Below are 113385 nucleotides of genomic sequence, written 5' to 3'. Positions count from 1 at the left end.
CGCCCCCACTGGTTCGCGCCATGGCATCCCTTCGTCCAGCGGCCTGATCGGGCTCGCCCTTGGCGTGTCGCTGCTGACTCTGCTGCTGCCACAGATCACCCAGGGCGCGGCCAAGCTCGGCATTCTGGTGCTGTTCCCCGTCCTGCTCGCCGGCCTGACGCGGGGTGCGTTCATGGCCTACATGGTGGCGACGCTGGTATGCGCGATCCAGATCCTCGCTGGTCGGGTGCTGGGCCTGCCGGTGGACGGTGTGCTTGATCTGCAACTGGTGCTGACGATGAGCGCGGCCACCGCACTGCTCGCAGGCGCAGCGCATGACGATGAGCACTTCCAGTGGCAGCACGCCAACTTCGACCTGCTCACCGGGCTCGCGAATCGCCATCGCTTCCAGGACCAGCTCGAGCACGAGACGCTGCGCGCGGCACGTACGCAACAGCTGATGGCGCTGATGTACATCGATCTCGACGGCTTCAAGGCGGTCAACGACAGCCTCGGACACCATGCCGGAGACGCTTTGCTGCAGCAGGTGGCCAGCCGGCTACGTGAAAGCGTGCGCGAGACCGACACGGTGGCGCGGCTGGGCGGTGACGAGTTTGCGATCATCCTGCCCGACCTCAAAGATCTGGCCATCATCGAGCGCATCGGAGACAAGTTGCTCGAGCAGTTGCAGCAAGCCTTTGATCTCGATGGCAAGGTCACCCACATCTCGGCCAGCATCGGTGTCGCCCTCTGGCCCCGGGATAGCTTGGCCTCGACCGAGCTCATCCACTACGCCGACCGTGCGATGTACGAGGCCAAGCGCCTGGGTCGCAACCGCCTCGCTCATCACGCCTGCCACGCCAGCATCAACACGCCGGTGGCCGCGGGTCCGCCCGGGTAACGGGATGCGTCTGCAGCCCGGCTTGGCACATTAGTTAACGCACCAGGAAGGGGAGGTTGGCGGTCGCCGCCTTGCCGTGGCGATCGCGTGCGGTGATGAACAGGCGGTAGGCGCCGGGCACCGCGGGTGCGGTGAAGCGCACCGTGGCGGCGTCAGCGTGCAGCACGCGCACCGCGATCCGCATCGGTGGGGTTTCATGGTCGCCGCCCTTGCGCAGGTCGGTGGCTTCGGCGAGCACCTTCCATTCGGTGTCCAGGGGCGTGCCGTCGGCACTGGCGGCGTCGATTCCGGCGGAGACTTCCGCACCAGGCGCGAACACATCGGCAGCGATGCCTATGCCGCGCACCAGCGGCGCGGGTCTGTCCGTGGGTCGGCCCCAGAATGCGGCCAGGGCATCGCTCATCGCGGTGGCGCTGCCGTCGGCCAGGAGCAGGCCGTACCAGGTTTCAGTCTGTTCCTGCTTGGCGCCCCACAGAAAGGGAAACACGCCACGAATCTGCGGCTGTTGCTTGAGATAGCCGAGAGCTTCGCTGAAGAAGCGCGCTTTTTCTGTGCTGGTCAGCTCCACCGGCGCACCCCAGGGCTTGCGACCGGCCTGCCAGTGACCGAGGGGGCCGAGTTCGGTGATGACGACTGGCTTGGTGATGCCGGCCTCGCGCAGGCGCTGGGGCAGATCGAAAACCGCGCCGGCGTAGACGTTGATGCCCAGGAGGCCGACGTTAGGGCAGCAGCCCGCCAGGGTGCGCAAGGCGTCCATGCTGGTGTCGGCGACCACCATCAAGCTGGGGTGGGTCGGGTCGAGGCGCTTGATCTCTGCGGCGAGACGATCGACCTCGCGCCACAGCGGTAGCGGGTCTGCCACACCGGTTTCGATCTCGTTGCCGACGGCCCACGCGAGCAGGGCGGGGTGTTTGCGGTGGCGGGTGACGAAGTCGAGCACCGCCTGCTCCTGCTTGCGCACGGCCTGCTTGTCCTCATAACGGAAGCCGTGGCGTGGGTGCTCGAGCCACAGACCCATCACCACCTTCAGGTCGAGTCGCTGCGCTTCGTCCAGCACCCAGGCGTCGGACTGTCGATAGACGCGCACCACCTTGGCACCCGCCGCGGCCAGGCGGGCGAGGCTGGTTTTATCGCCTTCGAAGGCAGCGCCCTGCCACTGCGTGTTCGGCTCGGCCGCTTGGGCGTAGCCCCAAAGCAAGCTCGCCGAGCCTATGAAGAGGGCGATAAGGCGGTGTAGAACGGCGCTGACAAGAAAATTCATTTTGATCCACTGTTTTGGGGCGATGTCCGTATCCCCTGGCCACGTTGCGGTACCCGAGCTTCCTTGCGTCCGCGGACTCTAGTGATGCTGGGGGCAGGGAGAAGTTCAGAAGGGAGCGTGAAGTTGTTCAGGACATGCTGAGGCTTGAACCTCCACGTCCAGGCAGGAATGGAAGGGCTCTTTGCTGGAAATCCCGATGAGGTCGAGCCGGTCAGGCTGTGACCCGCGCGGCTGCGGCGCGGATCTCGGTGGTGGTCATCACCCGCTGGCTGCCGACGCAAGCCGTGGCACCTCCCTGAGCCCACGTGCTATACCTGACTCATGTTTGTAGTCAGGTCGTCTGCGAGACGATGACGAGCCCTGAAATGCCCGATACGTCGCTGCCACACAAGCCACTGCCCGAGCCCGCGCTCACCCAGCTGGCTGGGCTGTCGCCTGCGTATTTTGGCATGGTGATGGCGACCGGCATCGTGTCGCTCGCGGCCCACCTGCTGGGCGTGGATAGCATTGCCCGTCTTTTGTTCCGGCTCAATATCGTCGTCTATGCCGTGCTGTGGACCTTGACCGTGCTGCGCATGATCCGCTACCCGCGCCGCTTCTTTGGCGACATGGTCGATCATCTGCGCGGTCCGGGCTTCTTCACCACGGTGGCGGCAACCTGCATCCTTGGTGGCCAGTTCGTGCTGCTGGAGGCTGACTATCGTGCCGGCACCGTACTGTGGGTGGCCGCGCTGGTGCTGTGGGTCGGACTGACCTATACGATATTCACAGGTTTTACCGTCAAGGAGCGCAAGCCCACCCTTGACAAGGGGATCAGTGGGGCCTGGCTGCTGGCTGTGGTGGCGACTCAGGCGATCGCGGTTCTCAGCGCGCTGCTCGCGCCCCATGTAGACCAGCCTGGAAAGCTGGAGATGAACTTCCTGGCGCTGTCGATGTGGTTGTGGGGTGGGATGTTGTACATCTGGATGATGTCGCTCATCTTCTACCGTTACACCTTCTTCGCGCTGGCGCCCGGTGATCTGTCACCGCCGTACTGGATCAACATGGGGGCGATGGCGATTTCGACCCTGGCCGGATCGCTGCTCATCATCAACGTGCCGGACGCGCCCTTTCTGACTTCCTTGCTGCCCTTCATCAAGGGGTTCACGGTGTTCTACTGGGCCACCGGCACATGGTGGATTCCGATGCTGGTGATCCTTGCCGTCTGGCGCCATGGCTACAAGCGCTTCCCCTTGAAGTACGACCCGCTCTACTGGGGGGCGGTTTTTCCGCTTGGCATGTATGCGGTCAGCACCGAGCAAATGATCGAGGCCCTGGGCTTGAGTTTTCTCGGCTTTCTGCCGCCCAGTTTTTTCTACATTGCGCTGGTGGCGTGGACGGCGGCGTTTTTCGGCCTCGCCCTGGAGTTGCTGGCGCGCGCGCGTTCGCTTCGACGCTAGCTGGCGGTGGCTTTGCTGCTCAAGCTGTGCCCAAAGGCGGGCGCGCATTGAACAGGGTGTGCTTCCGGCCATTTCGCCCGCAAGGCTAGTCGAGCGCCGGGAACAGCACATCGGTGAAGCCGAAGCGGCTGAGGTCGCGCATCCGCATCGGGTAGAGCATGCCGTCGAGGTGGTCGCATTCGTGTTGCACGACGCGGGCGTGAAAGCCCTCGGCGATGCGCTCGATCGGTGCGCCGTCGGGGGTGAAGCCCTGGTAGCGGATGCGGGTGTGGCGGGGCACGAGGCCGCGCAGGCCGGGCACCGAGAGGCAGCCTTCCCAGCCGTCCTCGGTGTTGTCGTCCAGTGCGGTGATGAGCGGGTTGATGAGGATGGTGGTCGGCACCGGGGCGACGTCCGGATAGCGCTGGCTGTGCTCGAAGCCGAAGATGACCACACGCAGGCCAACGCCGATCTGCGGGGCGGCCAGACCGACGCCGCCTTCGGCCGCCATGGTGTCGAACATGTCGGTGATGAGCGCGGACAGTGCCGGGGTGCCGAACTCGGTGACGGGGGCGGCGACCTGCAGCAGGCGCGGATCGCCCATGCGTAGAACCTTGTGGATGCTCATGCGTGTTCGCCGCCTTCTTCCTGGCTCAGCAACCTGCGCATGCGCCGCATCCCCAGGAACACGAAGCCGGCAATGAGCGGGATCGATAGCGCGGTGATCAGCTCTGGCGTGGCCGGGGTGATGAAATCCTTGGCGCCCTTGGCGACGTAGCTCACCAGCTGCGAGGCGTAGTAGGTGATGGCCACCACCGACAGGCCTTCCACCGTCTCCTGCAGGCGGAGCTGGATTTTGGCGCGGCGGTTCATCTGCGCCAGCAGTTCCTGGTTCTGGCGCTCGAGCTCGATGTCCACCCGCGTGCGCAGCAGCTGCGAGTTGCGCGCGATGCGGCTGGAGAGATCTTCCTGGCGGCGGGCGATGGTGGCGCAGGTGTTGATGGCGGGGGCGAGCCGGCGTTCCATGAATTCACGAAAGCTCGGGAAGCCGCCAAGGCGGACTTCGCGCATGTCCTCGATGCGCTGCTGCACCAGGCGGTAGTAGGCCGCCGCGGCGCCGAAGCGAAAGGTGGTGCGCGCCACCGAGCGCTCGATCTCGGCGGCCAGGCGGGTCAGGCGGCCGAGCAGGGCGCGATCGTCGTCGCTGCTGCGAGCCTGGCCCAGGCTGTCCATCAGGTCGGCGAGTTCGTCTTCGGCGCGTGACAGCAATCGCCCGACCTCCTTGGCCACCGGGAAGGCGAGCAAGGCCATGACGCGATAGGTTTCGATCTCCACCAGGCGTTGCACCATGCGCCCGGCCTGGCGCGGTGTGAGCCCGTCGTCGAGCAGCAGATAGCGTGAAAAGCCGTCGTGAATGTGGAAGTCGGTAATCACCCAGGCTGCGCCTTCAGCCACGCCTGCCGCGACCATGGTGTCGCCATGCGGCGAGGCCTGCTTGAGCACGCTGTCGGGCGGCACGTCGGCGGTGCCGCGCACTTCGATGTGGGTGGCGGTGATGAGCAGGCCGGGGATGTCCTTGCGCCAGGCCGCCGGCAGCTTGAGCAGGGCATTGTCTTCATCGGCATCGCCGGCCTCGATGTGGCGGAAGAAGGTATAGCTGGAGAACTCGTTGTGACGCTCCCACTTGAGGCGGAAGCTGCCCGCGTCGACGAACAGGTGGCCGCTGTCGGAGGCGTGCTCGGCCAGCCTGGCATGCTCGGCCAGGCCGACCTGCTCGAGCAGCGCAGCGAGATGTTCGATCTCGTGCTGTGCGCTGCCGTCGTCGTGCAGGAAGGCGAGGTAGCTGACGTATTCAGGCGTGCTGAGCGGGACCGGCGGGCGGGCATGGACCTCGTCGTTGAGCGTGTGGCGCAACGGGTGCTGTGCGAACAGGGACATGGAGGTCGGCGCGCCGCCCGTCAACGGAGAGAATCAGGAAATGAAGTCAGCATGAGCGATCAGCGCACGATCTGGGTCAGCTCGCCGGCCTTGTAGCGTGCAGCCATCTTCTCCAGCGAGATGGCCTTGATCCGGCTCGCCATGCCGGCGCAACCAAAGGCTTCGAAGCGCGCCTTGACCACCTGTTTGGCGGCCTCACGGGCGGGCTTGTTGTATTCGCGCGGGTCGAACTTGGACGGGTTCTCGACCAGAAACTTGCGAATCGCACCGGTCATCGCCAGGCGGATGTCGGTGTCGATGTTGATCTTGCGCACGCCGTGCTTGATGCCCTCGACGATCTCCGTGACCGGTACGCCGTAGGTTTCCTTCATGTCGCCGCCGTACTGGCGGATGATCTCTAGCAGCTCCTGCGGCACCGAGCTCGATCCGTGCATCACCAGGTGGGTGTTGGGGATGCGGGCGTGGATGGCCTTGATGCGCTCGATGGCGAGGATGTCGCCGGTGGGCTTGCGACTGAACTTGTAGGCGCCGTGGCTGGTGCCGATGGCGATGGCGAGCGCGTCGCAGTCGGTCTGCTTGACAAAGTCGGCGGCCTCGTCGGGGTCGGTCAGCATCTGCGAGTGATCCAGCGTGCCTTCGGCGCCGATGCCATCTTCCTCGCCCGCCTGGCCGGTTTCGAGTGAGCCCAGGCAGCCCAGCTCGCCTTCCACGCTGACGCCGATGGCGTGTGAAAACTTCACCACTTCGCGCGTGACGGCGACGTTGTATTCATAGGAAGAAGGGGTCTTGCCATCTTCGAGCAGGGAGCCGTCCATCATCACGCTGGAGAAGCCCGAGCGGATCGCGGCCATGCAGATCGCCGGGCTCTGTCCGTGGTCCTGGTGCATGACGACCGGGATGTCCGGGTAGGATTCGATCGCGGCGTCGATGAGGTGGCGCAGAAAGGCCTCGCCGGCGTATTTGCGCGCGCCGGCCGAGGCCTGCATGATCACCGGACTGTTGCATTCGGCCGCCGCTTCCATGATGGCCTGGACCTGCTCGAGATTGTTCACGTTGAACGCGGGCAGACCATAGCTGTGTTCGGCGGCGTGGTCGAGCAGCTGGCGCATGGAAACGAGGGGCATGAGGTTCTCTCCGAGGGGCCGGCGGGCCGGCAGTACAGTGAATGGGGATAAGGTGGAATTCTAGCCCGTGCGTGGCGCGCTCGGCGCGCCCGCGCACGGATTGCAACAATCGTGCGTGACGGCGTTCGCTTGCCGCACGCCGTCACCAGCGCGGCTGGCGTGCTCAGCCGTCCGAGTTGGGGGCCTGGTGGTCGCCCACGCGCACGATCTTCAGCGTATTCGTGCCGCCCGCGGCGCCGATCGGTTCGCCGATGGTGAGCACGATGAGGTCGCCATAATCGACCACGCCCTGTTCGAGCAGGATCTGTTCGGCTTCCCACAGCATGACGTCACGGTCCTGATGGGTCTGGCTCATCAACAGCGGGTGCACGCCGCGGTACAGGGTCATCTGGTTGCGGGCGCCAATCTCCGGGGTGAGCGCGTAGATCGGCACGCCACAGTTGAGCCGGCTCATCCACAGTGCGGTCGAGCCGGTCTGCGTCAGCGAGGCGATGGCCTTCACCTTGAGGTGATAGGCAGTCCACATCGCCGCCATCGCGATCGACTGATCGATGCGGGTGAACACGCGGTTGAGCACCTCGCGGTCGAGCGTGACCTCATTGGATTTTTCCGCTTCCAGGCATACACGTGCCATCGCCTCGACGACTTCGACCGGGAACTTGCCGGAGGCGGTCTCGGCCGACAGCATCACCGCGTCGGTGCCATCGAGCACCGCGTTGGCCACGTCAGACACCTCGGCGCGGGTGGGCACCGGGCTGGTGATCATCGACTCCATCATCTGGGTGGCGGTGATGGTGAGTTTGTTGCGGTCGCGTGCGGCGCGCAGCATCTTCTTTTGCAGGGCCGGCACCGCGGCGTCGCCGACTTCGACGGCGAGATCGCCGCGCGCCACCATGATGCCGTCGGAGGCATCGAGGATTTCCTCGAGGTTCGCGACCGCCTCGGTGCGTTCGATCTTGGCGATCAGCAGCGCATCGCCACCGCCCGCGGCCCGCATCAACTGGCGCGCCATGTACATGTCGGCCGCGCTCTTGGGAAAGGACACGGCCACGAAGTCCACGCCGATCTGCGCCGCGGTGCGGATGTCGTCCATGTCCTTTGCGGTCAGTGCGGGCGCGGTCAGGCCGCCACCCTGGCGGTTGATGCCCTTGTTGTTGGACAGTTCGCCCCCCACCTTGACCACGGTGTGAATCTCGTGGCCGATGATGCGCTGCACGTTGAGCTTGAGGCGGCCATCGTCGAGCAGCAACACGTCGCCGGCCTTGACGTCCTTGGGCAGGTCCTTGTAGTCCAGCCCCACGCGCTGGAGGTTGCCCATTTCGCAGCGCGCATCGAGGATGAAAATGGCGTCGCGCTCGAGCGTGATGCGTCCGTCGACGAACTTGCCGATGCGGATCTTCGGCCCTTGCAGGTCGGCCAGAATGCCAACCGGGCGACCGACCAGGGCGGCCGCGTCACGGATGGCGTTGGCGCGGGCGATGTGGTCTTCGGCCTTGCCATGGGAGAAGTTCATGCGCACGACGTCGACGCCGGCGTTGACCATGCGTTCGAGAACCTGGGGGTCGGAGGACGCGGGGCCGAGGGTGGCGACGATCTTGGTGTGGCGCGACATGAGGTCTCCTGGGTGAAAGAGGGGTTAGGCCGATACTGCGGGGTGCAGTCGCAGCGGTACCCGGGCATTCTAATGTGTGCCCGGGTCCATGTTGGTGGCCGCAGTGCGCCTCGGGGGGCAGCGCATCCATGGCGCGGGGAGGGATAATGCCAAATACAAGGCGTTGGGCTAAACTGCCAGAAATGTCACGGAAGCGTCGATCATGGACTTGACCCCGCTTGTTCTTGTTCTTGTCTTGGGCTTCGCTTTTCTGGGCTGGAGAACTTTCCGGCGTTCTGCTGCGCCCGTCCATCCAGCGCCGCCGAAGCAGCAGCACCACCACCCCTATCATTGTGTGGTCGTCGAGGCGCGCGACGGCGCTTGCGAGGCGGCGCGCAAGCTCGCCGACATGCGTTTTCTTGCCTCCGACGCGCCGCACCTGCCCTTGCCGCAGTGCAGCGCCGCGGTGTGCGCCTGCGTCTATCACCACTTCGAGGATCGTCGCCATCACCTGCGCCGCGATCCCTACGCGCACCGACCGCATCAGTCGAACGCACAGCCGGCGCAAGACCGTCGCCTGCACAGCGGCAGGCGACGCACTGACCTGCACACTCACCCCGTCCATTGAGCCGGCTGGCAGCGCGCGGTGCCTGTCGTTCCTGAAGGCGATGTGGCAGGCGAGCGCAAGGCCGGCCTGCCACATTGCCTTCAGGGCGCGGCCAGGGTTCAGCGCTCGAAGCGTTCTTCCAGTGCTGCGATCGCGGGCAGGGTCTTGCCTTCGAGAAACTCGAGGAAGGCGCCACCGCCAGTGGAGATGTAGCCCACGTCATCGGCGATGTTGAACTTTGCGATCGCCGCCAGGGTGTCGCCGCCGCCCGCAATCGAGAACGCCTCGGAGTGCGCGATGGCCGAGGCCATCATCTTCGTGCCGCCGGCAAACTGCGGCAGTTCGAACACCCCCACCGGCCCGTTCCAGACAATGGTGCCGGCGTTGGCGATGATCTCGGACAGCTTGGCGGCGGTCTTGGGGCCGACATCCAGGATGCGGTCGTGGGGGCCGACTTCGTCCGCCGAGATACGGTTGGCGCGCGCCAGCGCCGAGACTTCGTCAGCGACGACGACGTCAACCGGCAGTGGCACTTCAGCGCCACGCGCTCGCATCATGTCCATGATGGCCTGTGCTTCCTTGACCAGTTCGGGCTCGGCCAGCGACTCGCCGATGCGCTTGCCCGAGGCCAGCAAGAAGGTGTTGGCAATGCCTCCACCGACGATGAGCTGGTCCACCTTGTCGGCGAGTGCCTTGAGGATGGTGAGCTTGGACGACACCTTGGAGCCGCCGACGATGGCCACCAGCGGACGCTTGGTGTCGTGCAGCGCTTTGGTCAGGGCGTCGATCTCGGCGCCCATCAGCATACCGGCGCAGGCGACCGGGGCGAAGCGGGCGATGCCATGGGTGGTGGCTTCGGCGCGGTGGGCGGTGCCGAAGGCGTCATTGACGTAGATGTCGCACAGCGCGGCCATCTTCCTGGCCAGCGCTTCGTCGTTCTTTTTTTCACCGACGTTGCAGCGACAGTTCTCGAGCAGCACGACTTCGCCCGGCTTCACCTCGAAGCCGCCGTCGACCCAGTCCTGCACGAGGCGGACGGGCTTTTGCAGCAGCTGACCCATGCGTACCGCAACTGGCGCCAGGGTGTCATCGGGGCCGACGCTGCCTTCGGTCGGACGGCCGAGGTGGGAGGTGACCATCACCGCTGCGCCGTTGTCGAGGCAGTACTGGATGGATGGAATCGAGGCGCGGATGCGCGTGTCTTCGGTAATGTTGCCGGCGTCGTCCTGCGGTACGTTGAGGTCGGCGCGGATGAAGACCTTCTTGCCGCGGACGTCGAGTTCGCTGAGTTTCTTGACTTGCATGATCGTATCAGGCTCATGAAAACGCCCTGCGGGGCAGGGCGTCGAGGGTTGTTGATTTGCGGCGCGCTTACTTGGCGTTGACGAAGGCGCGGGCGGCGTCGAGCATGCGGCAGGAATAGCCCCACTCGTTGTCGTACCAGGCCAGCACCTTGACCAGCACGGAGCCGTCCTCAGCCTTGATGACGCGGGTCTGGGTGGCGTCGAAGGTGGAGGACACGGTGGTGTGGTTGAAGTCGGAGGACACCAGCGGCTCGGTGTTGACGTCCAGGATGCCCTTGAGCGGGCCCTTGGCCGCGGCGGTCATCAGTTCGTTGATCTCTTCCTTGGTGGTGGCGCGCTCGGCGGTGAAGGTGAGGTCGACCAGCGAGACGTTGATGGTGGGCACGCGCAGCGCAAAGCCATCGACCTTGCCGACGAGCTGCGGCAGCACCAGGCCCACGGCCTTGGCGGCGCCAGTCTTGGTCGGGATGATGTTGGCAGCCGCGGCACGGGCGCGGCGCAGGTCCTTGTGGCGCACGTCCACGGTGACCTGGTCGTTGGTGTAGGCGTGGATGGTGGTCATCAGGCCCTGCTTGATGCCCACGCTGTCAGCCAGGATCTTGGCGACCGGGGCCAGGCAGTTGGTGGTGCACGAGGCGTTGGAGACGACGTTCATGTCGCGCTTGAGCACGCCTTCGTTCACGCCCATGACGATGGTGGCGTCCACGTCGTCACCGCCGGGGGCGGAGATCAGGACACGGCGGGCGCCCTGGTCGAGCAGGACCTGGGCCTTGGCCTTGGTGGTGTAGGCGCCGGTGCATTCGAGCAGCACGTCCACGCCGTGGCTGCCCCAGTTCACGCCCAGGGGGTCCTTGGTGGAGTAGAAGGGGATCTTCTTGCCGTCGATGATGATGACGTTCTCGCCCTCGGTCTCGACCGCGGTGGCGAAGCGGCCGTGGGTGGTGTCGTACCTGAGCAGGTGGGCGTTGGTGGCCAGATCGCCGGAGGCGTTGATGGCGACCACTTCGAACTCGTTCTGCAGGCCCTGCTCGTAGATGGCGCGCAGCGTGCAGCGACCGATACGACCGAAACCGTTGATGGCGACCTTGATGCTCATCGATGCTTCTCCCTGAAATGACGGTGGAAAACCGGGTGTTTATCCTTGCTGATGCCCTGCTGGCCCGCGCGGGACCACGCCCTCATGTGCAAGGGGAGCGGATCGTTTCCGGGTCCGCTCCCGCGTCATTGGGTCGTCAGAGCACCGACTTGACAGCCTGCACCACCGCATCCGCGGTAATGCCGAAATACTTGAACAGCTCGCTTGCCGGCGCCGATTCGCCAAAGCGGTCGATGCCGATGACGCGGCCTTCGAGGCCGACATACTTGTACCAGCCGTCGGTGCTGCCCGCCTCGATGGCGATGCGCGGCAGACCGGCGGGCAGGACGCTGGCCTTGTAGCCGGCGTCCTGACGGTCGAAGACATTGGTCGAGGGCATGGACACCACCCGCACGGCGACGCCCTCGTCGGCGAGGGTGCGCTGCGCCGCCATCGCCAGCGCGACCTCCGAGCCGGTGGCGATGATCACCGCCTGTGCTTTGTTGCCAGCCGCCTCGGCCAGCACATAGCCGCCCTGGCGGATGGCGCTGACCTGATCCGAAGTACGGACCTGGAAGGGCAGGTTCTGGCGCGAGAAGCACATCGTCGTCGGGCCGTCCTTGCGCTCGATGGCGCAGACCCAGGCCACGGCTGACTCGGTGGTGTCGCAGGGGCGCCACACATCCATGTTCGGGATCAGGCGCAGCGAGGCGGTCTGCTCGACCGGCTGGTGGGTGGGACCGTCTTCGCCGAGGCCGATCGAGTCGTGGGTGAACACGAAGATCTGGCGGATCCTCATCAACGCCGCCATGCGCAGCGCGTTGCGCGCGTATTCGCTGAACATGAGGAAGGTGGCGGTGTAGGGGATCAGGCCGCCATGCAGGCTGAGGCCGTTGGCGATCGCCGCCATGCCGAATTCGCGCACACCGTAATAGATGTAGTTGCCGCCGCTGTCCTTGCTGACACCCTTGGCACCCGACCACAGGGTGAGGTTGGAGCCGGCGAGGTCGGCCGAGCCGCCGAGCAGTTCGGGCAGCTTGGGGGCATAGGCTTCGATGCTGTTCTGGCTCGCCTTGCGCGTGGCGATGGTCTCGGCCTTGTCGATGAGTCTGGCCAGCACCGCCTCGACATGGGTGTCCCAGCCGGCAGGCAGCTCGCCCGCCGTGCGCCGTGCGAATTCGGCCGCAAGTTCGGGGTGAGCCACGCGGTAGGCGGCGAAGCTGGCGTTCCATTGGGCTTCGAGCGAGGCGCCCTTGGTGCGCGCATCCCAGGCGGCATAGACTTCGTCCGGGATCTCGAAGGGAGCGTGGTTCCAGCCGATGTAGGCGCGCGCGGCATCGATCTCGGCGGCACCCAGCGGCGCGCCGTGCACGTCGTGGCTGTCTTGCTTGTTGGGGGCGCCGGCGCCGATGATGGTCTTGCAGCAGATCAGTGTGGGGCGGGTGAGCTCGGCCTTGGCCTGCTCGATGGCGGCTTCGATCGCGACCGGGTCGTGGCCCTGGACGTCGCGTACCACCTGCCAGCCATAGGCTTCGAAACGCTTGGGGGTGTCGTCGGTGAACCAGCCCTCGACATGGCCGTCGATGGAGATGTTGTTGTCGTCGTAGAAGGCGATGAGCTTGCCCAGGCCCAGGGTGCCGGCGAGCGAGCACACTTCGTGCGAAATGCCCTCCATCAGGCAGCCGTCGCCGAGGAACACCCAGGTGTGGTGATCGACGACGGTGTGGCCGGGACGATTGAACTCGGCGGCCAGCACTTTTTCAGCCAGCGCCATGCCCACTGCGTTGGAGATGCCCTGGCCGAGCGGGCCGGTCGTGGTCTCGATGCCGGGGGCGTAGCCGTATTCAGGGTGGCCCGGGGTCTTGCTGTGCAGCTGGCGAAAACGCTTGAGCTCGTCAATCGGCAAGTCATAGCCGGTGAGGTGGAGCAGGGCGTAGATCAGCATCGAGCCGTGGCCGTTGGAGAGCACGAAACGGTCACGGTCAGCCCATTTGGGGTTGGCCGGGTTGTGCTTCAGATGATGGCGCCACAGCACTTCGGCGATCTCGGCCATGCCCATCGGCGCGCCAGGGTGGCCGGAGTTGGCCTGTTGCACGGCGTCCATTGCCAAGGCGCGGATGGCGCCGGTGATGGGGTTGAAAACCGGGGCTTTGACGTTGCGGGTCGGCTGCATGCTGTTCTCGGGCCGAAGGCCACCTTCAGAAAAGCCGCAATTATCCCTTAAAAGCCCTCTCGGATGCCATTGTTGCTGTGCCACATCTGCCCGCTGTCCTGCCTCCAGGGCGCGCCCCGGGGGTGTTCAAGTGCGCTGCCGGCGGCGTTCCATCAGCTTCCAGATCAGGGGGGTCAGGATCAGCTGCATGGCCAGGTCGAGCTTGCCGCCGGGAATCACGATGGTGTTGGCGCGGCTCATGAAGGCGTCGTGGATCATGCGCAACAGGTAGGGGAAATCCACCCCGCGTGGATCCTTGAAGCGGATCACCACCATTGATTCATCCTGGGTGGGCACGTCGCGGGCGATGAAGGGGTTCGAGGTGTCGACCACCGGCACGCGCTGGAAATTGATGTGGGTGCGGGCGAACTGGGGCACGATGTAATGCACGTAGTCGTGCATGCGGCGCAGGATGGTGTCCTGTACCGCTTCGGGCGAGTAGCCGCGGATCTTGATGTCACGGTGCAGTTTCTGGATCCACTCCAGGTTGATCGTTGGTACCACCCCGACCAGCAGGTCGACGTGGCGCGATACGTCTTCGCTGTCGGTCACCACGGCGCCGTGCAGGCCCTCATAGAACAGGCAGTCTGTGCCCACCGGAAGGTCTTCCCAGTCGGTGAAAGTGCCCATGGGCAGATTCCAGCGCATGGCGTGCGCTTCGTTGTGAATGTAGTGGCGGCGGCGGCCGGTCGCCGCTTCGCCGTAGGCGCGGAACAGGCTTTCGAGTTCGGCGAACAGATTGGCCTCGGGGCCGAAGTGGCTGATGCCACGCTGGCCGGCGCGCTCGGCTTCCTCGATCAGGGTCTTCATTTCGCTGCGGGTGTGGCGATGAAAGCTGTCGCCTTCGACGATCGCGGCATTGACGTGCTCACGCTCGAAGATGGCCTCGAAGGTATGTTTGACCGTGGTGGTGCCAGCACCGGACGATCCGGTGACGGCGATGATCGGGTGCTTCATGGACATGAGGGTCTCCGCGGGGGCGCGCAAGCAGGTCAGTGGCAGGGGCTGTGGTACGGGCGGACGCGATACATGGAGCGGTACGGCAGGAGCCCAAGAGCAGGGGTGCTTATTGTGCGGTCTGCGCGCGGCGGTGATCAGGACCGCGTCTTGACCCACGCCGCCCATTCGGCGAACAGGCTTGGATTGACCGCCGCGATCACCCCGCGCTTGACTGCCGGTCCCGACATCAGGGTGCCGTGCCCCAAGGCCTCGGCCTGACCACCGGCCTCGTCCAGGATCAGGCGACCGGCAGCGTAATCCCACAGCATCTGCCCGCCGTGCAGATAGACATCAAGCCGGCCAGCGGCGACAAAACACCATTCCAGTGCGCTGGAGCCAAAGTTGCGTTGCGAGTAATACGGCGGGCGCACGGCCAGTTCGTCACCGAGGTGGTGGCTGATGCGCTTGAAGTCCACGCCCGCGATGGCGTCGCGCAGGCTGCTCGCGCCCTGGCGCAAGGGCAGCTCGGTGCCGTTGAGGAAAGCGCCGGCGCCACGCGCGGCGTAGAAGGACTCGTCGGTGATGGGGTTGTACACCACGCCCAGCACGGGCTCGTGGTTGATCAGATAGGCGATCGACACCGCGAACAGCGGGATGCCGTTGGCGAAGTTGGTGGTGCCGTCGATGGGGTCGATGCACCACAGCCCGCTGCGGCCTTCGTTCCACAGATGGGCCTGCTCGGGAGGCGTCATTTCCTCGCCGAGCACCGCGCCGGGGAGGAAGTGGGGCAGGGCTTCGGTGAAGCGCCGTTGCGAAGCCAGATCGGCTTCCGTGAACAGCGAGCCGTCCGGCTTGCGGTTGCGTGCCGACTTCAGATAGCGCGGCAGGATCTCGTCGCGGGCGATATCGCGCACCATCGATTCGAGGGCGCGGGCGCGGGCGAGGCGTTGCGCGGCGTGAGGCATGTAAGGCTCCTGGCCGGTCGGCTACGGATTCGGGTTCGAATTCAGAGCCTATAATCTTACGATGATTTCACGATTCCATTATCCGGGCGCCCTGCCCGAGTGCGGTGAGCTCGCCCTGCCCGACGAGCTCGCCCACCACGCCTTGCGTGTCTTGCGCCTGCGTGACGGTGAAGCCCTCATCCTGTTTGACGGCAGGGGCGACGAGGTCGAGGCGCGCTTGAGCGTGCGTGGCAAGGCCGGCTTTGCCGTGCTCGGCGAGCGCCGCAGGGTGAATCGAGAGTCGCCGCTGCAGGTGGTGCTGGTGCAGGCGCTGGCGGCAAGTGACAAGATGGACTGGGTGATCCAGAAGGCGGTGGAGCTGGGCGTGAGCGCGATTCAGCCGGTGCAGGCCGAGCGTTCGGTTTTGCGCCTGAGCGCAGAGCGCGCCGAGAAGCGCCTTGCGCACTGGCGTCAGGTGGCGGTGGCGGCCTGTGAGCAAAGCGGGCGCAATCGCATCCCTGAGGTGCGCGCGCTGCAGGGGCTGGGCAAGTGGCTGGCAGCGCATCGAGATGGCAGCTGCCATGTGCTGGCGCCGGGTGGTGAGGTGGGCTTCACGGACCTGGCTCGATTGCCCGGCCCCATCCATGTGCTGGTCGGCCCTGAGGGCGGCTGGACCGATTCCGAGCTGGCAGCGTGCGATGGCGCAGGCTGCCGGCGCGTCACCCTGGGACCGCGCGTGTTGCGCACCGAGACCGCGGGCCTGGCGGCGCTGGCCGTGCTGCAAGCACGCTGGGGCGATTTCTGAGCCGCTGTTGTGCACCCATCAGCGCTGCTGATGGGTAATGTTGCGGCGCAACACGAAGGCATCCGCTAGAATTCGCTTATTGAAAACCCTGCCGCGGTGAATGCGTGACTGTCGAATCCATCTCCGCCGTGCTGGCGTCCGAAGACCCCACGACCCATCAGTTCGTGGCCTGGGTGCGCGGTGCCGCGCCCTACATCCACGCCTTTCGCGGCAAGACCTTTGTCGTCGGTTTCGGCGGCGAGGTGGCAGCGGGTGAGCGCGCGCAAAGCCTGGCCTACGACTGCAACCTGCTCGCCGCGCTGGGTATTCGCCTGGTGCTGGTGCATGGCGCACGCCCCCAGATCGACGCCGAGATGGCGCGTCGTGGGCTTGAACCGCGCTTTCATCACGGCCTGCGTGTGACCGATGCCGAAGCGCTGGAATGCGTCAAGTCGGCGATGGCGGTGACGCGCATCGAGGTCGAGGCCTTGCTGTCGCAAGGCTTGCCCAATACGCCGATGGCGGGCAGCTACATGCGCGTCACCGGCGGCAACTTCATCACCGCGCGCCCGGTGGGTGTTGTCGATGGGGTGGATTACCAATTTACCGGCGCCGTGCGCAAGATCATCGCCGAAGAGATCAACGCCGACCTCGACCAGCAGAACGTGGTGCTGATCACGCCGCTAGGGGTCTCGCCGGCAGGCGAGATCTTCAACCTGGCAATGGAAGAGGTGGCCGAGGCGGTCGCGATCGCGGTGAAGGCCGAAAAGCTCATCTACCTGTGCGATGCACCGGGCTTGCTCGATGTCGATGGCCAGCTGGTCGAATCGGTCACCGCTGACGAGGCCCAGTCCCAGTTCGACAGTGGCGAGGGCCTGACCGAGGATCTGCACCTGTTCTTGCCGTGTGCGATCCGTGCCGTGCGTCGCGGGGTGGCGCGTTGTCACCTCATCGACCGCGACAAGGATGGCGGACTGCTGCTGGAGTTCTTCACCCATGCCGGTGTCGGCACCGTGGTCTCGCGCGAGACCCTGTTCCGCCTGCGCGAGGCGACGATAGACGATGTCGCGGCGCTGGTGGCCTTGATCACGCCGATGGAAGTCGACGGCACCCTGGTGCGCCGCGGGCGCGAGTTGCTCGAGCAGGAGATCGAGCGTTTCACCGTGGTCGAGCACGATGGCATGCTGGTCGGCTGTGCCGCGCTGTATCCGTTTTCGGAGGACAACGCAGCGGAGCTTGCCTGCCTGGCGGTAACGCCCGAATATCGTCGCGCAGGCCTGGGCGACCAGTTGCTCAGGCGCATCGAGCGCCGTGCGCGCGTGCACGGGCTGGATCGCCTGTTCGTGCTCACCACGCGCACCGCACACTGGTTTCGCGAACGCGGCTTCAAGGAGATCGGCCCCGAGGCGCTGCCGCGCCAGAAGCGCGAGTTGTACAACTTGCAACGACGCTCCAAGGTGTTTGTGAAAAACCTATGATCCTCTGGTCCAGACGCGCCACCAGCGAAGACTCCGAGCTCAGGCTGCTGCGTCAGGTGGCCGAGGGTGTAAACGGCATCGAAGCGGTGTTCGATCGCGGTTTGCGCCTGCTCTGGATCAGCCCTTCGATTGCACGCGTCACCGGTTTCACGCCGCAGGAATGTGTCGAAGCCGATGATCTCTTCACGCTGCTGGTGCATGACTCCGATCGAGCCCATGCGCGTCGCATGGCGGCTCAGGTCGGCAGTGATGGCCTGGCACGGGACTTCGAGCTGCGTTTCTGCCGGCGCGATGGTGAGGTCGTGTGGGTGGCTTCGCATTGGCGTGCGGTGCCCGTTGCTGGCGATGGTGATGGTGATGGCGCGGTCGCGCTGCAGCTGTCGGCGGAAGAAATTCAGACGCGCAAGGAGACGGAGTACAAGCTGCTCGAGACCGTGACCGAGCTGCGGCGTGCACAGGCCCTGCGTGAGCACTACCTGGTGCGCAGCAACGACGAGCGCCAGCGCCTGTCGGCCCTGTTGAACCTGATCCGGCTCGGCATCATGTTCATGGATCGCGACCGGCGGGTGCTGTATTACAACCGCGCGATGCTCCAGATCTGGGGCTATCCGCCGGACGCGCATCTGATCGGCATGCGCGAAAGCGTGTTGCAAAGCACGGTTGCGCCCTTGCTGGAGGATGCGCAGGGCTACTTTGCTCACATCAAGGAAGTGCTTGATGCACATCAGATGGTCAGCGCCGAATACGAATTCCGCTTCGCCGATGGCCGCATCGTGACCGACCGCTCGGCGGTGGTCGAGGGCGCGTCTGCAGGTCTTGGCATCGGTCGGGTCTGGATCTACGAGGATGTCACCGCAGAGCGCAGAATTTCCGCGCAATTGATCTCGATGGCCGAACGCGACCCGCTGACCAACATCTTCAATCGGCGTCGTTTCCATGAGGAGCTCGAGCGCACGCTCGCCGATGCGGCGCGGCGGGGCGTGGAGGTGGGCTTGCTGGGGATCGACCTGGATGGCTTCAAGCCGGTCAACGATGCCTTTGGCCATCAGGCTGGCGACGAGGTGCTGATCAAACTGGTCGATCGTGTTGCCAGCATCGTGCGTCGCAACGAGATGTTCTTCCGTATCGGGGGCGACGAATTTGCCGTGCTGGTGCCCGACACCCGTGCCAGCGAGTTGTCCGAGCTGGCCAATCGACTATGCGAGGCGATTGCCGGCCTGAGATTCGAGTTTGACGGACAGCCAGCTTCGGTGACCGCCAGTATCGGTATCGCGCTCTATCCGGAGAACGGGCTTGAGGCCCAGGCGCTGGTCGCGGCGGCAGATGAGGCGATGTATTGCTCCAAGGCGGGGGGGCGCAACTGCTGGACGCTGTCTGCAAGGCTGGCGGCTGAATCCGTTAGAATGCCGGTTTCGAGCTCCGATGAACCCGATAGCAAAGAGGATTGAACATGGCTCGCATGGTTAATTGCGTGAAACTCGGTCGTGAGGCAGAAGGACTGGATCTGCCGCCAGTGCCGGGCGCGCTGGGCAAGCGCATCTTTGACAGCGTATCGAAAGAAGCGTGGCAGCAGTGGATCAAGTACCAGACCATGCTGATCAATGAAAATCGCCTCAACTTGATGGACGCGCGGGCACGCAAGTATCTGGCTGAACAGATGGAGAAGCACTTCTTCGAAGGCGGCGCTGATCAGATTGCGGGCTACGTGCCACCGACTCAGTAAGCCTGCAAAGGCGCGAGGCACAAAAAAGGGATGGCTTGGCCATCCCTTTTTTTGGTGCGCCCCGTTCAGGGCAACTCGCTTCGAGCGCTCAGCGCACCGACTGCATGAAGCGGTCGAAGCCTGCCTCAGCCACGCTGAACCAAGCGTTCTGCGACTTGCGATACTTTTCGAACTCGACGTAGATCTTGGCCCAGGCCGGATTCTGCTTGGCTTCTTCGGCGTACAGTTCGCGCGACACGTCGTAGGCCTTTTTCATGATCTCGGTCGAGAAGTTCTGCAGCTTCACGCCCTGCGATAGCAGACGCGCCAGTGCCTGCGGGTTCTTGTGGTCGTACATCGCCGTCATCTGGATGTGGGCTTCACGCGAGGCGGCGCGGAAAGCAGCCTGGTAGAACTTGGGCAGCTTGTCCCATTCGGCCTTGTTCACGTAGAAGTGAACTGCCGGCCCCGGCTCCCACCAGCCCGGCGAATAGTAATTCGGCGCCACCTTGTGGAAGCCGAGCTTTTCGTCGTCGTAGGGGGCGACCCATTCGGCAGCGTCGATCGTGCCTTTTTCCAGCGAAGGATAGATGTCCGCGCCCGCGATCTGCTGCGGGATTGCGCCCATGCGCGAGAGGATCTCGCCGCCCAGACCGGCGATGCGAATCTTCAGGCCCTTGATGTCCTCGAGGGTGTTGATCTGCTTGCGATACCAACCGCCCATCTGCACGCCGGTGTTGCCGCCCAGAAAGGAATACACGTTGTAATCGCTGTAGAAGTCGTCGAGCAACTCCTGGCCGCCACCACCGATTACCCAGGCATCCATCTGACGCGCGTTCAGGCCGAAGGGCACGGCGGTGCCGAAGGCGAAGGCCTTGTCCTTGCCGACGTAGTAATACGAACACGAGTGACACATCTCCACCGTGCCCTGCTGCACCGCGTCCAGCGCCTGCAGGCCAGGCACGATCTCGCCGGCCGGAAAGATGCGGATGTCGAACTTGCCGTCGGTGATCTCGCGCAGACGGTCGGCGAGCAGCTCGGAGCTGCCGTACAAGGTGTCGATGCTCTTGGGAAAGCTCGAAGTCATGCGCCACTTGATTTCGGGCAGTCCGGTCTGCACTGCCGGAGCGGCTGTGGCGACGCTGGAGGCAACGCCCGTCGCGGCGCCGGCTGCGATGCCTGCACCGGCTTTTTTCAGAAAAGAACGACGTTCCATGCTGACTCCTTGCTGAGATGAGTTGAGGGGTGATTATATTCCTGCGGCGCGGGCTCGAACGCGGCGAGCGCTGTTCCCCCTGTGCCGGGGTGTTGCAGCATCGGACGGGTCAGCGCCCGGCCACTTTCATGCCCTCGATGAGGATGGAGCCGCAGTGTTTGGCGCCACGCGGCAGCGCGTCGTTGCCGATGGCGACGATGTTGCGGAACATGTCGCGCAGGTTGCCGGCGATGGTGACTTCTTCCACCGCATGCTTGATCCTGCCTTTTTCCACCCAGAAGCCGGCCGCACCGCGGGAATAGTCACCGGTGACGTAATTCACGCCCTGGCCCAGCAGTTCGGTCACGAGCAGGCCCTTGTCCATGTGCTTGATCAGGCTGTCGAGGTCGCGCTCGCCGGGCTTGACGATCAGGTTGTGCGAGCCACCGGCGTTGGCGGTGGTCTGCATGCCGAGCTTGCGTGCGGAATAGGTCGACAGGAAATAGCCGTTGAGCACACCCTCAGTGACCACCTCGCGGTCGCGGGTGGCGACGCCGTCGCTGTCGAAAGGGCTGGAGCCGAAGGCCTTCTTCAGGTGCGGGCGCTCGGCGATGCTCACCAGCGGCGAGAACACCTGCTGGCCGAGCGTATCGAGCAGGAAGCTGGTCTTGCGATACAAGGAGCCCCCGCTCACCGCGTGCACGAAGTTGCCGATCAGCGCCACCGCCAGCGGCGCCTCGAACAGCACTGGCACCTCACAGGTGCGGATCTTCTTCGCGCCCAGCCGAGCCAGCGCGCGCTCGCCGGCGATGCGACCGATGTCCTCGGCGCTGCCCAGCTCAGCCGGGTCGCGGCGCGAGTCGTACCAGTACTCGCGCTGCATGGCATCGCCTTCGCCGGCGATCACCGAGCACGACAAGCCGTGGCGGGTGGTGGCGTAGCCGCCGATGAAGCCGTGACTGTTGGCCGAGACGAAGTGCGATTGCTGAATCGAGGTGTTGGCGCCTTCGGAGTTGGTGATCTTGGGGCTGACGGCAAAGGCGGCTTCCTCGCAGCGCTTCGCGAGTGCAATGGCCTCGTTGATGTCGATGGCCCACGGATGGAAAAGGTCCAGCTCGGGCATGTTCTTTTCGCGCGCCATGAGGGCGGCATCGGCGAGGCCGGCGCAGGGGTCGGGCGCGGTGAAGCGCGCGATCGACAGCGCGGCTTCGACGGTGGCCTTGAGCGCCTTCCTGGAGAAATCCGAAGTACTTGCATAGCCGCGCTGCTGGCCGATGAAGACGCTGACGCCGACGCCCTTGTCGCGGTTGTATTCGATGGTCTCGACTTCGGCCTTGCGCACGCCGACCGACTGGCCGAAGCCTTCGGAGACGTCGGTTTCGCAGGCCGAGGCGCCGCGCTTCCTTGCATGCTTGACGATGTCGGAGGCGATTTCGCGCAGTTGCGCCTGGGAGTAGGAGAAGCCTTGATCGGACATGGGCGGGTGGGAGTCGGGCAAAGGCTATAATCTTAACCCGTCCCAGCCTCAAGCCCTCCCTAATGCGCTCAGATTCGCCCCACTCCAGCCATCCTGGTCATGACGAGGAAGAAGACTTCATCGAACCGCCCAGCAAGAGCAGCCGCAAGCGTGAGATGCATGCGCTGCAGGATCTTGGTGAGCAGCTCGTTGCGCTGTCCTCCGATCGCCTGAAGAAGATGGCGCTGCCCGACGCCTTGTATGAGGCCGTGCGCGCGGCGCAAGGCTTCAAGATGGAAGCCCGCCGGCGCCAGATGCAATACGTCGGCAAGCTGATGCGCAAGATCGATCCTGCGCCCATCCAGGCCCAGCTCCTTGTGTTCAGCGGCAAGTCGGCCGCCGAGGTGGCGAAGATGCACCGGCTCGAGCGTTTGCGTGAGCAGCTGCTCGAGGATGACAAGGCCATCGGCATCCTCGTCGAGCTCTGGCCACAGGTCGACGTGCAGTACCTGCGTACCCTGCGCCGCAACGCGCTCAAGGAGCGCGAGACCGCGAAGCCGCCGAAAGCCTTCCGTGAGATCTTCCGCGTGCTGCGCGAGCTGCAGGACGCCCAGGACGCAGCAGCCGAGGATGATGTCGCTGTCGCTTCCCAGGGTGCCCAGGACACCCAAGGCAGCGAGGGCGCTGAGGGTGAGAACGGCAATCTGGATGCGCGCGCCTGATGCGGGCGGTGCGCGTCCGACTTCATCCTTTCACCGCGAGACGAAACCCATGAGCGAACCCATTCGCATCGGCCTGGTGTCGATCAGCGATCGCGCCTCGGCCGGCAGCTACGAAGACCAGGGCATTCCCGCGCTGCAGGACTGGCTGGCCAAGGCCTTGCGCACGCCGTGGAGCGCGCACACGCGCCTCATCCCCGATGTGCGCGCAACCATAGAGCACACCCTGGTGGAGCTGGTCGAGCAGGTGGGATGCAATCTGGTGCTGACCACGGGTGGCACAGGCCCGGCGCCGCGCGACGTCACGCCCGAAGCCACGCTTGCCATCGCCGACAAGGAAATGCCGGGCTTCGGTGAAGAGATGCGGCGCATCAGCCTGAATTTCGTGCCCACCGCCATCCTCTCGCGCCAGCTCGCGGTCATCCGTGGCCAGTGCCTCATCATCAACCTGCCGGGTCAGCCCAAGGCCATCCGCGAAACGCTCGAAGGTGTGCGTGATGCCGATGGCAGCGTACGCCATGTCGGCATCTTCGCCGCCGTACCCTACTGCATCGACCTCATCGGCGGGCCCTGGATCGACACCGACGCCGCGGTGATCAAGGCCTTTCGCCCCAAGAGCGCGATCCGGCCGCAGCAGGCATGAAGCCCGTGAGCGAATCTGCCCTGCTGTACTGGACCGAGCACGACACGCCGCACAGCGCACGCTGGCAGTCCGAGAGCGGCCAGCTGCCGCCCAGGCGGGTGGTGCTCGCCGATGACAGCCTGAGCGCGGACACGGCCTGGCGGCTGGCCTGCGAAGGCACGGCGCTGCTGTGGCGGGGGGACTATCACAATGCGCGCCAGCTACTGCAGGCCATGGCGCGACGAGCCAGCCGCAAGCCGCGCAGGAAGGCCGAGAAGGCAGCCGCCAAAGCGGCCGGCAAGACAGCGCACAAGGGCCAAAGCCCGGGCGTGGATTTCCCCGAGGCCTTTCATCTGCATCGCATGGCACAAGCGCAGCGCGCGCGCACCCTGGGCATGTTGCTGATCCCGGTCGAGGCCGGCGGGCTCATCCCCCTGCGGCGCGCGCCCGATGTGGCTGAGGCGCTGTCCGCAGCCTTTGGCGAGGCGTCGTCGGCAGCGCAAGGCAATGAGCAGGCCGGTCTGCTGCAGGCCCCGTTCGTGCTCTCCTTGCGCGAGTTGCTGGGCCTCATCGGGGCGCACGAGTGGCGCCGCCAGGGCGTGCTGGTGCCGGCGCTGGGCGCGCGTATTCACCCGCACTACGGCGTGTTTTCGCCCCTGCGTGGCGAGTATCTCGATCTGATTGCGCGCGCACGCCTGCCGGCAACCACCCTCGCCTTCGACATCGGCACCGGCACCGGTGTCATCGCCGCCGTGCTGGCGCAAGCGGGCGTGCAGCGTGTGGTGGCGACCGAAAACTCGCCGCGCGCGCTGGCTTGCGCGCGCGAAAATCTGGGCCGGCTGGGCCTGGATGCGCGCGTCGAAGTGCTCGAAGCTGATCTCTTTCCGCCCGGGCGGGCGCCGCTGGTGGTGTGCAACCCACCGTGGGTGCCGGCCAAGCCGAGTTCGGCGGTGGAGCACGCGGTGTATGACGCCGACAGCCGCATGCTGCGCGGTTTCCTGGGCGGTCTGGCGGCGCACCTGGATGAGGGTGGCGAAGGCTGGCTGATCCTGTCCGATCTGGCCGAACACCTTTGCCTGCGCAGCCGCGAACAATTGCTGGGCTGGATCGAGGCGGCAGGGCTGAAAGTGCTTGGCCGCGACGATGTTCGCCCACGTCACGCCAAGGCCGGCGACGAGAGCGATGCGCTGCACCAAGCACGCGCCGCCGAAGTGACATCTTTGTGGCGGCTGGCTGCGCGCTGAGGCGAGATGCCAGGTTGCGTCTGCAGGCGCTGCGCGCGCACGCTGGTCGCTAGCGGGCGCCGCGGGCACAGCCGGTTTACTTCGGAAGGATGCGAATCACTGGTCGCTTCAGGTGCTTGGCCGGCGGCGGGGTGGAAAGCTGACGCCGACGCTCGAGCTCACGCCACCATGCGCGCAGGCCAAGCAGCGCAGCCAGGACGAGCGCATAGATGAGGGGTGTGAACACACCCGCCTCCACCAGCCACCAGAAATGCACCACTCCAAGTACCGCGATGCCGTAGCTGGAGCGGTGCAGCGCCTGCCAGCGTCGTCCGCCGAGGCGGCGAAGCGCGAAGCTGTTCGATGTGGCGGCGAGCGGAATGAGCAACACGAAGGCGGAGAAGCCGACGGTGATGAAGGGGCGGTCAAGGATGTCGCGTGCGATCGAGCGCCAGTCGAAGGACTGATCGAGCCAGACGTAGCTGAGCAGGTGGCCGGAGGCGTAGGCGAACACGAACAGCCCCAGCATGCGGCGCAGGCGTATCAGCCAGTGCAGGCCGGTATAGCGACGCAGTGGCGTGACCGCGAGCGAGATGAGCAAGAAGCGCAAGGTCCATTGGCCGCTGCTGCGGCTGATGGTCTCGATCGGATCGGCGCCAAGCGCATCGTTTTGCCAGCCCATTGCCAGATTGGCAGCGGGAATCAGGCAGAGCAGGAAGACGATCACCTTGATGACGGTGATCTGCGCACCCGAGGGCGCGCGCAGCACATTGAGCATTATTGGTTCGCGTTGGTTGGTCAGTTGGCTTGCGCTGCGTCGCGCGTGGCAGGTTCAAGGGTGAGAACGTCAAGGGCGTGAACGCCAGTCAGTGTATTCACAGACGCCGCAATCGCCGATCGGTTCAGCGTATGAGCGCGATTGGAATCCTGTGGAACGGGCGCGGGGTGACTTCGGCTAGAATCAAGAGCTGTTTACAGCCATGATGCCGAGTTCCGCCATGCCCGCTTCCACCAAGATCCACATCGACGACGTCCGTATCCAGGAGATCAAGGAACTCGTGCCGCCCGCGCACGTGCTGCGTGAGTTTCCGGCGACGGCGAAGTCGGCCGAGACCGCCTACGAGGCGCGTCAATCCATCCACCGCATCCTGTTCGGCGCCGATGACCGCGTGCTCGTCGTCATCGGCCCGTGCTCCATCCACGACACCGAAGCGGCCATGGAGTACGCCAGAAAGCTCAAGGCCGAGGCCGACCGCCTCAAGGACGACTTGTTGATCGTGATGCGGGTGTACTTCGAGAAGCCGCGCACCACCGTGGGCTGGAAGGGCTTGATCAACGACCCCGGGCTCGACAACAGCTACCGCATCAACGAAGGCGTGCGCATCGCGCGCAAGCTGCTGGCGGAAGTCAACGAGCTCGGCCTGCCGGCCGGCACCGAGTTTCTCGACATGATCACGCCGCAGTACATTGCCGATCTCATCTCCTGGGGTGCCATCGGCGCGCGCACCACCGAGAGCCAGGTGCACCGCGAGCTGGCCTCGGGCCTGTCCTGCCCGGTCGGGTTCAAGAACGGCACCGACGGCAATGTGCGCATCGCGGTCGATGCGATCAAGGCCGCACAGTCGCCCCATCATTTCCTGTCGGTCACCAAAGCGGGCCATTCCGCCATCGTCACCACCCGTGGCAACGAGGACTGTCACCTCATCCTGCGCGGTGGCAAGGCGCCCAATTACGATGCGGTCAGCGTCGATGCGGCGTGCAAGACGCTGGCGGTGAGCGGTGTGCAGGGCAAGGTCATGGTCGATTTTTCCCACGCCAACAGCAGCAAGCAGCACCGCCTGCAGCTCGAGGTGGCAAACGACGTCGCGCGCCAGCTGGCAGCGGGTGAGGATCGCATCATTGGCGTGATGGTCGAATCCCACCTTGAGGAAGGGCGGCAGGATCTGGTGCCGGGCAAGACGCTCGAGTACGGCAAGAGCATCACCGATGCCTGCATTGGCTGGGATGACAGCGTGCAGCTGCTGGAAACGCTCGCCGAGGGCGTTCGCCAGCGCCGCATCAAGCGCGCCGGGCAATTCGAATAGGAGCACAGCTCACGCGTCTGAACGACTCCGCCCTGCTGTGAAAGCAGGCCTATATCGACGGTGAGCGGGTTGAGGCGGCCGATGGCAGTGTGCCGGCGGCGGTGGCGAAGCTGAAGGTCGGCCCCGGCCTGTCGGGCGAGCTTGAGCAAGGGCCGCTGATCAATGAGGACGCGGTGCTCAAGGTCGAAGCCCTGCCCGACGATGCGCTGGAGAAAGGCGCGCGTCCGCCACGGTCCTGACCAGTGTATGAACGGCGCGATGCGTGGGCACCTCCATGCCCGCCGCGTCGGCCATGCTGAACAGCACGCCGGTGATGGCGTCGATTTCGGTGGGGCGCCCGGCCAGCACGTCCTGCAGCATGCTCGCCCGATTGGCGGCCGTGGCGCTGGCCACGGCATGAACGCGGGCATGGGCGGTGGCCTCATCGAGGGCGAGTCCGTGCGCATGCAGCACTGGCCAGGCCTCGGCGATGAGGGCATCGAGCAGGACGCGGTGGGGCGCTGACAGCAGCTCGCCATTGGTGACGCGGAACAAGGCGGCAAGCGGGTTGATGGCGGCGTTGACGAGCAGTTTCGCCAGCCGCACCGGGACGATGTCGGCGACCACGCGCGCGGTGAAGCCGGCGCCCACGAGCAATTCGGCCACCGCCTCAAAGCCTGCCGGCAGCAAGGTCTCGCCCGCACCGGATGGATGGACCCTGTCGCTGTCGTCGCGATAGGCGCCTTCGGTGGTGACGCCCTGACCCACGCTGAGCCCCGGGCAGGCGGCGCGCAGCAAGTCTTCCACCAGTCCGTTCTGCAGCGACAGCACGCCCTTGGGCGCCATGGCCGCGGCGGTGAGCGCGGCCTCGGTGGTGTCGCCGGTCTTCACCAGCACGATCACCCAGTCGGCTTGCGGCGCCTGGTCCGCGCCGAACACATCGAAGTGGCGCAGCGTGCCGCCGACCTCGATACCTTGGAGCAAGGCTTGCGCGCGCTCTGCGCTGCGCGCGATCACGGCGACCCGCCCCGTGCGCGCAAGGCGGGTGGCGAAGCTCAGGCCGAGCGCGCCGGCGCCGATGATGGCAAGCGGATAAGGGGCGCTGGGCGGTGTTGGGGGCGTGTTCATCGTCTGCAGTCTCTCCCATTGACGGTGCGCCGTGCAAGCCGTGCGCAGCCCGCTGTCGCCAGACGGTCACGCTCAATAGCAGCCAGTCGTGCGTGCCGCACAAGCGCGCTGTGGTGCTCCACGCCAGCGCCACAGATCTTAGCCGTAACGGCGTGCCGCCTCCACCGCGAGACCTGCGCCTATGCTGCCGTAGAGCTCGCCTTCGACGCTGCGCGCGTTCGGCAAGGCGGCGCTGATGCGCGCGCGCAGCTGTGGCACGCCGCTGCCACCGCCGGTGAAGTACACGGTATCCACCTGATCGCGGCGCAGGCCGGCGTCTTGCAGCAGCTGCTCGACACAGGCGCCCACGCGCTCGACGAGCGCGGCAGTGGCGGCGACAAAATCCGCCGTGCCAATGCTGTGCACAAGTCCTGGAGCGAGGCGCTCGAGTTCGATGTCTGCCCGTGCGGCGCCCGACAGGTCGATCTTGGCCTGCTCGACCTGCAAGGCCAGCCAGTGGCCGTCGCGCTGGCTGATCAGGCGCGCGAGGCGGTCGAGCTCCGCGCGTGCGAGCGCGTCGCGATAGACGTTCTGCAAGTCCGCCCAGGCCCCGCGGCTGTAGGCGGCGTTGATGGTGTGCCAGGTGGCGAGCTGAAAATAGATGCTGGCCGGGATGTGGGCGCCGTTTTTCATCAGGCCGCGGTAGCCCAGCAGCGGCATCACGCATTCCAGGCTGAGTGTGCGGTCAAAGTCGGTGCCACCGATGTGTACGCCGGCATTGCCGAGTAAGTCCTCACCACGCTCGTCGCGCTGCGCGCGTTCGGGTGACAGGCGTAGCAGAGAAAAATCCGCCGTGCCGCCGCCGATGTCGGCGATCAATACCAGCGCCTCGGCGCTCAGCGAGCGCTCATAGTGCAGGGCGGCGCCAATGGGCTCGAACTGAAAGCTGAGCTCGCGAAAACCCACCTCGCGCGCGATCGCCTCCAGCGTGTCCTGTGCCTTGCGGTCGGCGCTGTCGTCGGCGTCGACGAAGTGCACCGGGCGACCGAATACGGCGGCCTCGAAGCTGCGCCCGGCCTGTGCCTCCGCCCGCCTCTTGAGTTCGCCGATGAAGCTCGCCAGCAGATCGCGAAAGCGCAGCGCACGGCCACCGACCTCGGTCTGGCCATCGATCAGGCTCGAGCCCAGCAGGCTCTTCAGCGCCCGCATCAGGCGGCCATCGTAGCCTTCCAGGTATTGGGCCAGCGCATCACGACCAAAGTGGGTGCTGCTCTCGTCGGCATTGAAGAACACCGCCGAGGGCAGCGTGGGCTTGTCATCTTCAAGCAGGAGCAGGGTGGGGGCTGCGGGGCGCAGCCAGCCTACGGTGGAGTTCGAGGTGCCGAAATCGATGCCGCAAGCGCGCGCGGGAAGGTGCATGGAGGCCGGACGGCGCGGGGCCGTGCTGCGGAAAAACGGCTCAGCATGCTAACCGAGCGTCGCACATCAGGCCAGTGCGCCGTGTGCCGGGTAGTGGCGCACTGGCCCGCGCTCAGCGCGGGGCGGTGTTGAGAAAGGCTTCGAAGTCCTGGGCAGGGCAGGCCGGACTCACCAACCAGCCCTGCATCAGCTGGCAGCCTCGCGTTGCGAGAAAGTCGCGCTGGGTTGCGCTCTCCACGCCCTCGGCGAGAGTCACCATGCCCAGGCTCTGACCCAGCTGAATGATGGCGCTGATGATCACTTCGTCATCCGGGTCGGCGCCAATGTCGTGCACAAAGCTCTGGTCGATCTTCACCTTGTTGAAACCGAGCCGGCGCAAGTAGTTCATGGATGAGTAACCCGTACCGAAGTCGTCAATCGCCAGACTGACGCCCAGGGTGCGCAATTGCTGCATGGTGGCGATGGCGGCCTGCGGGTCGCCCATCGTCAATGACTCGGTCACCTCCAGTTCGAGGTAGCGCGCAGGCAGATTGTGGGTGCTGAGAAGCTGTTCGAGGCGGCTGACGAAGTCCGGGTGGCGGAACTGGAGCGCCGACACATTGACCGCAACGACCAGCTCGCGGCCGGCCTGGCGCCACAGGCCCGCCTGTTTCACCGCCTGCTCCATCACCCAGTCGCCGAGACGAAGGATCTGCCCGCCGCTCTCGGCAATCGGTATGAATTCGGCCGGTGAAACCTTGCCCAGCACGGGGTGCGTCCACCGTACCAGAGCCTCGGCGCCGACCACGGTCTGGTCGCTCACGCGCACGATGGCTTGATAGTGGAGCGCAACCTGCCCGCGCTCCAGCGCGAAACCCAGGGCGGTAAACAGCGCCAGCGCACGGTCGGTGCGCGCCTGCATCTCATCGGTGAAGAAGCGGAATCCGTTACGCCCCTCTTCTTTCGCCCGGTACATCGCCGCGTCGGACTTGCGCAGCAAGGTGTTGATGTCCTGGCCGTCGGCGGGGTACATCGCGATGCCGAGCGAGGTGCCGATGCCGACCTGGTGTTCGCCGAGCTTGAAAACCGCCTGCATCTGCTCGTGGATGCGTGTGGCCGCGCGCATGGCGCCGGCAGCGTCGGTCTCGGGCAGCACCAGCACGAACTCGTCCCCACCCATGCGACAGGCGGTATCGGACTCGCGCAGACACTCACGGATGCGCTGCACGACCTGAATCAGCAGGCGGTCGCCAAAGTCGTGACCGAGCGAATCGTTGATGTGCTTGAAGTGATCGAGATCCATGAACAGCACCGCCAGCGACTGCGAGTGCCGCGCCGACAGGGCTGCCGCCTGTTGGAACAGGTGGTACAGCGAGCTGCGGTTGGGCAGGCCGGTGAGCTGGTCGTTTTCTGCGAGTTGCTGGATGCGTTGCTGCGCTGCGATGCGCTCGGTGACATCGCGCGACAGCATGATCACACCGGGTGTCTGATCCTGGCTGCCGTCCTTGCGTGCGGCCGAGAGTTCGAACCAGCGCCTCTCGTGCTTGACCTCGGCCTCGATGAGCTGGCCGTGGCTGTGTCCGTCGCGCAGTGCAGTCTCAATCGCCTGGCGCACGGTTTGCGCCGCAGCCGGCGACAGCACCTCATCGACGAGCGCCCCCTTCAGGACCTCCCTGGGGGCGGAGAGCATGTCGTCGCGGCTGGTATGCACGGAGAGGTAGCGTCCGTGCTGGTCGAGTTCGAACATCAGGTCTGGGACCGCCTTCAACATCGCCGTCAGGCTGCTGTTGGATACACGCAGTTCGGCGGTGGCGAAGCGGATGCGTCGTCTGAGCCACCACACATTTCCAGCCAGGAGCAGGCCGGTGAGCGAGAGACCGGCAAGCACCGTGAGCACGGCGGTCGACAGCGGGGCATTGCGTTGCGGCAGGTTCCAGTTGCGAAGCACCTGGTAATACGGCGAGCGATCGTCCTTGAGCCAGCTTTCGAGGTGCTGGTCGATGGCCGCGAGCACCTCGGCATGTCTGGCGTGCGGTGCGGCAAAAAACAATGATGCCGGATGAAACACGACCGGGGTCGCAGTCAGGCCATAGTCTGCAGCCTTGTAGGTACCGAAAAAATGATTGGCGGCGACAAGATCCGCTCCTTCCGCCGCGACCAACTGGAAAGCGCTCTCGAAGGAGTTTGTCTCCACGAGTCCGGCCTGGATGTTGAAGCCAGCGAGCATCCGCTCCAGCACTTCGGTCTGTACCCCGCTCGATAGCACAGCAATGCTTTTGCCTTCGAGGTCGAGCAGCGAGTCGACACGCATGTCGGCACGTCGATAGAGTTGCGACCAGCTGTGCAGCGCGGCGGTGCGATGAAAACTGAAGCGCTCGTTGCGCTCATTGGTGTAAGCGACGTCGGGCATGAGATCGATCTTGCCGGCCTCGAGCAGCGCGAGACAGGTCTTCCAGTCGCAGGGCGTGAAGCTGAGCTCCCAGTCCTGCGCCTGCGCAATTTCCCGCAAAAGCTCGATGAAGATGCCGGCAGGCGCCCCCGAGGCGTCGGTGAAGATCTTGGGCGGGGATTCGTACAGACCGATCTGCAAGGGCTGCGCTGCCATGGCGGTGGGCATGCCCAGCATCAGCATCGTGGCGAGCAAGAAAGCTGTGAGAGGTCTGAGCAACAGCGTGTCCTCGGTCGCGACTCGATCGTGAGTGTGAATTCTATACCGCATGAGTGCCCGGGATGGGGCGTTGTTCTCTGGTCCTGGTCGGCAGGACAGGCACGCGAGGCCGTGCTGCGCTGGTGCTCAAGCCACGGTTTGCAAGAAGGCGGAGACGCGTTCGATCACCTCTGCCTCGCGCTCACGATGCGGGACGTGGCGCGTATCAGGCATGAGCGCGAGCTGCGCCGCTGCGCCGGCGAGCGCGACGATGCGTTCGGGGTGGCGCGGGCTGCCGTACTCGTCCTCGCTGCCGTGAATGACCAGCAGCGGAGATCTGAGCTGGGGCAGGGTCTGGTCCAGTGACCACGAGGCAAAGGCCGGGCTGAGCCAGGAGCCGATCCAGGCGTCGAGCACCCACTGCGCCTTGTCACCGTGATACTTCGCCAGACGTTCACGTTGAGCCGGGTCGGCGAACAGTGCGCTTGCTTCCTCGATGCCTTGGACGGTGCGATCCTCGACGAAGGCCTGGGCTGATTCGGTGATCAGCGCAGCGCAAGCCTCGGGCCGCTTCGCCGCGCAGTGCACTGCCATGCCGCCGCCCACGCTATGGCCGAAGAGGATGAAGCGGTCGATGGCGAAGTGCTCGCACACCGCAGCGAAGCTGGTGTCTGCCTCGGTGGCGATGAAGTCCGGTGCCAGCTTGCCGTGGAAGGCGTCGGAGCGGCCGAAGCCCAGACGGTCGTAGGCGATGACCGGACGCGCGCAGTGCGTGCTCAGCGCAGCCGGAAAGTTACGCCACAGCTCGACGCTGCCCAGGGAGTCGTGCAGCAAGATGATCGGCACCCTGGAGGCGGGCAGGCGCGGCGCCCAGCGACGGGCGAAGAGGCGACCGCGGTCGGACTCGATGCGGTGATCGTCAATGGCAATGTCGATGGGGGGCGGGTGTGCGCTCATTTGATGCCCTGTCATGCGTGTCTGAGCTGCCCGTCCCGTCCGCCGTGCGACGGACGGGCAGCGAATGCCTGGCGCCATCACTCTCGGGCGTGGCGCCATGGGGCCTGGTAATGAGGCCTGGCAGTGGTGCTCAGGCCAGGGTCAGGCCAGCGCCGCGGCTGCGGCAGCGTCCGAGGCGCGGGGAGCGAGTGCACCCGCACGCGTCAGATTTTCCGGCAGCAGCAATTGCAGCAGTTCGGTCTGGCTCATGATGCCCAGCTCTTCGGCAATCAAGCCAATGGGCTTGCCGGTGGCGATCGCGGTCTTGGCGATGGCTGCGGCCTTTTCATAGCCGATCAGCGGGTTGAGCGCGGTGACCAGGGTGACCGACTCCGCGATGCGCTGCGCGAGCAGGCCGTGGTTGCCTTCGATGCCTTCCACGCAGTTTACCTGCAGGGTATGGCAGGCATTGGCGAGGTGCTTGAGGCTCTTGTGCAAGGCCCAGCCGATCAGCGGCTCAAAGGCGTTGAGCTGCAACTGGCCGCCTTCGGCCGCCATGGTGATGGCGACGTCGTTGCCGATGACTTCGAACGCGACCTGATTCATCACCTCAGGGATCACCGGGTTGATCTTGCCCGGCATGATCGAGGAGCCGGCCTGGCGTGCGGGCAGGCGGATGTCGCCGACGCCAGCCTGGGGACCGGAGGAGAGCAGGCGCAGGTCGTTGCTGATCTTGGACAGCTTGACCGCGATGCGCTTGAGGGTGCCCGACACATCGACGAAGGAGCCGGTGTCCGCAGTGGCGGCGATGAGGTCGGCTGCGCGCGTCACGGGTACGCCGGACAGTTCGGCGAGCAGGGGAATCACCACGTCGACGTAGCCGACGGGTGCATTGATGCCGGTGCCGATGGCGGTGCCGCCCATGTTGACTTCGGTCATCAGGCGCGCGGATTCGCGCAGGCGCTGCTCGTCGTCGGCGATCATGCTGGCGAAGGCAGCAAACTCCTGGCCGAGCGTCATCGGCACGGCGTCCTGCATCTGGGTGCGCCCGATCTTCAGAACGGTCGCGAATTCGGTGGCCTTGGCTTCGAAGGCGCCACGCAGGCCGGCAAGGGCCTGCAACAACTGCTGGATGCCGAACCAGGTCGCGATCTTGAGCGCGGTGGGGTAGGCATCGTTGGTGCTCTGTGAGGCATTGACGTGGTCATTGGGGTGGATGAGATCGTAACGCCCCTTTTCCACGCCGAGGTGTTCGAGCGCACGGTTGGCGATCACCTCGTTGGCATTCATGTTGGTCGAAGTGCCCGCGCCGCCCTGGATTACATCGACGATGAACTGATCATGGAGCTGGCCGGCGACGAGGTCGTCGCAGGCGCTGGAAATGGCTTGCGCCTGTTTTTCCGTGAGCACGCCCATCTCGCGGTTGGCGTGGGCGGCGGCCTTCTTGACGAAGGCGAAGGCACGGATGAGCTCCGGCATCTGTTCGATGGTTTGCCCGGTGATGGGGAAGTTCTCGACTGCGCGCGCGGTGTGCACGCCCCAGTAGGCCGGCGGAGGGATGGATTTGATACCGAGAAAATCGCGCTCTTGACGCATGAGATGTCCTTGATGATTGAATTGAAACCTGGCGCGACCGTTGTTCACGGGCTGGCGCTGAACGGGTGTCGGAGCCCTGCCAGGGCAGGCGATCTTAGCAGCGGCGCGACACATTTCGCGCACCGGGCCGGGGGCAGGCGATGCTTCGCGAGCAGCCTAGCGTTCGCAGTACGTGCCTCTCGCGCTCCCGCACCCATTCCCGGGCTGTCCCGGAGAGGAAATTTTTCATATAATTCAACGCTAATTTAATTAGTCGTCCTCACCTCATGCATTCCATCCACCTTGGCGAATTTTCAGCGGCGTCTTGCGCCGTGCGTCGTCGCGTGGGCGGCGGGCGGGCGGGTGCAGACTGGCAGCGCGGCGCCGTTCGAGCGCCGGCATTCACTGTGACGGGGTTCCTGGCCGTGCTTTCGCCGGCCGTGCGGAGCCCGGTCCGGGGCTGATCCCCGACCCCTCTGCACGGCACCTTGCTCGGGGCGCGTTTGCGCCTTGATCAACGTGTAGCCAGGGTGGAGGCAAGCATTCTCAAGCGCATCCCTTTTCTTCCCTGGCTGCAAGCGCAGGTCGCGAGCGCATCGCGACCGCAACTTTGCAAGTGGGTGATGTGATGGTTCTTACACGTAGTTTCGTCAGGGCGAAGCGGCCTTGCACCGACGGATTTCGCTGGTTTGTGCGCCAGTTCGACGAGGGCGGCAATTATCAGGACTTGCTCGATACGATGGTGGCCGCAGGCCGCGCCGGCGACGCCTGCTGGTTGCTCGAGCAGTTCGGCTCCACCAACGAGGTGCGCGAGCTCGATGCGATCGAGGCCGACGCGGTGGTGTTTGCCGGCACGCTGCGGGTGCGCGGCGGGGTGGATGTGGAGGGCAAGATCCATGTCGGGCGCACGCTGCAGGTCGGCGGCGGGGTGCGTGTCGGCGGCGATCTGATCGTTGGCGAAGACCTGCGCGTGGAAGGCAATGTGCGCGTGGACGGCAACGCCGACATCGGCGCTGATGTGCGCGTGGGCTGGGGGCTGGAGGTTCTCTCCGCGTTGCGTTGTGGTGGTGAGCTGCGCGCTGGCTGGGACCTGCGCTGTGGGGCGCATCTGGAGCTGGGCGGCAACGCCGTGGTCGGGCAGGACCTGCACTGTGCGGATGAGTTACGTTGCTTCAAGGGCTTGCAGCTGGGCGGCGATCTGTGTGCCGAGAACAGCGTGCGTGTCGATCAGGGCATCGTCGCAGGCGGCTCGGTGAGCAGCGCCTTGCATCTTGAAGTGGGTTGGGGCATCCGCGCTGGCGGCGCGATCTGCGCGCAGGGCTCCATTCGCGCGGGCGAAAGCCTGGAGGCGGGTGAAGCCATTTGTGCGGGCGAAGGCTACGGCGTTTTTGCGGGTCTTGACGTGCAGACCGAGGCCTGGGAAGCCTGCGCCCGCGTCAGCGCCCCCGAGCGTCCTGCGGGTCTGATGAGCGGATGGTGGGCCGGGCCCTCGGCGCTGCTGGCGCGCGCTGTGGCCTGAGTCCTGGGCGTGGGGTGCACCCATTCCTGAGGCTGTGCGATAGCGCGACCCCGGAGAATCTGGTCGATTCGTGCGTGTTCGGCCATCCGAATTCTAGAAGCGATAGCTGGCCTGAACGCCGCCATACACATTCCGGCCCGGACCGGCTTCGTAATAGCGTCCGTTGCGGTCGCCGATGATGACGGCGGCGACGTGCTTGCGATCGAACACGTTGTCCAGCCTCAAGGTCTGACTGAAGCTCCAGGGGCCGGATTCCTGCTCGGTGACCAGGCGCAGGTTGAACAGGGTGTAGGCGGGGGCGGCTTCGTCGGCGTTGGCGTCGTGGACTTCGACTGCGCTGCGATGCACCGCCTCCATCGCGGTGGTCAGGCCGGCCCTGGGTTTCCACGCCAGCTCGCCCCAGGCCGATACCCGCGGCACGCCGGGAATGTCATTGCCTTCGGGCACGCCCGCGAAGGCTTCGTCGTAGGTGGCACGCATCATGGTGAGTGCGCCGCGTGCGCTCAGCGTGCGCGTGAGCTCGGTTTCGAGCGCAAGCTCAAGCCCCTGGCGCAAGGTCTTGCCCGCGTTGGTGTAGTAGGAGCGCCCGCCACCGGCACCGGCAACGACGATCTCATTGTCGGTATTGATCTGGAAGGCAGCCAGGTTCATGCGCGTGTTTTCGCCGACGTAGGCTTTCACGCCGAGTTCGAACTGGTGGCTGATCGAGGGTTCGAGGCCGAGGTTGAAGCCGCCGGTCGGCGAGTAGGCGATTTCGCCCAAGGTTGGGGTCTCGAAGCCGGTGCCCAGGCTGGCGTAAAGGTTGAGCAGCGGTGTGGCACGCCACAGCACGCCGACGGCCGGTGTGGTCTTGCGATAGCGGCCCGAGCCGCTGTCGTCGCCGTTGGGGCCGACGATGTAATGATCCTGCACCTTGAAGCGTACATTGCTGTGGCGCACGCCGAGTGACCAGTCCCAGTCGCTCTGTCTCCAGGTGGCCTGAATGTAAGGGGCGGTGCTGGTTACGGTATTGATCTCGTCGCGGCGCAATGCGCCTTTGACGCCCAGGGTGTTGCCGATGAAGTTCTGGTAACCCTGGCGGTCGTCTTCGGCGCTGTCGTAATCCACCCCGGTGGTCAAGGTGAGCTTGCCTGCACCCATCTCGCGCTGGGCGATCCAGCGCAGGCCCAGGCCATGAAAACTGCGCTCGAAATTGATGATGCCGCCGGCATGAGTGGGCGAGCCTTGCGCGGCCTTGGGGATGGACTGGTACTGGATCACCTCGCGCTCACCGGCGTAAGCCTGGACTTCAAGCCGGTCTTCGCCGAAGCGACGCTCGTAGCGAGCACCCCCTTGCACGTGATCGATGGATTTGCGCGTCCGGTACTGCAGCGCGACGGGTTCGACGGCGTTCTCGTCGCGCTGGTAAGTGGCCCAGGTAATGCCCAACGGGTCTTCGGTATTGGGCTGGTGCAGATTGCTGACGAGCAAGGTGAGCTTGCTGTCTTCGTCAGGTGCCAGGGTGATCTTGGCAAAGCTCTGATCGCGCCGCGCCGCGCTGTAGTCGCGCTCGCCATTGGTTTCGAAGCGCGAGGTGTCGAGCACGAAGCCGATGCCGTTCTTCTCGCCTTCGGCGCCGACGCCGATCTTGTAAGTGCCGTGCTCGCCGGCAAACACACTGCCGCGGATGCGCGGCGCGCCCTTGCCATCGCGCGAGAACAACTGGATCACGCCACCGGCGTGGTTGCCGTACACGGTCGCAAACGGGCCGCGCAGCACTTCGATGCGCTCGGCCGCGTCCAGATTGAAGGTGGCCGCCTGGCCCTGGCCGTCGGGGTTGGTGGCGGGGATGCCGTCGCTGATGAGCTTGACGCCGCGCACGCCGAAGGCCGCACGGGCGCCGAAGCCACGCACCGAGATCTGCAGGTCTTGCGCATAGTTCTGGCGGTTCTGCACCACCACGCCGGGCACGCTGCCCAGCACTTCGGAGACATTCACCCGCATGCCCTGGCCAGCGTTGGTGTCCAGTCGCACGCCGTCCACCGAGTAGGGCGCATCGAACGGGGACACCTCGACCCAGCTGCCGCTGATGACGACGGTGTCGAGCGTTTTCTCGCTATCAGCCGCGCTGGCGGTGGTCGCTGTCAGTGCGCACAGCACGGCAAGGCACAGGCGTTGCGGCGCGGGACGGCCGCGGGTGTTGGGGTGACGGCGGGCGGGGTCCGTGCTGCCTGGCGAAAAGGCGTGGGCTGTAGGGGGCATCATGGGTGCGCTGTCCTCGGCTTGCTGTGCTGCATTGTTCGTCCTTCCTGCTTGTCCCGAGCCCCATATGCTGTCAGTTCTGCAATGGCGATGCCACCCTGAACATGAAGGGTACGAGCAGTGGTTTGCCGTCGTAGCGCTCAAGTGAGGACGGTCGCGGCTGGGCGAACAGAGTTTGAGCAGCGTTTCAGGCACGCTGCCCGACGCAGCCGGCTTTCGGGGCCTTGAATGGGAAACACGCGTTTTCCCACCTAGAATGGTGTGCGCGCTGGCACCTGAGCTGCATGGAAGGCAGGTCAGGCGGGCCTCGCGTCTGCAACCACAAGAGAGGAGACAAGCCATGATCTACGCAATGCCTGGGCAGCCTGGGGCCAAGCACACGTTCAAGCCGCGCTACGACAACTTCATTGGTGGCAAGTGGGTGGCGCCGGTGAAGGGGGCGTACTTTGACGTGGTGACCCCGATCAGCGGGGCGAACTACACGCAGGCGGCGCGCTCCACGGCCGAGGATATCGAGCTGGCGCTGGATGCTGCGCATGCGGCGTTTCCGACCTGGGGCAAGACCTCGGCGAGCGCGCGCGCCAATGTGCTGTTGCAGATTGCCGACCGCATCGAGCAGAACCTGGAGCTGCTGGCCTACGTCGAGACGGTGGACAACGGCAAGGCGATCCGCGAGACGCTCAACGCCGACATTCCGCTGGCGGTCGATCACTTTCGCTACTTTGCCGGCTGCCTGCGCGCGCAGGAGGGCGGCATCTCCGAGATCGACGAGAACACCGTCGCCTACCACTTCCACGAACCGTTGGGCGTGGTCGGCCAGATCATCCCGTGGAACTTCCCCATCCTGATGGCGACCTGGAAGCTCGCGCCGGCGCTGGGCGCGGGCAACTGCGTGGTGCTCAAGCCGGCCGAGTCCACCCCGATCTCCATCCTGGTGCTGGTCGAGCTGATCGCCGACCTGCTGCCCCCGGGCGTGCTCAACATCGTCAATGGCTTCGGGCGCGAAGCGGGCATGCCGCTGGCCACCAGCAAGCGCATCGCCAAGATCGCCTTCACTGGCTCGACCTCGACCGGGCGCGTGATCGCCCAGGCTGCGGCCAACAATCTTATTCCGGCCACGCTGGAACTGGGGGGCAAGTCGCCCAACGTGTTCTTTGCCGACATCATGGACCACGATGACGCCTTCCTGGACAAGGCGGTCGAAGGCCTGGTGCTGTTTGCCTTCAACCAGGGCGAGGTGTGCACCTGCCCGTCGCGGGCGCTGATCCAGGAGTCGATCTACGATCGCTTCATCGCGCGCGTGCTCGAGCGCGTGGCGGCGATCAAGCAGCTCAGCCCGCTCGACACCGACAGCATGATGGGCGCGCAGGCCTCGCGCGAGCAGATGAGCAAGATCCAGTCCTACCTGGAACTGGGCAAGGAAGAGGGCGCCGAGTGCCTGATCGGCGGCGCGCGCGCCGACCTGGGCGGTGAGCTCAGCGCGGGCTATTACATCCAGCCCACGATGTTCAAGGGCCACAACAAGATGCGCATCTTTCAGGAAGAGATCTTCGGTCCGGTGCTGGCAGTGACCACCTTCAAGGACGAGGCCGAGGCGCTGGCGCTGGCCAACGACACCTTGTACGGACTGGGCGCAGGGGTGTGGAGCCGCAATGGCAACGTCGCCTACCGCATGGGGCGGGCGATCCAGGCCGGTCGGGTGTGGACCAACTGCTACCACGCCTATCCGGCGCACGCGGCCTTTGGTGGCTACAAGGAATCGGGCATCGGACGTGAGAACCACAAGATGATCCTGACCCACTACCAGCAGACCAAGAACCTGCTCGTGAGCTACAGCGAGAACAGGCTCGGCTTCTTCTGAGCCTGTGTCCTGTGGTTTCAGCCCGCCCTCCGGCAATGCATCGGGGGCGGGTTGATGCCCAGCTTCTTGCCGTCGTTTTTCGCTTTGTGAGGGATGTCCCATGGTCGATCGAGTCCTCGCCACGCCCGCCGCGCTTGAACTCATCGCGGAACTCAAGGCCGAGTACGGCCCCGAGCTGATGTTTCACCAGTCCGGGGGCTGCTGCGACAACAGCGCTGCCAACTGCTACCTGCCCACCGATCTGACGATCGGCGCCGGCGATGTGCATCTGGGGGAGATTGGCGGCGTACCCTTCTACATCGGCAAGGCGCAGTATCAATACTGGAAACACACCCAGCTCATCATCGACGTGATCGAGGGCCAGGGCGGCACCTTTTCGCTCGAAGGCAGCACGGGCAAGGCCTTTCACACCCGCTCGCGCTTGTTCGATGCGGCCGAGCTGGCCGAGGTGGAGGCTGAGGACCTGGCGCAGGGCCGCTGAGCTGTGGGCGGCCAAATGGCAGCGCTGCCTTGCCTTGGTGGCGCGCGTTCAGCCGCGGCGCAGATGCTCAGGCCTTCCAGTGCCCCGACTTGCCGCCCAGTTTTTCCAGCAACTGGATGCCTTCGATACGCATGCCGCGGTCGACGGCCTTGCACATGTCGTAGATGGTCAGCAGGCCAAGGCTGACCGCGGTCAGCGCCTCCATCTCCACCCCGGTGCGTCCGACCGTCTCGGCGTTGACCGTGCATCGCAGCGCAGACTCGGCCTCGTCGAGTTCGAAGTCGACGGTGACGCGGGTGAGCGGGATCGGGTGACACAGCGGGATCAGCTCACTGCTGCGCTTGGAGGCCTGGATGGCGGCAATGCGGGCGATGCCCAGCACGTCGCCTTTTTTCGCCGTGCCGGCGCGGATCATGGCGAAGGTCTCGGGCTGCATCAGGATGCGACCTGTGGCGATGGCCACGCGACGGGTTTCGGCCTTGGCGCCGACATCGACCATGTGGGCCTGACCGTCGGCGTCGAAATGGGTCAAAGGGTTCTGGGACAAGGGATTCTGGGCCAAGGGATTCTGTGCGGAAGCGGTCATGGTGCGCGAGGCGGCGTGCGGTGAGTCGGTGTCCGGCGCGGCGCTGCTACGTCTCGATACATGGGCGTGGGAACGCTTTGAAATCGACAGGTATCATAGCACTCAATGATGAGACGACCTCTTGCCCTGCTGCTCAGCCTTGCGCTGGCCCTGCCTGTCCAGGCTTACGACCTGCCCGACCTCGGGGATGTGGCCTCGTCCGAGCTCTCGCCGGCGGCCGAACGCCGCATTGGTGAACAGATCATCAGCCAGATACGCTGGCGTGACGCCACCTATCTCGACGATCCCGAGGTCGAGGAGTACCTCAGCCGCATCGGTCACCGCCTCGCTGCGGTGAGTAATAGCCCCGGTCTGGAGTTCGATTTTTTTGTCGTCAATGACCCCACGCTGAACGCGTTTGCACTGCCGGGGGGTTTCATCGGCGTGCACACCGGCCTCTTGCTGGCGGCGCAGACCGAGTCGGAATTCGCCTCGGTACTGGGTCACGAGATCGCACACGTCACCCAGCGCCACATCGCACAGATCGTCGGCAAGCAGAGTCAGTCGGCGATGCTGATGATTGCATCGCTGCTGGTGGCGGTGCTGGCCGCGCGCAGCAATTCAGATGTGAGCCAGGCGGCGATTGCCGCGGGCCAGGCCGGCGCGATCCAGTCACAGCTCGGTTATACGCGCGCCTTCGAGCGCGAGGCCGATCGCGCCGGACTGGAGACGCTGGAGAGCGCAGGCTTTGATGTGCGCGGCATGCCGGGCTTCTTCGAGCGCCTGCAGCGTGTCACGCGCATGTACGAGAACAACGCGCCCGCCTATCTGCGCACCCACCCGCTGACCACCGAGCGCATCGCCGACATGGAGAACCGCGTGGCGTCGATGCCTTACAAGCAGGTGCTGGATTCACCCGACTTTCTGTTCTCGCGCGCCAAGCTGCGCGCCAACAGCGGGCAGCCGGCTGATGCGGTGAGCGAACTGGAAAGTCAGCTGGCGCGCGCGCCGGATGACCTGGCGCTGGCTTATGGTCTTGCCCGCGCGCTGTTTCGCGCCGGCCGCCTCGATGAGGCGACGAAGGCGCTCGAGCGCGTGCGTGTCAAGCACGCGCCATCGCCATGGCTGGAGACGCTGGCGGGCGAAATTGCGCTCGCACGCAAGGATGCTGCGGGCGCGGTGCGCACGCTCGAGGCCGCCACCCGCAGCTTCCCATCCAGTCGCAGCCTGGTCTATGCGCTGGCCGATGCGCGCATCCACGGCGCTCAGGCTGAGGCAGCGGTAGCCGGCTTGCGCCAGGCGATCGACCGTCGCCAGACGGATCCGCGACTGTGGCAGCTTCTGTCCCGGGCCTATGCGGCGCAAGGCAAGCTCACCGCACAGCACCGTGCGCAGGCCGAGTTCTACCTGCTGCGCGGCAGCCTGCCCGCCGCCGTGGAGCAGCTCGATATCGCGCGTAGCGCGGCTGATGGCGACTTTTACGAACTGTCTGCGGTTGATGCGCGCCTGCGCGAGCTCAAGCAGCGCCTGCTCGAGCAGCGCCGCGATCGCGAGCGCTGAGCGCTTGCAAGCCTGCGCCTGTGCCATGCGTCAGGCCTTACATTAGAATGGCGGCTGGCTCCGGATATCCAAAAAAATGAGGACAGAGGATGGATTTTGAGAAGGAAGTGGACGCGCGTGGCCTGAACTGCCCGTTGCCGATCCTGCGTGCCAAGAAGGCGCTGGCCGAGATGCAGCCGAACCAGGTGTTGCGAGTGGTGGCGACCGACCCCGGTGCAGTGAAGGATTTTCAGGCCTTTGCCAAGCAGACGGGCAATGAACTGCTGAAACATGGCGAGACGGCGGACAAGGCCTTTGAATTCTTTCTGAAGCGAAAGTAAGGCTGTCGCCGTCGCTGCGCGATGTGAAACGGGCTGCCCTGTGAGTGGGGCAGCCCGTTTCATTTGCGCCCGCCCGTCCGGGCGCATTTGCCTGGCGCCGGCGCGCTGCCGGCGCGGGTGTCACGCGGGTGTCAGCGACCCAGCTTGGCCAGCTGCGGCTTCAGTTGGTCCACCGTGGCCTTGAAGCCGGCCAGGCGCGCACGCTCCTGCTCCACCACCTTGGCCGGGGCGCGGTCGACGAAGCTGGCGTTGCCAAGCTTGCCTTCGGCCTTGGCGATCTCGCCTTCGAGGCGATTGATCTCCTTGTGCAGGCGCTCGCGCTCGGCGTCGATGTCGATTTCCACCTTGAGCATCAGACGGGTCTCGCCGGCGACGGCGACCGGGGCCAGTTCTTCGGCCGCAATCTCGTCGACGATGTGCACATCCGAGAGCTTGGCCAGGCCAGCAAGATAGGGTGCGTACAGCGTGAGCGCCGTCTTGTCGCCAGCGGCCACCAGCGGCAGGCGCTGGGCGGGGGAGATGTTCATCTCGCCGCGCAGGTTGCGGCAGGCGTAGATCATCGCCTTCAGCTCAGTGACCCTGGCCTCGGCGGTCTCGTCGATGCGCGTCATGTCGGCTTGCGGGTAGCGCGCCTGCATCAGGCTGTCGCAGTCCTTGCGTCCGGCGAGCGGAGCGACGGTTTGCCATAGCTCCTCGGTGATGAAGGGGATGAGCGGGTGTGCCAGGCGCAGCACCGTCTCCAGCACGCGCAGCAGGCTGCGGCGGGTGGCGCGCTGTTGCGCGGGGGTGCCGCTCTGGATCTGCACCTTGGCAAGCTCAAGATACCAGTCGCAGTATTCGTCCCAGACAAACTCGTAGATCGCGCGCGAGACGAGGTCGAAGCGGTAGGCCGCAAACTGCGTGGCGACTTCGGCTTCGGTGCGCTGCAGGCGCGACACGATCCAGCGGTCGGCAAATGAGAAGTCGAGTTGCTCGCGCGTGCACGCGACGTTTTCGCCGATGCCGCAGTCCTGGCCTTCGCAGTTCATGAGCACGAAGCGGGTGGCGTTCCACAGCTTGTTGCAGAAGTTGCGATAGCCCTCGCAGCGTGCGAGGTCGAACTTGATGTCGCGGCCCGGGCTGGCGAGGCTGGCGAAGGTGAAGCGCAGGGCGTCGGTGCCGAAGGCGGCGATGCCCTCGGGAAATTCCTTGCGCGTCTTCTTCTCGATGCTCTGCGCCTGCTTCGGATTCATCAGACCAGTGGTGCGCTTCTCGATCAGCTTGTCGAGCGCGATACCGTCGATGAGGTCGATGGGGTCGAGCACGTTGCCCTTGGACTTGCTCATCTTCTGGCCTTCGGCGTCGCGGATCAGGCCATGCACATAGACGTGCTTGAACGGGATCTTGCCGGTGAGATGGGTGGTCATCATGACCATGCGCGCCACCCAGAAGAAGATGATGTCAAAGCCGGTGACCAGCACCGTGGACGGCAGGTAGAGGTCGAGTGCGTCGTTGCTCTTTTGCGGCCAGTCTGCCGTCCAGTCCAGGGTCGAAAACGGCCACAGTGCGGACGAGTACCAGGTGTCGAGCACATCCTCGTCGCGGCGCAGGCCCTTGGCGCGCAGTTCGGTCAGCTGCGTGCGGATGTGGCCGGCTTCGTCGCTGCGCCCCTGTTGCTCGGCGTGCTGTGCCTTGTCTTCCATCTCGGCGAGGCGACGCTCGAACTGTGCGCGGGCGTCGGCCTCTGAGGTGGCGACATGGACATTTTCGTGTGCGTCGTACCAGGCCGGGATGCGGTGGCCCCACCACAGCTGGCGCGAGATGCACCAGTCCTGGATGTTGTTCAGCCACTGGTTGTAGGTGTTGACCCAGTTCTCCGGGTAGAACTTGATCTGGCCCGAGGCGACGACGTCGAGCGCCTTTTGCGTGATCGACTTGCCGTCCGCGCCCGCTTTGCTCATGGCGACGAACCACTGGTCGGTGAGCATGGGTTCGATGATCACCCCGGTGCGGTCGCCGCGCGGCACCTGCATCTTGTGCGCCTTGAGCTCGATCAGCACGCCTTCTGCCTCCAGCTTCGTCACTACCGCCCCGCGCGCCTCGACGCGGTCCAGACCGGCGAGCTCGGCGGGCAGCGGGTAGCTGCCACAGGCCTGGCCGTCCGCACTGTAGCGCTCGGCCTCGGCTGGCATGCTGCCGTCGAGCTTGAGGATGACGACCATCTCCAGCTGGTGACGCTGGCCGACGGCGTAGTCGTTGAAGTCGTGCGCGGGGGTGACCTTGACGCAGCCGGTGCCGAATTCGCGGTCGACATAGTCGTCGGCGATGATCGGGATGTGGCGGCCGGTCAGCGGCAGGGCGACGGTCTTGCCGATGAGCTGGGCGTAGCGTTCGTCTTCGGGGTGCACCATCACCGCGACGTCGCCGAGCAGGGTCTCGGGGCGGGTGGTGGCCACGGTCAGGCCGCGCAGCTCACCGATCGGGCCGTCCGAGAAGGGGTAGAGGATGTGGTAGAGCTTGCCGTCTTCTTCTTCGGAGACGACTTCGAGATCGGAGACCGCGGTGCCGAGCTTGGGGTCCCAATTTACCAGGCGCTTGCCGCGGTAGATCAGGCCTTCCTTGAACAGACGCACGAAGGTCTCGGTGACGGTCGTGGACAGGCCCTCGTCCATGGTGAAGCGTTCGCGCTTCCAGTCCGGGCTGGTGCCCAAACGACGCATCTGGCGGGTGATGGTGCCGCCGGAGTATTCCTTCCACTCCCACACCTTCTCGAGGAACTTCTCGCGGCCGAGGTCGTGGCGGCTGATGCCCTGGGCGTCGAGCTGGCGTTCGACGACGATCTGGGTGGCGATGCCGGCGTGGTCGGTGCCCGGCTGCCACAGCGTGTTGTCGCCGCGCATGCGGTGGTAGCGCGTGAGCGCGTCCATGAGCGTCTGGTTGAAGCCGTGCCCCATGTGCAGCGTTCCGGTGACATTGGGCGGCGGCAGCAGAATGCAGAAGGCGTTGGGGTTCGACTTGTCGAGTCCGGCGTCGAAATAGCCGCGGGATTCCCATTCCGGGTACCAGCGCCGTTCAATGTCAGCGGGCTCGAAGCTCTTGGCCAGTTCCATGGTGTTTTACGCGCGTGAAGGCAAAACGCGGATTATAGCGGATCGACCCGCCACCCCCGCCGGGCGTGTGTACATGGCCTCAACTGCCGCAGTAATGCGGCGGCGCAGGTTCAGCGCTTGGCAGGGGGTGGGGTCGTGGCCGGCGTGAGTTCGAGCTGAGCGCTGATGTGGGCGGAGAGCTCGGGCAGCAAGGTGGCGCGCAGGTGCGCCTGCATCTCGGTCTGCAGCTGTTCGCTGAGGTGCTCGAGCTGGCGCTGCAGGAGCTGGGGGAGCTCCTTGTCCATCCACTCGTTGATGCTGCGCGCGATCTGGGTGTCAAGCTCGACCAGGCGCTCGGCGATCTGGTAGGTGATGCGATCCTCGGTGCTCATCCTTGCCGTCGCGCTGGGCGCGCCCGGGGTGCTGGGAGTGCTGGGAGGGCTCGGCTCGGCGATGGGTGAGGCGCTGAAGGCTGTGCTCACTGACGCCGTCAACGCCGCGCTCGCCGACAGCGGCGGCAGGGGGCGTGCCGCCTGTTCGGTGCGCTCGGGCGGGAGCTCGAGTTCATCCACGATCTCGGTGAGGATGGGCAGGTCATCGTCGTCGGCGAGCGGGTTGTCGCAGTAGGCCAGCGCGTCGTGCCCGGAGACATCGGGATGCGGCCGTGTCATGGGTCTGGCAAGGGCTTGCGCTTCCGGGGGCATGCGGTGACGACTCAGCAGCGCATCGGCCTGATCGAGCAGGTCGTCGGCGCGCTCGAGCTCCGCGTCGGCATCGGCATGCAGGGGAGGCCAGTCTTTCATAGCGCCACCCTGAGCTCGGCGTCGAAGGCCTTCAAGGTCAGGCCGCGCTCACGGTATTGCGTCCAGCGCGCGCGTGCGGGCAGCTTGTCGGCTTCGCGCTGGCTCACGATCTCCACCACGAGCTTGAAGTCCGGGTAAGCCGGCGGCAGATCCGGCGCGAGGTTGAAGAGCATGTCGGTGTGCGGCCAGAGCGGCTTGCCCACGGCGGCGCTCGTGTCCGCAGCGCTCGCGATCACGATCGGTGTTTCTCCGGCCAGCGGCGAATCCTGCAGCACGTGCGGAATGAAGGTGAGTCGTTCATGCGTCCACAGCATGCGGTCCAGCACCTGCGCGCTGGCCTCGTCGGGCATGCGCACCACGACCTTGCGCCCGCTGCCATAGGCGCGCCCGACCAGCTCGCAGGCGAGCGCGAGCGGGTCGGGGGTGTTGTGATAGAACTGCACGCGCGGTGCCATGGCAGCGGGGCCGCTCAGTGGGCCTGAGCGCGGGCGATGAGGAAGGCTGCCAGCAACGGCACCGGCCGGCCGGTCGCACCCTTGGCCTCACCCGACACCCAAGCCGTGCCAGCAATGTCGAGGTGGGCCCATTTGTAGGCCTTGGTGAAGAGCGACAGGAAGCAGGCGGCGGTGATGGTGCCGGCGAAGCGGCCGCCGATATTGCCCATGTCGGCGAAATTGCTCTTGAGCAGCTCCTGGTACTCGTCCCACAGCGGCAGCTGCCAGGCGCGGTCGCCCGATTCGGTGCCGCGTTGCAGGATCTCGGCGGCGAGCTCGTCGTCGTTGGCGAGCAGGCCACTGGCGACCTTGCCCAGCGCAACCAGGCAGGCGCCGGTCAGGGTGGCGATGTCGATCACGCACTCGGGCTTGAAGCGCTCGGCGTAGGTGAGCGCGTCGCACAGGATGAGGCGGCCTTCGGCGTCGGTGTTGAGCACTTCTATGGTCTGGCCGGACATGGAGGTGACGACATCGCCCGGCTTGGTCGCGCCGCCACCGGGCATGTTCTCGGTGCTGGGGATGAGGCCGACGACATTGAGCGCCAGCCCCATCTGCGCGATCGCCTTGAAGGTGCCCAGCACGCTGGCGGCGCCACACATGTCGTACTTCATCTCGTCCATTTCGGCCGCAGGCTTGAGCGAGATGCCGCCGGTGTCGAAGGTGATGCCCTTGCCGACGAGCACGATGGGTTTGGCCTTTGCCTTGCCGCCCTTGTAGCTCATGACGATGAATTTGGGCGGCTGGTGCGAGCCGCGCGCAACCGACAGGAAGGAGCCCATGCCGAGCTTTTCCATGTCGGCACGTTCGAGCACTTCGACCTCGAACTTGTGTTCCTTGCCCAGCGCCACGGCGGTTTCGGCGAGGTGGGCGGGGGTGCACATGTTGCCCGGCAGGTTGCCCAGATCCTTCGCCAGCGCCATGCCGGTGGCGATCGCCTGGCCCTGGCGCACGGCGCTGTCGAGTTCGGCGGCGGGTTTGGACTTGGCTTTGGTGTCGGATTTTGCGTCGGTTATGGCGTCAACTTCGGCTTCGATCATCAGCACCGCTTTTTTCACGCCGCGCTCTTTCTTGTCCTTGGTGGACTTCAGCGCGTCGAAACGATAGGCGCCGTCGGCGAGGATGCGGCTGGCCTGCTGCAATCGCCAGGCCAGCGCGCGCTGCGCCAGCGCCACGTCGGCCAGCGCGACCACCGCATCCTTGGCCGCTGTTGCGGCGAGGACCTTGGCGGTGGCGGCGAGCGCGTCGCGATAGGCCTTGTCACCGAACTCGTCCTGCTTGCCGAGGCTGACCAGCAGCACGCGTTCGGCATGGCTGCCGTCCAGCCCGGACAGCAGCAGCGTGGAGCCGGCCTTGTCGTCGAGGTCGCCACGCTTGAGAAGCTGGGAAATACGGCCTTCGGCGGCCGCATCGACCGCTGCTGTCGGCGCAGGCAGGACGCCGTCGGCGAAGGCGCCGAGGACGAGGATGCCGGTTCTGGATTTCGCCGGCGAACCGGTCTTTATGGTAAATTCCATCAGCTTTTTCCTTGGAATGACGCGTCTTGCGGACTGCTGCCGATTATGGCGCCTTCGTGAGCAAGCCGTCAAAAACCCTTCCCAAACGCCATCTGGCTCATCGGTCCCTTCGCGCGATGATCTTCCGCCGCGCCCTTCAGCGGGAATTCAGTCGAACCGCCGCTGCGGTCTTCATTGCACTGTTCGCGATCCTGATCTCGACCGTGCTCATTCGTCTGCTCGGCCAGGCCGCGGGTGGGCGCGTGCCCGCTGACGCCGTGCTCGCCCTCATCGGCTTTGGCGCTCTGGCGCAACTGCCCACGGTGCTGAGCCTGACCCTGTTCATCGCGATTCTGATCTCGCTGTCGCGCAGTTATCGTGACTCGGAAATGGTGGTCTGGTTTGCCGCCGGTGTGCCGCTCACCGCCTGGATTCGGCCGGTGCTGATGTTTGCCCTGCCGCTGGTGCTCGTGATCGGCGCTGGCTCGCTGTTCCTGAGCCCGTGGGCGCAGCAGCAAAGTGGCGAATATCGGGACCGCATCGACAGTCGTGACGACACCCAGCGCATTGCGCCGGGCGTGTTCCGCGAATCCTCGGGGGCGCGGCGGGTGTTTTTCGTCGAGGTGGGGGCGGGGGTGGATGGCCGGGTGCGAAATGTGTTCGTCAGCGAAGAGACGCGTGATGGGCAGCTGGTGGTGATCGCGTCGGCCGAAGGCTATCTGAGCAAGGGCGCCGACGGGCAGAGCTTCGTCGTGCTCGAGCATGGCCGGCGCTATGATGGCCAGCCCGGCACGCCGCAGTATCGGGTGATGGAGTTCGAGCGCTACGAGGTGCAGATCGAGCAGAAGCCGGTCCTGGCCCAGCCTTCGCGTGTGCGCGGCCTGCCTACCGCCGTGCTGCTGGCGCAGGGCGATGCGCGCAGCCTGGGCGAATTGCTCGGCCGCATTGGCGTGCCGCTGTCGGCCTTGCTGCTGGCCTTGCTTGCGATTCCGCTGTCCTTCGTCAATCCGCGCGCGGGGCGGGCCAACGGCCTGTTGATCGCGTTGCTCACCTATCTCATCTACAGCAATGCCATCTCGGTGTTCCAGGGCTGGGTGTCACAGGGGCGGGTGGACTTCGCCCTCGCGCTCTTGCTGCCGCATGTGATCGTGCTCGCGCTGCTTGGCGCGCTGTTTTACAAGCGCCTGGCGGTTTCCCCATTCTGGCGTGCGAGGTCGTCATGAGTGTGCTGTTTCGCTATCTCGCACGCGAAGTCTACCTGGCCGTTGCGCTGGTGCTGGCTGCTTTTCTTGGCCTGTTTGCCTTCTTCGATTTCGTCAACGAACTCGAAGATGTCGGCAAGAGCGGCTATCAGCTCTATGACGCGGCGGTCTATGTGGCGCTCATCCTGCCCGGCCGTGTCTATGAGCTGTTCCCGGTCGCGGTGCTGATCGGCACCTTGTATGCGCTGGCGACCCTGGCGCGTCACTCCGAAATCACCGTGATGCGGGCGTCGGGGATGTCGAACCTGCTGTTGATGCGCATGCTGGCCTTGATCGGCAGCGTGTTCGTCGTGCTCACCTTCCTGATTGGCGAGTACGTGGCGCCGCCGGCAGAGAGCGCAGCGCAGGAATGGAAGCTGACCGCGACCAAGGCCAACGTGTCGCAGCAGCTGCGCTCGGGCCTGTGGGTGAAGGACGGCGTCTTGGTGATCAATGTGCGCACCATGCTGCCGGACCGGACGATGCTCAATGCGCGCGTGTACGAATTCGACGCCGACTATGCGCTGGTGTCGATCAGCGAGGCTAGGCGTGGCGTGCATGACGGCACCGATCAGTGGCGCCTGCAGGACGTGACGCGCACCCGCTTCCTGGCAGATCGTACCGAGGTGGAGCGCTTGCCGGAGATTGTCTGGCGCTCGGACCTGTCACCCGAGGTGCTGGGAGTGTTGATGGTCGGGCCGGAGCACATGCCGCTGGCCAAGCTGTGGACCTACATCCAGCATTTGCGCGACAACCAGCAGAGCACCGATCGTTTCGAGATCGCCCTGTGGAAGAAGCTGAGCTACCCCTTTGCCATTCTGGTGATGATGGCGCTGGCGCTGCCCTTTGGCTTCATCCACGACCGCATGGGGGCGGCGAGTGCGCGCATCTTCATGGGCGTGATGCTGGGTGTGGGCTTTCATCTGCTCAACGGTCTGTTTTCCAACCTGGGAATGATCAACGCCTGGCCACCACTGCTGGCGGCGCTCACTCCCAGCCTCATCTTCCTTGCTGCCGCCGGCGGAATTCTTTACTACGTGGAACGGCGCTGAGGCGTCTTGTACATACGGCCGACAGGCTCCGGCAGGGTTTTCGCCCAGTGCCAACGACACCCATGAAAAACGGGCCCGAAGGCCCGTTCTGGTGTCTCACAGCAATGCCGGTCAGGCCTGTTGCTGTTGCTGCTGCAGCTTCTGTTGCTGCGCGGCGCGCTTGGCAGCGGCCGCCTTGTAGTCGAGCTTTTCCTTGATGCGTGCGGACTTGCCCGAACGCTGGCGCAGGTAGTAGAGCTTGGCGCGGCGGACGTCACCGCGACGCTTCACTTCGATACCGGCCACCAGGGGCGAGTAGGTCTGGAAGGTGCGCTCCACGCCTTCACCGGAGGAGATCTTGCGCACGATGAAGGCCGAGTTCAGGCCGCGGTTACGCTTCGCGATCACCACGCCCTCATACGCCTGCAGACGCTCGCGCGTGCCTTCCTTGACCTTGACCTGGACGATCACGGTGTCGCCAGGGGCGAATTCCGGGATGACCTTGCCGCCTTCGGTCAGGCGGGCGATTTCTTCCTGTTCGAGCTGCTCAATCAGGTTCATTGCAACTACTCCATCAATGTTGTGGGCCTTTGTCCGTGCATCGGCCTGGCCGCAGAGCAGGACAATGCCTGGTGCGTGCCGTTTATGACAGGGGTTTTCAGGCGCTGTTGCTGCCTTCTGCCCCGGCTTGCTCCTGCCTGAATTCCTCAAGCAGTTTCAATTCGGTCTTGCTCAATGGTCGCCCGCTCAACAAGTCGGGTCGACGCAGCGCCGTGCGGCCCAGCGACTGCTTCAGCCGCCAGCGCCGGATCGCTGCATGGTTGCCCGACAGCAAGACCTCGGGCACCTTTTCATCTGCGTACAACTCTGGCCGCGTGTAGTGCGGACAGTCCAGCAGGCCGTCGGCAAAGGAGTCCTCCTGCGCCGAGTCGGCCGTGTTCAATGCGCCTGGCAGTTGCCGCACGATGGCGTCAAGCAACACCATGGCGGGCAATTCACCGCCTGACAACACGAAGTCGCCGAGCGAGACTTCAGCATCCACCGCGCGTTCGATGACGCGCTGATCAATGCCCTCGTAACGGCCGCAGAGCAGGATCAGTCCTGTCTGTGCCGCCAGTTCCATCACCATCGCCTGGTCCAGCCTGCGACCTTGAGGCGACAGATACAAGACCGGGCCCGCCGTTCCGATGGCAGCCTGCTGTGCCTCACGCGCTGCCGCAATCGACTGCATCAGCGGTTCGGCCAGCATCACCATGCCGGGGCCGCCACCGTAGGGCCTGTCATCCACCGTGCGATGCGGATCGCTGGTGAAATCGCGCGGGTTGTGAAAGTCCAGCGCGTACAGGCCTCTATCCTTCGCCCGGCGTGTGATGCCACTCGCGGTGAGGGCCGCGAACATCTCCGGGAACAGGGTGATGACATCGTAGCGACGCAGTCCGCTCGCAATGCTTACCCTTGATCCTTCATGCACGGCTTCGGCTTCAGGCCGTGGCTTCACCGCTACCAGTCCTCACCCCAGGCGACACGAATGCGGCGCGCGCCAAGGTCTACATCCAGGACGTAGGCAGCAACGAAAGGAATCAAACGCTCGACCTTGTCGTCCTTTACCTGCAATACGTCGTGGGCGCCGGTGGACAGCAGGCCCTGGACCATTCCCAGGCTGTTGTCCGCTTCGTTGATGACCTCCAGTCCGACAAGGTCACCCCAGTAGTATTCGTCGGTGGCGGGCTGGGGCAGCGCTTCACGCGGGGCGCCGATGAAATAGCCATCGACGGCCTCCGCCGCGTTGCGATCCGGCACTTCGCCGAGCGCAGCGACCAGACTCTTGCCGTGCACTCGGCACGCCTTGAGCGTGTAGGCTACCCACTGTTCAGGCGGCGCCTTGTCGTCGGTGCTCAGCCACCACTGCGGCATATGCCGCCACTCGGCGGGGTCGTCACCAAAGGGGTGAATCTTCACCCAGCCCTGAACGCCAAAAGGGGCGACGATGCGCCCCAGTACGATCATGCCTTGATCCGCCGGGGCAGACCGCTGCTGATCAGGCGGCCGCCTTGGCAGCCTGCTTGGCCAGACGGGCAACGGTCGGCGACAGCTGCGCGCCGTTTTGCTGCCAGTAGGCCAGACGCTCGGCATTGATGACGAGGTTCTGCGCGCCGCCGGATGCGACCGGGTTGTAGTAACCCACGCGCTCGATGAAGCGACCGTCGCGGCGATCACGGGAATCAGCGGCGACGATGTTGAAGAAGGGGCGCTTTTTGGCGCCACCACGGGCAAGGCGAATGACGACCATCTGAGGTGTTCCTGATCGATAGAGGCGAAAGACGAAGGATTCTAGGGTAAAGCCCCGTCGAGGGCAAGTCATGATTGATTCAGTGCACAAGCGATTGTGTGCTGCACTGGAGTCTGCCGGGGGCGTTTGAAGCGCGTTTGCGGCTTCAGTCGGTCGGGGATGAGTTTCGTACAGATTGATTGATTCAAACATGTCTAAAATGACGCGCTTGGACATTCTTCCCAGTTCCCGATGATACAGGCCGCGCGCGTAGCCGATGACGATGAGACGGACAGCTTCCGGCGCTGGCTAGAAGCCGAGCCGGCCGATGAGGTGGCGGACGATCTCGACGCCTTGCGCGCGCACCTTGGTGCGTTGCAGGACGCCGATCCGGATCGCGCTGCGTCGAGCCGCCTCATGGAGTCTGCGGCGACGCGAGCGCTCGACATCAGCGCCCGGGTCAGATCCAGCTTGCAGGAAGTCGGCTTGCCCTTGCCGCGTGCCCTGCATGTGGTGGTGACCCGGCTGGCCCGTGCGCTGCTCGCAATCGCTCAGGGCCTCGAGGCTGAGGCGGCCAGCACGGGACCGGGCGCCGCGCGAGCTGAGCGCGCGGACAGGGAGGCGCGCGTGCGCCTTGCGCTGCTGCTGTGTCATGAGGCTTTCGTCGTTTCGGCAATGTCAGCGGCAAGCGCGCCGCTCGGTCTGTGGGCGTTCGCGCATCGCCTTGCCGGCGAACTGCCAGGCGACCTGTCCTACGCTTCAATGGCGCTGATGGCGGCCGCACAGCCCGAGAGTTTTACCGCGCGCCAACTGAACTGGATTGCCGACTTCCTCGCCGCCCAACAGCCGGCGGTGCTGCCGGCGGCCAGCGAGGAGTCGACCGAGAACGCCTGGTGGGTGCTTGTCAGCGCTGATGCAGCGCCGGTGTCGAGCGCGCGCAGACTGCCTCCTGCGGGCGGCGATGTGCGTCACTTCAGTGCGGCGCCCTTCGACCCGGCGCTGCTGGCGCGCATACGGCAGCTTGAGGCGGTCATAGCCGGTGCCGAAGGCGGTGGTGAGATGGCGGCGGTGGATATGGCTGAAGTCGAGATGCTCGATGCTGAGGACGAGGCGCTGCCGCTCGGTTTGACGCCGATCGAGGTCCTTGCCTTGCTGCGCACGCTGCGCGAGCGCTGGCTGAGTCCGCCGCTGCGCACGCAGCGGCGACGGCCGCATCACTACATGGTGCAGGTCTGCGTGGGCTTGCGGGCGCTGTGGGAACTTGCCCGCGGCCGGGAGGAGGCCGATCGTGTGGTGGAGTGGCAGGTACTCAATGAGAGCCCGGGTGGGTACGCGATCATGAACATCGCTGGCATCAAGGGGGAGCTGTCGAGCGGAGTCGTGCTTGGCTTGAGGCGCCCTGGCGAGACCTCGTGGACCGTGTGCGTGGTGCGTTGGGTGCGCAGTGACAACCCCGACCAGGTCGAACTGGGGCTGCAGGTGCTGGCACTGTCCTATTCGGCGGTACAGGTGGCTTTTCGCGGCACGCCGCTGCGTGGCGTGGCGCCGGCGCTGGCCTTGCCGGTGATGGAGCCTGTGCGCCGGCATGCGGCTTTCCTCGCACCTGCGGGTACTTACACATCGCGTCGCTTCATTTTTCTGCGCGAGGGCGCGCAGCTGTATGTGGCGCAGGGCCGCGCGCTGGGTCTGGACATGCAGACCACCAGCGTTGAATTGTTCCAGTACGAGATCGACCCTTATCCCATCTGAGCCGAATTGAGCCCAGAGGCGGGGAGGGGCGGTGCGGACGGTATAATTCCCGCATTCAAGTCTTTCTGGTCGGTCATGCAGGAAATCCTGGTCCTTTATTACAGCCACCGTGGTTCGGTCCGTGCGCTGGCCGAGCAGATTGCCATCGGCATCCATCAGGTGCCCGGCGCTGCGGCGCGGGTGCGCACCGTGCCTCGTGTGTCGACCGTGTGCGAGGCGGTGGAAGACGAGGTACCCGCTGACGGCCCGCCCTATGTCGAAGCGAGTGACCTCGCCGACTGTGTCGGGCTGGCGCTGGGCAGTCCGACCCGCTTTGGCAACATGGCTGCGCCAATGAAGTATTTTATCGATGGGCTGGCCGGGGTGTGGGTCAATGGAGCGCTGACAGGCAAGCCCGCCTGTGTCTTTTCCTCCTCCGCCAGCCTGCACGGTGGGCAGGAGAGCACCTTGTTGACGATGATGGTGCCCCTGCTGCATCACGGCATGCTGTTGCTGGGCATCCCGTTTTCGGAGAGCGCGCTCAACACCACGCGCAGCGGCGGCACACCCTATGGTGCCACCCATGTCGCCGGAGCTGACGGGGTGGCGGTGTTGACGGCTGAAGAGATCGAGCTCGCGCGCGCCCAGGGCCGCCGACTGGCCGAAGTGGCATTGCGCCTGGCGGGTGAGCGATGAGCCCGCGTGTGCTGTATTTCGGCGCCAGCTTCAGCTTGCTGGCCCTGATTGTTCTGTGCGTGCTGTGGGAAGGCTGGCTGGCGCCGCTGCGTCCGGGGGGCTCGTGGATGATGTTGAAGGCGCTGCCTTTGCTGCCGGCGGTGTTCGGCATTCTGCGCGGCAAGCGCTACACCTATCAGTGGCTGTCCATGCTGTGCCTGCTCTACCTGACCGAAGGTGTGCTGCGCGCGAGCGATCCTGGTCTGACCGCCGTGCTTGCCGGAATCGAAATTGCGCTTTCGGTGCTGCTCTTCTTCAGCACCATGATGTACGCACGCAATACCGCGCCCTCGCGTCAGACCTCCGCCCAGCCTGGAGCTTGAGTTCGGTGCTGCGGCGCGCGGCGCCAGCCACAAAAAACGCCCCGCGACCCGGCGATGGGTCAGCGGGGCGTTCGCTGAAGGCGGTGGGGTGGCTTCAGATCTGCGGATTCAATCGCCTGGCGCTGGTTTGCAGCTTGTTGAGCGCGTTCAGATAGGCTTTCGCGGACGCCACGATGATGTCGGTGTCGGCGCCCTGGCCATCCATCACCCGACCCTCCTTGGCCAGCCGCACGGTGACCTCGCCCTGAGCGTCGGTGCCGGTGGTGATCGCATTGACCGAGTACAGTAGCAACTCGCTGCCGCTGGCGGCGATCGCCTCTATGGCCTTGAAGGCGGCATCGACCGGGCCAGAGCCTTCGGCGCAGGCCTGACGTTCCTGGCCGTCGATGACCAGAGTCAGCTCCGCGCGCGGCGTCTCTCCGGTCTCCGAGTGGAAGCGGCTCGAGACGAGGCGGAAATGCTCGGTTTCGGGGGTGACGATTTCGTCGCGTATCAGCGCGTGCAGATCTTCATCGAAGATCTCATGCTTCTTGTCGGCGAGTTCCTTGAAGCGTGCGAAAGCGTGATTGAGGGTCTCCTCGCCTTCGATCTCGATTCCCAGGGCCTGCAGGCGGGCGCGGAAGGCGTTGCGACCCGAGTGCTTGCCCAGCACCAGCTTGTTTGCGCCCCAGCCCACATCCTCGGCGCGCATGATTTCGTAGGTCTCGCGATGCTTGAGCACACCATCCTGGTGGATGCCGGACTCGTGGGCGAAGGCATTGGCGCCGACGATGGCCTTGTTCGGCTGCACCGGATAGCCGGTGATCTGTGACACCAGTTTGGAGGCCGGCACGATCTGCGTGGTGTCGATGCGCGTCTCCACCGGAAACACGTCGGCGCGCGTACGCACCGCCATGACGATTTCTTCCAGCGCCGCGTTGCCGGCACGTTCACCGAGCCCATTGATCGTGCATTCGACCTGGCGTGCGCCCGCACACACTGCGGCCAGTGAGTTCGCCACTGCAAGGCCGAGGTCGTTGTGACAGTGCACCGACCACACCACCTTGTCGGAGTTGGGCACACGCTCGATCAGGCTGCGGATGGTCGCCGCGTATTGCTCCGGCACGTTGTAGCCGACGGTGTCGGGCACGTTGATGGTCCTTGCTCCGGCCTGGATGACGGCATCGAAGATGCGCACCAGGAAATCGAGCTCGGAGCGCCCCGCATCCTCGGCCGAGAACTCGACGTCGTCGGTGTATTCACGCGCCCAGCCGATCGCCTTCACGGCCTGCTCGACGACCTGGTCGGGCGTCATGCGCAGCTTTTTCTCCATGTGGATCGGGCTGGTGGCGATGAAGGTGTGGATGCGGCCGCGTGCGGCCGGGCGAATGGCCTCGCCCGAACGCCGGATGTCGTTCTCGTTGGCGCGTGCCAGCGAGCACACGGTGGACTCCTTGATGGCTTCCGCAATCGAGCGCACGGCCTCGAAGTCGCCATTGGAGGCGGCGGCGAAGCCGGCCTCGATGACGTCGACGCGCATGCGCTCGAGCTGACGGGCGATGCGCAGTTTTTCCTCACGCGTCATCGAAGCGCCCGGGCTCTGTTCGCCGTCGCGCAAGGTGGTGTCGAAAATGATCAGTGCGTCTTTCATGCTCAGCTCCTTGGAGGCGCGCCAGCGTTGTCTTTCTCGGCGTCGGTGTCGCTTGTTGGGGTGGGGGCCTCGGCTGTCGTGTCAGCCTCGGGCCACGCCGTCGCGGAGGCGGCGGTGTCGGTCGTGGGCGGGACGAAGCCGCCTGCGTTCCTGGCGTCGTACTTGCGCTTCCAGCGTAGTGCCCACACCACGTAGCCGGATCCGGCATACACCAGGAAGAGCGCGAAGAGCACGCCGGGCGGGTAGCTCGATATGAGGGCAAAGGCCAGCACCAGGGCGATGAGGACGATGAAGGGTACGCTCTTGCGCAGGTTGATGCTCTTGCCGCTCCAGAACAGCACGTTGCTGACCATCGAGATGCCGGCAAAGATGGTCAGGGCACAGGCGAGGCCGCTCAGCTCTCCGCCGGTGAAGTCGTTGTCGATGCCCACCCACACCATGCCGGCGATCAGCGCTGCTGCGGCCGGGCTGGGCAGGCCCTGGAAGTAGCGCTTGTCGACGACGGCGATGTTGGTATTGAAACGGGCGAGCCGCAGCGCGGCACCCGCGCAATAGATGAAGGCGGCGGCCCAGCCGAGCTTGCCGAGGTCGCGCAAGGCCCATTCGTACATCACCAGCGCAGGGGCGGCGCCGAAGGACACCATGTCGGACAGCGAGTCGTATTCGGCGCCGAACTCGCTCTGGGTTCGCGTCAGGCGGGCGATGCGCCCGTCGAGTCCGTCAAGCACCATGGCGACGAAGATGGCCACTGCGGCGGTTTCGAAGCGGTGGTCCATCGCCTGCACGATGGCGTAAAAGCCCGCGAACAGCGCAGCGGTGGTGAACAGGTTCGGCAGGATGTAGATGCCGCGGCGGCGCTTCTCGGGTGTGATCAGAGGCATGCGGTCGGGGTGGTCCATGGGGACGTGACGTGATGCGGGACTTGGATTCTAGCAGCCCCCCTGTCTGTGCTGCGGCTAATCACGCCGGAGTGGGCGTGCCACCCCGGCGTCGGAAGTTCAATCGGGAATGGCGGCCTCGTCCGGGACCACGACCGCGAACAGATCGGCCAGTGCCGCCAGCGCCGCAGATTGCATGCTTGCTGCGCTCACGACCGAGCCATCGGGGGCGGGCAGCGAGCGCGTGGCGGTTGCGGCGGCGGGGACGGTGACGGCATAGCCGAGGTTGAAGGCTCCGCGTGCGGTGGAGTTGATGCACATGTGGGTCATGAAGCCTGCTACCACCAGGTTCTTGATGTTCGCCGCCTTGAGACGAGTGTCGAGGTCGGTGCTGACAAAGGAGTTCGGATAGTTCTTGACCACCACCGCTTCGCCCGCTACTGGTGCCACCATGTCGATGATTGCGCCCACTTCAGCGTTGATATCGTACGGTGTGCCAGGTCCGGCGTCGTGCTGAATATGCACCACCGGAATCTTCAACCCCCGGGCACGCTCCAGCAGACGGGCGCACTGCTCGAGGGCAGGCTCGATCGCGCTCAGTTGCATCACGCCGCTGCGATATGTGTTCTGGGCGTCGACGATGATGAGGGCCGACTCGGACAGAGGGGCAGGGCTGGCGGCTTGGCCGGTCAGTTCGCGCAAGGTTGTGGATGCAGTGCTCATGTCGATCTCCTGTGGGTGTGCAAAAACATGCGGTTGCGTGCGCACCGGGTGGTCGTTGGCCGTCCGCCGGCCTGAAACCACGGTGATGAGGCGGAGTGTATGCGGTGAAGCCGCTTGAAACGACAAGGGCCGGAGCCGCAGTGCGCGACGCCGGCCCTTGTCCTTGCAAGGACGCGGTAACGATCAGTTCTTCGACTTGTCGACCAGCGCCTTGTCCTTGATCCACGGCATCATCGCGCGCAGCTGGCCGCCGACCTTCTCGATCGGATGCTCTGCGTTCAGGCGACGACGTGCGGTCATGCTCGGATAGTTGGTCTTGCCTTCCTGGATGAACATCTTGGCGTATTCGCCGGTCTGGATGCGCTTCAGGGCGTTGCGCATGGCGGCACGGGACTGCTCGTTGATGACTTCCGGTCCGGTCACGTACTCGCCATATTCAGCGTTGTTCGAGATCGAGTAGTTCATCGTCGCGATGCCGCCTTCGTACATCAGGTCGACGATCAGCTTGAGCTCATGCAGGCACTCGAAATAGGCCATCTCGGGTGCGTAGCCGGCTTCGGTCAGGGTCTCGAAGCCCATCTTCACCAGCTCGACCGCGCCGCCACACAGCACGGCCTGCTCACCGAAGAGGTCGGTTTCGGTCTCTTCCTTGAAGTCGGTCTCGATCACGCCGCCCTTGGTGCCGCCGTTGGCCGCGGCGTAGGACAGGGCGATGTCGCGTGCCTTGCCGGAGGTGTCCTGATACACCGCGATCAGGGAGGGCACGCCGCCCCCGCGCAGGTATTCGGAACGCACGGTGTGGCCGGGGCCCTTCGGTGCGACCATGATCACGTCCAGGTCTTCACGCGGGACGACCTGGTTGTAATGCACGTTGAAGCCGTGGGCGAACGCCAGCACTGCGCCCTTGCGGATGTTCGGCTCGATGTCGTTCTTGTATACATCGGGAATGTTCTCGTCGGGCAGCAGGATCATGACGACGTCGGCGTCCTGCACTGCCTTCGCCACTTCCTCGACCTTCAGGCCGGCGCCTTCGGCTTTCTTCCACGACGCGCCGCTCTTGCGCAGGCCGACCGTGACCTTGACGCCGGACTCGGACAGGTTCTGTGCGTGTGCATGGCCCTGCGAGCCGTAACCGACGATGGTGACCTTCTTGCCCTTGATGAGGGAGAGGTCGGCGTCCTTGTCGTAATAAACCTTCATGTTCTTCCTTTTCGCTTTGGGGGTCGGAATGTGGAGTGGGTTACAGCTTGAGTACGCGGTCGCCGCGACCGACGCCGCATACGCCCGAGCGCACTGTTTCGAGAATCAGGGCCGGATCAATGGCGCTGAGAAAGGCGTCGAGCTTGCCCTGATTGCCGGTCAGCTCGACGACGTAGGAGGTGTCGGTGACGTCGATGATGCGGGCACGAAAGATGTCGGCGGTACGCTTGATCTCTTCGCGGTCCTTGCCGGTGGCGCGCACCTTGACCAGCATGAGCTCGCGCTCGAGGTGCGCCGCCTCGGAAATGTCCACCACCTTGAGCACCTCGATGAGCTTGTTCAGCTGCTTGGTGATCTGCTCGATGATGTCGTCCGAGCCGGTGGTGACGATGGTCATGCGTGACATCGACGCATCTTCGGTCGGTGCCACGGTGAGCGACTCGATGTTGTAGCCGCGCGCCGAGAACAGACCCGAGACGCGCGACAGCGCGCCGGATTCGTTTTCGATCAGGAGGGAAATGACGTGACGCATGATGGTTTCGGTCCGGAATTCAGGAGGAGGGCGTTTACAGGTCTTCGGCAGACAGGATCATCTCGGTGAGACCCTTGCCACCCTGCACCATCGGGTAGACGTTTTCCGTCTGGTCGACCTGGAAGTCGAGGAAGACGAGATCGTTCTTGTGGGTGGTGAAGGCTTCGCGCAGCGCGCCCTCGACATCGCAGGGCTTGTCGATGCGAAAGCCGACGTGACCGTAGGACTCCGCCAGCTTGGCGAAGTCAGGCAGGGAATCCATGTAGGACTCGGAGTAACGCTGGCCGTGAAAGAGCTGCTGCCACTGCCGCACCATGCCGAGGTAGCGGTTGTTGAGGTTGCAGATCTTGATCGGCAGGCGAAACTGCTTGCAGGTCGACAGCTCCTGAATGTTCATCTGGATCGAGGCCTCGCCGGTGACGCAGGCGACCTGCATGTCCGGGTGCGCCAGCTTGGCGCCCATGGCGTAGGGCATGCCCACGCCCATCGTCCCCAGGCCGCCAGAGTTGAGCCAGCGTCGCGGCTTGTCGAAGGGGTAGTACTGTGCTGCCCACATCTGGTGCTGGCCCACGTCCGAGGTGATGATGGCCTCGCCACCGGTCACCTCCCACAGCTTCTGCACCACGAACTGTGGTTTGATGATCTCGTCCGAGTTCTTGTACACCATGCAGTTGCGGCTGCGCCATTCGTCGACCTGCTTCCACCAGGCCGCGAGCGCCTCAGGATTCGGGCGCGCCTCGCCGCTCTCGAGCTGGCGAATCATCTCTTCCAGCACTTCCTTGATGTCCCCGACGATGGGGACATCAACCTTGACGCGCTTGGAGATCGACGACGGGTCGATGTCGATATGAATGATCTTGCGCAACTCCTGGGCGAAGTGCGCGGGCACGCCGATCACACGGTCGTCGAAGCGGGCGCCGACCGCGAGCAGCACGTCGGAGAACTGCATCGACATGTTGGCTTCGTAGGTGCCGTGCATGCCGGGCATGCCGAGGTACTGGCCGTCGCTGGCGGGATAGCCGCCCAGACCCATCAGGGTGTTGGTGATCGGGTAGCCGAGCAGGCGGGTGAGCTTGGTGAGCTGTTCGGCGGCGTTCGACAGCACCACGCCTCCGCCCGAGTAAATCATCGGCCGCTTGGCTTCGAGCAAGAGCTGGACCGCCTTCTTGATCTGGCCCGAGTGGCCCTTGACCACCGGGTTGTAGGAGCGCATCGAGATCTCTTTCGGATACTCGAACTCGCAGGTGTGCATCGACACATCCTTGGGGATGTCGACCAGCACCGGACCCGGACGACCGGTCCTGGCAATGTAGAACGCCTTCTTCATCGTCGATGCGATGTCGCGCACGTCCTTCACCAGGAAGTTGTGCTTGACGCAGGGACGGGTGATGCCGACGGTATCGACCTCCTGGAAGGCGTCCTGACCGATCGCTGCGGTCGGCACCTGGCCAGAAATGATCACCATCGGGATGGAATCACAGAAGGCGGTGGCAATGCCGGTCACGGCATTGGTCGCGCCTGGGCCAGAGGTCACCAGGGCCACGCCGACTCTTTCGGTGCTGCGTGCATAGCCATCGGCAGCGTGTACCGCGGCCTGCTCGTGGCGCACCAGGATGTGGCGCACCGCTTCCTGCTGGAACAGAGCGTCATAGATGTACAGTACTGCACCACCAGGATAGCCGAACACATACTCGACCTTTTCTTCCTGCAGGCACCTGATTACAATTTCGGCTCCGGAAAGCACCATCTCAAACTCGCTCGTCAAGTCGTTTGAAGAAACGCGCAACGTTACCGGCGGCAAGGTGTTTGGTCAAGGCGGATGCTGGACGCCGAGTGATCGCGGCACGTTGTGCCCCACACTGGCCGGCCTGCCTTGCCCGCGAAGCGCGGGCTCTCCCTTTCCCTCTTTTTCCTTGCCTGTCCTGGCGCTCGCGCCTGATCCGGCGTCGAATCACACTCGGACCCCGTCATGAAGCGCACCCCCAAGAGCCAGAGCACGGGCAGCCGTTCGCCCGCCAGCGCCGCCCCCTCGAGCGCACGCCCCAGTGTCGAGCTGGCTGGCCTGCGGCGAAGGCTGGCGAGCATGCTGTACGAATCGATGCTCTTGCTCGGCGTGCTCGCGCTGACCTTTCTCGTGCCTTACCTGATCCTGGGCGTGGGCTTCGAGATTGCGCCACCGGGCTGGTTCGCCTGGCTGCACATCTTCGTGGTGCTGGGCGCATACTTCGTCTGGTACTGGCGTCATCAGGGCCAGACGCTGGCGATGCAAACCTGGCGCCTGCAGCTGGTCGATGCCGCAAGCGGGCGCAATTTGCCCCTCGCCCGTTGCTGCTTGCGCTACGTCTTGTGCTGGCCCTCGGTGTTGTTGTTCGGTGTTGGCCTGGTGTGGGCCTTGTTCGATCGCGATCGGCAGTTCCTGCATGACCGTTTCAGTGGTGCGCGCATTGTCGCGCTGCCTCCCGCGCGCAAGGGCTGAGCTTGTGCTCGCTTGCGCTTTTGCTGCGCGCAGCCGGGGCTCTCGCCGTGGCCACGCTTGAGCGCTTCTGCAGCAGGCCTTTCCTGCAGCACGCGCATCGCCGCGCCTGACGGCAGCAGAAAGGACTCTTCTTCATGTCTCTTCCCGCTCCGTCTTCCCGGTCGTCCACTTCCGCAGCGCAGGAGGCGCACCCCCCGCAGGCGCTCGCGTGGCATGCGCTCAGCGCCGCCGACTGTCTTGCGCGCCTTGACGTGCCGCTGTCCGAGGGGCTGAGCGCCGCCGAGGCTGGCGCGCGCAGCGCGCGTGACGGCCCCAACGTGCTGCCACAAGCTGCGCGCAACGGGCCGCTCAAACGTTTCCTGCTGCAATTTCACAATGTCTTGCTCTATGTGCTGCTGGGCGCGGGCGCAATCACCCTGCTGGTCGGGCATGAGCTCGATGCGGCGGTGATCTTCGGCGTGGTTCTGATCAACGCAACGATCGGATTCATGCAGGAGGGCAAGGCCGAGCGTGCGCTCGATGCGATCCGTGAGCTGCTCTCGCCGCGCGCTCAGGTCCTGCGCGACGCCCACCGCCAGGAGATCGACGCCTGCGAACTGGTGGTCGGCGATGTGGTGTTCCTCAGCCCGGGTGACAAGGTGCCGGCTGACCTGCGCCTGGTCGATGCGCGCGGGCTGTGTGTGGACGAAGCCGTCCTCACCGGAGAGTCACTGGCGGTCGAGAAGTCGACCGAGCCGGTTGCAGCCGACGCCAGCATTGGAGATCGGCTCGCCATGGCCTATTGCGGCACCCTCGTCAGTGCCGGGCAGGGCACGGGAGTGGTGGTGGCGACCGGGGCGCAGACGGAAATTGGTCGCATCAGCGCCCTGATCAGCGCGGTCGAGGTGCTGAGCACGCCCTTGCTGCGGCAGATGGCCGGGTTCAGCGCCATGCTCACCTGGGTCATCCTGGCGGTGGCGGTCGCTGCCTTTGCCTTTGGCACCCTGGTGCAGGGCCAGGCGCCGGGCGAGATGTTCCTGGTCGCGGTGGGGCTGGCAGTGGCGGCCATCCCCGAGGGCCTGCCGGCGGTGATGACGATCACGCTCGCGATCGGGGTGCAGCGCATGGCGCGTCGCAGCGCGATCATTCGCCGTTTGCCGGCGGTCGAGGCGCTCGGCTCGGTGACGGTGATCTGTTCCGACAAGACCGGCACCCTGACCCGCAACGAGATGACGGTGCAGCGCGTGATCAGCGCTGATGGCGTCCTTGAGGTGAGCGGTGGCGGCTATGTGCCCGAGGGTGTCTTCAGGAGCGCGGAGCGCGAGCTGGAGCCGGCGGCAACGCCCTTGCTGCTCGCGCTCGGGCGCGTGTGCGTGCTGTGCAATGACGCCGAGCTCACGCTCGAGGACAAGGGCTGGGTGCTGCTCGGCGACCCCACGGAGGGTGCGCTGCTGAGTCTGGCGCTCAAAGCCGGGGTCGATCCGCTGCGTCAGCGCGCGCAGATGGTGCGTGACGATGTCATTCCGTTCGAAGCCGAACACCGCATCATGGCCACCCTGCACCATGATGCCCACGGTGATGCGCACATCATGCTCAAGGGCGCGCCGGAGCGGGTGCTGGCCTTGTGCACGCGCTGCATGGGGCTGGATGGCGGCGAACGTGAGCTCGATGCCGAGCACTGGCAGCAGGCCATCAGCGCCGCTGCCGCGCAGGGCATGCGCTTGCTGGCGGTCGCCGAGCGTTGTGCTGGCAGCGGGCTGGCGGCGCTGAGTGTGGACGAGGTCAATGAAGGTGGCTTCGTGCTGCTCGCGGTGCTGGGCATCACCGACCCCCCGCGCGCGGAGGCGGTGCGAGCGGTCGAGCGCTGCCTGGGCGCGGGCATCCGCGTCAAGATGATCACCGGCGACCATGTCGCCACCGCGCGTGCCATCGGTCAGCAGATCGGCCTCGCGGCCGAGGTCAAGGCGCTTACCGGAGCCGAGATCGAGACCATGAGCGACGCGGGCTTGCGCAGCGTGGTTCTGGAAACGGAGATCTTTGCGCGCGCGAGTCCGCAGCACAAGCTGCGCCTGGTCGAGGCACTGCAGGCCGAGGGCGAGGTGGTGGCGATGACGGGCGACGGAGTGAACGACGCCCCCGCGCTCAAGCGTGCCGATGTCGGGGTGGCGATGGGGTGCAAGGGCACCGAGGCCGCCAAGGAAGCCGCCGAGATGGTGCTCGCCGACGACAACTTCGCCTCGGTCGCGGCCGCGGTGGAGGAGGGGCGCACGGTGTATGACAACCTCAAGAAGGCGGTTGTGTACATTCTGCCGACCAGCATCGGACAGGCCGGGATCGTGTCCGCTGCCCTGCTGCTGGGGGTGACGATGCCGATCACACCGGCCCAGATCCTGTGGGTCAACATGATCACCGCGGTCACGCTGGCGCTGGCGCTGGCCTTTGAGGCTGCCGAACCCGACATCATGCAGCGCCGGCCGCGTGATCCGCGCGAGCCCTTGCTGACGCGCTTTCTGATGTGGCGCACGGTGTTCGTCGGTGCGCTGCTGGTGGCCGGTGGCATGGGTTTGTTCCTGTGGGAGCTCGAACATGGCGCGAGCATCCCGGTGGCGCGCAGCGTTGCGGTCAATGCGGTTCTGATCGGTGAGGTGTTCTACCTTTTCAACATGCGCAGTCTCACCGGCTCGGTGCTCAAGCCTGCGGGTTTCCTTGGCAACCGCTACGTGTTGTGGGCGATCGGGGTGTTGCTCGTGTGCCAGGCGGCGTTCACCTATCTGCCTGTGCTGCAGACCCTGTTCGGTTCGGCAGCCATCAGCCCCGCGGCCTGGCTGCGCATCCTGGGCTTCGGGGTCGCGCTCCTGCTCCTTGTCGAGGCGGAAAAGGCCTTCGTTCGTCGTAACATTGAGCCCAGCAGAAACGGCGGGGCCTGAGGCAATGAACCGAGGCAATGAACATTGCAGTGCAGCCCCCTTGCTCAACCCGTCCAGGAGCCGCAACCATGCGTTCACTGCGCACCATTCTTGCCGCAAGCGACCTCTCCGCCCTTGCGCGTCACGCGGTCGCGCGTGCCGCGCTGATTGCCGCCGAGACCGGCGCTCGCCTGTCGCTGCAACACGTCGTCAATGTCGGCGCTTTCGACGCCCTGCGTCATCTGCTCGACAGTGACGCCGCCGGCCTGCAGGACACCCTGCTCAAGGAGGTGCAGGGCGAGGCCCACGCCCTGGCGGCGGAGATGGAGCGGCGCTACGGGGTCTCGTCCGATGTGCATCTCATGGTGGGCAAGGTGCAGGCCGAGATCAGCAGCCACGCCGATGCCATCGATGCCGACATACTCGTGCTCGGCGCGCGTGGCGCTGGCTTCGTGCGCGAGTTGTTGCTTGGCTCCACCACCGAGCGCGTGCTGCGCAGGACCCGGCGCTCGCTGCTGGTGGTCAAGCAGATGGCGCATGAAACCTATCGTCGGGTATTGCTGCCGGTCGATTTCTCCCCGCGCTCGGTCGATGCCCTGCATCGCGCGCGTGCCGTCGCACCGCAGGCGGAACTGGTGTTGCTGCACGCTTTCGAGGTGCCTTTCGAGGGCAAGCTGCGCTACGCGGGAGTCGACGAAGGCGCGCTCTCCAGCCTGCGCATACAGGCCAAGCGCGAGGCCACCGCGAAAATGAACGAGCTCGTGGTGGCGTCCGGCGTCGATGAGGCGCGGGTGCGACGGCTGGTGCTGCATGGCGAAGCCTCGGCGCTGATCCTGGAGCAGGAGCTGGAACAGGACTGCGATCTGATCGTGATCGGCAAGCGCGGCCTGGGTCTGCTCGAGGAGTTGCTGCTCGGCAGCGTCACCAAGCACGTGCTGGCGCAGTCGTCGGCGGACGTGCTGGTGATCGATCGATCGCAGGGCTGAGCGCCGCGTCCGCAGGCTGGGTGTGGCTTTTACGCTGGGCGGCGCTCGGCGCGCGGCGTAGACTCGCGGTTTTCCGCGCGCGTGCGCGGAGCTGGAGAGCCCATGAAAACAGAACACGCCCCAAGCATTGAGCGCGCCGACTATCGGCCATTGTCGTGGACGGTGGAAACCGTAGACCTGCACTTCCATCTCGATGCCGAGGCCACCCTCGTCACCAATCGCATGCTGTGTGTGCGCAATCCGCAGGCCGAGAACGGGCCGATCCGCTTGTGGGCCGAGGAGCTTGAGCGCCTGTCACTGACGGTCGATGGCAGCGCGCCGCTGGCGGTGCGTGATGATGGCACCCTGCTGGAGATCGACGCCGCAGGCGAGCGCGTGGTGGTCGAAGTTCAGACCCGCATCCGACCCGGCGCCAACACCACGCTGTCCGGCCTGTATGTGTCGAATGACGGCTTTTTCACCCAGTGCGAGGCTGAAGGTTTCCGGCGTATCACCTGCTTCCCCGACCGTCCCGACGTCATGGCGCGGTTCACCGTCACGCTCGAAGCCGACCGTGCCGCCTGTCCGGTGCTGCTGTCCAATGGCAATCTGATCGATGCCGGCGAGCTGCCTGCTGGCCGCCACTTCGCGAGGTGGGAAGATCCATTTCCCAAGCCCTCCTACCTGTTCGCGCTGGTCGCGGCAAAACTGGTCGTGCTCGAGCGCCAGGTGCGCACCCAGTCCGGTCGCGAGGTCTTGCTGCAGGTGTGGGTGGAAGAAGGCAATCTTGACCGCTGCGCGCATGCGCTCGATGCGCTGGTGAATTCGATGCGCTGGGACGAGGAGACCTTCGGCCTCGAGCTCGACCTCGACCGCTTCATGATCGTCGCCGTGGCCGACTTCAACATGGGCGCGATGGAGAACAAGGGTCTCAACATCTTCAACACCAAGTTCGTGCTGGCCAAGCCCGATACCGCCACCGATGTCGATTACGAACATATCGAGAGCGTGGTGGCGCATGAGTACTTCCACAACTGGACCGGCAACCGCGTCACCTGCCGCGACTGGTTCCAGCTCACGCTCAAGGAAGGCCTGACCGTCTTCCGCGACCAGCAGTTCTCCGCCGACATGCTCGCCCGTGCGGCCGGAGAAGAGGGCGCAGCCTCTGCGCGCGCGGTGAAGCGCATCGACGACGTGCGCGTGCTGCGAGCAGCGCAGTTTCCTGAGGACGCCGGCCCGATGGCGCACCCGATCCGCCCCGATCGTTACCAGGAGATCAACAACTTCTACACCGCCACGGTGTATGAAAAAGGCGCCGAGATCATCCGCATGTTGCACACCCTGCTCGGGCAGGAGGGCTTTCGCAACGGCATGGACCTGTACTTCAGCTATTACGACGGTCAGGCCGTGACCTGCGACGATTTTGTCGAGGTGATGTCCGAGGCCAACGGCGTCGATCTCGACCAGTTCATGCGCTGGTACAGCCAGGCCGGGACGCCGCGCGTACGGGCGAGCGGGGTGTGGGACGCGGCTTCAGCCAGCTACACGCTCACGCTGGCGCAATCCACCCCGCCCACCCCCGGCCAGCCCGACAAGCAGGCGCTGGTGATTCCGGTGGCGCTCGGCCTCATCGGCCCTGACGGGCGTGACTGCGTGTTGCGCCTCGAAGGCGAGGCCACGGGCAAGGCGAGCACGCGCGTATTGACCCTGAGTGCGATGGAACAGAGCTTCCGCTTTGTCGACCTGCCCGCCGAGCCTGTGCCTTCGCTGCTGCGCGGCTTCTCCGCCCCGGTCATCCTGGAACTCGAAGAAGACGATGCTCGCCTGGCCTTTCGCATGGCGCATGACGCCGACCCCTGCAATCGCTGGGATGCCGCCCAGCGCTACGCTGAGCGCGTGGTGCTGGCGCTGGCGGCCGACCCTGATGCGCAGGTGCCGGCGGCCTATGTGCAGGCGATGCGCACGCTGCTGAATGCGCACTCGCTTGATCCTGCCTTCCGTGCGCAGGCCCTGGCCCTGCCCGGCGAGACCTATCTGCTCGAACGCATGACGCCCGCGGACCCGCTCGCGCTGCGCGCTGCGCTGCAGCGTCTGATGCGGACACTGGGTGAACAGCTCGCCGCCGAGTGGCTGGCGGTGTTCGATGCGATGCAGGTGGCGGGTGAATATCGCTACCACCCGCGTGATGCCGGCTGTCGCGCGCTGGCCAACCTGGCCTTGCGTTATCTGGCTGCCGCCGACGACGCGCAAGGTCTGGCGCGGGCGCAGCAACGCTTCGATGCGGCCACCAACATGACCGAACGCTTCGGCGCCCTGAGCGCACTGGTGCACAGCACGCATCCGGCACGCGAGCAGGCGCTGGCAGCCTTCCATGCGCGTTACCGCGACGATGCGCTGGTGCTGGACAAGTGGTTCGCGCTGCAGGCAGGTGCCTGGCGCTGGGATCCGGCAGCGCTGCCCACGCTCGCACGGGTGCGCCACCTGATGGCCGATCCTGCTTTCAGCCTGTCGAATCCCAACAAGGTGTATGCGCTGCTGGGCACCTACTTTCGCGCCAATCCGGGTGAATTTCATGCTGCCGACGGCAGTGGCCATGCGTTCTGGGCCGATCAGGTGCTCGCCTTGAACGCGAAAAATCCGCAGGTGGCGGCGCGCATGGCGCGTGCGCTGGAGAACTGGCGTCGCTTCACCCCCGCCCTGCAGCACAGCATGCGCACTCAAGTGCAGCGTGTGCAGGCCAGCGACGGGCTCTCCGCCGACGTCGCCGAGGTGTTGGGCAAGGCGCTCGAGTAAGCGTGTTCCGGGCGCGGAAGGCAGGGCCCACAAAAGCACAGCGCCGGGCTCAAGACCCGGCGCTGTGCTTTCAATGCAGGGGAAAGCTCACTCTGCGGCCAGATCGCCGGCGATGTAACTCTCGAGATGCTTGATCGTGTGCTGTTGCTGGCTGACCAGGGACTTCACCATGTCGCCGATGGTGACGATGCCGATGATCTTGCCGTGCTGCACGACGGGCAGGTGGCGGAAGCGATTCTCGGTCATGGTGTGCATGACCTCATCGACCGTGCTGGCCGGCGTGACCGTGCATGGGTTGGCCGTCATCAGGTCACCCACGCGCGCATCGCGTGACATGAGCCCTTTGAGCACGACTTTGCGCGCATAGTCGCGCTCGGTGAAAATGCCGATCAGGCGCTCGTTCTCGGTGACCAGCACGCAGCCGATATCGAACTGCGCCATCAAGGACAGGGCGTCGAACACCGAATCGGTCTGACGTACTGCGTGGAAAGTGGTGCCTTTTTGCTCAAGGACTTGTTTAACGCTCGTCGCCATCGCTTTTCTCCCTCCTTCAGTTTCTATGACAATGCCACCAGGTGGCCGCGCTTGCGCGGCCGGAATTTTACATAGAGTGGTACCAAGAACGGCCGAGTGCAAGCAGGAGCGAAGCCTGCTACCCCGCGACGTCAGATTTCCAGATTGTCGATGAGGCGGGTCTGCCCCAGTTTGGCAGCGGCGAGCACGACCAGGGCGTCGTCCATGTGCACCGGCGGCTGCAGGTCCGCGCGCCGACGCACGGCGATGTAGTCAGGTTGCCAGCCCGCGGCAGCGAGCGCGTCGAGGGCGTCGGTTTCAAGCTTGAGCAGGTCGTGATCGCCTGCACGCACTGCATCGCGAATCCGGCACAGAAGCTGATGCAGCAAGGGCGCGCGCGCGCGCTCGGCGGCGCTCAGGTAGCCATTGCGCGATGACAGCGCGAGCCCGTCATCGGCGCGCACGGTGTCGCCTGCCAGCACTTCGACCGGCAACGCCAGCTCGCGCACCATGTTGCTCAGCACCATCAGCTGCTGGTAGTCCTTCTTGCCGAACAAGGCATAGTCGGGCTGGACGATGTTCAGCAACTTGAGCACCACCGTCGCCACCCCACGAAAGTGACCGGGGCGGAACTCACCTTCCAGAATCGACACCTGGGCGGGCGCCGGATCGACGTGGTAGCGCTGTGGCTGCGGGTAGAGCTCGGTTTCGTCGGGTGCAAATACATGTTTCACCCCGGCTGCCGCGAGCATCTCACAGTCGGCCGCGAGCGTGCGCGGATAGTGGTCGAAGTCCTCGCCGGCGCCGAACTGCAGGCGATTGACGAAGATGCTGACGATGACGCAGTCGGCTTTCTCGCCTGCCTCGCGCATCAGCGTGATGTGGCCTTCGTGCAGGTTGCCCATGGTCGGAACAAAAGCGACCTTGCCGGCGATGGCACGGGCGGCGCGCAGGCTCGCGATGGTGTGATGGATCTGCATGGGGGAGTCGCAAAGAGGTTGAGTGCCGTGCCGGTCAGGGGCACGAAGTCAGGGATATCAGGGATACGGACAGCGCTGGGGTCAGTAGCAGTGTTCGGGTGCGGGGAAGCTGCCCTCACGCACGGCTGCAACGTAGCGGGCAACCGCGTCCTCGATGCTGTCTGCGCCGGCCATGAAGTTGCGCACGAAGCGCGCCGTCTTGCCGGGGAAGATGCCCAGCATGTCGTGCAGCACCAGCACCTGACCATCACACCCCGGGCCCGCGCCGATGCCGATGGTGGCCATGGTCTTGAGGCTGGCGGTGATCTCAGTGGCCAATGCTGCGGGCACCATCTCCATCACCATCAGCGCGGCGCCGGCCTGCTCCAGGGCCAGCGCGTCGGCCCTCAGGCGGGCGGCGCCTTCATCGCTGCGGCCCTGCACGCGATAGCCGCCAAGCTGATTGACCGCTTGTGGTGTGAGGCCGATGTGAGCGCACACCGGCACGCCGCGCTCGACCAGGAAGCGCACGGTGTCGGCCATGAATTCGCCACCCTCCAGCTTCACCATCTGCGCCCCGGCCGCCATCAGGCGGGCTGCGTTGCGCATCGCCTGTTCGCGGTTTTCGTGATAGCTGCCGAAGGGCATGTCGGTCAGCACCAGTGCGCGCGCGCCGCCGCGCGCCACGCACTCGGTGTGGTAGGCCATGTGTTCGAGGGTGACCGGCAGGGTCGATTTCTGCCCTTGCAGCACATTGCCAAGGGAGTCGCCGATCAGCACGACATCGACCCCGGCACGGCCGAGAAGGGCTGCAAAGCTCGCGTCGTAGCCGGTGAGCATGACGATCTTGCGAGCTTCCGCGCGCATCTTGCCAAGTTCGAACAGAGTGACGGGCTTCTGGTCCTGGAGATAGCTCATTCATCGCTCCTTATGGGAGGGCGGAGTTTTCACCAAAATGGTGCATTGCACAAGTTGATTGCCGTGGAATTGGCCTAGGGTTTACCCGCCATAGCCGAAGAATTCGCGGTAGCCGCGCATGTCGCGCAGGCGGGCAAGCAGCATTTCGAAGTCCTCATCGTTGTCGACCGGGTTGAGCTGTCCGGCGTCGACGATGAACAGTGGGGCCGCCTCGTACTGGTAGAAGTAACGCGTGTAGCGGTCGGCGATCTGTTGCAGGTAGGCCTCGGTGATGTGGCGCTCGGCGTCCAGTCCGCGCTTGCGGATGCGTTCCATCAGCCGCTCGGGGCGGGCTTGCAGATAGACGACGAGGTCGGGTTGGGTGGTTTGCGCGGGTTTGATGTCGTCATGGATGCGCTGATACAGCGCGAGCTCGTCAGTGCTGAGGTTCTGCGCGGCAAACAGCTTGTCCTTGTCGATAATGAAGTCGGACACCAGCCGACGCTCTTCTCCGATCGGTCCGAGCGCCGCGAGCTGGTCCATGCGCTGATAGAGAAAGGACAGTTGCGTGGCCATCGCCCAGCGTTCCGGGTCCTGATAGAAGCGCGACAGGAAGGGATTGTGCTCGGCCTGTTCGAACAGGGTTTCACTCTGCAGGCGTTCGGCGAGCCGCCTGGCGAGTGAGGTCTTGCCGGCGCCGATCGGGCCTTCAACGACGATGTAGTGTGCTTTGTCGAGCATGCGCAGTCGCCTTTGCCCTTGCCTGGCTGCGGGATGGGAGATGAACCGCAGCAAGCATACACAAGGCGGCCCTGCGCTCGTCAAGCGCGCTGGACCGCTGTCGGCCTGGGGTGGTTCTGACTGGGTGATGCACGCCTGCAGCTTGCGCCGCCTCGACAGAGCCGGGGAGTGCCGCGTCCATTGGTGCACGCGCTAGCAACGCGCGATCTCCTGCCCAGCCACCCCGGGCAGGAGATCGATGACCCTGCCGTGCGCGGGAATGACGATCTCGGGTGCGATCTCCGCCAATGGCACCAGGGTGAAGGCTCGCAGATGCATGCGCGGGTGGGGCACTTGGAGGTCATCCTCGTTGATCGTGGCCTCGCCATACAGCAACAGGTCGAGATCCATGCTGCGCGGTGCCATTGCGAAGTCGCGCCGGCGGCCGTTGTGGTGCTCGATGTTGAGCATCGCGGCAAGCAGCGCACGTGCAGCGACGATGGTTTTGAGCTCGATCACGGCATTGATGTAGTCGGGCTGGTGTTCGACACCCACAGGCGCGGTGCGATAGAGCGAGGAATGGGCCACCACACGGGTGCCCGGCAGGGCGCCCAGTTGCTGCAGCGCGCTCACGAAGGCCGCTGACGGGTCGCCCAGGTTGGCGCCGAAGGCAATGAAGGCGCGCACCGCGTCGCCCGCAGCGGCGATCGTGCTCAGCGCTCTGCTCCGGTCGTGGCCGCGGGCGTGTCGGCGGGCTGGGTACTCGTGTTGATATCGGCCGCGCTGCCTGCCGGTTTGCGCCGCTTGCGGCGTCGCTTCTTGGGCGCTGGGCTGGCCTCGGCGGGGGCCTGGCGGATGAGCGCGTCGCGTTCATCGTGGCCGGCGTGGGCGAAGCGATCCCACCAGTCGACGCTCTCCATGGGGATTTCGCCGGCCTGCGCGCGCAGGCGCAGGAAGTCCCAGCCGGCGCGGTAACGTGGCAGCTCGATGAGGCGGTAGGGGGTCTTGCCCGCGCGCTTGTCGAAGCGCGGTTGCAGCGCCCAGATGTCCTTGATGTCGCCGACGATGCGGCGCGTGATGGCGAGCTTGCCCGCCTGGGCATCGAGCACTTCGTCCATGGCCTCGAACAGGGCCGGCTGGGAGTGTTCTCCGGCCTCTTGCTTCCTTTTCCATGCGACCAGCACCTGATGCCACAGCAAGGTGGCGAACAGGAACCCGGGGGAGACGGACTTGTCCTGACGTACGCGCTCGTCGGTGTTCTCCAGCGACAGCCAGACGAAGCGCTCGCCCATCGGCTGTTCGAGGATCACGTCCAGCAACGGCAGCAGGCCGTGGTGCAGGCCTTCCTCGCGCAGTTGCTTGAGGCACTTGACGGCATAGCCCGAAAACAAGAGCTTGAGCATCTCGTCGAACAGGCGGGCTGCGGGCACGTTCTCGAGCAGGATCGCCATGTCACGGATCGGCTGGCTGGCCGCGGGGTCGATTGCCAGCCCGAGCTTGGCGGCCAGGCGTACCGCCCGCAACATGCGCACCGGGTCTTCACGGTAGCGCGTGCGCGGATCGCCGATCATGCGCAGGGTTTTCTGCTGGATGTCGGCCACGCCGTGGTGGTAATCGACAATGGTCTCGGAGCTGGGGTCGTAGTAAAGGGCGTTGACGGTGAAGTCGCGCCGCGCCGCATCCTCTTCCTGATTGCCGTACACGTTGTCGCGCAGCACGCGGCCGTGCTCGTCGGTGTGTGCCGACTCGGTGTCATGGCTGGAGCGGAAGGTGGAGACCTCGATCGTCTCCGCGCCGCTCATCACATGCACGATCTTGAAGCGGCGACCGATGATGCGCGAGCGGCGGAACGCGGCACGTACCTGTTCGGGCGTGGCGCTGGTGGCGACGTCGTAGTCCTTGGGGGGATGACCGATGAGCAGGTCACGCACGGCACCGCCGACGACGAAGGCCTTGTAGCCATTCTCCTGCAGGACGACGCACACCTTGCGTGCCGCGGGTGAGAGTTGTTCGCGTCGAACCTTATGGTGTTCGACCGGGATATGGGCGGGTTCGCGGCGGACAGGGTGCTCCGGGCGCTTGAAAACCTTGCGCAGCAGCTTGCGGATCATCGGGAAGAGGGGGGTTCTTGCATAAGCCGGCAATGATAACCGATGGAGGCAAGCGCCGAGCGCGGCTTGCGCCTCAGCGCAGCGAGATCACCGGCCAGGCGTGCTGATCTGCATGCGCGCGCAGGATGTCGTCCGGGTCCACCGCGATCGGGTCCGAGACCTTGCCCATCAAGGGCAGGTCATTGTGCGAGTCGCTGTAGAACCAGCTGCGCTCGAAGCCGCCCAGATGCAGGCCGTAGGACTCCAGCCAGGCGTCGACACGGTCGATCTTGCCCTCCTTGAACGCCGGCAGGCCGCGCGGCTTGCCGGTGAAGCTGCCGCCTTCCTGGGCGGGGATGGTGGCAACCAGATGGGGAATACCGAATTCACGCACGATCGGTGCGGTGACGAAGGCGTTGGTGGCGGTGACCACGGCGACCAGGGCGCCGCTATCGAGATGTTCCTGCACCAGGGCGCGGGCTTGGGCGGTGATCATCGGGCGTACCGACTGCTCCATGAACTCGCGATGCCAGGCGTCGAGCTCGGTGCGCGGATGGCGCGCGAGCGGGGCGAGCTGAAAGTCGAGAAAGGCGTGGATGTCGAGCGTGCCGGCCTTGTAGTGCTCATAGAACTCGATGTTCTTTGCTTCCTGCAGTTCACGATCGAGCACGCCCTTGCCAATGAGGAACTGCGCCCAGGCGAAGTCCGAGTCGCCAGCGAGCAAGGTGTTGTCGAGGTCGAAGAGAACAAGATTCATGTTGAAGCTCCAATGAAGGATCTGGGTCGGCTTGGTGGCGGCCCGTGCAAGGCATTGTCAGCGCCCGGATCCGGAAGTCCGGTGTGGCGGGCTCGCCCTGCCTTGCGGCCAGTGGATCAGGGGTTCAGATTTCCAGACCCTGCTGCATCATCTCGCGCAGCAAGGGCAGGGTGATGGGGCGCTTGCGCTCCAGCGAGGCGGTATCGAGCGCGTCCAGCACGGCGAGCAGGCTGGACAGCTCGCGGCGGCCGTGGCGCAGCAAGAACTCGACCACCTCGTCGGCGAGGCGCAGGCCGCGGCGCGCGGCCAGGGTGAGGAGGATGGCGGCGCGCGCGTCGTCGTCCAGAGCCTGGACTTCATAGATCAGGGCTTGACCGATGCGCGTGCGCAGATCTTCGCGCAGCGCCAGTCCGAGCGGGGCGCTCGGCCCCGCCAGCAGCAGCGTCTGACCGTTGCTGCGGCTGCGATTGAACGCGTTGAAGAGCGCGACCTGGGCTGGGGCCGAGAGCTGGTCGACGTCGTCTATCGCCAGCACGGCGTCCGGGGTTTCGGGCAATACGGCAGCGATGTCGGCAGCGCCAAAGCCATGGGTGGGGCGGCCGCTGGCCTGGGCCTGGGCTAACGTGGCACGCAGCAGATGGCTGCGACCACTGCCGGGCGCACCCCATACATAGACGTGGCGTGCGGGTAACTGCCGCGCGCTGGCGCTCGACGCCAGCAGCGACAGCGTCGCCAGCAGCTCGGCATTGGTGCCGGCGACAAAATTGTCCAGCGTGGGCGGAGCGTCGGGGCGGATGTCGAGGACGAGTTGCTTCATCATGCGTCCACATCCGGCGGCGTGACCACCGCAGGTGTTTCCTTGCCCAGGTACACCGGGCTGGCGAACCAGGCCTGCCGCACTTCGCGCAGCCCCACCAGCAGCGCGGCGCTCACCGGCAGTCCGACCAGTACGCCGACAAAGCCAAACAGCTGACCGAAGGCCATCAGCGCAAAGATCACCGCCAGCGGGTGCAGGCCGATGCGTTCGCCCACCAGATAAGGCGTCAGCACGAAGCTCTCCACCACCTGGCCGATACCATAGACGGCGGCCACGCCCGCGAGCAGTGGCCAGCCTTCCGCCTGCAAGAGTGCGGCCAGGATGGCGAGGATCAGGCCGCCGCCAAAGCCGACGTAGGGGATGAACACCAGCAACCCGGTGACCACGCCCACCGGCAGCCAGAAATTGAGCCCGGCCAGCCACAGCCCCAGGCTGTAGAACACCGCGAGCAGCATCATCACCGAGAGCTGGCCGCGCAGGAATTCGGACATCACCGAGTCGATGTCGTTGATGATGCGCATCGTCCGTGCCAGCCAGGGGCGGGGCACGATGCGCTCGAGCTCGATGAGGATGTGCGGCCATTCCTGCAGCAGGTAGAACATCACCAGCGGAATCAGGAACACGTTGGCGACGAAGGCCAGCACTGCGATGCCACCGGTCTTGAGATGGCCCAGCACGATGGGCACGATGTCCTGCGCGCTGGTCCAGTTGTCGGCGATGAGCTGGCGGAGCTGGGCGGATTCGAGCTGCAGTTCGATCCCCAGCCTTGCCTGCAGCAAGGGCGCTACCTGAGCGTTGAACATCTCCACCAGATCGGGCAGGCGGCGCATCAGCAGCACGCCCTCGCGGTACACCATAGGCACCAGGATGAGGGCGAGCGCGATCAGGGTCAGGCCCAGCGCGACGATCACGAGCAGCACGGCGAGGGTGCGCGGGACGCGTCGTGCGACCATCCAGTTCACCGCGGGATCGCCGATGTAGGCGAACACGGCGCCGACAACGAAGGGGGTCAGGATGGGTCCCAGCAGCCAGAACAGCGCGACCAGGGCAAGGCCTGCCGCGGCCCAGACATAGGTTTGCAGACGATCGGCGCGAGGAGGGTTCATTTCAAGTAAAATCGAGGACTTGGCGCGGGCGCAGGTCACCCGCAAAACCCGTAAATGTAGCCACTTGGCGGTGCGGCCTCAAGTCAGGCCCTGCGCCAGGGGGCGCCAGCACAGCCTTTGAGCGCGTGCAGAGGAAAAATCTTGAGCGCATCCCAATCCTCCCAACAAGCCCCTCATCAAGGCGCCCTTTCCTATCGCGACGCCGGTGTGGACATCGAAGCCGGTGACGCCCTGGTCGACCGCATCAAGCCGCTCGCCAGGCGCACCATGCGCCCCGAGGTGCTGGGCGGCATCGGCGGCTTCGGCGCGCTGTTCGAACTGTCGAAGAAGTACAAGGAGCCGGTGCTGGTTTCGGGCACCGACGGCGTCGGCACCAAGCTCAAGCTCGCCTTCGAGTGGAACAAGCATGACACGGTCGGCCAGGATCTGGTGGCGATGAGCGTCAATGACATCCTGGTGCAGGGCGCCGAGCCCTTGTTCTTCCTCGACTACTTTGCCTGCGGCAAGCTCGACGTCGACACCGCTGCCGACGTGGTCAAGGGTATCGCGCTCGGCTGCGAGCTCTCCGGCTGCGCGCTCATCGGCGGTGAGACGGCCGAAATGCCCGGCATGTATCCGCCCGGCGAGTACGACCTCGCCGGCTTTGCGGTGGGCGCGGTGGAGAAGGCCGACATCATCGATGGCAGCAAGATCGTGCCCGGTGACGTCGTGCTGGGCCTGGCCTCGAGCGGCGCACATTCCAACGGCTACTCGCTGATCCGCAAGATCATCGAGCGCGCCAGGCCCGATCTCGACGCCGACTTTCATGGCCGCACGCTGCGCGAGGTGGTGATGGAGCCCACCCGGCTCTACGTCAAGCCACTGCTCGCGCTCATGCAGGCGATGCCGGGCACGGTGAAGGGCATGGCCCACATCACCGGCGGTGGCATTACCGAGAACGTGCCGCGCATCCTGCGCGACGAGCTCAGCGCGCGCATCGACGCCAGCAGCTGGACCTTGCCGCCGCTGTTTCAGTGGCTGCAGGAGGCGGGCCAGGTGGACATGCAGGAGATGTACCGCGTGTTCAACTGCGGCATCGGCATGGTGGTGGTGGTGGCCGACACGGAGGCGGATGCGGTCCAGGCCCATCTCGAGGCGGCGGGCGAGACGGTGTATCGCATTGGCCGCATCGCTGCGCGTGCGGATGGCGAGGCGCAGACCACAGTGAGCTGATGCGAGCCTCGAGCGTCATGGCTCTCGCAAGCAGCAAGGAAACCCGGTCCCGTACCGGGTTTTTTTCAACCCGCAGCGGGCTGCGGTGGGCAAGGAGAGATGCGGGATGGCTGAAAAACCTGAGGGCAAGGGCGCGCTGTGGGTGAGCGGGCTGCTTGCCGCCTCGATGTGGCTGGTGATGGCGTGGCAGCTGAGGGTGTTGACGCCAGGGCCGGTCGCGCTCCAGCTCACCTGGGATGCAGAAACCTTCGGTCGCATCATCCACCTCTGGTCACCCGAGGACCTGGCCTTGTACCGGCGCTTTCTTCTCGTCGATTACGCGGTCTTGCTCGCTTACGGCGCGTTTGGCTGGCTGCTGGCGACACGCACGCGTCTGTTTGCGTCGCTTTCGTCTGGCGCGCAGCGCCTTGCGCGTCTATGCCTGCCGCTGGCAGCGGCCCTGGATGCGCTGGAGAACGCTTTTCATGGCTGGCTGACCGAGATGCCGCGCTTCGATGCTGACCTCATCTATCAGCTCAGCGCCCTGTGCGCAGCGCTCAAATGGGGTTTGATCCTTGGTTTTGGGGTGTTGCTGATGTGGGCGATTGCAAGCGCGGTCGCTGACGACTGACGATGGGCGAAACATCTCCGGGACGGTTTTCGCCGGAGGTGCCCGGACTAGCGCCCATGCAGGTCTTCAAGCGCTGACGGCTTTTCTGGCTGCGCGAGCAGGAGCTGTGCGAGGAGTTTGCGTTGTTCGGCGTCAAGGATCTCGCGCTCGGCGAGCAACTGCTCAATCAGCACACGCTGCTGCTCGTGCTGCAGGCGGGCGATCGCGGCACGCTCTGTTTCCAGGCCTGGGCGATCCACGACGTCGGCAAAGATCGCGCGGATCATCGTTGTGCGCTGGGTTTCAATCTGCGCGGCAGCGGTGCCGAACTGGCGCAGGAAGGGTTCCTCGGCTGCCTGCCGCGCGGTTCATATCCTGGGTCAGGTCACCGTGGGCTTGAGGACTGTTCATTGGAGTTCTCCATCGAAGAAGGATCTGGAAGCCGACACGGACCTATCGACCCGGCCGCAGGACGAGCCGCAAACCGATGGCCGCGATCACCGTCCACACCAGGGTTCGCAGACTCATGGCAATTACCGTGCGCATTTCGTAGGCCCTGCCTGCATGGAGCCCTGATCCAGGGCGGGTTCCGGGCGGCGCGGAATGGGGTGATGGCAAGAGTCGAGCGCGCAGCGACATCGAGGCATACAGTGAACGGAGCGTAGCTGTGTTCAACATTGCTCAGCGGCGCGCGCAGGTGGACGGGCGCTTCGCCGTCCCGGAATTACTCAAGGAGCGCATTCATGAAAACTCGATCCTTGCTGGTGACGGCTACCGGCTTCGTTGTCGTTGTCGTTTCCGTTTCAGGTCTTGTCTTCAGCCTGTGGTCGGGTAGTACGCCTGCGCAGGCACAGCCCATGCTCAGTCTGGCGTCGCAGGAGTGCACGTGTTCGCGTGGGCTCTCTTTGATCGACCCGGCTAGCGGTGCCGGCCCCTCGGTGCTGCACAACTGCCAGTGTGGTGCGCTGCAGTGCGTGGTTCACGCACAGTCGGGCCAGCTGCAATGTCGCTGACGCTGAGAGCGGCGCGTGAAACGCATCCAGGCCGCGGGGTGCGGCACTCGACTGCATGCTGAGCTTGTCAGGCGTGCGCAGCGGCCGCATGCGCTGTCCTGTGTGACAATCGCGGTGTTTCATCTTTCTTGATCACTCGCGGATTGCCATGTCATCGCGTCGCTCTGTTTTCATTGCCCTGTGTGTGTTTGCTCTTGCCCTTGTTGCAGCGTATGGCTGGTATGCAAATCAGCCACGCGCGGTGGGGACGGCCGCGGCGCCGGCTACGGGAGGTGGCCTGGCTGCGGCGCCGGTTACGGTGGAGGTGGCAGCGGTCGAGCGCCGGGCGATGGCGTACGACGTCAGCGCAGTGGGTTCGTTGGTGTCCAACGAATCGGTGGTGCTGCGACCCGAGATTGCAGGGCGTATCGCGCGCATCGGCTTTCGCGACGGCGAGGCAGTGCAAGGTGGCGCAGTGCTGGTCGAACTCGACAGCGCCGTGCAGCGCGCGGAACTGCAGCAGGCGCGCGCCAGGCTGACCCTGGCGAGCGCCAATTCACGCCGTACCGAAGACCTTTTTGCGCGCAATTTCGTCAGCCAGAGCAGCCGCGACAATGCGCGCGCCGAACTGGATCTGGCGCGCGCAAACCTGGACCTGGCGCAGGCACGGCTGGATCGCACCGTGATCCGTGCGCCTTTTGCTGGCGTGGTGGGTATTCGCAGCGTGAGCCCGGGTGACTTCGTCCAGGACGGCGATGCGCTCATCAATCTTGAGGACATCGCCACGCTGAAGCTCGACTTCCGTCTGCCCGAGCTCTACCTCGACCGTGTGCAGCAGGGCCAGGTGCTGGAGCTGAGGACCGACGTCCTGCCAGACGAGATTTTCGCAGCGCGGGTCGATGCGATCGACCCGCTGGTCGATGCCCAGGGTCGAGCCCTGCGTTTGCGCGCCAGCCTGGCGAATCCCGGCGGGCGCTTGCGCCCCGGTGTGTTCGTCCGTGTGCGCCTGGTGCTGGCCGAGCGGCCGGATGTGCTGGTGGTGCCAGAGGCGGCACTGGTGGCGGCGCCGGGCAATGTGCAGTTTGTGTATCAGGTGCTCGAGGGCAAGGCGCAGCGGGTGGATGTGAGCACCGGCATGCGGCGCGATGCGGTGGTGGAGATTGTGAGCGGACTGGCACAGGGGGCGCAGGTGGTCAGTGCGGGTCAGCTCAAGCTGCGTGATGGCACGCCGGTGCTTGTCCGCGAGCAGGCGCCAAAGCCGGCAGTGATGGTGAAGCCTGTGGTGACGAGTGCGCCCGAGGCGACGCGTTGAGCCGCCGTGCGCACAAGCAATAAAGGGTAGTCACGATGGTCATCTCCGAGATCTGCATCAAGCGCCCGGTCTTTGCGACCGTGCTGTCGCTGCTGGTGTTGCTGGTGGGGCTGATGTCCTATTCGCGGCTGACGGTGCGCGAGTATCCCAATATCGACGAGCCGGTGGTGACGGTCGATACGCAGTACGCCGGCGCCAGCGCGGAGATCATCGAGTCGCAGGTCACCAAGCCGCTGGAGGATTCGCTCGCGGGCATCGAGGGTGTGGACGTGTTGTCCTCGATCAGCCGCTCCGAGCGTAGCCAGATCACGGTGCGCTTTCGCGTGGAGCGCGACGCCGACAGCGCTGCGGCCGATGTACGTGACCGTGTGTCACGCGTGCGCCGCCGGCTGCCCAGCGATGTGGATGAGCCGGTGATTGCCAAGGTCGAAGCCGACGCCAGCCCCATCATCTGGGTGGCCTTCTCTTCTGATCGCCATTCGCCGCTGGAGATGAGCGACTTTGCCAGCCGCATCATCAAGCCGCGCATGCAGACCCTGCCCGGGGCGGCGGATGCCCGTGTCTATGGCGAGCGGCGCTATTCGATGCGGATCTGGCTCGACCGTGACCGCCTGGCGGCTTTCGGCCTCAGCGTGCAGGAGGTGGAGGACGCCATCCGTCAGCAGAACGTGGAGCTGCCCGCTGGCCGCATCGAGAGCAGCCAGCGCGAATTCGCGGTGGTGGCGCAAACCGACCTGAGCCGGATCGATGAGTTCGAGGCCGTGGTGGTGCGTGCGCCGGCCACAGCCGCCGATTACCCGGTGCGCATCCGCGACATCGGCCGCGTCGAGGTGGCGGCCGAGGACGAACGCACTTCGGTACGCTTCATGGGCAGGCCCTCGGTGTCGATCGGTCTCATCAAGCAGGCCACCGCCAACCCGCTCGACCTCAAGCGCGGGCTGGACGAGATGATGCCGCGGCTGCAGGGCGAACTGCCCGAGGGCATGTCGATGAACATCGCCAATGACAGCACGGTGTTCATCGAGCGCTCCATCGATGCGGTGTTCTCCACCATCTGGGAGGCGGTGCTGCTGGTGGCGGCGGTGTGCCTGTTCTTCCTGCGTAACTGGCGCGCAATGCTGGTGCCGCTGGTGACGATTCCGGTGTCGCTGGTGGGCGCGTTCACGCTCATGCTGGTGTTCGGCTTCTCGGTCAACACGCTGACCCTGCTCGCGCTGGTGCTGGCGATCGGCCTGGTGGTGGACGATTCCATCGTCGTGCTGGAGAACATCTATCGCCACATCGAGGAGGGTATGGAGCCGATCGCGGCCGCCTTCAAGGGGGCGAAGGAGATCGGCTTTGCGGTGGTGGCGATGACGATCACGCTCGCCGCCGTGTACGCACCGGTAGCCTTCATGACCGGGCGCACCGGCAAGCTGTTTACCGAGTTTGCGCTGACCCTGGCCGGTGCGGTGATCGTGTCCGGTTTCGTGGCGCTGACGCTGTCGCCGATGATGTGCTCGCAGCTGCTGCGTCATGAGCCCAGGCACGGCCCGGTGTACAACGCCATCGAGCGCTTGCTCGACTTGATGACGAGGGCTTATCGCCGGGTACTGACGCAGGCGCTCAAGCTGCGCTGGCTGGTGATGCTGGTGTTCGCCTTGGTGGCGGGTAGTTCGGTGCTGCTGCTGGGCCAGCTCAAGACCGAGCTCGCGCCGATCGAGGATCGCGGCCGGGTAGTGGGCATTTTCAGCGGCCCCGAAGGCGCGACCATGGACTACATGAGCCGCTATGGGCGCGAGATCGAGGCGATCTATGCTTCCTTGCCCGAGGTGGATCGCTATCTGGTGATTACCGGTACGCCGACGGTGTCGCAGGGCATTTCCTTCGTGGGCTTTCGTGACTGGGCCGAGCGTGAGCGCAGCGCGGGCGAGATTGCGGCTGATCTGGGTGCAAAGCTGCGTACGGTGCCAGGCGTGAATGCCTTTCCGGTCATGCCGGCGGCCTTCGGGCAGAGCTCGCGCTCGCGTCCCCTGTCTTTCGTGGTGACGTCGTCCGAATCCTATGATGAGCTTGCGCTCCATACTGAACGTCTGCTCGACGCAATGCGTGAGAACCCCGGCTTCATTTCGCCCGACACCGACCTCAAGCTGACCCTGCCGGAATTGGCGGTGGAGGTGGATCGCGATCGCGCAGCCGACCTCGGCGTGGCGGTGGAGGTGATCGGACGCACCCTGGAAACCATGCTCGGCGGCCGCCAGGTGACGCGCTACAAGCAGGACGCCGAGCAGTACGACGTCATCGTCCAGCTGGATGGCGCCAGTCGCGCCGATCCGCGCGACATCCGCGACATTTACGTGCGCGCGCGCAGCGGTGACATGGTGCCGCTGGCCAACGTGGTGAAGGTGAGCGAGACCATCGCCCCACGCGAGTTGAACCACTTCGGCCAGCGCCGTTCGGTGATCATCTCGGCCAGTCTGGCACCGGACTTTGCCTTGGGCGAGGCCCTGAAGTGGATGGACCAGGCCGCCGCGCGCATCCTGCCGCCTGGCTATGCGACCGATTACGACGGGCAGTCGCGTGAGTTCCTCAGCAGCTCGGCCAGTCTGGCAGTGGTGTTCATGCTCGGGCTGGCTTTCATCTACCTGGTGCTGGCAGCGCAGTTCGAGAGTTTTCGTGATCCCTTCATCATCATGCTGACCGTGCCCTTGTCGATGACGGGTGCGCTCGGTGCGTTGTGGCTGACGGGCGGCACGCTCAACGTGTATAGCCAGATCGGGCTGCTGACCCTGGTCGGGCTCATCACCAAGCACGGCATCCTGATCGTGGAGTTTGCCAACCAGTTGCGCGAACAGGGCCGTGAGCGCCTGGACGCGGTGATCGAAGCTTCGGTGCTGCGCCTGCGCCCCATCCTGATGACGACCGGCGCCATGGTGCTGGGCTCGGTGCCACTTGCGCTGGCAAGCGGCGCCGGCGCGGAGAGCCGGCAGCAGATCGGCTGGGTGATCGTGGGCGGGCTGCTGCTGGGCACCTTCTTCACCCTGTTCGTGGTGCCCACTGTGTATACCTTGCTGGCACGTCGGGAGCGCGTCGTGCTGGCCCAGGCCCAGGTGCAGGCCTGAAGCCGCGAGTAAGGCAGCGCCCCAGGCTTGATGGCTGCAGACCGTGCACGCGCTGGCGAGGGCAAGGATCACACGGCCCGGCGCTGACAAGGTCTCGACACAGCAAGGCCTACACGCAACAAGGCCTACACGCAACAAGGCCCCGGATGAGTTCTCCCATCCGGGGCCTTGTCAATCAGCCCGCTCTGGAGCTGATTTTCGGGCTTTCGAGGCCGAAACTCCCAACCACTCAGGCCGCAGCGGCCTTTTTCAGCACGGCATAGACCTGATCCTTCAGAAGCAGCTTTTCCTTCTTCAGCACATCAATCTCTTCCGGCGTCCCGGGCTGGATACGGGCTTCGATGTTCTTGATCTTCTGGTCAAGCTCATTGTGCTTGTCGAACAGGTTCGAGAAGTAGCGATCGGTGGTCTTGAGCTGGCTGATCAGTTCGCGATGTTCAGGAAACATAGGCACTCCTTGGAGTTGTGGTCAGGGATGAAACCTGCTCTCGCCCCCACTGTACTCCTTGCGTGCGACGACTGCCAAGGCCGAAATCCGCTTGCCATGAGGAGCCCGCCCGAGAGTCGAAAGGTGCATAGAAGCGGCTGATTTTCAAAGAGAAAACACTGATCGCCGGTGGGCGCGAGTGACGCAGTGCAGGGTTAGCCGAACAGGTAGGGAAACAGCCTGACCTTGTCCTCCGTGCTCAGGGCCTCCATGCGCAGGATGTTGCGCGCGGGGATCTGATCCGCTTCCGGATAGTGCTCGAGCGCCTGCTCCAGACTTTCTTCGCGGATGATGTGCAGCAGCGGCCAGGGCGAGCGGTTGGTGAGGTTGCCGGGCTCGTCGAGCTCGGTGTCAGCGAACTGGTAGTTGGGGTGGAAGCTGGCGACTTGCAGTTCGCCTTCCCAGCCAAACTGTTCCACCCACAGGTCTACCGCGTCGAGAAAGTCGTTGTACTGAGCGAAATCCTCGAGCATGTCGGGGATCGCCAGCAGGGTGGTTTCCAGCTCGGTGGCAGGGGTGTCCGACAGGCGCTCGAGTTCGGCTTGCAGGTCGTTGAGCAGGGCTTCTTCGTCGGTGGCATGACTGACTGCGATGCGCACGCGCTTTTCACGTTGTGGCTTGGCGGCGAAGGGGCAGAGGTTGAGGCCGATCACGACCTCATCGAGCCACTGATTGACGTCGTCGATGATCTGCTGGTCCATGCTGGGGCTTCCTTGATGTGTGGGTTTGGAGGGATTGGGCCGATGCCCCGTCGGTTGTGTTCAGGCTGCAAGCAGTTGCAGTGCGGTGTCGCGGATGGCGTCGGCGAGGTCGGGGCGCAGGCAGTCGAGCTCGACCAGGCTGGGCCAGGTTTCGCGAAACTGGCGCTGCCAGGTGAGCTGGCGCTTGGCGAGCTGGCGGGTGGCGGCGATGCCCTTGAAATGGAGCTCGTCATAAGTGATGGCGCCGTCGAGATATTCCCAGGCCTGGCGGTAGCCAACGCAGCGCATCGAGGGCAGGTCGGCGCTCAGGCGATAGTTGCGGCGCAATTGGCGGACCTCGTCGACCAGGCCTGCGTGCAGCATGGCATCGAAGCGCTTCGCGATGCGCGCGTGCAATACACTGCGGTCGCTCGGTGCGAGCGCCATCGGCAGCAGCCGGCAGGGCAGAGTGTCGTCTTCCCGGATGGCGTAGTTCTCGGCCAGTGGGCGCCCGCTCAGGCGCACGATCTCGAGCGCGCGCTGGATGCGCTGGGCGTCGCCGGGGGCCAGGCGGGCGGCAGCAGCCGGATCGAGCATGGCCAGTTCAGCGTGTACCGCGGGCCAGCCACGGGCAGCCGCGTCCGCGTCAATGGCGCGGCGCAAGGCGGCGTCAGCGGGGGGCAGGTCCGAGAGCCCGTCATGGAGCGTCTTGAAGTACAGCATGGTGCCGCCGACGAGCAGGGGAATGCGACCGCGCGCGCTGATCTCTGCCATCAGACGAACGGCATCGGCGCGAAAGCGGGCGGCTGAGTAGGCGTCTTCGGGCGAGACCACGTCGATCAGGTGATGCGGGCAGGTGGCGAGTTCGGCAGCGCTGGGTTTGGCGGTGCCGATATCCATGTCGCGATACACGAGCGCGGAGTCCACGCTGATGATCTCGAGCGGCAAGGCGCGGGCAAGGCTGAGCGCGCCGGCGGTCTTGCCGCTGGCGGTGGGGCCGAGCAGCAGCAGTGCGGGGGGAAGGCTGGGGCGGGGGGAGGTGTCGGTCACGGTGAGCAGGGAGTTTGCGGCAGCGCGGGCGATTATCCGCTGCTTGGCGCCGGTGTGGGTGAAGCGAGCTTGCCAGCGTTCATCCCTGCGTCCTCGGAATATGTCATTTGCAATATGATGGAAGCCCTTCAGCCCGCCTTGCAAGCCATGCCATCGTCCACTTTTTTACGCAGCTGGCGCCGATTCCTCTGTCTGCTCGCCGTGCTTGTGCTGTTTTCGCCGCTACCTGCCACGCATGCGCGCGCTGACCCGCCGCCGGCCTTGATGCTGGCGGGGCGCTGGCAGCCGGGGTTGGACCCTGCGGCGTGCTGGGTGAGCGAAAAGCTGGACGGCGTAAGGGCGTATTGGGACGGCCAGCGTCTGCGCTTTCGCAGTGGACGGCCGATTGCGGCGCCCGCCTGGTTCACCGCCGGCCTGCCCGCGCGTGCGCTCGATGGTGAGTTGTGGTTGGGGCGAGGGCGTTTCGCCGAGCTGTCCGGTCTGGTGCGACGGGAGGCGGGCGACGATCGGGCCTGGCAGCAGGTGCGCTACATGATCTTTGATCTGCCGGGTGAGGAGGCGTCCTTCGAACTGCGGCTGCGCCGCCTGCACGAGGTGATCGCCGCTGCCGCTCTGCCCTGGGTTCAGGCCGTGCCGCAATTTCGCGTCGATGACGAGGTGGCGCTGGCGGCTACGCTCGCCCGGGTGGTCGCCGGGGGTGGAGAGGGCTTGATGCTGCATCGCGCCGACGCACGCTGGCAGGCGGGGCGCAGCGACGCCCTGCTCAAGCTGACCCCGTTTCTGGACGCGGAGGCGCGGGTAGTCGCTCATCTGCCGGGGAAGGGCAGGCATGCGGGCGTGTTGGGGGCGCTGGAGCTGGAGTCGGCCGATGGGCGGCGCTTTCGCGTCGGCACCGGGCTGAGCGATGCGCAACGCCGTGAGCCGCCCGCGATCGGTAGTCTGGTCAGTTATCGCTATCGCGAGCTCACTGCAAAGGGCATGCCGCGCTTTCCAGTGTTTTTGCGCGTTCGCAGCCCGGGCGCGGATTGAGCGCGCCCCGGGCTGAGTTTGCTGTGCACTGAGATAATGAGTGCTTACTGGATTTCGAGCAGATGGACTTCGAAATTCAGCGTCGCGTTGGGCGGGATCTTGCTGCCTGCGCCCGCCTCACCGTAGGCGGTGCGCGACGGGCAGGTCAGCATGGCCTTGCCGCCGACCTTGATGTGCTGCACGCCCTGCGTCCAGCACGGGATGACGTTGCGCAGCGGGAAGGAGATGGGTTGTTTGCGCTCGATCGAGCTGTCGAACACCGTTCCGTCGCTGAGGGTGCCGTGGTAATGCACGAGCACGGTGCTCGATGCGCTGGGCAAGGGGCCATCGCCGCGCTGCAGATGTTCGATGCGCACGCCAGAGGGCAGCATTTCGACATCGTTCGGAGCTGCGTTGGTGGTGTTGGCGGCATGAGCCGTGTTGAGGGCAGCGAGGCTGAGCAGGAGGCAAACCAGGGTCTTGTTCATGGGCTCGAGGGTGGAAGTTCGCTAACAGGCTGCAATCATGTCTGTCGGCGCGCCAAAAGGAAACAGGGTGCTGATTCGATCAGCACCCTGTCAACGGAACCGTGGTGGATGTTCAGCGCCGGGACTTGAGCATCGAACTCGTCATGGTGTCGAGCGGCAGCACGTAATCGTGAGCGGCAAGAACGAAGTTTGTTTCAGGCTGGATGACCTTGAGGTTCACGAACACCATCTCGCTGCTTTGCGCATAGGTGCCAACGATGACAGCCTGCGCGTGGTGTGAGCTGGCGATGTCGCGGAGCTCACGCGTCAGCATCATCTCGCCCTGGTCGCGGGCCATATACACATTGTTGCGGAACTTCATCTCGATCATGTTCAGGCCGGCCAGCGTGAAGCGGGCGGAGACCTGTTCGGAGATGGCCCGGCCCAGCGTCGAGGAGCTGTCGAGAGCGTCGATGTTGACCACGGTCGCGACAATCAGCGGCTGATCGAGCGCGAGCCGACCCTGCATGAGATCAAGCAGTGCGCTCGCGGCGGCGTAGTTGGTCGGAATCAGCGGATTGGCCGCCGCCTGCTCGTAGCTGGGCTGTTTGCGTGCATTGCCTGTTTCCGTTGCGCAGCCGCCAAGGCCGAGTGCCGCCGTGCCCAGCAGTGTGACGAGGAGTGTGTTGCGCATCGACATCACTCATCTCCTCCGACTGCGAAGGTCTTCACGATCGTGTGCGCCGTGGCTGGCGGCATATAGAGTTTGCGGTCGGCGTCGGCGACGTAGTACACGCTGGTGTCACGGGCTATGTAGCGGTTGGCGTCGCTCACCGTGGTGGTGATGATGATCTCGTGCTCTGGTGTTTCGCCCGAAGCGAATTCGGACTGGAACCACTTGTGTGCGTCAATCGCCATCAGGCCAAGCATTGCCGCCTTGCCTGCGCCATTGCTCGCATATTCAACCAGATCATGAATTGCCCACACCCCCGCACCCAGTGCGGTGGCCGAACCAAAGTTGCGATATTGCGGACGGTCGGCTGAGAACGGAATGGCCTGGGTGTCGATGCCGATACGCAAGGCCCCTTCGGGCGACTTCATCACCGGATGACCAGCCTGCACCAGGGCAGTGAGCAGCTGAGCGGTGAACGCGCGCTCGAAGGCGGTCTGTTCGCTCGCCTGATTGACGAACACCGCTGCGTCCCTGGGCAGCGAGGCCGACAGCCGCAGGGCGACGTCGCGCGAGATCAGATTCCAGTGCGAGGCAGCCTGCAGCTTGTGCTGCTTTGAGGTGGCGAAATTGGTCGCCAGCGGCGTTTCCGAGTAAGGGGTGGCGCATGCGCTTGCCAGAACAGCAGCGCCAATCGCGGTCACGACACTTTTGATCATTTATTACCATCTCCACAATGAGATGGCTCCTGCCGCGGAGCGCTGCCGAGCCATTACGCAAGTATCCGTCATACACAGTCATGCAACTGAGCTCGACAAATTATCAGATTGGCGTAAAGCGCTCAAGCAAGGCGCCAGCGTGGGCGCGCAATAGTGCTCAGTCGAAGCGTTGCTTGTCGAGCTTCTGGACATACATGAGACGGTCGGCGTGCTTGAGCAGTCCTTCCGCGTCGGTGGCGTCTTCCGGATACAGCGCAGCGCCGACTGCGCCGCCGCAGTTGATGGGGGTGGCGACGCCACCTACCGACTCCAGCGGTGTGCGCAGGCGGTCATCGACGTGCCGGCGAACCGCTTCGAGGCCATCGCGATCAGCGACGTCGCCGAGCAGGATGACGAACTCGTCACCCGCATAGCGCGCGACGAAGTCGTTCTGACGCAGGTTTTGCGACAGGCGCGCAGCGACCTCCTGCAAGGCGCGGTCTCCCGCAGCGTGACCATGCTTGTCGTTGATTGCCTTGAAGTCATTCAAGTCGATGAACAGCACGCCCAGGTGTGGCTTGCGGCGGTCGCTCTGGGCAGCGTCGATACGACGCCTGAGCTGGGCCATGAAGGCTTCGCGGTTCGCAAGTCCGGTCAGGCGGTCGGTGCGCAGATGGTTCTGCATGGAGGCGAGGCTGCGCGCCAGGGCGCCGATCTCGTCGCGGCGCTCGACTTCGACCGGGGTGTCGAACTCGCCCTCGCCGATGCGGCGCGCCACCGCTGACAGGCGGCGAAGATCGTTGGACACCCAGCTCAGGATGCTGAGGCCGATGCTGATCGCCAGCAGTACGGCGAGGCTGGCCAGGAGGATGGTACGGCTCACGTTCTCGCGCACGCCGCCGAGGAAGTCGCTGGCGGGCATGGCGACAATCATCAGCCAGTCGAGTCCCGCATCGTCACGGAGGCGATCAAAGGCGGCATGGATCAGGCTGCCATCAGCGGCCTGGAACTCGAAAACGCGGGGCAAGGCCAGGTCGTCGCGGCTGAGGATGCGCTTTTGCACCGTGCGGTAAGCAGCCTTGAGCAGCGGATGGTCGCTGCTCTCGGCGTTGAGGCGGCCACCGCTGCCGTCGGGGAGGGTGACGACGTTGCGGCTGGCGGAGGAGGCGATCAGATTGCCGTCAGGTTCGATGATGAATGCGACCCCGTTGGGTGACACGGTGAGGCGGCCGACGAAGTCATTGAGTGCTTTCAGGGACAGGTCGGTGGCAACCACTCCCTCGAAGCGACCATCCGCACCCAGCACCTGGCGTGCGCGCGTGGCGAGGAGCTGGCGTGTGCCGAAATCGATGTACACCGAAGTCCAGGTGTGGCCTTGGGCGGTCTTGCCGTTGGCGTACCAGGGGCGGCTGCGCGGATCGAACAGGGTGCTTTCACGACGCTCGAACTGCAGCGCACCGTCAATGCCCGACACCTTGTAGATCGCGCGGTTCTCGTCGGCGCGCAGCTTCATGCGCAGCTCGACGTCCTCGGCCGTGTGGCGCATCAGGCCCAGTCCCTGGCCCGCTTCGTTGCCAAAATAGACGTAGTTGTTGGGGTCGGTGTGCAGGGTCGTTGCCACCCAGAATCGATTGCGAATCTCGTGGAAGTCCGATTCGATCGACGGCGGCGCCGGTACCCCGCTCGGAAAGGCGGTTTCCAGCACCGCGCTCGAGCCCACGATGTGGCGGTCAACCGCTTGCGAGATGCGGCTCACGGTCTCCAGCAGCAGGTGTTCCGATACGGTCGCCACCGCACTGCTGCCAGCTGAGTAGGACAGCACGCCGAGCGCGATCGCAAGTGCAATGACGAGCACCACGTAGGGCACGATGAGCACCAGACGCAGTGACAAGGGCTTGAAAAAACGGATGGGCATGGCGAGAGGGCGTGGGTTGCCCGTATTGAGGCGTGGAGCCAGACCGGGGATTTTGCTGGCTGTGTCGCAGTGTTGCAACTGCGGTGACATTAAGCCAGTCCGCTGCGGCGGCAGTTTGCTGGCGCGCGTATCATTGCGCGCTCGCGGCCGCTGCGCCGTTCAGTCGATTGTTTCGGGGTATGTCGTCGTGAAGATCTTTTCGCCGTTATACGAGCGCGCGCTGTCCTGGTCGCGCCATCCACGTGCGCCCTGGTTTCTGGGTGGTTTGAGTTTCGCTGAATCCTCATTCTTCCCCATACCGCCCGACGTCATGCTGGCCCCCATGAGTCTGGCCAACCCGCGTCGCGCCTTCCACTTCGCCTTGCTGACCACGCTGGCTTCGGTTGCGGGCGGATTGTTCGGTTATCTGATCGGTTACTTCGCCTTTGACGCCCTCGAACTCTGGTTGCGTGGGACGCATTACTGGGCGGCTTATGAGCAGGCGGTGCTCTGGTTCAAGGAGTGGGGCTTCTGGGCGATCTTCATCGCCGGCTTCTCGCCCATTCCCTACAAGGTGTTCACGATCGCCGCGGGGGTGGCGTCAATGGCGCTGCTGCCGTTCACGCTGGCGTCTTTCGTTGGCCGTGGGGCGCGCTTCTTTCTCGTCGCCGGGTTGATGGCCTGGGGTGGCGAGAGGATGGAGGGCGTGCTGCGCACCTATGTCGATCGTATCGGCTGGGCGACGGTGGTTGCGGTGGTGGCGGGCGTGGTGGTCTACCGCTTCTGAGCGGCCCGAGGCCCGCCCCGGCCCCGCGTGCCAGCGGCGCTATTGGCCGCGCATGAAAAAGCGGTCCAGCTCATGCATCGAGAACTGCGTCCATGTGGGGCGACCGTGGTTGCATTGGTCGGCGCGCTCGGTGGCCTCCATGTCGCGCAGCAGCGCGTTCATTTCGGGCAGGGTGAGCTGGCGATTGGCGCGCACCGCGCCGTGGCAGGCCATGGTGGCGAGCAATTCGTTGCGGCGCGCGGTCACCACTTCGGAGGCGGGATATTCGCGCAACTCTTCGAGCAGCTTGCGCATCAGTTCGGCAATTGGCGCGTTGGCGAGCAGGGCGGGAACGCTGCGCACCGCGAGCTCTTGCGGGCCGGCGGGGGCGAGCTCGAAGCCCATCGCCGACAGTACCTCGGTGCATTCCTCTGCGGCCGCCATGTCCTTGGCGCTGACCGAGAACACCGCCGGAATGAGCAGGCGTTGCACGGAGGGGCGGCCGTCGAGCACGGTCTTGAGCTTCTCGTAGAGGATGCGCTCGTGCGCGGCGTGCATGTCCACCAGCACCAGGCCGGTGCGGTTCTGCGCCAGGATATAGACGCCGTGCAGTTGCGCGAGCGCAAAGCCAAGTGGGGGCGTGCCGTCGTGATCGGTGACCGTGGCTGGCGTGGTGGAAGGTGCTGTGGCTACCTTGTTGTCGCTGCCGGTGACGGGCGTGTGCGCGCTGGCAGCGAAATCCAGATAGGCGCGTGAAGCCGAATCCATCGCCAGGCGGCCTTGTTGCGGCATGGATTGCGGCCAGGGTCTGGCGCCCGCATGGCTCTGCTGCTCACTGCTCGGTGTGTTTGCGCTTGCGGCGTGGGTGGTGTTGGCGGCGACTCCGAAGCCCGCGCCCTGCGCGTGGGTGGCGGATGGCGATGGCGAGGTCTGTGGCTCGGTCCGTCCTGCACCGGATTCGGCCAGCACGCGCCTGATGGCATGAAAGACGAACTGATGAACAGCGCGTGACTCGCGAAAGCGCACCTCGATCTTGGCCGGGTGCACGTTCACGTCGACGCCCGCCGGGTCGAGTTCCAGAAACAGGACATAGGCGGGATGCCGGTTGCCGTGCAGGATGTCGGTGTAGGCTTGGCGTACGGCGTGGGTGAGCAGCTTGTCGCGCACGTAGCGCCCATTGACGAAGAAGAACTGCGCGTCGCGGCTGGCGCGTGAGTAGGCCGGCAAGGAGGCAAAGCCGCTCAGGCTCAGAATGCCGCCGACGGCAGAGACCTCGCGTGCTTGCTGGAGGAAGTCGTCACCCATGAGGGCGGCCACGCGTGCGGCGGGAGTGCTGGGCGGCAGGCGGTGAATGACGCGGCCGTTGTGTGACAGCTGCATGCCTACATCCGGGTGGGAGAGCGCGATGCGGCGGAACATGTCGTCGCAGTGGGCGTACTCGGTCGCTTCCGTCTTGAGGAATTTTCGCCGTGCGGGGGTGTTGTAGTACAGGTCGGCGACGTCCACCACCGTGCCCTGGTTGAGCGCCGCCGGGCTCAGGCTGCGCTCGCTGCCGTCTATGCACCAGGCGTGGCTGGCGCCCGTGGCGCGGCTGGTGATCGAGGTCCGCGCCACGGCGGCGATGGCGGCCAGTGCCTCGCCACGAAAGCCCATGGTGCCGACGTGTTCGAGATCGTCGAGGGTGCTGATCTTGCTGGTGGCGTGACGCTCCAGCGCAAGCGCGAGCTCGTCGCGCGCTATGCCGCAGCCATCGTCGGCGACGCGAATGCGACGCACCCCGCCTTGCTCAAGTTGCACCTCGATCGCGCGTGCGCCGGCATCGACGGCGTTTTCCAGCACTTCCTTGAGCACGGAGGCGGGGCGCTCGACGACTTCGCCGGCAGCGATCTGGTTGACCAGCAGGTCGGACAGGCGGTGGATGACGGGCATGGCCGGGCCGGGTTGAGGACAAGGCCTGTGATTATAGGCGGGCGCGGGCGGAGGCGGCCGCGGGCCTTCCGGTATCATGGCCGTCGGTGCTTTGGCGGGGAGCCTGGATGTTCAGGGATGAAGGTGGCGCACGCGTCGCCTTCAGCGATCGTGATGTTTTTCACCTGCTCGATGATCTCGCGTCACCGCAGCTCTACAATGCGGCCCGCAACGTCAGGATCGCGCTGTGGAAGTTATCCTATGCGCTCTCCGACGTGAGCGAGGAAGAGACCGAATGCACGCTGACGCGCGTGGTCCAGAATCTGGCCACGGCGGCGTTTCTCCCCGTCTCCTGAACACCCTGCGGCTTTTCAACTCATTTCCTGCCCATGAAGTCCATTGTCATTCTCGTTTCCGGCCGCGGCAGCAACATGCAGGCCATCGTTGATGCCGCCATTCCCGGGGTGCACATTGCCGCGATCATCAGCAATCGGCCCGATGCCGGCGCGCTCGGCTTTGCTGCCGAGCGCGGCATCGCAAGCGCGGTCGTGGATCACAAGGCTTACTCCGATCGCACCGCCTTCGATGCCGCACTGGTCGAGTGCATCGATCGCTTTGAGCCCGATCTGGTCGTGCTGGCAGGTTTCATGCGCGTGCTGACCGATGATTTCGTGCGTCGCTACGACGGCCGGCTGATCAACATCCACCCTTCGCTGCTGCCTTCCTTTCCGGGCCTGCACACCCACCGCCGCGCACTTGAGGCGGGCGTGCGCGTGCACGGGGCGACCGTGCATTTCGTCACCCCGACGCTGGACTGCGGGCCGATCATCGTGCAGGCGGTGGTGCCGGTTATCGAAGGGGACGACGAGGCGGTGCTGGGGGCGCGGGTGCTGGCGCAGGAGCATCGCATCTATGCGCAGGCGGTGCGCTGGTTTGTCGACGGGCGCTTGCGCCTGGATGAGGCGGGCCGGGTGAGGGTGGCGGACGCCGTTTTCGATGCGCAAGCGGGCTGCATCGTGCCCGCACTTGATGCAGGAGGAGGGCGGGAATGAGCTTGCGTGCGGCCATGTGCAGATGGCTGGTGCCGATCCTGTGCCTGCTGCTGCCTGGCCAGGCGATGGCGGCGGGGGTCAGCTCCGGCAGCATGCGTTTCGATGTGCATTATGGTGCGCAAGGTTTCAAGGTCGGCGAGGCCCGTCACGACTGGAAGGTCGGCCCCAAGGACTATGCGATGACGCTCAATCTGGAGGCCAAGGGTCTGGCCAGTCTGTTTGGCCTGCAGTACGAGCAGCGCAGCTCGGGCACGGTGGGGCCGGCTGGCCTGCAGCCGGACGTCTTCAGCGTTGATCAGCGTCGACGCAAGCGCGATAGCGCGCACTTTGACTGGGTCGCGGGACGGGTCAGTATCCGGCGTGAGGACAAGGAGCGCCGCAACGAGGCGATTGCAAGCGGCGATCAGGACGTGCTGAGCCTGTGGCATCAGGTCAGGCGCTTTGCGCGCTCGGCGCAGCCGGTCGAACTGAACGTCATCACCGGCAAGAGCATCAAGCGCGCAAGTCTCAAGGCGCTTGGGCGCGAGATGTTGAAGCTGCCCATCGGTGAGGTCGAGACCCTGCGCATGCAGGCGCAAGCCGCAGGCGGGGAGCTCGACATCGATATCTGGCTTTCGCTGCAGCACGACTTGCTGCCTGTCCGTATCCGGATTACCGATGATGAGGGGGGCGTGCTGGACCAGCGTGCCTCCATGATCGACCTGGGCTCACATGCCGAGCCGGGTCACACAGAGAAGAATTGAAATGCAAAAGACCAAGAGCAGCAGGACGACCAAGCGCATGCGCAGCAGCACCAGCGACAGCAGCCCGCCGGCCAGGAACAGGCCGACGAACAAAAGTGGCCCGGCGAGCAGTAGCACGCCGGCAGTCCCCGAAGGCGCGATCACACGTGCGCTGTTCATCCAGACCATGCAGATCCTGGGCGCCGTGCTGTCCTTCGAGTTTCCCGCCGATGCGGTGCTGTCGCGCCATTTTCGTGAGAACCGTGAGCTTGGCCATCGTGACCGCGGCTTCATCGCCGAAACCGTCTATGCCGTGCTGCGCCGCCTGCGCTGGCTGCGCCGTCTGGCCGGTGAGGACGCGACGCCGCGCAAGCTGTTGCTGGCGTGGTTTGCTCGCGGTGAGGGCTGGCCGATGCGCAATTTCGAGGGCCTGGCCTCGGCCACCGAGCGCGACTGGGTGGCCAGCGTGAAGGCGGCGACCCTGGACGAGGGCAGCCTGGCCGAGCGCGCTGACTTGCCCGACTGGCTCGCCGAGCGCCTTCTCGGCACTTTTGACGAGGCCGGCGTGCTGGCGCTGGCGCAGGGGCTCAATCGCGCCGCTCCCCTCGATCTGCGTGCCAACGTGCTCAAGCTCGATCGCGACGCCCTGCTCGCGCGCCTGCGTGAGGAAGGCATCGCGGCCGAGCCCGGTGCGCTGTCGCCGCAGGCTGTGCGCCTGGTGGGCAAGCCCGCGCTGCAGAAGCACCCCTTGTTCCTGGACGGCAGTTTCGAGGTGCAGGACGAAGGCAGTCAGTTGCTGGGCCTGTTGGTGCAGCCCAGGCGTGGCGAGCTGGTGATCGACTTCTGTGCTGGTGCGGGGGGCAAGACCTTGCAGCTGGGTGCGATGATGCGTTCTTCCGGGCGCTTGTACGCCTTTGACGTATCGGAGAAGCGCCTCGCCAAGCTCAAGCCGCGCATGGCGCGCTCGGGCTTGTCGAACGTGCATCCGGTGTTGATCGCGCACGAGAATGACGCCAAGGTGAAGCGCATGGTGGGCAAGGCAGACCGTGTGCTGGTCGATGCGCCGTGCACCGGGCTGGGTACGTTGCGCCGCAATCCCGACCTGAAGTGGCGTCAATCGCCCGCAGCGGTCGACGAGATGGTCGCCAAGCAAACCGCCATTCTGGCCGCGGCGGCGCGCCTGGTACGCCCGGGTGGGCGCCTGGTGTATGCCACCTGCAGCCTGCTGGCAGAGGAAAACGACGCGGTGGTCGATGCCTTCCTCGCTGCGCATCCGCAGTTCCGTTCGCTGTCGGCACAGGAGGTGCTGCACAAGCAAGGGGTGATGCTGGAAACCGGTGAGCGTCTGCGCCTGCTGCCGCACCTGCATGACACCGATGGCTTTTTCGCCGCCGTGCTGGAGCGTGTGGCGGATGCCTGAGCGCCGCGCTCCTCGGCCGAGGTCGATGGGGCTGGGCTGGGCGAGCTGGTTTTTTGCAGGCTTGGCGCTGGTTGTGCTGGGCGTCGAGCCGGCGGGCGCGACGCAGCGCTTTGCCGCCAAGGGCGAGCTTGAGCTCGCGTTCACACCGCGCGACGACGCCGAGTCCTTGCTCGTCAGCGTCATCGCCCAGGCCCGCCGCAGCCTGCACGTGCAGGCCTACGCCTTCACCAGCCGGCGGATCGCCGACGCCATGGTGGCGGCGCAGCGGCGCGGGGTGGACGTGCAGGTGCTGGCCGACGCGCACATGAACCGCAAGCCCAAGGGCAACGTCCTGCCGCGGCTGCTGGCGGCGGGCGTGCCGGTCGCGCTCGAGTCCAGATACCAGGCAGCGCACAACAAGGTGCTGATCGTCGATGCCGCAGGACCGGATTGCGTGGTGCTGACCGGCTCGTACAACTTCACCTGGTCAGCACAGAATCGGAATGCCGAAAACGTTCTGGTGCTGCGCGGTCACTGCGAACTGGCACAAGCCTATCGCGAGAACTGGCTGCGTCACCGCCGTGAGGCGGTGGCCATCACTTCACTGCCAGTCAAGCGCTGAGCGCGCCGCGCGGGGCCGTCCGCGCTCGGGGTTGAGCGCTTCCTCAGGCGCGTGTGGCGTCGGCCCAGCAGTTGGGCGTTTCGTAGAGTCGCACGCGTTCGAGGCGCAGGTGATTGGCGTAAACGTCGTGGTAGGCCGAATCCAGAATGCGGAAGGCTTCGGCCGCCAGGTTCTCGGCGGTCGGTACCACGTCCAGCACCACGGTCTTGTGTCCGGGGATGGCCTCAAGCAGGCTCATCACCGTGGTGTCGCCGCGATACACCAGGAAGGCGTGGTCCCAGCGTTCGACCACGAATTCGTTGGCGATGCGCTTGACGTCGGCAAAGTCCATCACCATGCCATTGACCGGCAGGCCGTCGGCCTTGATGATCTCGCCCGACAGGGTCACCTCGATCGCGTAGCGGTGGCCGTGCAGGTGGCGGCACTGGCTGGCGTGGTCAGGGATCCGGTGTCCAGCATCGAGTTCGAGACGACGGGTGATGCGCATGGCGGACCTCATTTGACTGATCTCTTTCAAGTGGGCGCGGATTATAGCATTGCTGCTGTTCGCCACTGCCCGCACGCCAAGCGCAAGCTATTGAAGCAAATATGGTTTCCTGTTCGCCAGCGCTCGGCGGGGGTGCAGCCCGAATCGAAAAAAAAGGCTGACGGTTCGCGTCAGCCCTTGAGCAGCTGCCATCGCCGCGCTCAGCGCTCTTTCTTCTTCGCGCGTGCTTCCTTCTTCAGGGTCTTATAGAGTTCGGGGTTGGTCGCCTTCAGGTAGTCGGCCACGTCCACGTCGTCTTTCTTGACCTTGTTGATGTCAACCTGCTCCACGTGTACCAGACGCAACAGGGCCTGCACCGGGCGCGGAATGTTGCGACCGCTTTCGTAGCGTGAGCCGCCGCTCTGTGTCACGCCGATCTTGGACCAGAACTGCGACTGGTTCAGGCCCAGCTTGCGGCGGATTTCGCGAACATCGATATCTTCGCTTGATTTCATTTCAGCTTCCTTGGCAAAGGGTGTCTGTCATAAGGAGAATACGACGAGACTGATACGATCTGGGGATGGTTTCTATGACTAAAGTAGTAGCACGAAAAATTATAGATCACTATTCCGTGTCCATACAATTGCAAATTTCACACTTTTTGCGTTGGAAATGTAAAAGGCGTGTTTGATGGCTCGCGTTTGCGATGTCCTGCAAAGTCTCTCGCCTTTAGCTAGAATCCTCTCCTTTATCCACAGGCACTTGGATACGACGATGGCACTGATAGTTCAGAAATACGGCGGCACTTCGGTGGCCAGCCCCGACCGCATCAAGAGCGTCGCACGCAGGGTGGCAAGATTCCGTGCGCAAGGGCACCAGGTTGTTGTCGTGTTGTCGGCGATGAGCGGCGAAACCAACCGCCTCATCGCGCTCACCAAGGAAGTGGCGTCAAACCCCACGCCACGCGAACTCGACGTGGTGGTGTCCACCGGCGAGCAGGTCACGATCGGCCTGTTGTGCATGGCGCTCGAAGACATCGGCGTTGCGGCCAAGAGCTACACCGGTGGCCAGGTCAGGATCCTGACCGACTCATTGCATACCAAGGCGCGCATCCTGAACATCGATGAAGCGCCGGTGCGCAAGGATCTCGATGAAGGCAAGGTCGTCGTCGTTGCCGGTTTTCAAGGCGTGGACGAGCACGGCAACATCACCACCCTGGGCCGCGGCGGTTCGGACACCACCGCGGTGGCCCTTGCCGCCGCGCTCAGCGGTGACGAATGCCAGATCTACACCGACGTCGATGGTGTGTACACCACCGACCCGCGCATCGTCCCCGAAGCCCGCAAGCTCGATACCATCACCTTCGAAGAGATGCTGGAAATGGCCAGCCTCGGCTCCAAGGTGTTGCAGATCCGCTCGGTCGAATTTGCCGGCAAGTACAAGGTCAAGCTGCGTGTCCTGTCCAGTTTCGAAGACCGCGAAGGAGAGGGCACGCTCATCACCGTTGAGGAAGACAAAAACATGGAACAACCCGTCATCTCCGGCATCGCCTTCTCCCGCGACGAAGCCAAAATCACCGTCATCGGCGTGCCCGACAAGCCGGGCATTGCCTATCAGATCCTGGGCCCGGTCGCCGATGCGAACATCGACGTCGACATGATCATCCAGAACGTCGGCCATGATGACGCCACCGACTTCTCGTTCACCGTCATGCGTGCCGATCTGGCCAAGGCGGTGAAGGTGCTTGAAGGCGTTCAGAGCCACATCGGCGCGCGTTCGATCGAAACCGATGGCGCAATGTGCAAGGTGTCGATCGTCGGAGTCGGCATGCGCTCGCATCCGGGCGTGGCTTCGCAGATGTTCCGCACGCTGGCCGAAGAAGGGATCAACATCCGGATGATCTCGACTTCTGAAATCAAGATCTCCGTAGTCATCGACGACAAGTATCTGGAACTCGCCGTGCGCGCCCTGCACAAGGCGTTCGGCCTGGATACGCCGGCTTGATAAAGAGTGTGAATACCGTTTGACCGGGTGGCGCGAACTGGATATTATCGCGCCTTCCTGATGGAGACGTGGCCGAGAGGTCGAAGGCACTCCCCTGCTAAGGGAGCAGACGGGCAAAACCTGTCTCAAGGGTTCGAATCCCTTCGTCTCCGCCAAGGCATCCAAGCCCCTGTTCAGGGGCTTTTTTGCGTCTGCACCATGTTCGTTCCTCAGTGTGTTCGTGAGGTGTTCACCGGTCGTGGTGGTTTGTGTCTACGCGCTCAGGTCGAGCTGTTCGGGCAATCCACGATCTGCTGATAGACGTAGGCCTTGATCAGCATCGCATCGTGGGCGTCCACCCCTTTGAACTCAAGGCTATAGCGGTGGTTCTGTGCTTCGACGCCTTCAGCCGTGCTGCTACGGGAGCTGACCACCTTGCCCTCGACTTCGACCTCGACCCGATTCGCGTGCAGGACAAGTGTGATCGCCAGGCGCATGGGGTGTTTGGTGTCGAGCTCACGCGTGCTCGATATCAGCGCGCCGAGGGCGCTGATATCTTCGATATTGACCGCCGTGGGCTCGTTCAGATCGGGGCCGTTCGCGATCAGTTGTGCGGCCAGGTCGGTGCGCACGCGCTGTGAGCGCCGCACCGGACGGCCGAAAACCACACTGGGGAAAGACAGGTGAACGTAGTCGAAAGGGATGCGACCCACGCGCACCACGAAGGCGCGAAAGGCATAGGCGCTCATGCCGGAAAAGCCGCGCACCAGCACGCTGTCGTTCTCGATCAACTCCAGCTTGCGTCCGCCCAGGGTGGGCGCGGTGACGATGATCGAGCGGTCCTTCAGGTAGCCCACCAGCTTTACGAACGCCTTCCTGGCACCGATCGGCGTGCCACAGTCAATTTGCAGTGAGTCGCCGATGGACAGGCGCATGTCCGACAGGCTGCTGCGCTCGGGGCCATCGTCTGCCGCTGCCGATGCATTCGTGGTGAGGTCGGCAGCCGGGGCACTAGTGTCGGAGGCGGTCGGAGCAGAAGTCATGGCACACCAAGCGAGGACGAAGCCTGATTGTATGATGTTGCGACGCACTATTTGAACGGTTACGCTGCCCCAGATGGGGCGTGTGACACGTTGTGATGCACTGAAGCGCTGCGATGCCGGATGCCGTATATGTCGACCACAGTCCCCTGAAGTCTCCCATACGCCGGCAAAATGGCGATCCTTTGCTGTTTGGTCTCACGCGGCGCGCTCATGACTCTTCCTTTTCAGGCTCTCGCCTGCCCGCTCGACGGCTTGCCGCTGCAGCCCGCCGGGGCGATGTGGCGCTGTGCGTCCGGTCACAGCTTCGATGTGGCTCGTGAAGGCTATATCCATCTTCTGCCCGTGCAGAACAAGCGCTCGCGGGATCCGGGTGACAGCAAGGAGATGGTCGCGGCGCGCAGGCGTTTTCTCAATGCGGGCCATTACCAGCCGATTACACAAGCGGTGAGTCGCAGCGTGCTGGCGGCGCACACAGGGCGTGGTGTCATGAACGTGCTTGATGCGGGCTGCGGCGAGGGCTACTACCTGCGCCAGCTCGCCTCTGCCCACACCTCGACCCGGCCGCTGGCGCTGATCGGGCTGGATATCTCCAAATGGGCGGTGCAGGCGGCGGCGAAGCAGCAGCGCGATGCGACCTGGCTTGTCGGCAGCAATGCAAACCTGCCGGTGGTGGATGCGACGCTCGATTGCGTGCTGTGCATGTTCGGCTTTCCGGTGTATGCGGAATTCGCCCGCGTACTCAAACCGGGCGGCATGCTGGTGCAAGTCGATGCCGGGCCCGAGCATCTGCGCGAGCTGCGCGAGATCATCTATCCGACGCTGAAGGCCGGACGCGCGGACGAATGGCGGACCCCACCCGGCTTCCAGGCGCCAGCTTGCGAGACGCTGCGTTTTGAGCTGGAACTGGGTAGCGCCGAGCAGATTGGCGACCTGTTGCTGATGACGCCGCATCTGTTTCGCGCCACGGCGCAGGGCAGGGCGCGGGCAGCGGCGCTGAGGACGCTTGCCTTGACGGTGGAGGTGCGGCTGGCGTGTCTGATGCGGGATTCGAGCTGAGCCTGCCTGCGCCAGGGTGCGGCGTGTGCGTGCGCCGGCACACGCTGGTTTGCTGGTCCGGTTATGGCGCGCTTCGCGTCTGTGATTAGAATGAGCTTCAATACACTACAGCGCAACCAGTCAACATCATGAGCATGCAAGACAAGCCCGTCGTATTCGGCACCGAAGACCTGTTGCTGAGCTTGTGCAATTCGGTGTCCGCAGTCCTGACCAAGGCCACGCGCGGCGAGATCCGTTTCTCGGGCATGGTGCAGAAGATCACCAAGACCTGCCTGAAGCCCGACATCGGCTGTTTCGTGCTCTTCGACGGCGGCTTCTCGGGCTTGGTCGTGATCAATTTCTCGGCGCAGGCGGCAATGGAGCTGTACGAGAAGTACATGGTCGAGATGGGCATGGCGCGTGCCGAGCTGGCGACGTCCTACACCTCGGACGAGGTGAGCAATGTCATGGGCGAGCTGATGAACCAGATCGTTGGCGACTTCACCGGCAAGATCGCGCGCGAACTACAGACCCACATCACGCAGAACCAGCCCAAGATGCTGGTGATCAACAAGCAGGTCGTGCTCAGCGTGGACACCAGGCTCGACCAGCCCCAGGCCCGACGCGTCACCTTCTTCACCACGCAAAACAATATCTTCTATCTGGAGCTCGCGGTGGACGGTACGGAGTTCATCCGGCTGGTGGACTTCGAGCCCCATGAGGTGCCGGACCCTGACGAACTGATTGCACAGAGCGCTATCACGTCCGCCTGTGCCGACGCCGGCACGGATCCTGATGCCGAGGCCGACGCCTTGCTCAAGGCGCTGGGCATGTAAGCGTCCCCCTGGCGGCAATCTGCCCGCTCATCGTCCGTGTTGACGCATGCGCGTCCTTCGATGGAACATCAGCGCATGCACAAAGTCCTCCTCATCAACGGCCCCAACCTCAACCTGCTTGGCAGCCGCGAACCGCATGTCTATGGTTCCACCACACTCGCCGAGCTTGAAAATGGTCTGCGCGTGCAGGCGCAGGGCCTCGATCTTGCACTGGAGTGCTTCCAGAGCAATCACGAGGGCGCCATCGTCGATCGCATTCACCAGGCGCGCAGCGACGGCGTCGGCTTCGTGATCATCAATCCGGGCGCTTATACCCACACCAGCATCGCCATTCGTGATGCCTTCGCTGGCGTCGATATTCCTTTTGTCGAAGTGCACATTTCCAACGTGCACAGACGCGAGGCTTTTCGCCACCACTCCTACCTGTCGGGAATCGCCGTTGCGGTGATGGCGGGCTTCGGCACCCTGGGTTACAGCCTGGCGCTGCAGTTCGTGGCCAGCGAACTGTGCTGATTCTTCAGCAGCGCGTCGGTGGCGGCGCCGCGACCGACGCTCGATGAGCACCTAACAAATTCGGGGTTGATGATCATCAAAGCGCTATCTCAATACTTGACTATAATTGTCGGGTATAGCTTTAGCCTCTGGCTTCAGGACAGACATGGCAAAGAAATTTCCCCTCCACCCCAAGCATCCGGAGCGCATCTGCTGGGGCTGCGACAAATATTGCTCGATCGACGCCCTCGGCTGCGGCAACGGCTCAGGTCGCACCATGCATCCGGCCGAGATGCTGGGCGAGGACTGGTACATGCACGGTGACTGGGGCATCGAGCCGGACGAGAAGGAAAAGAACGTGCGAGCTAAGGAGGACTGAGCGCTCCTCCCCGGGCCTTGCTTGTGCCCGCCGGTTTTCGAACCTGGTCCCAGCTCATTCCGGCGCGCCGATATCCAGCACGACATCGCCCACGCCGTCGATATGGCCGGTGATGCGGTCGCCCGGCTGGACCGCACCCACGCCTTCGGGTGTACCGGTGTAAATCAGGTCACCCGCTTGCAGGTGATAGTAGGCAGACAGATCGGCGATGATTTCGCTGATGTTCCAGATCATCAGCGACAGGTCCGAGCGTTGCTTCGTCTCACCATTCACAGCCAGCTCGATGCCGCCCTTGTCGAGCACACCGAGCGCGGTGGCGGGTACGATTTCACCGCACACCGCGCCTTGCTCGAAGTTCTTGCCCAGATCCCAGGGCCGACCCTGCTCACGCGCGATCTGTTGCAGGTCGCGGCGCGTCATGTCGAGGCCGGCGGCATAGCCGTAGACCAGACGCCCGGCGTGCGCTGGTGCAACCCTGAAACCCTCCGCGCCAATGGCCACCACCAGCTCCATCTCGAAGTGGTAGTTGCGCGTTCCCGGTGGGTAGGGGACGGTGGCGCCGGATTCGACCAGGCTGCCAGGGTCCTTGAGAAAATAAAATGGGCGCATCGTCGCCTTGTCGATCGGATTACCCATCTCGAGCGCGTGGGCGTGATAGTTGCGCCCGACACAGAAGATGCGTCGCACCGGCAGGCGTGCATTGCTGCCGTAGACCGGGAGGGAAGCAATGGGGGCGGTGGGCCACAGGTAATGAATGGAGTTCATCAATGCCTCGTCAAGTGACAATCGGTCAATCATCGGGCGAAGAATGCAGCCCGCGCGCTGAATGCGTCCAGTGCTGCCTTTGCAGGATGAAGCAGATGCCGGGTTTGGGAGCCTTGCGATGAGGACCACTGCAGGTGCGCCGCGTACGCGCACCCAATGGCTGGCGGTAGCGGCTGCCGTGCTGTGTGGCATCGCCGTGGCCAGCAATGTCGGCAAGGTGTCGATCATGATCGCTCCCCTGCGCGACGCCTTCGGCCTGAGTCTGCTTGAAGCCGGCTGGTTGTCCTCGGCGATCAACCTGCTCGCGATGTCCTCGGCAGTGATCTTCGGCTTTTCGGCTGGTCGCATCGGTGGCCTCAAACTTTGCCTGGCTGGCATCGGACTCGGCCTGGTGGGCGGTGTGGGCAGTCTGCTGGCGACGGCTTTCCCCCTGCTTCTGGCTGCACGTGTCATCGAGGGCGCGGGCTACATGGCGGTCGCGGTGTCGGCGCCCATCCTGCTGTCGGCCGCAAGCCTGCCGCTGGACCGGCGCTTTGTGCTGAGTGTGTGGGCTGCCTACATGCCGGCGGGCATCGGCCTGGTAATGATCGTGGCACCCTGGCTGGTGGTGCTTGGTGGCTGGCATGCGATCTGGTGGTTCTCGATCGCACTTCTGTCGACGGGCGGCTTGGCGGTATACCTGCAACGTCATCACTATCACTTCGCCGAGGCTGAGGTCGACGGCAAGGATGATGGGGGGCTGGCCGGGGCGTGGGAGGTCATGCGTCAACCGCTGGCGTGGACCCTCGGGCTGCTGTTTGCAACCTGGGCGCTACAGCATTTCACCCTGATCGTGTGGCTACCCAGCTTTCTGCGCGAGCAGCGCGGGCTGGATCTGGAATGGGTGGCCTTGTTGTCCTGCATCATGGTGCTGGCCAACGTGCCGGGCAACATCATCGGCGGTAGCCTGCTGCGCCGTAATGTGGAGCGCGGCAAGTTGCTGATGCTGGGAAGCGGGCTGAGCGGCTTGTGCATGTACGCCGCGTTCTCTCCCCTGTTGCCCGATGTCGTGCGTTATCTGGCGTGCGTCGGGGTCTCCTTCGTTGGCGGGCTGATTCCCTCGTCCATCATGTCGGCTTCGACTGTCATCGCTCGCACGCCCCGTCAGATCGGCACTTTTCAGGGACTGAGCATGCAGATTGCAAATCTGGGCCAGTTTCTCGGCCCGCCTCTGATTGCCGCACTGGTGGCCAGCCGCGGCGACTGGGAGTCGGCTGCCGTGTTGCCAGTCGGGGCGGCGGTGCTCGGCGTGCTGCTGGGCGCGGCCGCGTGGAAGATGGAGCGAGGGTACGGCGTGCGTGCGGGGCGATGAAACAGTCGGAAGCCGAAACAGGCTTTCATCTACCGTAGCGCGCGCTGATCGCAATCCAGGAACTGCCTGATTGGGCAGTTGCAGCGTGAGAGCCTGGCGCTTGAACAAACCCGTAAGGTAGAAATATAATAAGCTCTGACTACTAAATGCATGCGAGGCCAGCGAAGTGCGTCCGGACAGTCTCGGTTTCCTGCTGGGAGATGTTTCGCGCCTGCTGCGGCGTGCTTTTCAGCACAGCATGGAGGGCAGTCCTCTCACCTTGGCGCAGGCGCGTGCACTCGTTCACATCGCGCGTCATGAAGGCGTGCGCCAGGTCGACCTGGCAGAAACGCTCGAAGTCCAGCCGATCACGCTGGCGCGCCTGATCGATCAGCTGGCGGTCTCCGGTGTGGTCGAACGCCGTCCGGACGCCAACGACCGGCGCGCGTATCGGGTTTTTCTGACCCCCGCGGCCGCACCTCATCTGGCGGCGATCGACGAGGCGGGCGCGGCGATCCGGGCCATTGCCTTGCAGGACGTGGACCCGCAACAAGCGGAGATCCTGCACCTTGCGCTGTCCAAGATGCGCGACAACCTGGGCTCGCGCTGAAGCGCGGCGACCACAAGCCACCCCCGGAGTCACCCTCAAATGAGCACTGTTGAAAGCCACGGCGATCCCGTTCCCGCTTCGGCCGCAGCCCCCGCGTCGTCCGCGCGCGGTCTGAAGCGGCTGATCCTGCTGCTCGTGGTGCCGCTGATCGTCGCGCTGATCGTCGGCGGCATCTATCTGCGCGGTGGGCGCATGGTCGAAACCGACAATGCCTACGTCAAGGCCGATCTGGTGCCGGTCAGCGCCGAAGTGGCGGGGACGATCACCGAAGTGCTGATCCGCGAGAACCAGGCCGTCAGCGCCGGGCAGGCGCTGTTTCGCATCGACCCGGCGCCGTTCGAGGTCGCAGTGTCCAAGGCCGCAGCGAAGCTGGCGCAGGTCCGCATCGACCTCGCGGCGATGAAGGCGGAGTTTCACGAGAAGCAGGCCGAGATCGTCCTGGCGCGAACCCGTTACGCCTTTGCGCGCAAGGATCAGCAGCGTCAGGCCGATCTGGTGGCGCGCAGCTTCATCTCCTCGTCGCGCTTCGATGACGCGAAGCAGGCCAGCGATCTGGCCGAACAGCAAATCAGCACCCTGCAACAGGATCTGAAACGTATCGCCGAAACCCTGGGCGGCAGCGTCGACGCGCCGGTCGACAGCCACCCTGCGGTGCTGGGCGCGCAGGCCGAACTTGATCAGGCCAGGCTGGATCTGGCGCGTGTCGAGGTGCGTGCCTCCCTGGCCGGGGTGGTGAGCAGGCCACCCAAGCTGGGGCAGTTCGCTGCCGTGGGCGCGACCACGATGGCCCTGGTGGCGAGTGAGGGCGCCTGGATCGAGGCCAATTTTCCGGAAACCGATCTCACCCATGTCCATCCCGGACAAGCCGTCAGCATTCATATCGACACCTATCCCGACGTGAAATGGAAGGGCACGGTGGACAGCTTGAGCCCGGCGACCGGCGCCGAGTTCTCGGTGATTCCGGCGCAGAATGCGACCGGCAACTGGGTCAAGATCGCGCAGCGCGTCCCGGTGCGGATCAAGCTCGAGCTCACGCCCGACCAGCCCATCTTGCGCGCCGGTCTGAGTGCGGTGGTCGAGATCGACACCGGTCATCGCCGCCGCCTGTTCGGCTACATGCTCTGAGCCCCCTGCCGTGAGTGCGAGCGCAGGCCTGGCAGCGATTCCAGCCTCCACTATCGAGCCGGACAGCGCCAGGCGCACCTGGATCACGCTTTCGGTGATGCTGGCGACCGTTATCCAGGCGCTGGACATGACCATCGCCAACGTCGCCTTGCCGCACATGCAGGGCACGATGGGCGCGACCCAGGATCAGATCTCCTGGGTGCTGACGTCTTATATCGTCGCCTCCGCCATCTTCATGCCGCTGACCGGCTTTGTCACCGCACGCTGGGGTCGCAAGCGTGTTTTCATGTGGTCGATAGTCGGCTTCACGCTCGCATCGATGCTCTGCGGCGCGGCGCAAAGCCTGCCCGAGATCGTGGGATTTCGTCTCCTGCAAGGGATTTTTGGTGCCAGCCTCGTGCCCCTGTCGCAAGCGGTGCTGCTCGACACCTACCCACCCGAAGGCCATGGCAAGGCGATGGCGATGTGGGGTGTGGGTGTGATGGTGGGCCCCATCCTCGGCCCCACGCTGGGCGGTTGGCTCACCGAGTACTACAGCTGGCGCTGGGTGTTCTACATCAACCTGCCCCTGGGCCTGCTGGCCTGGATCGGAATCGCCGCCTTCGTACGCGAGACGCCGCGTGACCACAAGCGGCGCTTCGACCTGCTCGGTTTTGCCTTGCTCAGCCTGAGCATCGGTGCGCTGCAGATGCTGCTCGATCGTGGCCAGTTGCTCGACTGGTTCGCCAGCCTGGAGATCATCATCGAGGCGCTGCTCGCGGGTTTTGCCCTGTATCTGTTTGTCGTCCATATCTTCACCCACGACCAGCCCTTCATCGAGCCCGGGCTGTTCAAGGATCGCAACTTCAGTGTCGGCCTGGTGATGATCTTCGTCGTCGGGCTGATCTTGCTCACCACCATGGCCTTGCTGCCGCCTTTCCTGCAAAGCCTGCTCGGTTACCCGGTGATCGATGTCGGCTTTCTGCTCGCGCCGCGCGGGATGGGCACGATGGTGGCGATGATGCTCGTTGGTCGGCTCATGGGACGGGTGGATGTGCGCCACATGATCTTGTTCGGCCTTCTGCTCACCAGCTTCTCACTGTGGGAGATGACCCGCTTCAACGCCAATATCGACGCCTGGGACATTGTCTGGACCGGGGTGGGCCAGGGTTTTGGCCTCGGTCTGATCTTCGTGCCGCTCGCCGCCACCACCTTCTCATCGCTGGAGGTGCGCTACCGCAACGAAGGCACGGCGCTGTTCAGCCTGATGCGCAATATTGGCAGCAGCATAGGCATCTCGATCGCAATGACCTACTTTGCCCAGCGTCTGCAGGCCAATCACGCCACATTTGCCGACTATATCAACCCCTTCAGCCTGCCCCTCAGACAGGCGATCGAGGCCGGCGCCTACAGCCTCAGTTCGCCGCAGGGGCTGGCGGCAATCAATGCTGAAGTGACGCGCCAGGCGGCGATGCTGGCTTATCTGCAGGACTTCCGCCTGATGATGTGGGTCACGCTGGCGGCGGTGCCGCTGGTGTTCTTGCTGCGGCCGCCGACCGGGCGCACGGGCGCGAATGAGGTGCTCACGGTGGTGGATTGACCCGTGGGCGAGACCCACTCAGCGCGGCCCACGCGCATCAACCCCCATTATTTCAGTCAATATATCTTTTGTCTTATAGAAGACTTTGCCCTGTAGTCTTGACCCAAGGGCAAAACGGTCGCATCCTCGCGGTCGCCCGCGCTGCATAATATTTGCACGCGCCGGTTTCCCCTGAATGATTCGAGAGAGTGCGTACCATGACCGAGAGAACGAACTGCCACCGCCTGCAGGTGGCCGCGAATTTGAAGCGTTTCATCGAAGAAGAGGCCCTGCCGGGCACGGGCGTGGATGTCGCCGCGTTCTGGAAGGGCTTCGATGCGCTGGTACACGATCTCGCCCCCAAGAATCGCGCCCTGCTCGCCGAGCGCGACCGTCTGCAGACCGAACTGGATCAGTGGCATCGTGCCCATCCCGGCCCGGTCGCCGACATGGCCGCCTACCGCGCCTTCCTCGAGTCCATCGGTTACCTGCTGCCGCAGCCGGCCGGGGTGAAGGTGGACACCGCCAACGTGGACAGTGAGCTGTCGAGCCAGGCCGGCCCGCAGTTGGTCGTGCCGGTGATGAACGCGCGTTACGCACTCAATGCCGCCAACGCACGCTGGGGTTCGCTGTACGACGCGCTCTACGGCACCGACGCCATCCCGGAGTCCGACGGGGCCGAGATCACCAAGGGCTACAACCCGGTGCGTGGCGCCAAGGTCGTTGCCTTTGCGCGCAATGTGCTTGACCAGGCCGCGCCGCTGGCCGGTGCTTCGCATGCGGATTCGAGCGCCTATGCGGTGGTCGATGGCAAGCTGGTGGTGACGCTCAAGAGCGGCAGCAAGGTCGGCCTGCAGCAGCCCGAGAAATTCGTCGGCTACCAGGGCGATGCCGCCGCGCCGAGCGCGCTGCTGCTGAAGAACAACGGCCTGCATATCGACGTCCGGATCGACCGCAATGGCGCCATTGGCAAGACCGACGCCGCCGGCATCAACGATCTGGTGCTGGAAGCGGCCGTGTCCACCATCATGGACTGCGAGGATTCGATTGCGGCGGTCGACGCCGACGACAAGGTCGAGGTCTATCGCAACTGGCTGGGCCTGATGCAGGGCACGCTCACCGAGAATCTGCAAAAGGGTGGCCAGACCATCACCCGCAGCCTCAACGCCGACCGCGAATACACCGCCGTCGACGGCGGCACGCTGCGCCTGCACGGACGCTCGCTGCTCTTCATCCGCAACGTTGGCCACCTGATGACCAACCCCGCCATCATCGATGGCGAGGGCAATGAGATCCCCGAAGGCATTCTCGACGGCGTCGTCACCACCCTGGCGTCGATGCACGACCTCAAGCGCCGCGGCAATTCACGCACCGGCAGCATGTACATCGTCAAGCCGAAGATGCACGGCCCGGCCGAAGTCGCCTTTGCCGACGAGTTGTTCGCGCGCGTCGAAGACCTGCTTGGCCTGCCGCGCCACACCATGAAGGTGGGCATCATGGACGAGGAGCGTCGCACCTCGATCAACCTGATGGCCTGCATCGCCGCGGCCAGGAGTCGCGTCGCCTTCATCAACACCGGCTTCCTCGACCGCACCGGCGACGAGATGCACACCGCGATGGAAGCGGGCCCGATGATCCGCAAGGGCGACATGAAGAGCAGCGCCTGGATTCAGGCCTACGAGCGCAACAACGTGCTCGTCGGCCTCAGCGCCGGCCTGCGCGGCAAGGCCCAGATCGGCAAGGGCATGTGGGCCATGCCCGACCTGATGGCGGCGATGCTGGAGCAGAAGATCGCCCACCCCAAGGCCGGCGCCAACACCGCCTGGGTGCCGTCGCCCACCGGCGCCACGCTGCACGCGCTGCACTATCACCAGGTCGATGTCGCCGCCGTGCAGCAGGAGATGGAAAAGATCGATCTCGCCGCCGAGCGCGACGCGCTGCTCACCGGCTTGCTCACCGTGCCGGTCGCCGCGAGCGCCGACTGGAGCGCCGAAGAGCGCCAGCAGGAACTGGACAACAACTGCCAGGGCATCCTTGGCTACGTGGTGCGCTGGGTGGAGCAGGGCGTGGGCTGCTCGAAGGTGCCCGACATCAACGACATTGGCTTGATGGAAGACCGCGCCACCCTGCGCATCTCCAGCCAGCACATTGCCAACTGGCTGCGCCACGGCGTGGTCACGGCCGAGCAGGTCGATGCCACGCTGCGCCGCATGGCGGCAGTGGTCGATGGCCAGAACGCGGGCGACGCCGCCTATCGTCCGATGGCGCCTAACGTCGATGATTCGGTTGCCTACACGGCAGCACGGGCGCTGATCTTCGAAGGCCGCGCCCAGCCCAGTGGCTACACCGAGCCGCTGCTGCACCACTATCGTCAGGTGTTCAAGGCCAAATTTGGCGCCTGATCCGCTCGCTGTCGCGGAAACAACAACGCCGGCTTCGTGCCGGCGTTGTTGTTTCCAGCACCCAAGCCTGTCTCTCGACCTTGATCATGCATAACGCCACTGTCCTGTTTCAACTCCACACTGATATCGACGCCCGCGTGAGCGCGATTCGGGCACACCGCCCCGATTGGCCGTGCAGCAAGGGCTGCGACCATTGCTGCCGCCAACTGGCCGCTGTGCCGCAGCTGACTGCGACGGAATGGGATGTGCTCAAGCAGGGCCTGCAACTGCTCGATGCCCGCCGGCTGCAGGAAATCCGCCGCGCGGTGGCGGCACTGTCTGATGCGGCGCCGGGGGCGGTCGTGTGTCCGATGCTGGAGCGCGAGAGCGGGGCCTGTCCGGTGTATGCGCATCGCCCCGTCGCCTGCCGCAGCTACGGCTTCTACGTTCAGCGCGACAAGGGACTGTATTGCGCAGAAATCGAGGCGAGCGTGGCGCAGGGCGAACTGGCCGACGTGGTGTGGGGCAATCACGATGCGATTGATCGCGGTCTGATGGCGACGGGTGAGTCGCGAAGTCTGATTGAGTGGTTTGGGGAGTGGCCGGGAGAGTGACGATCTGGATGCTTCTCGATGCGGGATTTGAGCGAATTGCCTGGTGCGCCCCAGGAGGCGCAGGCCGCATGGCACACTCGGCGTGTAGAATTCCCATCATCGCAGCCTGAGCGGCGCTTTATCTCAAAACGGTTTATTCATCGTGGCACGCATCCAGACACTGAATAAAGGATGTAAAAATGGGGCGTTGGTGCAATAAAATGTCATCCATCCCGGCGGCGCCGGACTTCCTGACGGTTTGAGGTCGAGCATGGCAGCGCGAGCGAAG

103 protein-coding genes, 1 tRNA gene and 1 pseudogene (1 of these 105 only partly in view) are annotated in these 113385 nt (G+C 64.9%); 49 read left to right on the top strand and 56 right to left on the bottom strand.

Annotation, left to right across the window (positions count from 1 at the left end):
- A protein-coding gene (locus tag M622_RS39260; protein WP_021248099.1) for a diguanylate cyclase domain-containing protein crosses the window boundary here: on the top strand, positions 1 to 880 show its 3' portion. The gene continues 581 nt to the left of window position 1, outside the view; 880 of the gene's 1461 nt are visible here — the last part of the coding sequence; its start codon lies off the left edge, out of view; its stop codon occupies positions 878 to 880.
- A gap of 34 nt (positions 881 to 914) precedes the next feature.
- Here the strand turns inward: M622_RS39260 and M622_RS23915 are convergent, their stop codons facing one another.
- Positions 915 to 2141, bottom strand: coding sequence for a glycoside hydrolase family 2 TIM barrel-domain containing protein (locus tag M622_RS23915; RefSeq protein ID WP_021248098.1), 1227 nt, complete (start codon positions 2139 to 2141; stop codon positions 915 to 917).
- 365 nt (positions 2142 to 2506) lie between these two features.
- Between M622_RS23915 and M622_RS23910 the strand changes: the two genes are divergently transcribed.
- Entirely contained in the window at positions 2507 to 3580 is a 1074-nt protein-coding gene (locus tag M622_RS23910) for a tellurite resistance/C4-dicarboxylate transporter family protein (RefSeq protein ID WP_021248097.1), read from the top strand.
- 85 nt (positions 3581 to 3665) lie between these two features.
- Here the strand turns inward: M622_RS23910 and def are convergent, their stop codons facing one another.
- The 4 genes from def to pyk form a co-directional block, all read right to left on the bottom strand.
- A complete protein-coding gene (gene def / locus M622_RS23905) occupies positions 3666 to 4187 on the bottom strand; it encodes a peptide deformylase (RefSeq protein ID WP_021248096.1) in 522 nt (173 codons plus the stop codon).
- Positions 4184 to 5497 (bottom strand): DUF3422 family protein, encoded by a 1314-nt coding sequence (locus M622_RS23900; protein WP_031346272.1) that lies wholly within the window; start codon positions 5495 to 5497, stop codon positions 4184 to 4186. Before M622_RS23900 ends, def begins: the two co-directional genes overlap by 4 nt.
- Before the next feature lie 59 nt (positions 5498 to 5556).
- Positions 5557 to 6621, bottom strand: a complete 1065-nt coding sequence (gene fba, locus M622_RS23895) for a class II fructose-bisphosphate aldolase (RefSeq protein ID WP_021248094.1) — start codon at positions 6619 to 6621, stop codon at positions 5557 to 5559.
- Between the two features lie 163 nt (positions 6622 to 6784).
- Positions 6785 to 8233: a pyruvate kinase gene (gene pyk, locus M622_RS23890; protein ID WP_021248093.1), complete on the bottom strand. Its 1449-nt coding sequence runs from the start codon at positions 8231 to 8233 to the stop codon at positions 6785 to 6787.
- A gap of 202 nt (positions 8234 to 8435) precedes the next feature.
- On the opposite strand from pyk, the gene M622_RS0119860 reads away from it, so the two are divergent.
- Positions 8436 to 8840, top strand: coding sequence for a class I SAM-dependent methyltransferase (locus tag M622_RS0119860; protein ID WP_031346269.1), 405 nt, complete (start codon positions 8436 to 8438; stop codon positions 8838 to 8840).
- A 98-nt stretch (positions 8841 to 8938) separates the two neighbouring features.
- On the opposite strand, the gene M622_RS23885 is transcribed toward M622_RS0119860, so the two are convergent.
- From M622_RS23885 to M622_RS23865, 5 genes are all read right to left on the bottom strand, one after another.
- Positions 8939 to 10123, bottom strand: a complete 1185-nt coding sequence (locus M622_RS23885) for a phosphoglycerate kinase (protein ID WP_021248091.1) — start codon at positions 10121 to 10123, stop codon at positions 8939 to 8941.
- Positions 10124 to 10190: 67 nt separating this feature from the next.
- Positions 10191 to 11219: a type I glyceraldehyde-3-phosphate dehydrogenase gene (gene gap / locus M622_RS23880; RefSeq protein WP_021248090.1), complete on the bottom strand. Its 1029-nt coding sequence runs from the start codon at positions 11217 to 11219 to the stop codon at positions 10191 to 10193.
- A gap of 136 nt (positions 11220 to 11355) precedes the next feature.
- Complete coding sequence (tkt, locus tag M622_RS23875; RefSeq protein ID WP_021248089.1) at positions 11356 to 13371, bottom strand: transketolase; 2016 nt, start codon at positions 13369 to 13371, stop codon at positions 11356 to 11358.
- Between the two features lie 126 nt (positions 13372 to 13497).
- Complete coding sequence (locus M622_RS23870; RefSeq protein WP_021248088.1) at positions 13498 to 14373, bottom strand: phosphoribulokinase; 876 nt, start codon at positions 14371 to 14373, stop codon at positions 13498 to 13500.
- Positions 14374 to 14504: 131 nt separating this feature from the next.
- Positions 14505 to 15314 carry an inositol monophosphatase family protein gene (locus tag M622_RS23865; RefSeq protein WP_021248087.1) on the bottom strand — a complete coding sequence of 270 codons (810 nt, stop codon included), beginning with the start codon at positions 15312 to 15314 and terminating at the stop codon, positions 14505 to 14507.
- Between the two features lie 61 nt (positions 15315 to 15375).
- Here M622_RS23865 and M622_RS23860 point away from each other — a divergent pair, with 61 nt between their 5' ends.
- The 4 genes from M622_RS23860 to M622_RS23845 all read left to right on the top strand — a co-directional run bounded on the left by M622_RS23860 (position 15376) and on the right by M622_RS23845 (position 19278).
- Complete coding sequence (locus M622_RS23860) at positions 15376 to 16098, top strand: 16S rRNA (uracil(1498)-N(3))-methyltransferase (protein WP_021248086.1); 723 nt, start codon at positions 15376 to 15378, stop codon at positions 16096 to 16098.
- Positions 16099 to 16202: 104 nt separating this feature from the next.
- Positions 16203 to 17555, top strand: a complete 1353-nt coding sequence (argA, locus tag M622_RS23855; RefSeq protein WP_021248085.1) for an amino-acid N-acetyltransferase — start codon at positions 16203 to 16205, stop codon at positions 17553 to 17555.
- Positions 17552 to 19003 (top strand): sensor domain-containing diguanylate cyclase, encoded by a 1452-nt coding sequence (locus M622_RS23850; protein WP_021248084.1) that lies wholly within the window; start codon positions 17552 to 17554, stop codon positions 19001 to 19003. The genes argA and M622_RS23850 overlap by 4 nt, the downstream gene beginning before the upstream one ends.
- A gap of 2 nt (positions 19004 to 19005) precedes the next feature.
- Positions 19006 to 19278, top strand: coding sequence for an oxidative damage protection protein (locus tag M622_RS23845; RefSeq protein ID WP_031346267.1), 273 nt, complete (start codon positions 19006 to 19008; stop codon positions 19276 to 19278).
- An 88-nt stretch (positions 19279 to 19366) separates the two neighbouring features.
- Here M622_RS23845 and M622_RS23840 read toward each other — a convergent pair whose 3' ends face one another.
- Complete coding sequence (locus tag M622_RS23840; protein ID WP_021248082.1) at positions 19367 to 20473, bottom strand: TRAP transporter substrate-binding protein; 1107 nt, start codon at positions 20471 to 20473, stop codon at positions 19367 to 19369.
- A gap of 109 nt (positions 20474 to 20582) precedes the next feature.
- Positions 20583 to 21929 (bottom strand): metalloprotease PmbA, encoded by a 1347-nt coding sequence (gene pmbA / locus M622_RS23835; RefSeq protein WP_031346266.1) that lies wholly within the window; start codon positions 21927 to 21929, stop codon positions 20583 to 20585.
- Between the two features lie 62 nt (positions 21930 to 21991).
- Here pmbA and yjgA point away from each other — a divergent pair, with 62 nt between their 5' ends.
- Genes yjgA through M622_RS23820 form a run of 3 tightly spaced genes read left to right on the top strand, consistent with a single transcriptional unit; the run spans position 21992 to position 24493 of the window.
- Entirely contained in the window at positions 21992 to 22630 is a 639-nt protein-coding gene (gene yjgA, locus M622_RS23830) for a ribosome biogenesis factor YjgA (RefSeq protein ID WP_021248080.1), read from the top strand.
- 49 nt (positions 22631 to 22679) lie between these two features.
- A complete protein-coding gene (gene mog / locus M622_RS23825) occupies positions 22680 to 23270 on the top strand; it encodes a molybdopterin adenylyltransferase (protein WP_031346264.1) in 591 nt (196 codons plus the stop codon).
- Positions 23267 to 24493: a methyltransferase gene (locus tag M622_RS23820; protein WP_021248078.1), complete on the top strand. Its 1227-nt coding sequence runs from the start codon at positions 23267 to 23269 to the stop codon at positions 24491 to 24493. The genes mog and M622_RS23820 overlap by 4 nt, the downstream gene beginning before the upstream one ends.
- A gap of 76 nt (positions 24494 to 24569) precedes the next feature.
- Here M622_RS23820 and msrQ read toward each other — a convergent pair whose 3' ends face one another.
- Complete coding sequence (gene msrQ, locus M622_RS23815) at positions 24570 to 25250, bottom strand: protein-methionine-sulfoxide reductase heme-binding subunit MsrQ (RefSeq protein ID WP_021248077.1); 681 nt, start codon at positions 25248 to 25250, stop codon at positions 24570 to 24572.
- Positions 25251 to 25470: 220 nt separating this feature from the next.
- Between msrQ and aroG the strand changes: the two genes are divergently transcribed.
- Positions 25471 to 26556: a 3-deoxy-7-phosphoheptulonate synthase AroG gene (gene aroG, locus M622_RS23810; RefSeq protein WP_031346261.1), complete on the top strand. Its 1086-nt coding sequence runs from the start codon at positions 25471 to 25473 to the stop codon at positions 26554 to 26556.
- Positions 26557 to 26733: 177 nt separating this feature from the next.
- On the opposite strand, the gene M622_RS23805 is transcribed toward aroG, so the two are convergent.
- From M622_RS23805 to M622_RS23775, 5 genes are all read right to left on the bottom strand, one after another.
- Positions 26734 to 27663 (bottom strand): ketopantoate reductase family protein, encoded by a 930-nt coding sequence (locus tag M622_RS23805; protein WP_021248075.1) that lies wholly within the window; start codon positions 27661 to 27663, stop codon positions 26734 to 26736.
- A 138-nt stretch (positions 27664 to 27801) separates the two neighbouring features.
- Complete coding sequence (locus M622_RS23800; protein ID WP_021248074.1) at positions 27802 to 29061, bottom strand: Hsp70 family protein; 1260 nt, start codon at positions 29059 to 29061, stop codon at positions 27802 to 27804.
- Positions 29062 to 29173: 112 nt separating this feature from the next.
- The gene (locus M622_RS23795) at positions 29174 to 31708 is read right to left on the bottom strand and encodes an EAL domain-containing protein (RefSeq protein ID WP_169375111.1); all 2535 of its coding nucleotides are present in this window, start codon (positions 31706 to 31708) and stop codon (positions 29174 to 29176) included.
- Positions 31709 to 31834: 126 nt separating this feature from the next.
- The gene (locus M622_RS23780) at positions 31835 to 32644 is read right to left on the bottom strand and encodes an alpha/beta fold hydrolase (RefSeq protein WP_021248072.1); all 810 of its coding nucleotides are present in this window, start codon (positions 32642 to 32644) and stop codon (positions 31835 to 31837) included.
- Positions 32645 to 32785: 141 nt separating this feature from the next.
- Entirely contained in the window at positions 32786 to 34219 is a 1434-nt protein-coding gene (locus M622_RS23775; protein ID WP_021248071.1) for an aspartate ammonia-lyase, read from the bottom strand.
- Positions 34220 to 34826: 607 nt separating this feature from the next.
- On the opposite strand from M622_RS23775, the gene M622_RS23770 reads away from it, so the two are divergent.
- The gene (locus tag M622_RS23770) at positions 34827 to 35717 is read left to right on the top strand and encodes a bactofilin family protein (RefSeq protein ID WP_031346253.1); all 891 of its coding nucleotides are present in this window, start codon (positions 34827 to 34829) and stop codon (positions 35715 to 35717) included.
- Between the two features lie 93 nt (positions 35718 to 35810).
- On the opposite strand, the gene M622_RS23765 is transcribed toward M622_RS23770, so the two are convergent.
- Positions 35811 to 37958: a TonB-dependent receptor family protein gene (locus tag M622_RS23765; protein ID WP_052028673.1), complete on the bottom strand. Its 2148-nt coding sequence runs from the start codon at positions 37956 to 37958 to the stop codon at positions 35811 to 35813.
- Positions 37959 to 38298: 340 nt separating this feature from the next.
- Here M622_RS23765 and exaC point away from each other — a divergent pair, with 340 nt between their 5' ends.
- Both exaC and M622_RS23755 read left to right on the top strand, forming a co-directional pair.
- Complete coding sequence (exaC, locus tag M622_RS23760; RefSeq protein WP_021248068.1) at positions 38299 to 39819, top strand: acetaldehyde dehydrogenase ExaC; 1521 nt, start codon at positions 38299 to 38301, stop codon at positions 39817 to 39819.
- 100 nt (positions 39820 to 39919) lie between these two features.
- Positions 39920 to 40300: a DUF779 domain-containing protein gene (locus M622_RS23755; protein ID WP_021248067.1), complete on the top strand. Its 381-nt coding sequence runs from the start codon at positions 39920 to 39922 to the stop codon at positions 40298 to 40300.
- A 67-nt stretch (positions 40301 to 40367) separates the two neighbouring features.
- Here the strand turns inward: M622_RS23755 and moaC are convergent, their stop codons facing one another.
- Positions 40368 to 40847 (bottom strand): cyclic pyranopterin monophosphate synthase MoaC, encoded by a 480-nt coding sequence (gene moaC, locus M622_RS23750; protein WP_031346251.1) that lies wholly within the window; start codon positions 40845 to 40847, stop codon positions 40368 to 40370.
- A 144-nt stretch (positions 40848 to 40991) separates the two neighbouring features.
- Here moaC and M622_RS23745 point away from each other — a divergent pair, with 144 nt between their 5' ends.
- Both M622_RS23745 and M622_RS23740 read left to right on the top strand, forming a co-directional pair.
- The gene (locus M622_RS23745) at positions 40992 to 42425 is read left to right on the top strand and encodes a M48 family metalloprotease (RefSeq protein WP_021248065.1); all 1434 of its coding nucleotides are present in this window, start codon (positions 40992 to 40994) and stop codon (positions 42423 to 42425) included.
- 89 nt (positions 42426 to 42514) lie between these two features.
- Positions 42515 to 42745, top strand: a complete 231-nt coding sequence (locus M622_RS23740) for a sulfurtransferase TusA family protein (RefSeq protein WP_021248064.1) — start codon at positions 42515 to 42517, stop codon at positions 42743 to 42745.
- A 131-nt stretch (positions 42746 to 42876) separates the two neighbouring features.
- Here M622_RS23740 and M622_RS23735 read toward each other — a convergent pair whose 3' ends face one another.
- The 4 genes from M622_RS23735 to M622_RS23720 all read right to left on the bottom strand — a co-directional run bounded on the left by M622_RS23735 (position 42877) and on the right by M622_RS23720 (position 48624).
- A complete protein-coding gene (locus M622_RS23735) occupies positions 42877 to 45834 on the bottom strand; it encodes a valine--tRNA ligase (RefSeq protein WP_021248063.1) in 2958 nt (985 codons plus the stop codon).
- 110 nt (positions 45835 to 45944) lie between these two features.
- Positions 45945 to 46616 (bottom strand): hypothetical protein, encoded by a 672-nt coding sequence (locus tag M622_RS39255; RefSeq protein ID WP_021248062.1) that lies wholly within the window; start codon positions 46614 to 46616, stop codon positions 45945 to 45947.
- Positions 46613 to 47071: a DNA polymerase III subunit chi gene (locus tag M622_RS23725; RefSeq protein WP_021248061.1), complete on the bottom strand. Its 459-nt coding sequence runs from the start codon at positions 47069 to 47071 to the stop codon at positions 46613 to 46615. Before M622_RS23725 ends, M622_RS39255 begins: the two co-directional genes overlap by 4 nt.
- 14 nt (positions 47072 to 47085) lie before the next feature.
- Positions 47086 to 48624, bottom strand: coding sequence for a leucyl aminopeptidase (locus M622_RS23720; protein ID WP_021248060.1), 1539 nt, complete (start codon positions 48622 to 48624; stop codon positions 47086 to 47088).
- Between the two features lie 116 nt (positions 48625 to 48740).
- On the opposite strand from M622_RS23720, the gene lptF reads away from it, so the two are divergent.
- Both lptF and lptG read left to right on the top strand, forming a co-directional pair.
- Entirely contained in the window at positions 48741 to 49826 is a 1086-nt protein-coding gene (gene lptF / locus M622_RS23715; protein WP_021248059.1) for an LPS export ABC transporter permease LptF, read from the top strand.
- Complete coding sequence (gene lptG, locus M622_RS23710) at positions 49823 to 50896, top strand: LPS export ABC transporter permease LptG (RefSeq protein ID WP_021248058.1); 1074 nt, start codon at positions 49823 to 49825, stop codon at positions 50894 to 50896. Before lptF ends, lptG begins: the two co-directional genes overlap by 4 nt.
- Before the next feature lie 111 nt (positions 50897 to 51007).
- On the opposite strand, the gene rplS is transcribed toward lptG, so the two are convergent.
- The 4 genes from rplS to rpsP form a co-directional block, all read right to left on the bottom strand.
- Positions 51008 to 51436 carry a 50S ribosomal protein L19 gene (rplS, locus tag M622_RS23705; protein ID WP_021248057.1) on the bottom strand — a complete coding sequence of 143 codons (429 nt, stop codon included), beginning with the start codon at positions 51434 to 51436 and terminating at the stop codon, positions 51008 to 51010.
- Positions 51437 to 51533: 97 nt separating this feature from the next.
- Positions 51534 to 52322, bottom strand: a complete 789-nt coding sequence (trmD, locus tag M622_RS23700) for a tRNA (guanosine(37)-N1)-methyltransferase TrmD (protein ID WP_370696027.1) — start codon at positions 52320 to 52322, stop codon at positions 51534 to 51536.
- 53 nt (positions 52323 to 52375) lie between these two features.
- The gene (rimM, locus tag M622_RS23695) at positions 52376 to 52882 is read right to left on the bottom strand and encodes a ribosome maturation factor RimM (RefSeq protein WP_021248055.1); all 507 of its coding nucleotides are present in this window, start codon (positions 52880 to 52882) and stop codon (positions 52376 to 52378) included.
- A 31-nt stretch (positions 52883 to 52913) separates the two neighbouring features.
- A complete protein-coding gene (rpsP, locus tag M622_RS23690; protein ID WP_021248054.1) occupies positions 52914 to 53165 on the bottom strand; it encodes a 30S ribosomal protein S16 in 252 nt (83 codons plus the stop codon).
- A gap of 231 nt (positions 53166 to 53396) precedes the next feature.
- On the opposite strand from rpsP, the gene M622_RS23685 reads away from it, so the two are divergent.
- The 3 genes from M622_RS23685 (at position 53397) to M622_RS23675 (ending at position 55930) form a co-directional block, all read left to right on the top strand.
- On the top strand, positions 53397 to 54893 hold the full coding sequence (locus tag M622_RS23685; RefSeq protein WP_021248053.1) for a cyclic-di-GMP receptor FimW-related protein: 1497 nt from the start codon (positions 53397 to 53399) through the stop codon (positions 54891 to 54893).
- Positions 54894 to 54968: 75 nt separating this feature from the next.
- Complete coding sequence (gene wrbA, locus M622_RS23680) at positions 54969 to 55568, top strand: NAD(P)H:quinone oxidoreductase (protein WP_021248052.1); 600 nt, start codon at positions 54969 to 54971, stop codon at positions 55566 to 55568.
- Complete coding sequence (locus M622_RS23675; RefSeq protein ID WP_021248051.1) at positions 55565 to 55930, top strand: DUF2069 domain-containing protein; 366 nt, start codon at positions 55565 to 55567, stop codon at positions 55928 to 55930. Before wrbA ends, M622_RS23675 begins: the two co-directional genes overlap by 4 nt.
- 94 nt (positions 55931 to 56024) lie before the next feature.
- Here M622_RS23675 and M622_RS23670 read toward each other — a convergent pair whose 3' ends face one another.
- The 6 genes from M622_RS23670 to M622_RS23645 form a co-directional block, all read right to left on the bottom strand.
- Positions 56025 to 57560 carry a 2-isopropylmalate synthase gene (locus M622_RS23670; protein WP_021248050.1) on the bottom strand — a complete coding sequence of 512 codons (1536 nt, stop codon included), beginning with the start codon at positions 57558 to 57560 and terminating at the stop codon, positions 56025 to 56027.
- A 2-nt stretch (positions 57561 to 57562) separates the two neighbouring features.
- Positions 57563 to 58441, bottom strand: coding sequence for a CDP-diacylglycerol--serine O-phosphatidyltransferase (gene pssA / locus M622_RS23665; RefSeq protein ID WP_245543029.1), 879 nt, complete (start codon positions 58439 to 58441; stop codon positions 57563 to 57565).
- 117 nt (positions 58442 to 58558) lie between these two features.
- Entirely contained in the window at positions 58559 to 59161 is a 603-nt protein-coding gene (locus M622_RS23660; RefSeq protein ID WP_021248048.1) for a cysteine hydrolase family protein, read from the bottom strand.
- Between the two features lie 183 nt (positions 59162 to 59344).
- Positions 59345 to 60361 (bottom strand): ketol-acid reductoisomerase, encoded by a 1017-nt coding sequence (ilvC, locus tag M622_RS23655; protein WP_021248047.1) that lies wholly within the window; start codon positions 60359 to 60361, stop codon positions 59345 to 59347.
- Positions 60362 to 60401: 40 nt separating this feature from the next.
- Positions 60402 to 60893 carry an acetolactate synthase small subunit gene (gene ilvN / locus M622_RS23650; RefSeq protein ID WP_021248046.1) on the bottom strand — a complete coding sequence of 164 codons (492 nt, stop codon included), beginning with the start codon at positions 60891 to 60893 and terminating at the stop codon, positions 60402 to 60404.
- A gap of 34 nt (positions 60894 to 60927) precedes the next feature.
- Positions 60928 to 62658 (bottom strand): acetolactate synthase 3 catalytic subunit, encoded by a 1731-nt coding sequence (locus tag M622_RS23645; RefSeq protein ID WP_021248045.1) that lies wholly within the window; start codon positions 62656 to 62658, stop codon positions 60928 to 60930.
- 204 nt (positions 62659 to 62862) lie between these two features.
- On the opposite strand from M622_RS23645, the gene M622_RS0119855 reads away from it, so the two are divergent.
- The 4 genes from M622_RS0119855 to pepN all read left to right on the top strand — a co-directional run bounded on the left by M622_RS0119855 (position 62863) and on the right by pepN (position 70012).
- Positions 62863 to 63369: an RDD family protein gene (locus tag M622_RS0119855; protein ID WP_021248044.1), complete on the top strand. Its 507-nt coding sequence runs from the start codon at positions 62863 to 62865 to the stop codon at positions 63367 to 63369.
- A 134-nt stretch (positions 63370 to 63503) separates the two neighbouring features.
- Positions 63504 to 66275 (top strand): cation-transporting P-type ATPase, encoded by a 2772-nt coding sequence (locus M622_RS23640; protein ID WP_052028669.1) that lies wholly within the window; start codon positions 63504 to 63506, stop codon positions 66273 to 66275.
- A 68-nt stretch (positions 66276 to 66343) separates the two neighbouring features.
- Complete coding sequence (locus M622_RS23635; RefSeq protein ID WP_021248042.1) at positions 66344 to 67240, top strand: universal stress protein; 897 nt, start codon at positions 66344 to 66346, stop codon at positions 67238 to 67240.
- A 102-nt stretch (positions 67241 to 67342) separates the two neighbouring features.
- Positions 67343 to 70012 carry an aminopeptidase N gene (gene pepN, locus M622_RS23630; protein WP_031346242.1) on the top strand — a complete coding sequence of 890 codons (2670 nt, stop codon included), beginning with the start codon at positions 67343 to 67345 and terminating at the stop codon, positions 70010 to 70012.
- Positions 70013 to 70099: 87 nt separating this feature from the next.
- On the opposite strand, the gene M622_RS23625 is transcribed toward pepN, so the two are convergent.
- The 9 genes from M622_RS23625 to M622_RS23590 form a co-directional block, all read right to left on the bottom strand.
- Positions 70100 to 70546, bottom strand: a complete 447-nt coding sequence (locus tag M622_RS23625; RefSeq protein ID WP_021248040.1) for a CBS domain-containing protein — start codon at positions 70544 to 70546, stop codon at positions 70100 to 70102.
- A gap of 131 nt (positions 70547 to 70677) precedes the next feature.
- The gene (panC, locus tag M622_RS23620; RefSeq protein WP_021248039.1) at positions 70678 to 71505 is read right to left on the bottom strand and encodes a pantoate--beta-alanine ligase; all 828 of its coding nucleotides are present in this window, start codon (positions 71503 to 71505) and stop codon (positions 70678 to 70680) included.
- A gap of 81 nt (positions 71506 to 71586) precedes the next feature.
- On the bottom strand, positions 71587 to 72402 hold the full coding sequence (gene panB, locus M622_RS23615) for a 3-methyl-2-oxobutanoate hydroxymethyltransferase (protein ID WP_021248038.1): 816 nt from the start codon (positions 72400 to 72402) through the stop codon (positions 71587 to 71589).
- A gap of 81 nt (positions 72403 to 72483) precedes the next feature.
- Complete coding sequence (locus M622_RS23610; RefSeq protein ID WP_021248037.1) at positions 72484 to 73122, bottom strand: deoxynucleoside kinase; 639 nt, start codon at positions 73120 to 73122, stop codon at positions 72484 to 72486.
- Between the two features lie 192 nt (positions 73123 to 73314).
- Complete coding sequence (folK, locus tag M622_RS23605; protein WP_021248036.1) at positions 73315 to 73788, bottom strand: 2-amino-4-hydroxy-6-hydroxymethyldihydropteridine diphosphokinase; 474 nt, start codon at positions 73786 to 73788, stop codon at positions 73315 to 73317.
- 26 nt (positions 73789 to 73814) lie between these two features.
- Positions 73815 to 75212: a polynucleotide adenylyltransferase PcnB gene (gene pcnB, locus M622_RS23600; protein ID WP_021248035.1), complete on the bottom strand. Its 1398-nt coding sequence runs from the start codon at positions 75210 to 75212 to the stop codon at positions 73815 to 73817.
- A gap of 73 nt (positions 75213 to 75285) precedes the next feature.
- The gene (locus tag M622_RS23595; protein WP_021248034.1) at positions 75286 to 75948 is read right to left on the bottom strand and encodes a histidinol-phosphatase; all 663 of its coding nucleotides are present in this window, start codon (positions 75946 to 75948) and stop codon (positions 75286 to 75288) included.
- Between the two features lie 124 nt (positions 75949 to 76072).
- Positions 76073 to 76765: a DnaA regulatory inactivator Hda gene (gene hda / locus M622_RS0119850; protein WP_031346239.1), complete on the bottom strand. Its 693-nt coding sequence runs from the start codon at positions 76763 to 76765 to the stop codon at positions 76073 to 76075.
- Entirely contained in the window at positions 76765 to 77871 is a 1107-nt protein-coding gene (locus M622_RS23590) for an AI-2E family transporter (protein WP_021248032.1), read from the bottom strand. Before M622_RS23590 ends, hda begins: the two co-directional genes overlap by 1 nt.
- 141 nt (positions 77872 to 78012) lie before the next feature.
- On the opposite strand from M622_RS23590, the gene purM reads away from it, so the two are divergent.
- Positions 78013 to 79083 carry a phosphoribosylformylglycinamidine cyclo-ligase gene (purM, locus tag M622_RS23585; RefSeq protein ID WP_031346238.1) on the top strand — a complete coding sequence of 357 codons (1071 nt, stop codon included), beginning with the start codon at positions 78013 to 78015 and terminating at the stop codon, positions 79081 to 79083.
- A gap of 106 nt (positions 79084 to 79189) precedes the next feature.
- Positions 79190 to 79693, top strand: a complete 504-nt coding sequence (locus tag M622_RS23580) for a hypothetical protein (RefSeq protein WP_021248030.1) — start codon at positions 79190 to 79192, stop codon at positions 79691 to 79693.
- Positions 79694 to 79740: 47 nt separating this feature from the next.
- Here M622_RS23580 and M622_RS39250 read toward each other — a convergent pair.
- Positions 79741 to 80019, bottom strand: a pseudogene (locus M622_RS39250) (periplasmic heavy metal sensor); the annotation flags it as partial.
- Between the two features lie 396 nt (positions 80020 to 80415).
- On the opposite strand from M622_RS39250, the gene M622_RS23570 reads away from it, so the two are divergent.
- The 3 genes from M622_RS23570 (at position 80416) to M622_RS23565 (ending at position 85077) form a co-directional block, all read left to right on the top strand.
- A complete protein-coding gene (locus tag M622_RS23570) occupies positions 80416 to 80685 on the top strand; it encodes a hypothetical protein (RefSeq protein WP_021248028.1) in 270 nt (89 codons plus the stop codon).
- 148 nt (positions 80686 to 80833) lie between these two features.
- Positions 80834 to 81976 carry an efflux RND transporter periplasmic adaptor subunit gene (locus M622_RS0119840; protein WP_052028668.1) on the top strand — a complete coding sequence of 381 codons (1143 nt, stop codon included), beginning with the start codon at positions 80834 to 80836 and terminating at the stop codon, positions 81974 to 81976.
- A 35-nt stretch (positions 81977 to 82011) separates the two neighbouring features.
- A complete protein-coding gene (locus tag M622_RS23565; protein ID WP_021248026.1) occupies positions 82012 to 85077 on the top strand; it encodes an efflux RND transporter permease subunit in 3066 nt (1021 codons plus the stop codon).
- 229 nt (positions 85078 to 85306) lie between these two features.
- Here the strand turns inward: M622_RS23565 and M622_RS23560 are convergent, their stop codons facing one another.
- From M622_RS23560 to miaA, 3 genes are all read right to left on the bottom strand, one after another.
- Positions 85307 to 85525: an HP1242/YdcH family protein gene (locus M622_RS23560; RefSeq protein WP_021248025.1), complete on the bottom strand. Its 219-nt coding sequence runs from the start codon at positions 85523 to 85525 to the stop codon at positions 85307 to 85309.
- 194 nt (positions 85526 to 85719) lie between these two features.
- Complete coding sequence (locus M622_RS23555; protein ID WP_021248024.1) at positions 85720 to 86265, bottom strand: DUF1415 domain-containing protein; 546 nt, start codon at positions 86263 to 86265, stop codon at positions 85720 to 85722.
- A 60-nt stretch (positions 86266 to 86325) separates the two neighbouring features.
- The gene (gene miaA / locus M622_RS23550; protein WP_031346235.1) at positions 86326 to 87294 is read right to left on the bottom strand and encodes a tRNA (adenosine(37)-N6)-dimethylallyltransferase MiaA; all 969 of its coding nucleotides are present in this window, start codon (positions 87292 to 87294) and stop codon (positions 86326 to 86328) included.
- 147 nt (positions 87295 to 87441) lie between these two features.
- On the opposite strand from miaA, the gene M622_RS23545 reads away from it, so the two are divergent.
- Positions 87442 to 88323 carry a DNA ligase gene (locus M622_RS23545; RefSeq protein WP_021248022.1) on the top strand — a complete coding sequence of 294 codons (882 nt, stop codon included), beginning with the start codon at positions 87442 to 87444 and terminating at the stop codon, positions 88321 to 88323.
- Positions 88324 to 88367: 44 nt separating this feature from the next.
- On the opposite strand, the gene M622_RS23540 is transcribed toward M622_RS23545, so the two are convergent.
- The 4 genes from M622_RS23540 to M622_RS23525 all read right to left on the bottom strand — a co-directional run bounded on the left by M622_RS23540 (position 88368) and on the right by M622_RS23525 (position 92052).
- Positions 88368 to 88790, bottom strand: coding sequence for an FKBP-type peptidyl-prolyl cis-trans isomerase (locus M622_RS23540; RefSeq protein WP_021248021.1), 423 nt, complete (start codon positions 88788 to 88790; stop codon positions 88368 to 88370).
- Positions 88791 to 88902: 112 nt separating this feature from the next.
- Positions 88903 to 89463 (bottom strand): FlgO family outer membrane protein, encoded by a 561-nt coding sequence (locus tag M622_RS23535; protein ID WP_031346233.1) that lies wholly within the window; start codon positions 89461 to 89463, stop codon positions 88903 to 88905.
- A 5-nt stretch (positions 89464 to 89468) separates the two neighbouring features.
- Positions 89469 to 90158: a hypothetical protein gene (locus M622_RS23530; protein ID WP_021248019.1), complete on the bottom strand. Its 690-nt coding sequence runs from the start codon at positions 90156 to 90158 to the stop codon at positions 89469 to 89471.
- 157 nt (positions 90159 to 90315) lie between these two features.
- On the bottom strand, positions 90316 to 92052 hold the full coding sequence (locus tag M622_RS23525; protein ID WP_021248018.1) for a sensor domain-containing diguanylate cyclase: 1737 nt from the start codon (positions 92050 to 92052) through the stop codon (positions 90316 to 90318).
- Between the two features lie 187 nt (positions 92053 to 92239).
- On the opposite strand from M622_RS23525, the gene M622_RS0119835 reads away from it, so the two are divergent.
- Positions 92240 to 92818 carry a YqaA family protein gene (locus M622_RS0119835; RefSeq protein WP_031346231.1) on the top strand — a complete coding sequence of 193 codons (579 nt, stop codon included), beginning with the start codon at positions 92240 to 92242 and terminating at the stop codon, positions 92816 to 92818.
- A 39-nt stretch (positions 92819 to 92857) separates the two neighbouring features.
- Here the strand turns inward: M622_RS0119835 and mutL are convergent, their stop codons facing one another.
- A complete protein-coding gene (mutL, locus tag M622_RS23520) occupies positions 92858 to 94726 on the bottom strand; it encodes a DNA mismatch repair endonuclease MutL (protein ID WP_021248016.1) in 1869 nt (622 codons plus the stop codon).
- 107 nt (positions 94727 to 94833) lie between these two features.
- Here mutL and M622_RS23515 point away from each other — a divergent pair, with 107 nt between their 5' ends.
- From M622_RS23515 to M622_RS23495, 5 genes are all read left to right on the top strand, one after another.
- Entirely contained in the window at positions 94834 to 95061 is a 228-nt protein-coding gene (locus tag M622_RS23515) for a hypothetical protein (protein ID WP_021248015.1), read from the top strand.
- A gap of 33 nt (positions 95062 to 95094) precedes the next feature.
- Entirely contained in the window at positions 95095 to 95757 is a 663-nt protein-coding gene (gene purN, locus M622_RS23510) for a phosphoribosylglycinamide formyltransferase (RefSeq protein ID WP_021248014.1), read from the top strand.
- Positions 95754 to 96500, top strand: a complete 747-nt coding sequence (locus tag M622_RS23505; protein WP_021248013.1) for a DUF3108 domain-containing protein — start codon at positions 95754 to 95756, stop codon at positions 96498 to 96500. Before purN ends, M622_RS23505 begins: the two co-directional genes overlap by 4 nt.
- Before the next feature lie 166 nt (positions 96501 to 96666).
- Complete coding sequence (locus M622_RS23500) at positions 96667 to 97899, top strand: RsmB/NOP family class I SAM-dependent RNA methyltransferase (protein WP_052028666.1); 1233 nt, start codon at positions 96667 to 96669, stop codon at positions 97897 to 97899.
- A complete protein-coding gene (locus M622_RS23495) occupies positions 97892 to 98500 on the top strand; it encodes a phospholipase D family nuclease (protein WP_084520660.1) in 609 nt (202 codons plus the stop codon). Before M622_RS23500 ends, M622_RS23495 begins: the two co-directional genes overlap by 8 nt.
- 43 nt (positions 98501 to 98543) lie before the next feature.
- On the opposite strand, the gene queD is transcribed toward M622_RS23495, so the two are convergent.
- Entirely contained in the window at positions 98544 to 98987 is a 444-nt protein-coding gene (queD, locus tag M622_RS23490) for a 6-carboxytetrahydropterin synthase QueD (RefSeq protein ID WP_021248010.1), read from the bottom strand.
- A 200-nt stretch (positions 98988 to 99187) separates the two neighbouring features.
- Positions 99188 to 99481: a helix-turn-helix domain-containing protein gene (locus tag M622_RS23485; protein ID WP_021248009.1), complete on the bottom strand. Its 294-nt coding sequence runs from the start codon at positions 99479 to 99481 to the stop codon at positions 99188 to 99190.
- 259 nt (positions 99482 to 99740) lie between these two features.
- Between M622_RS23485 and M622_RS23480 the strand changes: the two genes are divergently transcribed.
- Together M622_RS23480 and M622_RS23475 are read left to right on the top strand one after the other, a co-directional pair.
- Positions 99741 to 100970, top strand: a complete 1230-nt coding sequence (locus M622_RS23480) for an aspartate kinase (RefSeq protein WP_021248008.1) — start codon at positions 99741 to 99743, stop codon at positions 100968 to 100970.
- Between the two features lie 62 nt (positions 100971 to 101032).
- Positions 101033 to 101125, top strand: a tRNA-Ser gene (locus M622_RS23475).
- Positions 101126 to 101230: 105 nt separating this feature from the next.
- On the opposite strand, the gene M622_RS23470 is transcribed toward M622_RS23475, so the two are convergent.
- Positions 101231 to 101992 carry a flagellar brake protein gene (locus tag M622_RS23470; protein ID WP_021248007.1) on the bottom strand — a complete coding sequence of 254 codons (762 nt, stop codon included), beginning with the start codon at positions 101990 to 101992 and terminating at the stop codon, positions 101231 to 101233.
- A gap of 210 nt (positions 101993 to 102202) precedes the next feature.
- On the opposite strand from M622_RS23470, the gene M622_RS23465 reads away from it, so the two are divergent.
- From M622_RS23465 to M622_RS23450, 4 genes are all read left to right on the top strand, one after another.
- Entirely contained in the window at positions 102203 to 103048 is an 846-nt protein-coding gene (locus tag M622_RS23465) for a putative RNA methyltransferase (protein WP_031346224.1), read from the top strand.
- A gap of 128 nt (positions 103049 to 103176) precedes the next feature.
- Entirely contained in the window at positions 103177 to 103863 is a 687-nt protein-coding gene (locus M622_RS23460) for a DUF3334 family protein (protein WP_021248005.1), read from the top strand.
- Positions 103864 to 103938: 75 nt separating this feature from the next.
- The gene (gene aroQ / locus M622_RS23455; protein ID WP_031346222.1) at positions 103939 to 104376 is read left to right on the top strand and encodes a type II 3-dehydroquinate dehydratase; all 438 of its coding nucleotides are present in this window, start codon (positions 103939 to 103941) and stop codon (positions 104374 to 104376) included.
- A 145-nt stretch (positions 104377 to 104521) separates the two neighbouring features.
- Positions 104522 to 104734, top strand: coding sequence for a DUF3079 domain-containing protein (locus M622_RS23450; RefSeq protein WP_021248003.1), 213 nt, complete (start codon positions 104522 to 104524; stop codon positions 104732 to 104734).
- A 54-nt stretch (positions 104735 to 104788) separates the two neighbouring features.
- On the opposite strand, the gene M622_RS23445 is transcribed toward M622_RS23450, so the two are convergent.
- Positions 104789 to 105499, bottom strand: a complete 711-nt coding sequence (locus M622_RS23445) for a fumarylacetoacetate hydrolase family protein (protein WP_021248002.1) — start codon at positions 105497 to 105499, stop codon at positions 104789 to 104791.
- Positions 105500 to 105617: 118 nt separating this feature from the next.
- Between M622_RS23445 and M622_RS23440 the strand changes: the two genes are divergently transcribed.
- The 6 genes from M622_RS23440 to M622_RS23415 all read left to right on the top strand — a co-directional run bounded on the left by M622_RS23440 (position 105618) and on the right by M622_RS23415 (position 113117).
- Entirely contained in the window at positions 105618 to 106850 is a 1233-nt protein-coding gene (locus M622_RS23440; RefSeq protein ID WP_021248001.1) for an MFS transporter, read from the top strand.
- 166 nt (positions 106851 to 107016) lie between these two features.
- Positions 107017 to 107439: a MarR family winged helix-turn-helix transcriptional regulator gene (locus M622_RS23435; RefSeq protein WP_021248000.1), complete on the top strand. Its 423-nt coding sequence runs from the start codon at positions 107017 to 107019 to the stop codon at positions 107437 to 107439.
- A gap of 39 nt (positions 107440 to 107478) precedes the next feature.
- Positions 107479 to 108564, top strand: a complete 1086-nt coding sequence (locus tag M622_RS23430; RefSeq protein WP_021247999.1) for an HlyD family secretion protein — start codon at positions 107479 to 107481, stop codon at positions 108562 to 108564.
- A gap of 10 nt (positions 108565 to 108574) precedes the next feature.
- Entirely contained in the window at positions 108575 to 110143 is a 1569-nt protein-coding gene (locus M622_RS23425; protein WP_021247998.1) for a DHA2 family efflux MFS transporter permease subunit, read from the top strand.
- 197 nt (positions 110144 to 110340) lie between these two features.
- Positions 110341 to 112524, top strand: coding sequence for a malate synthase G (locus M622_RS23420; RefSeq protein WP_021247997.1), 2184 nt, complete (start codon positions 110341 to 110343; stop codon positions 112522 to 112524).
- 86 nt (positions 112525 to 112610) lie between these two features.
- The gene (locus M622_RS23415; RefSeq protein ID WP_021247996.1) at positions 112611 to 113117 is read left to right on the top strand and encodes a YkgJ family cysteine cluster protein; all 507 of its coding nucleotides are present in this window, start codon (positions 112611 to 112613) and stop codon (positions 113115 to 113117) included.
- Positions 113118 to 113385: the final 268 nt, after the last annotated feature.

It is taken from the genome of Thauera terpenica 58Eu (assembly GCF_000443165.1).
GTDB lineage: Bacteria > Pseudomonadota > Gammaproteobacteria > Burkholderiales > Rhodocyclaceae > Thauera > Thauera terpenica.
The sequence above is the reverse complement of the archived record's forward strand: the minus strand, read 5'-3'. Positions and strand labels throughout refer to the sequence as shown.

Bases quoted from the DNA above. Each gene is read 5' to 3' on its own strand.
- M622_RS23915 (WP_021248098.1), bottom strand. From the start codon at position 2,141: ATGAATTTTCTTGTCAGCGCCGTTCTACACCGCCTTATCGCCCTCTTC.
- M622_RS23910 (WP_021248097.1), top strand. From the start codon at position 2,507: ATGCCCGATACGTCGCTGCCACACAAGCCACTGCCCGAGCCCGCGCTC.
- def (WP_021248096.1), bottom strand. From the start codon at position 4,187: ATGAGCATCCACAAGGTTCTACGCATGGGCGATCCGCGCCTGCTGCAG.
- M622_RS23900 (WP_031346272.1), bottom strand. From the start codon at position 5,497: ATGTCCCTGTTCGCACAGCACCCGTTGCGCCACACGCTCAACGACGAG.
- fba (WP_021248094.1), bottom strand. From the start codon at position 6,621: ATGCCCCTCGTTTCCATGCGCCAGCTGCTCGACCACGCCGCCGAACAC.
- pyk (WP_021248093.1), bottom strand. From the start codon at position 8,233: ATGTCGCGCCACACCAAGATCGTCGCCACCCTCGGCCCCGCGTCCTCC.
- M622_RS0119860 (WP_031346269.1), top strand. From the start codon at position 8,436: ATGGACTTGACCCCGCTTGTTCTTGTTCTTGTCTTGGGCTTCGCTTTT.
- M622_RS23885 (WP_021248091.1), bottom strand. From the start codon at position 10,123: ATGCAAGTCAAGAAACTCAGCGAACTCGACGTCCGCGGCAAGAAGGTC.
- gap (WP_021248090.1), bottom strand. From the start codon at position 11,219: ATGAGCATCAAGGTCGCCATCAACGGTTTCGGTCGTATCGGTCGCTGC.
- tkt (WP_021248089.1), bottom strand. From the start codon at position 13,371: ATGCAGCCGACCCGCAACGTCAAAGCCCCGGTTTTCAACCCCATCACC.
- M622_RS23870 (WP_021248088.1), bottom strand. From the start codon at position 14,373: ATGTCCATGAAGCACCCGATCATCGCCGTCACCGGATCGTCCGGTGCT.
- M622_RS23865 (WP_021248087.1), bottom strand. From the start codon at position 15,314: ATGCCTCACGCCGCGCAACGCCTCGCCCGCGCCCGCGCCCTCGAATCG.
- M622_RS23860 (WP_021248086.1), top strand. From the start codon at position 15,376: ATGATTTCACGATTCCATTATCCGGGCGCCCTGCCCGAGTGCGGTGAG.
- M622_RS23850 (WP_021248084.1), top strand. From the start codon at position 17,552: ATGATCCTCTGGTCCAGACGCGCCACCAGCGAAGACTCCGAGCTCAGG.
- M622_RS23845 (WP_031346267.1), top strand. From the start codon at position 19,006: ATGGCTCGCATGGTTAATTGCGTGAAACTCGGTCGTGAGGCAGAAGGA.
- M622_RS23840 (WP_021248082.1), bottom strand. From the start codon at position 20,473: ATGGAACGTCGTTCTTTTCTGAAAAAAGCCGGTGCAGGCATCGCAGCC.
- pmbA (WP_031346266.1), bottom strand. From the start codon at position 21,929: ATGTCCGATCAAGGCTTCTCCTACTCCCAGGCGCAACTGCGCGAAATC.
- yjgA (WP_021248080.1), top strand. From the start codon at position 21,992: ATGCGCTCAGATTCGCCCCACTCCAGCCATCCTGGTCATGACGAGGAA.
- mog (WP_031346264.1), top strand. From the start codon at position 22,680: ATGAGCGAACCCATTCGCATCGGCCTGGTGTCGATCAGCGATCGCGCC.
- M622_RS23820 (WP_021248078.1), top strand. From the start codon at position 23,267: ATGAAGCCCGTGAGCGAATCTGCCCTGCTGTACTGGACCGAGCACGAC.
- msrQ (WP_021248077.1), bottom strand. From the start codon at position 25,250: ATGCTCAATGTGCTGCGCGCGCCCTCGGGTGCGCAGATCACCGTCATC.
- aroG (WP_031346261.1), top strand. From the start codon at position 25,471: ATGCCCGCTTCCACCAAGATCCACATCGACGACGTCCGTATCCAGGAG.
- M622_RS23805 (WP_021248075.1), bottom strand. From the start codon at position 27,663: ATGAACACGCCCCCAACACCGCCCAGCGCCCCTTATCCGCTTGCCATC.
- M622_RS23800 (WP_021248074.1), bottom strand. From the start codon at position 29,061: ATGCACCTTCCCGCGCGCGCTTGCGGCATCGATTTCGGCACCTCGAAC.
- M622_RS23780 (WP_021248072.1), bottom strand. From the start codon at position 32,644: ATGAGCGCACACCCGCCCCCCATCGACATTGCCATTGACGATCACCGC.
- M622_RS23775 (WP_021248071.1), bottom strand. From the start codon at position 34,219: ATGCGTCAAGAGCGCGATTTTCTCGGTATCAAATCCATCCCTCCGCCG.
- M622_RS23770 (WP_031346253.1), top strand. From the start codon at position 34,827: ATGGTTCTTACACGTAGTTTCGTCAGGGCGAAGCGGCCTTGCACCGAC.
- M622_RS23765 (WP_052028673.1), bottom strand. From the start codon at position 37,958: ATGCCCCCTACAGCCCACGCCTTTTCGCCAGGCAGCACGGACCCCGCC.
- exaC (WP_021248068.1), top strand. From the start codon at position 38,299: ATGATCTACGCAATGCCTGGGCAGCCTGGGGCCAAGCACACGTTCAAG.
- M622_RS23755 (WP_021248067.1), top strand. From the start codon at position 39,920: ATGGTCGATCGAGTCCTCGCCACGCCCGCCGCGCTTGAACTCATCGCG.
- M622_RS23745 (WP_021248065.1), top strand. From the start codon at position 40,992: ATGATGAGACGACCTCTTGCCCTGCTGCTCAGCCTTGCGCTGGCCCTG.
- M622_RS23740 (WP_021248064.1), top strand. From the start codon at position 42,515: ATGGATTTTGAGAAGGAAGTGGACGCGCGTGGCCTGAACTGCCCGTTG.
- M622_RS23735 (WP_021248063.1), bottom strand. From the start codon at position 45,834: ATGGAACTGGCCAAGAGCTTCGAGCCCGCTGACATTGAACGGCGCTGG.
- M622_RS39255 (WP_021248062.1), bottom strand. From the start codon at position 46,616: ATGAAAGACTGGCCTCCCCTGCATGCCGATGCCGACGCGGAGCTCGAG.
- M622_RS23725 (WP_021248061.1), bottom strand. From the start codon at position 47,071: ATGGCACCGCGCGTGCAGTTCTATCACAACACCCCCGACCCGCTCGCG.
- M622_RS23720 (WP_021248060.1), bottom strand. From the start codon at position 48,624: ATGGAATTTACCATAAAGACCGGTTCGCCGGCGAAATCCAGAACCGGC.
- lptF (WP_021248059.1), top strand. From the start codon at position 48,741: ATGATCTTCCGCCGCGCCCTTCAGCGGGAATTCAGTCGAACCGCCGCT.
- lptG (WP_021248058.1), top strand. From the start codon at position 49,823: ATGAGTGTGCTGTTTCGCTATCTCGCACGCGAAGTCTACCTGGCCGTT.
- rplS (WP_021248057.1), bottom strand. From the start codon at position 51,436: ATGAACCTGATTGAGCAGCTCGAACAGGAAGAAATCGCCCGCCTGACC.
- rimM (WP_021248055.1), bottom strand. From the start codon at position 52,882: ATGATCGTACTGGGGCGCATCGTCGCCCCTTTTGGCGTTCAGGGCTGG.
- rpsP (WP_021248054.1), bottom strand. From the start codon at position 53,165: ATGGTCGTCATTCGCCTTGCCCGTGGTGGCGCCAAAAAGCGCCCCTTC.
- M622_RS23685 (WP_021248053.1), top strand. From the start codon at position 53,397: ATGATACAGGCCGCGCGCGTAGCCGATGACGATGAGACGGACAGCTTC.
- wrbA (WP_021248052.1), top strand. From the start codon at position 54,969: ATGCAGGAAATCCTGGTCCTTTATTACAGCCACCGTGGTTCGGTCCGT.
- M622_RS23675 (WP_021248051.1), top strand. From the start codon at position 55,565: ATGAGCCCGCGTGTGCTGTATTTCGGCGCCAGCTTCAGCTTGCTGGCC.
- M622_RS23670 (WP_021248050.1), bottom strand. From the start codon at position 57,560: ATGAAAGACGCACTGATCATTTTCGACACCACCTTGCGCGACGGCGAA.
- pssA (WP_245543029.1), bottom strand. From the start codon at position 58,441: ATGCCTCTGATCACACCCGAGAAGCGCCGCCGCGGCATCTACATCCTG.
- M622_RS23660 (WP_021248048.1), bottom strand. From the start codon at position 59,161: ATGAGCACTGCATCCACAACCTTGCGCGAACTGACCGGCCAAGCCGCC.
- ilvC (WP_021248047.1), bottom strand. From the start codon at position 60,361: ATGAAGGTTTATTACGACAAGGACGCCGACCTCTCCCTCATCAAGGGC.
- ilvN (WP_021248046.1), bottom strand. From the start codon at position 60,893: ATGCGTCACGTCATTTCCCTCCTGATCGAAAACGAATCCGGCGCGCTG.
- M622_RS0119855 (WP_021248044.1), top strand. From the start codon at position 62,863: ATGAAGCGCACCCCCAAGAGCCAGAGCACGGGCAGCCGTTCGCCCGCC.
- M622_RS23640 (WP_052028669.1), top strand. From the start codon at position 63,504: ATGTCTCTTCCCGCTCCGTCTTCCCGGTCGTCCACTTCCGCAGCGCAG.
- M622_RS23635 (WP_021248042.1), top strand. From the start codon at position 66,344: ATGCGTTCACTGCGCACCATTCTTGCCGCAAGCGACCTCTCCGCCCTT.
- pepN (WP_031346242.1), top strand. From the start codon at position 67,343: ATGAAAACAGAACACGCCCCAAGCATTGAGCGCGCCGACTATCGGCCA.
- M622_RS23625 (WP_021248040.1), bottom strand. From the start codon at position 70,546: ATGGCGACGAGCGTTAAACAAGTCCTTGAGCAAAAAGGCACCACTTTC.
- panC (WP_021248039.1), bottom strand. From the start codon at position 71,505: ATGCAGATCCATCACACCATCGCGAGCCTGCGCGCCGCCCGTGCCATC.
- panB (WP_021248038.1), bottom strand. From the start codon at position 72,402: ATGAGCTATCTCCAGGACCAGAAGCCCGTCACTCTGTTCGAACTTGGC.
- M622_RS23610 (WP_021248037.1), bottom strand. From the start codon at position 73,122: ATGCTCGACAAAGCACACTACATCGTCGTTGAAGGCCCGATCGGCGCC.
- pcnB (WP_021248035.1), bottom strand. From the start codon at position 75,212: ATGATCCGCAAGCTGCTGCGCAAGGTTTTCAAGCGCCCGGAGCACCCT.
- M622_RS23595 (WP_021248034.1), bottom strand. From the start codon at position 75,948: ATGAATCTTGTTCTCTTCGACCTCGACAACACCTTGCTCGCTGGCGAC.
- hda (WP_031346239.1), bottom strand. From the start codon at position 76,765: ATGAAGCAACTCGTCCTCGACATCCGCCCCGACGCTCCGCCCACGCTG.
- M622_RS23590 (WP_021248032.1), bottom strand. From the start codon at position 77,871: ATGAACCCTCCTCGCGCCGATCGTCTGCAAACCTATGTCTGGGCCGCG.
- M622_RS23580 (WP_021248030.1), top strand. From the start codon at position 79,190: ATGGCTGAAAAACCTGAGGGCAAGGGCGCGCTGTGGGTGAGCGGGCTG.
- M622_RS23570 (WP_021248028.1), top strand. From the start codon at position 80,416: ATGAAAACTCGATCCTTGCTGGTGACGGCTACCGGCTTCGTTGTCGTT.
- M622_RS0119840 (WP_052028668.1), top strand. From the start codon at position 80,834: ATGTCATCGCGTCGCTCTGTTTTCATTGCCCTGTGTGTGTTTGCTCTT.
- M622_RS23565 (WP_021248026.1), top strand. From the start codon at position 82,012: ATGGTCATCTCCGAGATCTGCATCAAGCGCCCGGTCTTTGCGACCGTG.
- M622_RS23560 (WP_021248025.1), bottom strand. From the start codon at position 85,525: ATGTTTCCTGAACATCGCGAACTGATCAGCCAGCTCAAGACCACCGAT.
- M622_RS23555 (WP_021248024.1), bottom strand. From the start codon at position 86,265: ATGGACCAGCAGATCATCGACGACGTCAATCAGTGGCTCGATGAGGTC.
- M622_RS23545 (WP_021248022.1), top strand. From the start codon at position 87,442: ATGCCATCGTCCACTTTTTTACGCAGCTGGCGCCGATTCCTCTGTCTG.
- M622_RS23540 (WP_021248021.1), bottom strand. From the start codon at position 88,790: ATGAACAAGACCCTGGTTTGCCTCCTGCTCAGCCTCGCTGCCCTCAAC.
- M622_RS23535 (WP_031346233.1), bottom strand. From the start codon at position 89,463: ATGCGCAACACACTCCTCGTCACACTGCTGGGCACGGCGGCACTCGGC.
- M622_RS23530 (WP_021248019.1), bottom strand. From the start codon at position 90,158: ATGATCAAAAGTGTCGTGACCGCGATTGGCGCTGCTGTTCTGGCAAGC.
- M622_RS23525 (WP_021248018.1), bottom strand. From the start codon at position 92,052: ATGCCCATCCGTTTTTTCAAGCCCTTGTCACTGCGTCTGGTGCTCATC.
- mutL (WP_021248016.1), bottom strand. From the start codon at position 94,726: ATGCCCGTCATCCACCGCCTGTCCGACCTGCTGGTCAACCAGATCGCT.
- M622_RS23515 (WP_021248015.1), top strand. From the start codon at position 94,834: ATGTTCAGGGATGAAGGTGGCGCACGCGTCGCCTTCAGCGATCGTGAT.
- purN (WP_021248014.1), top strand. From the start codon at position 95,095: ATGAAGTCCATTGTCATTCTCGTTTCCGGCCGCGGCAGCAACATGCAG.
- M622_RS23505 (WP_021248013.1), top strand. From the start codon at position 95,754: ATGAGCTTGCGTGCGGCCATGTGCAGATGGCTGGTGCCGATCCTGTGC.
- M622_RS23500 (WP_052028666.1), top strand. From the start codon at position 96,667: ATGCAGATCCTGGGCGCCGTGCTGTCCTTCGAGTTTCCCGCCGATGCG.
- M622_RS23495 (WP_084520660.1), top strand. From the start codon at position 97,892: ATGCCTGAGCGCCGCGCTCCTCGGCCGAGGTCGATGGGGCTGGGCTGG.
- queD (WP_021248010.1), bottom strand. From the start codon at position 98,987: ATGCGCATCACCCGTCGTCTCGAACTCGATGCTGGACACCGGATCCCT.
- M622_RS23485 (WP_021248009.1), bottom strand. From the start codon at position 99,481: ATGAAATCAAGCGAAGATATCGATGTTCGCGAAATCCGCCGCAAGCTG.
- M622_RS23480 (WP_021248008.1), top strand. From the start codon at position 99,741: ATGGCACTGATAGTTCAGAAATACGGCGGCACTTCGGTGGCCAGCCCC.
- M622_RS23470 (WP_021248007.1), bottom strand. From the start codon at position 101,992: ATGACTTCTGCTCCGACCGCCTCCGACACTAGTGCCCCGGCTGCCGAC.
- M622_RS23465 (WP_031346224.1), top strand. From the start codon at position 102,203: ATGACTCTTCCTTTTCAGGCTCTCGCCTGCCCGCTCGACGGCTTGCCG.
- M622_RS23460 (WP_021248005.1), top strand. From the start codon at position 103,177: ATGAGCATGCAAGACAAGCCCGTCGTATTCGGCACCGAAGACCTGTTG.
- aroQ (WP_031346222.1), top strand. From the start codon at position 103,939: ATGCACAAAGTCCTCCTCATCAACGGCCCCAACCTCAACCTGCTTGGC.
- M622_RS23450 (WP_021248003.1), top strand. From the start codon at position 104,522: ATGGCAAAGAAATTTCCCCTCCACCCCAAGCATCCGGAGCGCATCTGC.
- M622_RS23445 (WP_021248002.1), bottom strand. From the start codon at position 105,499: ATGAACTCCATTCATTACCTGTGGCCCACCGCCCCCATTGCTTCCCTC.
- M622_RS23440 (WP_021248001.1), top strand. From the start codon at position 105,618: ATGAGGACCACTGCAGGTGCGCCGCGTACGCGCACCCAATGGCTGGCG.
- M622_RS23430 (WP_021247999.1), top strand. From the start codon at position 107,479: ATGAGCACTGTTGAAAGCCACGGCGATCCCGTTCCCGCTTCGGCCGCA.
- M622_RS23420 (WP_021247997.1), top strand. From the start codon at position 110,341: ATGACCGAGAGAACGAACTGCCACCGCCTGCAGGTGGCCGCGAATTTG.
- M622_RS23415 (WP_021247996.1), top strand. From the start codon at position 112,611: ATGCATAACGCCACTGTCCTGTTTCAACTCCACACTGATATCGACGCC.